Genomic DNA, 115343 nt, shown 5'->3' with positions numbered 1-115343 from the left:
CATCGCATCGATTGCGACTTATCTAGTACCATCTGGTCAGTTTGATCGTGAAGAGATGGACGGTCGAGAGATTGTTATTGAGGGAACTTATCAAGCGAGTGAACAGAGTCCTGTCAGCGTGCTCGACATTTTCTTAGCTATACAAAATGGTTTAATAGAAAGTGCGGATTTAATTTTCATGGTACTCATTATTGGTGGGGTGGTTGCTGTTCTAGAACACACTGGAGCTATCAATTCTGGTATCAACTCTTTAATTGAAAAGACTAATGGTCGGAAGTATCCGTTAGTTATTCTATTCATCTTGATTTTTGCTTTCATGGATATGGCAGGTATCAGTGGTAACGCAATTATTGCTTTTATTCCAATCGGAATTATCTTAGCTAAAGGTTTAAATCTAGATCCTCTTGTTGGTGTGGCAATGGTGTATCTTGGGCAATACACTGGGGTAGCAACGGGAACATTTGACCCTGTTATTACTGGTTTAGCTCAAAGCATAGCGGAATTACCGTTATTCTCTGGTGCTTGGCTAAGGTTCTCAGCTTTTGTGGTCCTACTATTAATTACAATCGTCTACATATGTTTATACGTTAGAAAGATATCCAAAGATCCATCTAAAAAAATGACTGAGTTTGAAGATGTGGATGAGTTAGAGGATTCTAGTCCTAAGATTGGTAAGTTTACCAACAGACACAAGCTTGTTTTAGTTGTATTCTTCGCATTCCTTGGCGTTTTCCTATACGGTGTGTTCCAGTTTGAATGGACTGTTAACGAACTTGCAGCAATCTTCTTACTTGCAGCAATCGTTGTAGCTGTAATAGCGAAGATTAACCCAAATGAATTCGTTAGTGTGTTCATCAAAGGTGCCCAAGGCATGGTATATGGTGCTTTAGTTATTGGTTTAGCGCGTTCGATTGTACTTGTTTTAGAAGAAGGGGCAGTCCTAGATACAATCGTTAACTACGCGTTCGAGCCATTGAATACTCTACCACCAATGCTCGGTGCAATCACATTATTCTTCTTCAACTTCTTATTTAACTTGATAATTACATCAGGTACAGGGCAAGCAGCAATTGTAATGCCGTTCATAGTACCGCTTGTAGATATGTTAGATATTACACGTCAAACGGGTGTTATTGCTTTCAAATTAGGTGATGGAATCACAAACATTATTACACCAACATCTGGAGTCCTGATGGCAGTATTAGCAGTCGGTAAAGTTTCATTTGTGAGTTGGTTTAAATTTGTTTGGCCACTGGTGTTGATGTGGACAGTAGTAGGTGTCATAACAGTTGCAGTTGCAGTATTAGTGAACTATGGACCATTCTAAAGGGGTAATTAAATGGATAAAGTCTTAAAATACATGGAAGACAATCAAGAGCATATTATTAGTGACATTAGGTATATTGTGGAAAGAGACTCACCATCTAATGATGCGGATTTGGTTGATTTATGTGCAGATAGAATTCAAAAATTGTTCAATAGATATTTTGGATACACTGCTGCAGTCATTGAAAACGATGATTATGGAAATCATCTTAGATTTGAATATGGTGAAGGAGATAGTACAGTACTGATATTATCTCACTTTGACACAGTGTGGGATGAAGGGGATTTACAGGTAAAAATTGAAGGAGATAAATTGTATGGACCAGGGATACTTGATATGAAAGGTGGCTTAGTTCAAGCAATTTGGGCAATTAAAGCAATCAAAGACTTGGGCTTAGACACTGATAATAAGATTGTATTCTTGTGTACAAGTGACGAAGAGATTGGTAGTCCTTCTTCTAAGAAAATTATTGAAGCAGCGGCAGTGGATAGTGATTATGTACTTGTTACAGAACCTCCTGTTGCTGATACCGGAGCCTTGAAAACAGGACGTAAAGGTTCGTCTAGATATTATGTAGAGGTTAGAGGTAGAAAGGCGCATTCTGGTAATAATCATCAAGATGGAATCAATGCAATTAAAGAAGCGGCTAGACATATTGTTGATTTAGAAAACCTAACAGATTATAAAATTGGTACGACAATTAATGTAGGTTCAATTAAAGGTGGTGGGAAGTTAAATGTAGTACCTGACTTTGCAAAATTTGGAGTGAATGTCAGGGTGAAAAATGAAGAAGAGCAATTAAGAATAGATCGATATATTAAAAACATACAACCGTATGAAGAAGGTATAAAACTTAAAGTGACTGGTGGTATTAATAGACCACCAATGAATAAAAATGAGAAAACAGAAGAGTTATTTGAAATTGCCCAAGATGTTGCTGAAGATCTAGATTTAGGTGAATTAAAACAAGCCTATGTCGGTGGTGGGAGTGATGGTAACTTCACGGCCAATCTGGGGATACCCACACTCGATGGACTAGGTGCAGTCGGTGAAGGTATTCATGCGAAGAATGAGCATATTATCGCAAGTGAAGTCCCGAATAGAGCAGCATTACTTAGTAAGTTGCTAGTTACTTTATAGATTTACAATGTGAAGGATTCATGAAAAATAACCAGCTGCGTGTTAAATCTGCAGCTGGTTATTTGTTTTCCCTACAAATACTTCGTCGATTCATGCTGAACTTCATAAATCGCCTTTGTGATCACTTGCATATCTTTTGCTGTAGGTAAGTCACTCACTGCAATGACATGCTTATCTACAGGTTGTTGAATTGAAAAGTTCGTCACGATAATGTCTGCTTCATCTGACTCTAAGATATCCTTCAACAAATACTGATCAACAATATCGACGTCAATTTGTCTGTCAAAATCAAACTTAAGTTTTTGTTGGATAATTTTTGCATGGTACTGATCATTGGCACTGACAAGTTTCACTACCGGTTGTTTCATATGAGTATAGATATTCAGTAACAAGTCATTCCAATGTGTAATTAATATATACATCAAATGGTGTAGAACTGTGTCAGAAAGATTAAGGCTCATAATTTTATTGTATTGCTTCAGCGAATTCTCAATATCTTCATACATATTAGGAGCGATTGATTGAAATGTGCTGACAAACATTGATTTCTGAGTAGATAAAATCTGTCTGGCTTTGAGTGAACGCACCCCTTTTTGGGCTGCATTATGCATATCTAACACTAGGGTTTCAAAGTTGTCTATTGGCATTTTGTATTTATCTGCCAATTTATTGATAACACTCGTTAATTGAAGTACAGATTTACCAACATAATCGTAGGTGTTGGCAGCTTGTATTAAATCTTGATAGCTTTGGTAATGGTGTTTAGTTAAGAAATAACTCGCTATGTCTTCTGACATGTCGATATCAAATGGATAACCAAACATTTTTGTATGAAGTTCATCCACTCTCTCTTTATTATCTATTTTTCGGTAAAAGTCACCAAAAAAAGAATGTTTGTTTTCTGCATAATTCTCATTTTTATATCTGATATAAGAAATCGCAATAGCGATTTTGATCTCTCTCATAGAAGAGAAGTTCAGTTTCTCTGAAAATGATGGTTCAAACATTTCTAAAAATTGGTTTAAACTCTCTTCATCAATATCTTTAAAAGGCCATTTTTCAACCGGATATCGTTCTGAAAAGTACTGAATATAGAAGCTTCTAATGTTGCTTTCATCACTATGAAGGCGACATGGGCTGGAGGTGAACGATATATCAGCATGTTTTTGTAAGGACTCATTTATTGTGTTGATATGTCGATAAATCGTCGGTATAGAGATGTGAAGGTCTTGAGCTAAAGCTTCTACAGTTAAATTATCATCATATAACGTGCGTTCAATAATTTGGAAATGAATACTTTCTTTCATGACATATTGTGTAATGATATCTATTGTGATGCCTGGGTTAAAAATCAGCATAAATTCTTTGCCACGATTTTCTATTGTAAAGCAGTCTTTTAACTCCGAATCTATTAGCTCATCAATCTCTTCTTGAGCTGTTCTTATAGAGCAATCTAGCTCCCAAGCAATTGTCTGTATATGAACGTACTCATCAGAACTTTCCAATAGATGAAGTAATTCAAATTTTCTTTTCATAGAATGCGATAATAAATCAATCATAATTTAACCTCCAATAAATCTCGTAAACTCATTTTTATATTTTAACAAATTGAGTAATTATATTTTTGTCTATTTTATGAGAAAAATGGAAATTTAATAATTTTTATTATACATACGTAAGTTAATACAGTTATATAATATAAATTAGATTATATTCAAATTTTTAATGTATCTAGACAAAACATGTAGTAGTGTTAGCATTATGGTATTAACAGACAGGAGTCTTTCTTATGAAATATACAATACATAAATCGGCTTTTCTAAATGATATAAACCGAGACAATATATCGGGTGGTTTGATGACAGGGATGTTAGGTATTATCGGTCCGCCTGTCATGGTTATTGAGGCAGCAAATGCCGGGATGTTTAGTCATGAGCAAACGATTACTTGGTTCTATGGCGTACATTTTTTTGGTGCCTTACTCGGTATGATTATGTCTATATATTACCGCATGCCAATAGTCGGGGCACATTCTTTAACCGGTGTTGCATTTTTAGTTACAGTGACACCGTATTTTACTTTTGAAGAACTTGTCGGGAGCTATATTATTACGGCACTTATAATAATGGCGTTTGGTCTGTCTGGGATATTTAAAAAGGTAATGAGTTGGATTCCGAGGGAGATTATTGCTGCGATGTTGGCGGGGATTATCTCGTCATATGTATTCGGTCTTATTCCTGCTACAGTCGATATGCCAATCATTGGAATAACTGCAATTGTCGCGTTTTTTATTTTCCGTAAATGGGATTTAAGAATTCCACCAATGCTGGCTGGTGTATTTACAGCTGTTATTATGTATTTTGTTTTAAACAACTTTGATTTTTCGGCAATAGGTACGACACCTGTAGCGCCGACCTTTACGACACCAGAGTTCTCTATTTCAGCAATCATATCAATCACATTACCGTTAACCTTGTTAATATTATCAAATGATGCAACACCTGCAATCGGGGCTCTGGAGAGCAATGGCTATAAGGTACCCATTAATAACATATTAACAGTAAGTGGAATTGCTTCACTCGGGGCAACAATTTTTGGAGGTCAATCTGCAAATGTCGGGGGCATGATGACAACGATTGCATCGGACCATGCGTCTGGTGAAAAGTCGACTCGCTATGTCGCTTCAGTCATTTCTAGCATCATTATGATTATATTTGCGATATTTGCCTGGGCACTCGTACCATTAATGTTTGATTTACCGGCGTCATTAATGGCGATTTTAACCGGCTTTGTCTTAATCGGTGTATTTGCTTCAACCTTAAGACGTAGTTTCTCAAATCCGAAATATACGATGAGCGTTATTTTTACATTTATTATCGCAGCGTCTGGAGTGACTTATTTTTATATTAGTGCACCCATATGGGCGATGTTAATTGGCACATTGGTTGCGAAATTCATTGAGGACTAAAATTTGATTCAAATCATTCAATATAGTGTATGTTGTTAATCAAAAAGACTGGAAATATTGATTTGTTTATACTATAGTAAAATGTATTGAATATTTGCCGACATAGTTTAATGGTAGAACACAGCCATGGTAAGGCTGCAATACGAGTTCGATTCTCGTTGTCGGCTGTCTTATACCAACTCAAAATTGAGTTGGTCTTTTTTATGGTTACTTATTTGCATTACTTCTAGCTTATGGGTAGTCTAATAACTAAGCATGGACAATGGAGGTTAATATGACAACGCTCACTTTACAAGAAGCCATATTTAATGTAAGCAATTTAAGAAATCAAATTACTAAAGAATACGAGAAGTTCAGTACAGAATTTCGGGTGCCGATCGCGGTGAATAATGAGAAGATTGATAACGATGATAAGGTCGTTAAAGTAAATGAGACCTTAGAGAAAATTAAGGATTTAAAGACAGACTTAATCACTTTGAAAACAGCAATCCATTTGAAAAATACAACAGGCGAATTATCAGTGGATGGCCATGTAATGACAGCATCAGCGACTTTGGAATCATTGAAGATTGAACGTGATATCATCAATAATATTTCATCAAATATAAACTTTGGTTACGGCAGAGAACGTGTAAAGACGATTTCTGGTGTCGGTATTGTTGAAGAAGGTATTGTTAATGAGGACGCAGTTAGAGATTACCTAGAATCACTAGAGAAAAGTGTGCATAAGAAATCCATGCTAATTGATAAATTTAACAGTAGCGAAACGATTGAAGTCACTTTGAAGACGATATAAGTTTTATTGGTAAAAAGAGACCGATTCCTAATCGAAAAATTGATGGATTACTTTTTACGACTTACTTATCTTTTACGATTTAAGAATACGGACACGAATGATGGAAATCATAGTGATTATTATCTCTTTTGATGGAGGATTTTCCTCAAAAACTTCTGGATGCAAAGTTTTGCCTTTAAGACCATCCTTAAATCAAATAATAAGACTAGGGGTGCACTGATGTGCTGAGAGATGAAATTCGACCCTTTGAACCTGTAGGTTAGGACCTGCGTTAGGGAAGTCTGTGTCGATAAACTTTGGCAACATGGTATTTATAGGCCCGGACCTCTCATAAGGTTCGGGTTTTTATCTTGTTTAGTCAAAAGGAGGAATCGATATGTTTACAGATCGATTATGGACACGTGTAGAAGGAATTTGGAAGTCGTATTTAAATCATCCTTTTGTGATGGGCTTGGGGGATGGATCTCTTGAAATTGATAAGTTTCAGCATTGGTTAAAACAGGATTATGTGTATTTAGTCGAATATGCACGGTTAATGGCGATTGGTGCAGAGAAGGCACCGGATTTAGATACAATGAATTTATTTGCTGAGTTGTTACATGGTACGTTGTTCGGCGAGATGGAGCTTCATAGAAGTTTTTCAAAACGATTTGGAATTTCAGAGGATGCGCTATTAGAAACTGAGGCGGCTAGTGAAAATACAGCATATACCTCATACATGTTGAATCACGCACAGCGTGGTGATGCAGCTGTTGTAGCTGCATGCTTATTGACTTGTGCATGGTCTTATAACTTTATAGGAAATCACTTAAAGAATAATTATAACCATGAGAATAATCCATATAAAGAATGGGTGGATATGTATTCAGACACAGAGTTTACTGCATTAAATAATACTGCAATGAAGCTGATGAATCGTCTAGCAGAGGGTAAACCTGAGCGCGAACTGCTTGTTTTAGAAGAAATTGTGGTGAAGACAAGTAAGTACGAGTATATGTTTTGGGAGATGTGTGAAAATAAATCTAATTGGGATGTTTTACAAGGCGAGAAATGACTAGGAAATTAATTATTCATAATAATAAGTTTTCTAAAATGTTAAGGGTCTGTAAAACATGTGTATTCCATAATTTCTTTGGGGTAAGGTAGGACTAACATCACGATTCAGTCTGAAAACCTATACTACTTTAAGGAGAGGGAATTAATTATGAAGAAACTCTTAACTGTTACATCATTAGTAGGCGTATTGGCACTTGCTGCATGCGGAGGCGGTTCTGAAGAAGAAGGTACAGAGGAAGGTACAGAAACAGAAGAATCTGGTACAGAAGGAACTGAAACAGAGACTGAAGGCACAGAATCAGAAGATACAGAGTCAGAAGATACTGAATCAGATGACGAAGGTGAATAGAATATTTGAATATCGGCCGCCGGTAAAAACCGGTGGCTTTTTTTCTTGATGCGAATTATTAAAATTTTGTAAGGGTATCATATATAATATATATAATTCGACATATTATAGGAGCGAAAAGAAGTATGAAAATTGGTGTGATTTCTGATTTGCATATTGATCGATACAATGATGAAAACCTACAACAGAAGGATTTTACCTTAACCTTGTCAAATGAGGTGAATCGTCAATCACTCGATGTGTTGTTGATAGCGGGCGATATTTCGAACGATCATATGCGGTCTTATCGTTTCATGCAGGCACTGGAGCAAATGACCGGCATTGTGATTTACTTTGTACCAGGCAACCATGACTTTTGGAATCAATCCGGAGATGATAAGACGACAAATGAGATTCATCAATTCTTCAAAAGCACGAAGTATTATAAAGAAGGCGAGCCTGTAGATTTAGGTAATGGTTGGGCAATCGTTATGAATGCTGCTTGGTATGACTATACTTATGCAAGTGACCGCTTTTCTAAATCACGTCTAGAAGAACGCAGTTATTACGGTGGAACATGGCAAGATTTAGTACGTGTAGACTGGGGAAAAAGCGATCCGGAAGTTTCTTTAAAACTTGCAGAAAAAGCTGCACATGATTTGGAAATGGTAAAGGATAAAAAAATTATTTTAATGACCCATGTCGCAACTCATAAAGCATTTAGAGTTCCCATGCCAAACCGCTTATTTGATTACTACAATGCCTTTATTGGTACGTCAGACTTTGACACATTTTATGAGGACTATGATATTGAATACAGCGTTATGGGGCATATCCACTTTCGACACCAAGTTATTGAAGGTGGCGTTAAATATATTTGTGCATGCCTTGGATACCGTAGAGAATGGCGGACAAAAGATATTGTTCATGAGATACGCGATGCCTTAGAAATTATAGAAATTTAAAAAGACCTTAGGGTCTTTTTTTGTTTTAAGTTTATTTATTAACTTGTCCGAAAAAAATATAAGTGACGTGAAATTCCTATATATAGGGTGAAGGCATATATAGGAGGTTAATAGATGATTTTAACAACGAGGAAAATGAGTAGAGAACTATTATATTTATTAGCACTAGAACGTCGGTCCATTTTGACGTCAAATGATGCTAGGAAACTAAAAACTTTAAAACGAGGTTACGAAGGAGAAGTACTTTTCGATAGAATTTTTGATGACGTAGGGCATAGTTCAGTACTGGTATTTCGGGATATCTATTTGAAAATTGGGGATAGTGTCGCTCAGTATGACACTTTGATTTTGAGCGATGAGGAAATAGTATTGAATGAGATTAAAAACTTTTCGGGTCTTTATCGATTTGAAAATGAGGAGTGGACTGTGAATGGTAAGCGACTTCCAGATGATGCGATGGTGCAGGTGAAGCGGGCGGAAGGGAAATTAATAAGATTATTGTCTCATGGTCGGTTGGATATAGAGGTCAAAAGTCGGTTAGTTTTTCCGAATGTGGAATTTAGGTTAAGTACCGACAATCAGAAGTTACGTCAGTTAGTTGTGATGCGTTCAGAGTTAAAAGATTATTTTTATGGTTTTAAGAATTTGTACGCAAGTAGTCAGGCTGAGACAGTGGCGAAATTAATTGAACGTCACATTGTTGAAGATCCGTTCTTCAATAGAAGTGCGATTTTTGAGCGTTTGAGAAAAGGTGCATATTGTGGGAATTGTTATAGTTTCGAATTGGAGGACAGACATTTTCATTTTAAATGTGTAAGGTGTGGCTATTTGGAAACTAAAGAATCCCAAGTTTTAAGAGCGTGTTGTGATTATAAGGCATTGTTTAGAGACAAGAAGATTACAAAGCGTAATATTTATAATCTGTTAGATGGCCAAGTGAGTTTGCGAACAATTTATAGAATGCTAAACAAATACGGGACTAAGATTGGTAATGCTAAAAATTCATATTACGAACTATCCTTTGATGAATTTCACCAAGTAAATAAGAGTTTATTAGATAGTCGCAGATTCAAGGATAGGCATATAAAAGAATAATTGAACTATACGCAGGAATCCGGTAGATGTCAAACGACATTGTCCAGAAAAGGCGTTAATCGGGTAGATGTCAAACGACATTGTCCAGTAAATGCGTTAATCGGGTAGATGTCAAAGGACATTGTCCAGTAAATGCGTTAATCGGGTAGATGTCAAACGACATTGTCCACCAAAAAACAAAACACGACAGGTGAGGGCTCTCACCTGCCGACACCATTAGCGGACAGAGGCTATTTCTTTTTGATTTCTTCGTATTTAGCGTACCATTCTGGGAAAACGCGCTTGAAGACGACTGGCTTGAATTCTCCATCAACTTTTTTTACTACAAGTAGGGTCGTTGTACCGTGAGTACAAACTTCACCATCTCCGTTGACAATTTCAAAACCGTAGATGGTCCGCATACCTGTATTTTCTTCTACCCAGGTGCGGACAAAGGCACGATCACTGTATTTTAGTGGTTTGGCATAGGTAATATTGACATTGTGTACTGGGGCTAAATATCCTTCTCTCTCCATCGCTAAATAATCATAACCGATGTCTTCGATTAGTTTGCGACGCCCGAGTTCTAGCCATTTGATATATGAACCATGATAGATGACGCCCATCATATCAGTATCTGCATACAAAATTTGAATTTCTGTTTCTGCTACATATACACTCATTAAAATCCTCCTATTAATACATATTAATATTGTATCATTCTAATACTGTAAAAATCTCCTCTACTTTTAGACCAGCAAAATAAAGGTTATGATAGAATGAGGTAACTAGGAATGGGGTAATAATATGAAATTACTAACTTTTATAGATTCAGATTCAGGAGATTGTCGTACAGGGGTACTTACTTCTAAAGGTGTACTCGACATCTCTGAAGACTTTAGTTCGATTCAAGAGGTTATGAACCATCAAGGAAAGGCTGAAGCACTGATTGATTTTTATATTGAAGGTGAAGGTGTGGATTTTCTAGAGTATGACAGTCTCACTCTTGGACCAGCTGTTCCTAATCCAGGAGAAATCATTTGTGTTGGGGTAAATTACAAACGCCACGCTGAGGAAATGCAAATTGATATTCCCAAACATCCGATACTATTTTCTAAGTTTAACAACGCACTCACTGCGCATAATAGTACTATAAATATTCCGCAAGGTGTGACTGCAATGGATTATGAAGGTGAGTTAGCGATTATAATCGGGAAGACAGCTAAAAGTGTCAGTAGAGAAGACGCTATGGACTATATTTTTGGTTATACAAATGCGAATGATGTATCGGAGAGAACATCACAATTTAGAACGAGCCAATGGCTAACAGGTAAGACCTATGATGGTTTCTGTCCCGTTGGACCATACATTGTCACCTTAGAAGAACTCGGAGAACCTCATAAATTACGTATTAAGACTTATGTCAATGGTGAGTTGCGTCAAGACTCTAATACAAATGATATGATATTTAAAAGTAGAAGTTTAGTTAGTTATATTTCCCAGTTTATGACTTTAGAGCCAGGCGATATTATTTTAACAGGAACTCCAGAAGGTGTTGCTTCGGGTTATAAAACAGCAATTAAACCTTGGATAAAAGACGGTGACACTGTCACTGTTGAGATTGAGTCACTTGGTAGATTAACAAACCGCTTTAAAATGGAGTGATAGAAATGTCAGTGTATGGTAAAGTTCACAAACTTTTTGTCGGTAAAGTAAAAACGATTGGTAATCCTAAGGCAGAAGAAAAGATGGATCAAGAATGGCAGACTGGTGCATTCAAAGAAGAGACTAAAGAAGCGGTGTTTTTATCGAAAAATGGTTTAGTAGGAGATGAATGTCAGGATAAGAAAAACCATGGTGGTCCTGAAAAAGCTTTGTTTGCTTATGCAGTTAGTCACTACGAAAAATGGTGTGTTGAACTCGCTACTGATGACATTGGACCTGGTGGTAATGGAGAAAATATTGCTGTCTTGCATATGGATGAGGAATCGGTATGCATTGGGGACATCTACGAACTGGGTGAGGCTACCATTCAAGTTTCGCAACCTAGAAGACCTTGCTGGAAGCCTGCTAGACGACATGGCGATATTGAACTTGCTAAAAAGATAGAAGATAGTGGGCGGACAGGTTGGTACTTTAGAGTACTTAGAGAAGGTAAAATCAAAACAAACGATGAATTTAAGCTATTAGAACGCCCAGCACCGGATTGGACGATTGCTCAGATGAACGAGGTGCTTTACCATAACCGTGACAATATTGGCTTACTAGAAAATCTTAGAGACCAAGAATTCACACCAGACAGTTGGGTTAAAACAATCAATAAAATATTAACAGGTGAGGAAATTGATGAATCACCAAGGTTGTATGGACCGAATATATAAAAGACTAGATTTTATTTCTAGTCTTTTTTTACTTGCTCATCCATTCAATTGCTTTTTTGATGCCTTGATCCCAATAAGCATAATCATGTTTACCGGGCCCATCTTCAAATTTTAATTTAACCCCTTTAGAGCGAAGTGTATCAGCAAATTCCAGATTGTCACTGTGTAGTTCATCTTCTTGACCACACATGATATAAAGTTCGGGAAGATTGTTTGAAAGAGTCCCCTTTTCTATAATAGTGGTGATATCGAGTGCAGTTTCTCTCGTAGTAGATGCATCACCAATTATGTTAGCCATCTGAAAGTCTTGCCATTCATAGTTTAATAATTTTTCAGGGTTTGTAGCTGCTGACATGAAGCATGCTTTTGAGAATAATTCTGGATGTTCGAATGTTGTTTTAATCGCTCCAAAACCACCCATAGAGTGACCGGCAAGGAAGTTATCATGACGATCTAGAGAAAGTGGGAAGATGCTATGAGCATAATTCCAAACTTCTAAGATGTGATCCTCATAACTATGGCCGTATTTCATGTTGGTATAAAAACTATTGTCACCGTCAGGGAGAATGATTGCAATACCATAATCATTTGCATAACGCTCAATACTGGTAAAGCGTAGGTATGAATTATAATCGCTTGAAAGACCATGGAGAATCATTAAAGCGGGTAATAATTTGTTTTGTGCCTCTGTGTCATAATGACTATCCGCTTCGGGTAAAATTATATTGAAATAATGATGTTTACCTAATACTTTTGAGTAAAAATTGATATGCATTAGTGCCACTTAATCAAGACCTTTCTCTTTATAAAATAAGAGCAGCCCTACATGGGCCACTCACAAATTAATTGTTAATGGATTGTGCTTTTGGTTCTTTGTCATCAGGGTTATGAGTCGGGTCTAGTTTGCGCTCGACAAATCTTAGACCGAAGTCGATAATGACCGCAATTAATGCAATGGGAATCGCACCAGCTAAAATGTATACTGTACCATCAGTGGCATTAGTTCCTCGGATAATTAAGTCAGTCAGGGTAGGAGCTCCAATAAAGGAACCGATTGCTACGACACCGATTGCCACAACGAGGGCAATGCGGAAGCCACCAATAATAACCGATAATGCTAAAGGTAATTCAATCAATCTTAAGACTTGATTACGTGTCATACCCATACTTTTACCCGCATCAGTAATATTATGATCCACACCTTTAATGCCAGCATAGGTGTTTTTTATGATGGGTAATAGAGCGTATAAAAAGACGGTCATAATGACGGTGTTTGTTCCTAAGCCCATAACTAACATTAAAATTGCAAGCATCGCTAGGGCAGGAACAGTTTGAATAATGTTAGCCAAAGTGATGACAAAACCGGACAGTTTTGAATAACGCGCAATCATTATACCAATTGGTACACCGACAATCGCAGCAAATAACACACCGTAGACACTCATAAGTAAGTGGTCTAAGAAGAGTCGGAATAAGTAAGGGAAGTTATTGGTAAAGTAATCAAATAGTTCAACTAATAAGTTACCATCCATTTTAATTCTCCTCCTCTTCAAAGTAGTTATGTTCTTCTAAAAATTGTTCTGCAACAATAGCAGGTTCAGTGCCTTCTTCGTCTGCTTGGTAGTTTAATTGTTGCATCGTTTCAGTTGTGATCGTACCTTCTAAACGCATCAGTGCCTCGTCTATAACCGGATATTCTTCAATGATTTCATAGGTCGCAAAAGGTGATGCATCATAAGGTGGGAAGAATTGTAAATCATCTTCTAACACGACTAAGTCATAGGCTGCAATACGACCATCGGTTGTGTAACCTAAAGCGACATCTAAGCTGCCACTATACAGGGCTTCATATACCAAACTAATTTGCATCGGACTCATGTCAGAAAAACCAAATCCATATGCTTCTTGGAATGCATCATAGCCATCGCCTTCACGGTTAACCCAAGAGTTGTCCACACCTACTGCGAATTCATCTGCATATTCAGCTAAATCAGAAGTTTTCTCGAGATTATATTCTTCAGCGGTTTCCTGTGTCACCATAAAAGCATAGGTGTTATCGAAACCATAGGAATTATAGAATTTCATATTGTACTGATCTTTAAAACCATCTTGTACTAATTTTAAGGCCTCATCTGGATCGCTGACAGGTTCTTCTTGTAAGGCACCTGTTAAATCTGTACCAGTGTATCTAGTTCCAGAAATTTGAGCATCACCTGTAATTAAGGCGTTATGTTGAATCGTTGATGAGCCTAGATTATTGATTAAAGTCGGTTGAAGCTCTCCATCACTATAGTGTTCAATCATAAGTCTGACCATATGTGATGTGATTTGTGATTCAGATGTACTTAATGATGTAATTGTAATACCATCGCTCGAACTGCTACTTAAACCAGGTAAGCTACACCCGGATAAGAAGATAACAGATACGAGGATGACAGTTATAAATCTTTTTATCTGTGTCATATATTCTCTCCTATCTGGATACTTTTAATCCTTTGGGTGTGATCCATTTTTCTGTAAGTGCCAAACAATAGTCTGCTAGTAGAGCAATAACAGTCACCATGATTGTTGCACTGATAATTAATTCTGGTTGGTAGGTATTTAACCCATTAAAAATATAATCTCCTAAACCACCTGCGCCAATATAACTCGCAAGTGTTGCCCATGAAATGACATATACAGATGACAGGCGGATACCACTTAAAATTAATGGTGTAGCTAAGGGGATTTCAAGGCCTTTGATTATTTGTCCCTTAGTCATTCCCATGCTCTTAGCTGCATCTCTAAGGTCTGGGTCAATATTTCTCACACCGATGATGGTGTTATTTAAAATAGGTAATAAGATATAGGCGCTAAGTGCAATAATTGCTGGCACACGTCCAATGCCGAATAATGGAATCATCAGTGCCAATACGGCTAGTGTTGGGACGGTTTGCAGTACGCCTGCTAAGGTGAGTATCCAACCCGCTAAACGTTTAGTGTTTGCTATAGCCATACCTATAGGGACAGCAATGATAATACCGATTCCTAGAGATATTATAGAAATATAAAGGTGTTCCCATGTTTTGAAAAGTAAGTCGCTACCATTGGAACTAAGAAAATCCATCATGATTGCTCAACTCCTAAGGGATTACTTTCATCTTCCTGGTTTTCTCCCCAAATCGTGTCATACACGATATCAACTAAGTTTGAACGGGTAATGAGTCCGACTAACTTGTTGTTATCATCGATAACTGGAATATTTCTAATGTTACGTTTCAAGATAGTACGAACAGAATCTTGAAGTTTAGAATCTATACCGATTCGATAAACGTCGCGATTCATAAGGTCAACAAGATCCATACCTTTTCTGTAACCATCATTAATATCTTCAATATCTACAAAACCAAGTAACTTTTTCTGATCGTCTGTTACAAGGATTGTATCGATGCGCTTTTCTCTCATGAGTGTTATACAATCATTGATTGATTTATCTACAGTGATGCTAATTGGTTGAATCATGGCATCTTGTACGGTTCTCATATTTGGACGGTCTTGGATGAGACGGCCTTCACCAATGAAATCACGAACGAAGTCATTTGCAGGATGTCTTAAAATTTCATCAGGTGTATCAAATTGAACAATTTTTCCGTGACTCATAATAACAATTCTGTCAGCGAGTTTGATCGCTTCATCCATGTCATGGGTAACGAAGATAAATGTCTTGCCTAATTTTTTCTGTAATTCTTTAACTAAATCTTGTAGGGTATCACGCGTAATAGGGTCTAAGGCGCCGAAGGGTTCATCCATCAGGATGATGTTTTGTTCAGCTGCAAGTGCTCTGACAACACCGATACGTTGTTGCTGACCACCTGAGAGTTCGGAAGGATAACGGTCGAGATACTCTTCTGGTAAATCGACTAGTTTGATCAGTTCTCTCGCTTTTTTGTCTTTATCTTCATCGGACCATTTTAATAGTCTGGGTACTAAGGTGATGTTTTCTTTGATTGTCATATGAGGTAAGAGTCCAATTTGTTGAATGACATAACCAATACTACGACGAAGTTCAACAGGGTTTTTCTTAGAAATATCCTCACCATTTATTGTGATTGTGCCTGTTGATGGTTCAATCATGCGATTGATCATGCGTAGAGCAGTTGTTTTACCACTCCCGCTCGTACCAATAAAGGCAATAAATTCACCTTCATTAATATCGAGTGAAATATTGTCGACGGCTTTCTTGTTACCGCCATAAGTTTTTGAAACGTTCTTAAAACTGAGCATAATCTATCTCCTTTTCTATAATTAAAAAGTTGACCTCAGAACATGGTTAGTATAGCATAGTGAATTTTTAATTTCATATTAATAGATAAGTTTCACATATTTAAAATGCTTTGAAAACACTGTTATATATAGTATTGTGAAATATATTATTGAAATTTATCGAAATATTAATATAAAATAATATGAAATTTTGAAACGCATAAATTATAATACCCTATAATTTTAAAAGTATTCAGAAAATTATTTGACAAGTTCATGACAAACAATTAGCTTTAAATTAAATAGAAGAAGGGGTGTATATATGCAAGAAGATATTTTATCGAAAGCAGCCGCATTAAAAGAGGACATTATTTGTTGGAGAAGACATTTACACCAGTATCCTGAACTATCATTTGAAGAAGTAGAAACAGTTAGATTCGTTAAAGAGAAACTTGAACAATTAAATTTTGATATCGAGTACCCGATCGCGAAAACTGGTTTAATAGCTACTTTAAAAGGAGAATCTGAGGGTCCGACAGTTGCCTTACGTGCGGATATGGATGCCCTGCCAATACAAGAAGAAAGTAATCTACCTTATAAATCGTCAGTCGATGGCGTCGGGCATTTGTGTGGGCATGACGCACATACTGCAATTTTACTTGGTGCTGCTCATATACTCAGCCAAAATCCGCTGAAGAAGGGGAATATTAAATTGCTGTTCCAGCCAGCTGAAGAGGGCTATAGTGGTGCAGAGGTGATGGTAAATGAAGGCGCCTTACAAAATCCCGCTGTTGATGTGATTGCTGGACTGCATGTGCATCCAACAGTAAAAACAGGAGAAACTTCAATTACAGAAGGTTATGCGACGGCGTGTGCAGACTCATTTGATATTAAGATTATTGGCAAAGGCGGGCATGCTGCCCATCCTCACTTATCCATTGACCCGATTGCAATTGCTTCGACAGTCATTGCATCATTGCAGCAGGTCGTCAGTAGAAATGTTGACCCTTTAGAAAACATCGTTTTAACAATAGGGAAGATTAACGGTGGATTTGCGAGAAATGTCATTGCGCCAGAGGTCACCTTAGAAGGCACTGTAAGATTATTAAATCCAAACCTTAGACCACTCGTTAAAGAAAAGATGGATGAGTATTTAAAAGGTATTACCGAAGGCATGGGTGGGACTTATGAATTTACTTATACAGATGGTATTCCTTCAGTTTATAATGAGCCAACATTAATTCCTGACTTACAACACTCTATCGATAAAATCCTTGGTGAAAATCAACTGCTTAAAGTGAAACCGAGTATGGGTGGAGAAGATTTTTCATATTATACTAACAAGATTCCAGGTGTCTTCTTTAGGCTAGGTACGAATGGCAGTGAAGATACGAGCTACCCCAATCATCACCCTAAATTTAATGTGGATGAAGAAGCTTTGCCTTATGGTTCAGCGATACTGGTACAATTTGCATATGATTATATAGAAAATCATTAAGTTTAAAATTTATTAGGTTGTGATGGATCACAATAGGGTATGAATAACTAAGTAATTTTTCTAGGAGGATTTACATGAAAAACAGATATAGTGCGGATATTGAATATTTAACAGTAGGCTTAGACCATGCCAAGGTTGAAGTTGAAGCTTTTGTGAATCTAGGATGCCCTTATTGCCAAACATTCTTTGAAGTTGTTGATGAGGTATTGAAGCCTTATGCAGATGATGGTTATATCAAACTTGTTCTTAAACATGTGGACAGAACGAAATCAAAATTATTGCGTGGTACTATTGCCAATAATTATGTGGACCATGATGATCCAATCGAAGGGTATAATACAATGAAAGAACTATTTATGACACAAGATTCATGGTCAGGTAGCTTTAAGGAAACAATTAACAAATGTGAAAATGACCTGGGCTTACCTGAATTAAAAGCACAGTATGACCGTGGTGAGGAAGTGCTTAAAGACTTCGACGAACGAGGATTAAGAATCGTACCAACTGTGTTTATTAATGGCGAACAGGTAGATTACAAGCCAAAAGAACTGTCTAAAGATGAAGTAGCTGAGCTATTTAAAAATAAAATAGAACCTTTAAAATAGGCTTGTGTTTCAAGTCTATTTTATTTTAGTGTATAGTACCTGTAAGGAGAGATAGATATGAAATATTTTGCCGTTTTTTATCAATGAAAAGTGAAGCATTATCCAAACAACATCGACCAGAGCATCTGGCATTTTTAGAAACACAAAGAAATGCAGGTAATATCTTAATGAACGGACGCTTTACTGATGGCTCCGGAGGACTCGTGATATATAGAGGTGAAGATGAAAGTGAAATTGAATCACTCGTCAACGAGGATCCTTACATTAAATTAGGTGCAAGAAATTACGAGATACATGAATGGGATATGGAAAGTAACTACGAGTTTTAGATGTTCGGAGTGGTAAAAGATGATTAGGGCAACTAGAAGAGCGAGCTTCATTATTATTGCAATGCTATTGATGATCACACCGCTTGTTAAAGCGCAAGAAGAAATCAATCCATACTTATTGAACATGGTTGATATTCGGGCTTCATCTGAAGAGGCGAATCAAGAAGCGTGGCAGATGATCAGCCGTATGAATCATGTAGAGAATCGAATTTTATATGAAACGAATAATCATGGAGCAATATTTATATTGGCAGATACACCGATTACTGAACAACCAGAATTTGAATACTTAAAGGGTAGCGTCCCTAGAGGACATACTAACTCATGGGATTCGATTCCCGGTGCTGGAGCGTATGAATCTATCGCACGAATTGGTTATAGTGATCCAGGTAAAGGGCATTCTGCCATTAACCTTGAGCTTCACGAGTATGGCCATGTTGTTGACTCATTTACAGTCGGGGTTCAAGTGAGTGAAACGGAAGAATTTCGTGCAGTTCAGAACGCTGAGCTCGATAGTCTGTTTGGTGATAATTCACAAAAAGATTACTATAATAATGTAGATGAGTACTTTGCAGAAGCCTTTGCAATGTATTATCTAAATGATGAAAGTCGTAGTGAACTGGCTTCAAAAGCACCAAGAACACTCGCCTTCTTCGATAAATTTGCACATAGCATTTTATCAGTTGGGGAAGTGACAGGTAATACTGTTACGATGCACTGGGATCCACATGAAGATGCAGTTGAATATGAAGTGTTTAGAAATGATGAATCTGTCGGTACAACGACAGGTCCAAACTACAGAATAGAAGGACTTGATACAGACACAACCTATGATTTTAAAGTCATTGCTAAAGATTCAGAAGGTAAAGCCTTGTATACTTCATACACACGGTCGGCACTGACGGGTAGTGTACAGGATCCACCTGATGTAGATATTGAAGAACTCGAAGCTACAATCTCTGAAGTTGAATCTGCGTACGAAGATGAAGAAATGGGCAGATCATTAACAAGAGCCTTACAAAATGCGAATACTTATATTGCAGATGTAAACAATGATGAATATACTTCTGGGGGCAATGAAATTACTCAAGGTGGCGTAGATTCATTGAATGCAAGTTTACAAGAAGCTTGGGAAGAAGATGAGGAAATCAAGCGTCAAATTGAAGAGGAAAAACAACGTGAAGAAGAAGAAAGACAGGCAGAAGAAAAGAGAAAAGCAGAGGAACAGGCTGCCTTAGAAGCTAAAGAGAGAGAAGAAGCTGAAGCCTTAGCAGAAAGAGAAGCACTGATGTCAACTTTAACTAAGGTTGGTGTTGGACTCTTAGTGATTGTTGCTGTATTTATTGGCTGGATGGTATATCGTAAGAGAAAATAAAAATAGAAGAGATGACTCGGACAAGTATACTAGTCCGAGTCATTTTTTATTTTAAAGTGGAAGATGAAAAAATAATAGGGTCGACTAAAAAAGATTAAAATTATCAGAAAATAGACTTGATTTAGACATATTTATATTGTAAGGTTGTCATATTGTAATACAAGTGTAAGCGTATACATTTAATTAGAGGGGGATAGACCAAATGAAGAAAGGTTTATCGATTATTATGATTTTGCTCTTGTCACTTAGCGTATTAGCTGGATGTAACTTTGAAAAGAAAGAGATTTATAACATTGCAACAGCGTCAACAGGTGGTACTTATTATCCAATTGGCGTGGGGATGGGACAACTTTGGACAGAACACTATCGTGATCAAAATATTAAATTTAATGGACAATCGTCAGCTGGTTCAGTTGAGAATATCGATTTAATGAAAAATGGAGAGGCTGATTTGTCTATTCTTCAAAATCTAATTTCAACCCAAGCTTATGAAGGGTCTGGAATATTTGAAGGTAACGAATATAAAGACTTGAGAGCGATAGGTATGATATGGCCAAATGTTGAGCACTTTGTACTTATGAATAGCGAAGTGGAAAGTGGAGATATCTCTGATATTGAGGGAACTTCATTTTCTGTTGGACCACAAGCGAGTGGGACAGAACAGTCTACTGTCACAATGATGGAAGGAATCGGTTTGACTAAAGAAGATATAAGAACTGAGTACCTTGGTTATGACGATACAATTTCTTCTATGAGAGATGGTCGTTTGAATGGTGGATCTTTACCAGCTGGAACGCCTGTATCCGCAATTACTGATATGTTTGCAAGTAACCTACAAGCAAGTATTTTAGAAGTGACAGATGAACAATTAGATCAGATTAATGAAGTCGCAAATGCTTGGTATCCATACACTATAGAAGCGGGAACATACCCGAGACAAGAAGAGGATATACAAACGATTGCTCAACCAAACGTTCTTGTGGCAACACCGGATATGGATGCTGATTTTGTATATGATTTGACTAAAATTTTGTATGAAAATCAGGAGTTTATGATTGGCGTACACAACTCTGCTCGAGAAATGAAAGTAGAAACAGCGCTAGATGGACTAAACACGCCACTACATGAAGGGGCTTATCGGTATTTTGAGGAACAAGGACTTGATATTCCGGATCATTTAAGACCGGTGGAATTAGAGGAAGGAGCTGGTTCGGATGAATAAGAATGAAGTTGAAGTTATTGAAATGTCCCCTGACGAATATCGTAAGCAAAGGTTAGAAGGTTGGCCATCTAAAGTCGCGGCAATTATTGGTATAGCTTTGGCAATATTTGTCCTTTTGACATCAAGCTACTTGAATATCCAAGAATTTTATAGAAATACGATTTTCTTGATACTGATTGTTGTACTTGGCTTCTTTATATATCCAAGTAATAAAAAGAAGCCAGGTCAAAAATTTTCCTATTTTGACTTAGCTTTAGCTGGCTTAGGTATTATTTCTATAGGATACATTACTGTAACCTATACAAATTTACATGTGGAACGTATGTCACAGGCAAACACATTAGATTACATTTTTGCAATCCTATGTATTTTAGTATTATTTGAAATTACAAGAAGGTCAATTGGTTGGTTTATTCCAATTATTAGTGTTCTCGCAATGATTTACGCAGTTTACGGTGCATATTTTCCTATTGATTTTGCACATTCTGGATTTAGCATAGAACGTTTATTGTACAGAATCTACATGACATCTAATGGTATTTTCGGAAGTACGTTATCAATTGCATCTACTTATATCGTGCTTTTTATCTTGTTTGGTTCGTTCCTAAGCGCAAGTGGAGCGAGTAAACTATTCAATGACCTAGCGCTTGCAATAGCTGGACAACGTCGAGGTGGACCTGCTCAAGTAGCAGTAATTACAAGTGCACTAACAGGCACACTAAACGGTAGTGCTGTTGCAAACGTTGCAACAACAGGTGCTTTTACAATTCCTTTAATGAAAAGTATAGGTTTAAAACCTAAATTTGCAGCCGGTGTCGAGGCTGCAGCTTCTACTGGTGGTATGATTATGCCGCCAATCATGGGAGCTGCAGCGTTTATAATGGCAGGTTTTCTTGGTGTACCTTACACTGTTGTCGTTATCGCTGGAATCATACCTGCCTTACTTTATTACTTAGCATTAATCTTTGCAGTAGATGCTGAAGCGAAAAAACATGGGCTAAAAGGTATTAGTAAGGAAAATATTCCTGAGATTAAGAAGGTGCTTTTAGAAAGAGGTGCCTTATTGATTCCGATCGTCGTTGTTTTCGCTGTGTTATTAACAGGGAGAACAGCGATAATGGCAGGATTTGCAGGTATTATTACGGCAATAATCACTTCATATTTAACTAAAGATAAAAACAATCGAGTGAATGTAAGAAAATTCTTTGAGGCATTAAGTGATGGTGCGAGAGGATCTGTTCAAGTTGCCATTGCCTGTGCATCAGTCGGTATTATTATCGCAGTCGTATCAATGAGTGGCGTTGGTTCAATGTTAGCTTACAATGTTATCGACATTGCTGGAGGTAACTTATTCTTAATTCTAATCATGGTAATGGCCACATGTATCCTTCTTAGCTTTGGGTTACCATCTACAGCATTGTATATCGTTGTTGCTGTAACTGCAGCGCCAGCTCTTGTTCAAGCAGGTGTAACGCCATTGGCTGCACACTTCTTTGTGTTCTACTTTGGAGCAATGTCGAATGTCACACCACCGGTTGCTCTTGCAGCATATACTGGAGCAGGTATTGCTAATGCAGATCCAATGAAAACATCGTGGACAGCGCTAAGACTAGCCTTACCAGGCTTTATCATACCGTTCATTATTGCTTATGATCCGATTATACTATTAGATACTTCAGAAGGACCTATTGAATACCTAAGACTTCTTGGTGTCTTGGTAACTGCAATAATAGGGGTTTATGCATTAGCTGTTGGGTTAGGGAAATTTATCAGAACTAACCTAAATATAATTGAGCAGGTATTGATGATACTTGTCGCTTTCCTTTTAATAACAACAGATCAGATGCTGGATTTAATAGGGATTGTCATATTTGTTGTCGTGATGATCATTCACTTTATGAGAAGTAGAAAAAAGGTGGAAGCGAGTAATGGACCTAATTAAAAAGGGAAAACTTTCGGACATTATATTTGAAGATTTAGAAAAACGCATAAAAGATAAAGAATACGAAGTCGGTGAAAAGCTACCTTCTGAAAATGAACTCGCAAAATTTTACAAGGTAAGTCGTGTACCAGTAAGGGAAGCTTTGAGTCGATTAGTGTCTATGGGGTATGTAGAGTCGAGCCAGGGAAAAGGTAGCTACGTTAAAACCACTTCTGTTGCTGATCAAGTTAAAGCCTATACTTATGAGAGTTTTAACAAGAAAGAATTACTCGATTTACTAGAGATGAGAACAGTTTTAGAAGTTCAGTCCGCACATCTTTCTGCATTAAGAAGGACGGAAGAAGATTTGAAGGAAATTGCTGCTGCACTTAAACATTTTAAGAAAATAACCACTAATCAGCATGTGATTGGAATGGAAGCGGACTACGACTTTCACAAGGCAATCGTTATTTCAACAAAGAATGAGTACATGATACAGACGTTCAATAATCTTCAAACAGTTCATAGAAATGCGTTGGAGTATTCATTGAAGCTCAATCTTGGAAAGCCCGAGAAAAGAGAAAGTGTATACGACGAACATGAGTTGATTTATGAAGCGATAAAAAATCAATCTCCTGAAAAAGCTGCAAAATATATGGAAACACACTTATTTAATATGAGGAGAAAGCTTGGAGACGACAGAATATAGGTGAAGTTTGATGAATGAAAAGGTAATTGAAAGATTAAGTTTAATATTTGCTGAGAGATTATTGCTTGAAATAGACGATAGAATTTCGTATGGATATGATGGCTCTTTTGGACAGTATATACCAGAGGCTGTGGTACAAGTGTTAAGTACAGAAGAAGTTAAAGAAACAGTGATTTTGGCAGATGAATACGAAGTCCCAATATATCCTAGAGGAGCAGCAACAAGCCTGTCTGGTGGACCATTACCAGTACATGGAGGGATTGTGCTCGACTTCTCTCAATGGACTCAAAAGCTAGAGATATACCCAGATGATTTACTGATAAAAGTAAGTCCTGGTGTAAAGACTGAGGATATTCATAAACTCGCTGAGTCACATAATTTGATGTATGCACCTGATCCGTCATCATCTAAAATTTGTACAATTGGTGGTAATCTCGCAGAAAATGCGGGAGGTCCTAGAGGGGTAAAGTACGGAGTGACAAAAGACTATGTAATTGGTTTAGAAGTTGTTACCGCAAAAGGTAAAGTGATTAGAACTGGCGGTAATACAGTTAAAAACGTTACAGGCTATGATCTAACAAAGTTATTAATCGGTTCAGAGGGAACGCTGGGTATAATTACAGAAGCGACTTTAAGATTAATTCCTAAACCACAAGATACCTTAACCGCAATGGCAATTTTTGATGATTTATATACTGCAGGTCAATCGATTTCAAAAATATTAACCTCCGGTGTTCGACCATCGAAAATGGAAATTCTGGATCAAAATTCAATAAATAAGGTTGAAGACTATGCTAAGCTCAATCTCCCAAGAAATGCGGCAGCTATTATCTTAATAGAAGTTGATGGTGACGAGGATGTATTACCGAAAGAACTCAATGTTATTAAAGAAGCATTGGAAAGTATTGGGGTTAATGATATTAGAATTGCAGAAAGTAAAGAAGATGAAGAAAATTTGTGGCGAGTAAGAAAGCTAGTATCACCCGCTATTGTGACAAGTGGCTATACCAAAATTTCAGAAGATGCTACAGTCCCATTGAGCAAAATACCTGACATGTTTAAAAAAATTAATGAATTAAAAAATAAATATGAATTAGATATTGTCGTGTTCGGTCACGCGGGTGATGGTAATTTGCACCCATCTATTAATACAAATATGAGGGACCAGTCAGAAGTAAGTAGGGTCGAAGATGCAATTGAAGAAATCTTTGATTATGCTATTGAACTTGGTGGTACATTATCTGGCGAACATGGAATTGGAACGATGAAACGCGCATTTTTCGAAAGAGAAGTGGGCCAAGATGGATTAGAATTACAAAAAGCGATTAAAAAAGCAATGGATCCAAAGAATATATTGAATCCAGGAAAAATATTTCCTGAAGACGGAGAAAAAAGGTTAGTGTTGCGAAATGACTAATGAACTTGTGAAAAAATTGGATTATGAAGCGACTTTCGATTGTGTGCAGTGTGGATACTGTTTACCAGCGTGTCCGACATATATAGCTTTTGAAAAAGAAAAGCACTCTCCAAGAGGTAGAATAAATCTCGTTAAGATGGCAGCTGAAGGTAAAATTACAATTGGGGATATGAAAGAAGGTATAGATCTTTGTTTAGGGTGCCGGGCGTGTGAAACAGTTTGTCCAACCAATGTTAGGTACGGTGACATTTTGATGTCGGCTGTTGAGGTTTTAAAGGAAAATAAAAAACAGAGCGTGATAGAAAAAACGAATCGAACACTGGCATTTAAAATCGCTTTAAAAAATAAAAATGTGTTGAGATTGATTAACAAAGGTTTGTATATGTATCAAATTTCTGGAGTCAAGCGCTTAACTAAAAATTATAACTTATTAAAACCAGTTCAAAAATTTAATGAGTTAAATAAAGCAATGCCTGACGTGATATTGAGTCGACGAATCAACCGTAATATTAATCCTTTTAGACGAAACAATGTATCGGTTGGATTCTTCCAAGGATGTATAATGGATTCATTTTTTGCACGAATTAATGATCTTGCCATAAAAATAATGCAAAAAAATTATGTTCAAGTCACTAACATCCCTAACCAAACATGTTGTGGGGCACTTCAACATCATGCAGGTGAGTCAAAAGACACTATAGAGCTTGCAAAGAAAAACATTGAGGCTTTTGAGAAGTATGATTTTGATTATATAGTCAATACAATTGGTGGGTGTGGAGCGACTTTAAAAGAGTACCATAAACTATTTAAGTCTGGTACAGACTGGCATAATCGAGCTTTAGCATTTACTAATAAGGTAAGAGACATATCTCAGATTCTCTCATTTTTGAATTTAGAATTTATCAACCCAATTAATAAGAATGCAGTGTATCAACCATCTTGCCATTTAGAAAATGTACAAAAAGTATTTAATGAACCTGACAAACTGATAGAGAAAATTCCCGGGCTAACATATTTACCTATGCCACAACGGTCATTATGTTGTGGTTCAGCCGGTATTTACAACATTGTTCATTATAATGAATCGATGAAAATATTAGATATGAAAATGAAAAATGTCAGAGCAACAGAACCTAATTTGATTATTACTTCAAACCCTGGCTGTCATATACAGATGCAGTTAGGCGTTGAAAGAGAAGGTTTAAGTGACGTAATAGAAGTCAAGCACTTAGTGGAAGTTATCGCAGAATCATGTGGGGTGGAAGTATAATGAGAAATGTTGATGTATTAATTGTAGGAGCGGGAATCATTGGAATGAGTACTGCTTATCATTTGTCGTTAATAGAGCCAGATAAAAAAATCGTTGTCTTGGATAAAGAATCAGGAGCAGCTAGACACCAAACAGGGCATAATAGCGGAGTCATACATTCAGGTATTTATTATAAACCGGGGTCTTACAAAGCTGAATTTGCTAGGAATGGTTCACTCTCCATGATGAATTTCTGTCGTGATCATAAAATCGACTATAATCAATGTGGAAAGGTAATTGTTGCCACTGAGGAAGAAGAGTTAGAACGACTTCACAACCTTTATAAAAGAGGATTGGAAAACGGCTTAGATGTGGAATTACTGTCTGCGGAAAAAGTGAGAGAAATAGAACCATTTGTGAACACTGTTGGTGGTATACATGTAAAAAATACTGGGATTGTGGATTATAAAAAAGTGACTGAAAAATTTGGTGAATTATTTATTAACAACGGTGGGAATGTCATTTATAACAGTGAAGTGACTTCGGTAGATCCTATGGATAATCATGTAGTGATACACACTAAAAACCAATCCTTTAAGGCAAAATATTTTATTAATTGTGCTGGTCTTTATAGCGATAAACTAGCAAAAATGAGTGGTATTAAATCTGATGTAAAAATCATTCCATTTAGAGGGGAATACTTTGAATTAAGCCGTGAAACAGAAAAGTATGTAAAAACTTTAATCTATCCTGTTCCTAACCCTGAATTACCATTTCTAGGTGTCCACTTCACTAATATGATTTCAGGTGGTGTTGATGTTGGACCAAATGCTGTGCTTGGACTAAAAAAAGAGGCTTATAAGAAAGTTGGTTTTGATAGAAGTGAAACGTTAGAGATTTTAACGTTTCCTGGACTTTACCGAATGGGGATAAAGAATATCAAAGAGGGTGTGGGTGAGTACTATCGATCATTCAATAAAAAAGCCTTTGTAAAAGCTGCTAAAAAATTAATACCATTGTTGAAAGCTGAAGATATTACACCAATGGAAGCGGGTGTGAGAGCCCAAGCGATGAAACCGGATGGTACCTTATTAGATGATTTTTACTTTGAGGAAAATGATTACTCAGTTCATGTATTAAATGCACCTTCACCTGCAGCTACGTGTTCAATAGAAATTGGAAAAGAAATTGCCAGAAGATTCCAGGATAAAGTTAATAAAAAATAATTTCAAAAGTAGAAAACCCGAGTCATTGTAAGACTCGGGTTTTTGTATAAAGTAGGGTCTGTGCCGGTAAATGAGCGAACTTATTGACTTTTAAAATCAAAATACCGGTCAATGAACAACATTATAATCCATTCATAAATCGCTCTAATCGATCCATACCTTCTTCTAAAACTTCCATAGAGCTAGCAAATGAGATGCGAATATGTCCTTTACCGTATTCTGAAAAAGCCGAACCTGGCACGACAGCCATATGTTCTTTTTCTAAGAGCTTAACTGCAAATTCCCAGTCGTCTATTCCAGTGTGTGTGATGCTCGGGAAAATATAAAAAGCACCACCGGGTGTTTTGACGTCACAACCCATCGCTTTAAGTCGTTCGCATATATAGTCACGACGCTTGAGGTAAGCTTCGTTCATTACTTTAGGGTAATCAATGGCACCTGTCAGTGCTTCTATAGCAGCATATTGACTCGGTACAGTAGCGCAGATGGAGTTACTTAAATGTACTTTTAAAATTTCATCACTTAAATACTTTGGTGATAGGGTGTAACCGATTCTCCATCCAGTCATCGAGTGAGATTTTGAAACGCCATGAATAATAATCGTCTTGTCTCTTATACTATTAAAGCTTCCAAATGAAATATGCTTCCCTTCATAAACATTCTCACTATATATTTCATCACTAATTAAAAAAACATCTTTTTGCTCAATAAAGTTCACAATGGCTTGTATATCTTTTTCATCTAGGGAAGCGCCTGTAGGATTGGATGGATAGTTTAAAAGAATAGCTTTTGTATGATCTGTCATTAATGCTTCTAGTTTATCTATTGAGGGTATGAAGTCACTATCAGAAACATCTAAGTATTGAACAACTCCGCCGTTTAATTCTATTAATGATTCATAAGCAGGATAGGCTGGTGCTGTGATAATCACTTCATCACCTTCAACGAGTAATGTACGGAGTGTTGAGTCTAGCGCTTCGCTTGCACCACTTGTAATCACGACTTCATCAACTGAATAGGTTGCTTGATATTTATTTTCAAAAAACTCAGCAACGGCTTGTCGTAACTCAACCATCCCGGCATTTAATGAATAACCAGTATGGTTGTCGTTAATGGCTTGTATTGCAGCAGCTTTCACACTATCTGGTGTTGGGAAGTCTGGTTGTCCGATTGTAAGATTAATACCGTCATCCATTTGTTGGACTTGGTTAGAAAAAACTCTGATGCCTGGTGTTGATAGTGCTGTGGCGCGTGGATTAATTGTTGGCATATGTATCACTCCTGAAATATATCTTTCATTTATTATAGGAGTCCTTTAAGGCGGAAAGCAAATCGAATTGATAATTGTATATAATTTCATAATAATGTATAGTTATTAATAAATAAGGGGGATTGCTTGTGAAGCAATACATATTTTTAATAGTGTTAAGTGGATTGGTTGTATTTCTAAGTGCATGTAGTAATGATGAAGAAACGGTAACTTTGCAGTTTGGCCATGCCTTACCTGAAGATACCGAACAAGCTAAGAAGATTGAGGAAATGGGGGAATCGGTAGAAAGGCAAACTGAAGGTCGAGTTAAGTTTGAAATCTATCCGAACTCACAGCTTGGTAGTGAGACAGAAATGCTCCAACAGCTTGATGTTGGTGCAATGAATGGGTTAGCGATCATGGTGGGTTCGATGCAGACCATGGATATGCGGTTAGCCATTGAAGATTTACCTTATATGTGGCCGAGTGAAAAAGAAGCGAGACTTGCCTACGAAGGCGAGTTCGGTGACTATTTAGCAGATATTGTCGAAACATATGATATGCATACAGCAGGATACATGGAATGGGGATTTCGTCATATGACGAACAATGAGGGCCCGATTGTTGAACCGGAGGATTTAAAGGGGATGAATATTCGTGTCGCTGAAACAGCACTTCGTGTAGATACATTTGAAACTGTTGGTGCACTTCCGACAGTCATGGCCTTCAGTGAAGTATATGGGGCGCTTCAACAAGGCGCTTTAGATGCCCAAGAAAATCCTCTCGCTAATATCGTTGCCCCAAGATTTAATGAAGTACAAGATTATCTCTCTTTAACCGGTCACTTTTATAACACATTGATGATTGTCTTTGATGATGAATCTTGGAATGAAATTAGTTCCAACGATCAAAAAATTATCATTGAAGAGATTGATAAAGTATCAAAAGACATTCAAGTAACTAACGATGATACGGAACAAGAACATATCGATTTTCTTGCAGAAAATGGTATGGAAGTAAATAATGATGTGAACAAAGAAGCGTTCAGAGAAGCGATGTTGCCCGTCTATCAAAAGTGGGAAGATGAAGTGTTTGGTCAAGAAATGATGGACATTTATAGAGAAAATTCTGGATGGGAGGCAGACCAATGATTGCTAAATTTATTGTAAAAGTTTTGTATGTCACCTGTGCAGTCGTGATTGGGATTTTAGCGCTGATTGTTTTAACTCAAGTGGTTTCCAGATTCTTTAATTATTCTCTCCCAGGAACAGAAGAGTTATCACGTCTTTTCATTGTATGGATGACATTTTTAGGTTCGAGTATTGCAGTCTATGAACGTGGGCACCTGGCTGTAAATTTCTTTGTTAAAAAATCAAATGATAAGATCAGACCCTATCTATATTTAATTGTGAATATTATTCTAGGATTGTTCTTTTTAATTCTGACAGTTTACGGTTTTATTTTTTCTTACCAGTCCTTAGACTTTACCTCATCAACCTTGCAATTACCGATGACAATTTTCTACTTAGCAATTCCGGTGAGTAGTTTGCTCTCAACGTATTTCATTATACAGAATTTCTGGCTACCTCAAGATGAAAGTGAGGCGGTTTGATGTTAGCTATTTCAATGTTGATATTATTCTTTGTCTTACTGTTTCTAGGTATGCCAATTGGCTTTGTAATCGGTATTGTCGGTTTAACGATGCTAATTATTGCAGATGTCCCCTTGGAAATTATAATCCAGCGATCATTTGCAGGTGTAAATAACTTTTCTTACTTAGCACTACCGTTATTTGTTCTTGCTGGTAATATCATGGGTAAGGGGGGCTTAACACGTCGTTTGATGGCCTTTGCCAATGTATTTACAAGAAAATTAACAGGTGGTACTGGTATTACGACTGTTTTAACGACTGCCTTATTCAGCTCAGTATCAGGATCCACCGTCGCGACGACTTACGCTGTCGGTTCCGTCTTAGTCCCAAGACTAAAAGAGGAAAAGTACTCTAATTCATTTATAGCGTCAATTATTGGACCAGCAGGCGTTTTAGGATTGATCATTCCACCGAGTATCACCATGGTTATACTCGGTATAACGGCGAATATTTCTATTGGTGATTTATTCATAGCAGGAATTCTACCCGGACTCATATTAACAGTCGCACTATCAACATATGTATGGTATATGAGTAAAAGAGCAGGTTTTGGAAACAGAACTGAAGATAAGATCACTAGTAAAGAATTTTGGAAGGTAACGCGCCAAGCATTCTTTCCTTTATTAACACCAATTTTTATATTAGGTAGTATCTTCTCAGGTTATGCCACAGCAACAGAAGCAGCAGTTGTTGCAGTTGTGTACGGCTTTATACTAACCTTAATATATAAAGAATTATCATTTAACAAACTTAAAACAATATTAGCAGATTCAGCAGTTACTTCAGCAGTGATTTTAATGATTATTTCAATGGCGAATGTCTTTACATATGTACTGACTATTAATCATATCCCTGAAGCAGTATCTGGATTTTTCTTAGGCTTTGCAGAGTCACCACTTATATTTTTAGTAGTTGTATCAGTCATACTATTATTCCTAGGTATGTTAACAGAAGTCACCTCTTTAATTGTACTATTAACACCAATCTTTATGCCGATTGCTGTAGAATTTGGCTTGGATCCAATCCACTTCGGAATGGTGATGATCATAAATTTTGCCCTCGCGAACGTGACGCCACCAGTTGGTCTATCATTAATTGCTGGTGCCTCAGTAACGGACCGAAAGATGGGAATAGAAGATACACTGCCCTATATCTTGCACGTGTTCTTTATTATCGCAGTAATGGTGTTATTAATTATATTCGTACCAAGCATTTCAACGTTTTTACCTAACTTACTTGGAGGAAAGTAAATGATTATTAAAGGTGAAGAAACAAAAGAGATAAAAAATAAATTTGGTGGAAAAGGGAGTATCTTTTCTAAATCTTATATACAAAAGAATGATTTTGAGGGTATAGATAAAGTACTGGAGATTGTTCTCGGACCACATGCTTCTATTGGCTACCATCAACATCAAGAAGATAGTGAAATTTATCATATTATAAGTGGGAATGGAGAATTTCAAGATGCGGATGGTGAATACAAACCAGTAGGTCCTGGGGACTGCTGCATCATTACAAAGGGGCAATCTCATGGGTTGGTTAATTTATCTGAGAAACCTTTAAAGATGATGGCAATTGTTTTTTAAAAGGAGAGATACTATGCAAGATGTACAGAAGCTTTATGATGCTAGGGTAAGTGGAAATATGTTAACACCGGGGCAAGATATAGAAATCGACTCTGTTGAAGCGGCTTATGAAGTTCAGGATGAACTATTAAAGATGCAAGGTGATAGTGCTATAGGCTATAAAATTTCTATGACAAGTCCAGAAACGCAAAACCTGTTTGATAGTCATGAGCCAGTTTATGGACCCTTTACTACTAGACAGGTAATCAGGGAATTATCTTTAAAAGATTACAATGTGCCACTCGCAGAATTAGAACTTGTTTTTTATGTTAACGAAGACTTATCTGTTGATGATGATGCAACAAGTATTATAGAAAAATGTGATGTTGCCCCAGCCATAGAGATTCCTGATGGCCGTTATGATGATTGGTTTCCTAACATTTCAAAATACGAAGTTGTTGCAGATTGTGCAGTCTCAGGTGCGATTGTAATCGGAGAAAGAAGGAAAGCGACTTATAATGAGCTGGATAAAATCCAAGGGCAACTGTATTTAGATAGTGAAGTTGTTAAAAGTGGAGATAGCTCAGAAGTCATGGATCACCCAGTTAATGCTGTGCTGTGGCTAATTGAAAAACTAAATTCGCAAGGTAAAACTTTAAGGGCAGGTCAATTTGTCTCATCAGGAACATTCATCTTACCTATTAAACTAGAGGTTGGAGAATACAAAGCAGAATTTGATGGCATAGGTACTGTAAGCTTTAAAGTGAGTGAATAAATAATTGTAAAAAGCTCGGAGAAATTTTTCTCCGAGTTTTTTACACTAACGTTTACCAACCGCGATCTGACATGCGTTCTTCTAGCGAAAGAATATGCACATCAAGACCAGGCATTGCTGAACCGAGTTCTTTTGATAGTTCGCCAATCATTTTGTAATCATTGTAGTTTTCTACAGCTTGAACAATTGCTTTGGCATATTTTTCAGGGTGCTCTGATTTAAAGATACCTGAACCGACAAAGACACCATCTGCACCGAGTTCCATCATTAAAGCTGCATCTTGTGGTGTTGCTACGCCTCCAGCTGCGAAGTTTGTTATCGGTAATTTCCCTGATGCTTTAATTTGTTGTAACACATGATACGGTGCACCTAAGTCTTTTGATGCAGTCATCAGCTCATCATCATTCATACTTACAATTTGCTTAACCTGTTGATTCACTAATCTTAGGTGACGAACGGCTTCAACAATATTACCAGTACCTGGTTCACCTTTTGTTCTTAACATAGATGCCCCTTCGCCTATACGTCTCGCTGCTTCTCCTAAATCTTTACACCCACAAACAAATGGTGCCTTATACTGATCTTTTTTGAGATGAAACTCTTCATCTGCAGGCGTAAGCACTTCGGACTCGTCTATGTAATCGATACCCATTGCTTCTAATACCCTCGCTTCAACAATGTGTCCGATACGACATTTGGCCATTACAGGTATAGATACAGCATTAATGACTTCCTCAACAATTTTTGGGTCGCAAGCACGTGCAACGCCGCCTTCTGCTCTAATATCTGATGGCACACGCTCTAAAGCCATGACTGCAACAGCACCAGCGGCTTCAGCAATTTTTGCTTGTTCAGCATTGACGACATCCATGATGACGCCACCTTTTAATTTCTCTGCTAAGTTCATCTAAACAACCTCTTTTCTTTAAATTAATATCAGTTTAATCCATAATCTGATATTCTATAAGTATCAAATTAAAAGAAAAATTAGGGGTCAGATTATGTTTATCGACTTAAAAAAGAATAGCAAGGTAGCGCTATACGAACAGTTATATACAGATATTAAAACTAAAATTTTAGATGGTCGCTTACATGCGAATGCTAAATTGCCGAGTAAACGTCAGTTGAGTCAAGATGTGTCGATTAGCATTACAACAGTGGAACGTGCATATAATCTACTGGTTGAAGAAAACTTAATCTCTTCTAAGGAAAAAAGTGGACATTACGTCGTGCCAACAGAAGCATTAAAAATACAGAGCAAACCACTCATATCAGTTAAAAAGCCAGTATTTAATAAAATGGAGTTTCCTCTAGGGGAGGTGGATACTTCCATTGTTCAAAATGACGTTATTAAACAATTGAGCAATGATGTATTTCAAGATCGGTCACTACTCAACAGTGGGGATAAGAGTGGAGAAGCAGAATTGAAATCAGCCATAAGAGAATACTTATATGTGAACAGGGGGGTACAGTGTACTGATGACCAGGTTTTCATAGGGCCTTCGACAGAATACTTACTTGAACAGGTGTTTTACCTGCTAGATTACCCTGCAGTCACGTTAGAAGACCCCTCATATCCTGTGGTTAAGAATGTCTTAACTCGGTTGAAAATATCATATAATACTGCAGGAGTTAATACAGATGGTATTGATCTGAAGGCGGTAAAAAAATACAATAATAAAATTGTTCACATTACACCATCTCATCAATTTCCAAGTGGTGTCGTCATGTCTTTAAACAAGAGAATTCAACTACTAAATCTACTGAGTGATACTGAAAATTATGTAATTGAAGACGATTACGATAGCGAATTTCGATACACTGGCCGACCATTATCTTCCCTTCAAGGTTTAGACCAAAATAACAAGACCATTTATATCAATACATTCTCTAAATCAATTTACCCTTCCTTACGTATTGCTGTCATGGTCTTACCTCCGGAGCTCGCAGAGAAATACTATGACAAAGGTCTGTCTTGTAATGTATCTAGGCAGATGCAACATATTGTTGCGAAATTTATAGAAGGACAATATCTTGTTCGACATATTAATAGAGTAAGAAAATTCTACGGAAAAAAGATGGAAGTTATAATAGAATCCTTAAAGAATAAACATCCTGAAGTTGATTTAAGCGGCTATCATACAGGTATGCATTTTGTAGCAAAATTGAAAGGGGTGGATCTGCGACAATTAGCAAAAGAACATCTTATCATTTCCATGGCAGACTACACTGAAAATAGGGTCGGAACTGATACGGTACTTATTGGTGTTGGCTCAAAAGATGAAAAAGAAATCATCAATAAGCTCGATTATTTTTTTCAAGAAGCAAAAAAGAAGGTCAGAGCAAAAAACTAGCTCTGACCTTCGTCAATATATTATTTCACTGTGGAAGTAACTTCAAAAACCCATCCATGTTTGTCTTCTAGTTTGCGTGTTTGAATACCTGTTAAATTCTCATAAAGTTGTTGTGTAACTTCACCGATTTCGTTATTGTTCACACGGTAATCTTTCCCATGAATATTCATTATACCCACTGGAGAGACAACAGCTGCTGTGCCCGCTCCGAATACCTCTGTAATGGAACCATCGGTTAGACCTTTTTCAACATCATTGATATGAATGCGTTCTTCAACAACTTCATATCCTAAGTCACGAGCAAGCGTAATTAGAGAATTTCTAGTAATTCCAGGGAGGATTGAACCGTTTAATTCAGGTGTAACAAGTTGACCATCTCTAACGAAGAAAATGTTCATACTGCCTACTTCTTCAACGTATTCTTGATGCACACCATCTAACCAAAGCACTTGTTCATAACCAAGGTCGTTGGCTTTTTGCTGAGCGGTCAAACTCGCAGCATAGTTACCTGCAAACTTCGCTTCACCAACGCCACCACGTACGGCACGTACATAATGATCCTCAACATAGATACTTGTCGGATTTAGCTGTGCGCCGTAATAACCTGCTACCGGGGAAAGTACAATAAGCATTTTATATGATTTCGCTGGACGGATTCCAAGGTAAGATTCATCTGCAAAAACAAAAGGGCGAATATATAGGGCTTGGTTTTCACCATCTGGTACCCAATCATGTTCGATTTTAAGTAATTCTCTAAGAGCACTTAGGGCAAATTCCTCATCTATTTTTGGCATCGACATGCGTTCTAAAGACCGATTTAATCGTTTAAAGTTTTCATCTGGACGGAACAAAGTTACTTCTCCGTCAACATTATATGCTTTTAAGCCTTCAAAAACTGTTTGTCCGTAATGAAGGGCTTGTGCACTAGGTGAGATTTCAAATGGTGCATATGGGACGATGCTTGCATTATGCCATCCCATCTCTGCAGTGTAGTCCATAATGAACATGTGATCGGTAAAATATGAGCCGAAAGGAATCCCAGCGACCTCAGGCTTTTCTTTTAAATTTTGTGATTTAATAATTTGTAATTGCTGTGTCATAATTGGGCCTCCTAAATAATATAAGTTAAATAATTTGAAAATTGTTCTCATTGTAACAAGGCTAGATTAAAAAGGCAATATATTATCAGATAATTTAGAATTAAAGATAAATTATATTAATCATACTAAAGTAATATGGTATATTTTTATATTAAATGTACAATGGAGTTATAAAGCTTTTTTTATTAGTAAAAGTTAGGGGAATTAATATGACGAAGCAAATTTTCGAGGCAGTTAATTTGAAAAATGGACAAACCTTCGAAAACCGTTTAGTTATGGCACCAATGACGACACAATGTTCATTTCATGATGGTTCAGTGACTGATGAACTGATTAAGTACTACGCAACTAGAGCAGATGGCCCTGCAGCTGTGATTGTAGAAAGTACTTTTATAGATAATTATGGACGTGCATTTGAAGGTGCTTTAGGTGCGGATTCTGATGATAAGATTCCAGGCTTAAGAAAACTTGCAAGTGCAATAAAGGAAAAAGGATCTAAGGCACTCATTCAGCTCTATCATGCAGGAAGAATGGGGAGTCCAGAACTCAATATGGGACGTCAGCCAATTTCTGCAAGTAATATCAAAGCGCTTAGAGATAATGCAGTAGAACCAAGAACTTTAGAAATTGATGAGATTGAAGCACAAATCGAATTATTTGCTGATGCGAGCCGTCGAGCAATGGAAGCTGGATTTGACGGTGTTGAGCTTCATGGTGCAAACACTTATCTCTTACAGCAATTTTTCTCACCTCACTCAAATAGAAGAGAAGATGAATGGGGAGGTAGTAGAGAAAGTCGTACGACATTTGCCGAACGTGTAGTTGAAAAAGTGAAAGAAACTGCCGAAGAATATGGTAAATCTGATTTTATAATTGGCTATCGTTTCTCACCTGAGGAACTAGAGGAACCAGGCATTAACTTTGACGACACTATGTATCTTTTGAATACTCTCGCCGAATATCCAATCGATTACTTCCACTTCAGTATTAATAACTGGCAAAGAACATCGATTATAGACACTGATGATGAAGAGCTTTTAATCGATAAATATCTTAGAGCAAGAAATAGCTCACTTAAGGCCATCCCTATTATGGGGGCAGGGGGTATTAAATCTAAGGAAGATGCACAAAATGCACTAAATTCAGGTTATGACTTAATGAGTGTCGGTAAGACTCATTTGATTAATCCAGATTTTGTGAACAAAGTGAAGAATGATGAACCGGTAAATTCTAAGCTTCTTGAGGGAGATAATGAAAAACTCTCAATACCGACACCTCTGTGGAATATACTCGGATTTTTAAAAGAAAAATAAGAAATTAACACAAACCTTTGTAAAAATTTACAAAGGTTTGTTTGTATTTGTGAGAATATATAGTAAAATCGTTTATTATAAGTTCCCTGGAAAGGGCTTTCTTATATAAAGATATACATAGTATGAAAGGGTGAAAATACTTGGCAGAACAAAAAGAAAAGAAGTCCTTTGCACAACGATTTTTAGATGTAATAGAGAAGCTGGGTAATAAGTTGCCAGATCCAATCGTACTTTTCATGATTATTGCTGGTTTAATTTTATTAGCATCTTGGATTGCAGGAATGTTTGGTCTATCTGCAAAGAATCCAACAGATGGAGAGACTATCGAGGCAGTTAACTTACTTTCAGGTGACGGTATTGTCATGATTATTACAGAGGCTATTAACAACTTTGGTGCTTTCCCACCGCTTGCTATGGTATTAGTTGTTATGATTGGTATCGGTTTAGCAGAGAAAACAGGTTATTTTGAAGCTTTAATGAAGCGTTCTCTAGAAATTACACCAAATGCTTTAATCATTCCAATGGTTATCTTAGTGGGTATTATTTCTAACGTAGCAGGTGATGCAGGACCAGTTATTCTTCCACCAATCGCAGCGATGATTTTCATTAGGCTTGGTTTGAATCCTATCGGTGGTATTTTTATGGCCTATGCTTCGACCAATGGTGCCTTCTCGGCAAACTTTTTATTAGGTATGACGGATGCACTTGCTGCCGGCTTTACAGAATCAGGTGCGAAATTGGTTGACTCAGAATATGTTGGTAATATCGCAATGAACTATTATTTCATTGCTGCATCTTCAATTATATTACTTGCAGTGATTTACGTAGTTGTTAAAAGAATCTCTATCCCACGTCTGGGTAAATATGATGGACCAGCTGTGGATGAGGAGCCAATTTCAAAAGAAGAAAAGAAAGCATTACTATGGGCAAACTTATCTGCCTTAGCATTTATCGTAATTATTATCGTTGCAACAGTGTTACCTAACGGATTACTAAGAAATCCCGAAACAGGTTCTATTTTACAAGAATCCCCACTAATGGATTCAGCGGTGTTCTTAATTACTATACTATTTTTTGTACCTGGTTTAGTTTACGGTTTCATGATGAAGAACTTAGATGGAACTAAAGGATTTGCTAAAATGTTAGGAGACTCTATGGCATCTATGGGGCAGTATATTGTCCTAGTGTTCTTTGCTGCGCAGATGTTAGCTTACTTTGAGTGGTCTAATCTTGGACCAATCATAGCAATTTATGGGTCAGACTTACTGACATCAATCAACATGACAGGTATTCCTCTATTCATAGGATTCATACTTATTGTGGCATTGATTAACTTACTCATTGGATCAGCGAGTGCAAAATGGGCAATCTTGGCGCCAGTCTTTGTGCCGATGTTCATGTATCTTGGTTATGATCCAGCCTTTACTCAAATGCTGTATAGAATTGGGGATTCAACAACGAACCCAATTGCACCAATGATGCCATTCTTACCATTAATCATCATGTATGCACAACGTTACCAAAAAGATATCAAGTTGGGTACAGTAATTGCCAACCTCTTGCCATACTCTATTGCACTTTTAATAGTATGGATAATCTTTATAATAATTTGGTATTTACTCGGAATACCAGTCGGACCAAACGGGCCAATTTACTTACCAGAATAAAACATTTAGAGGCTTTGATTTATACAAATCCTCTTCATTATATTAAGGAGAGATAATATGTTAGAAAATATGATTAAAGAAGTTGCTCCAAAAGTTATTGGGTGGAGAAGAGATATGCATCGCCATCCAGAGCTATCTTTTGAAGAGTATTGGACAAGTGATTATATTGAAAATGCTCTAAAAGAAATGGACGGTATTGAGATTCAAAGACCAACAAAAACGAGTGTCTTAGGTATTATTAAAGGGGACAAACCTGGACGTAAAGTTGGTTTACGTGCAGATATTGACGCACTCCCTATTCAAGAGAACCGTGATGATTTAGACTTCGTATCTGAAATCGATGGGAAAATGCATGCTTGTGGACATGACTCACATGCATCGATGCTTCTTGGCGCAGCAGAAGTCCTATCTAAAAATAAGGATAAAATTAGTGGAGAAATATATTTGATTTTCCAACATGCTGAAGAATTACCACCAGGTGGAGCCATTGAAATGGTAGAAACAGGATTGTTTGATGACCTGGATGTCGTCTTTGCTCAACACATAATGACAACTAAACCAATCGGTGAGATTCATATTAAATCTGGTGCGGTCACTGCAAATTCAGATACATTTGAACTGACTATTCAGGGGCAAGGTGGTCATGCTTCTCAACCAGAAGGTGCCATTGATCCTTTAGTAATCGGTTCGAGGATAGTGACTCAAATTCAAGATATTGTTTCACGTATGGCTGGCCCATTAGATAATCTAGTCATATCAATTACTAACTTTAATTCAGGTACAGGAGCGAAGAATGTCATTCCTCATACGGCAGAAATCAGTGGTAGTGTTCGTTCTTTAGATGCAGATATTAGAGAATTAGCTAAAGAGAAAATTGAAGCGATTGCTAAGGCGAATTGTGAAGTTTATGGTGCAGAATATGACTATAGATTTAACTACGGTTATTCAGCAGTATTAAATGATGAAAGTGAGACAGCGCGCGTGCGTACTATTTTAGATGAGACTTTTGGTCAAGATAGAGTGATCGAAAGTGAGAAAATGATGGGTGGGGAAGACTTCGGCGCCTTCACTGCTAACCTCCCAGGGGTATATATATTACTGGGCACATATAATGAAGAGAAAGATTATGTTTACCCACACCATCATCCTAAATTTGGAATTGACGAAGATGCCTTCATAGATGGCGTCCGTGCACATGTTAATGTTGCGCTTGGCTTAGGACTAAATAATTAATTATTCTAGAGACCAATTTAGGTCTCTAGTTTTATGACTTGACTAATACCCTATAGGGGTATATAGTATGGATATAAGATAAAACATTGAACTTAAGAAAGGAGTGGAAAAATGACAGAAGAAACGGTAAAACATATGTCAAGACCACGTCCAGAAGATGAAAAGGCAAAGATTATGAATCGACTCAAACGTATCGAAGGACAGGTTAGAGGCATTCAATCTATGGTTGAAGAAGATCGATATTGTATAGATATTTTAGTTCAAATTTCAGCAATTCAAAGTGCACTGAAAAACACAGGATTAACAATTACAGAACGTCATATGAAGCACTGTGTAACAGATGCAATCAATACAGGAGAAGGGGACGACTCAATTGAAGAATTGATGGCAGTCCTAAAACAATTTAGTAAGTAGAAAGGAGGAAAAGAATTGGCAGAAAAAGATGACTTAAATTTAAACATTACCGGCATGACCTGTGCAGCATGCTCAAATCGTATTGAAAAAGTGCTTAATAAGATGGATGATGTTGATGCGACAGTCAATTTAACAACTGAAAAAGCTTCTATTCAATACGATAAAGACAAAATTCAGCCAGAAGATATTACTAAAAAAATTAATGACCTTGGTTATGGTGTTCGATATGAGCAAGCAGAACTCGATATTACGGGTATGACTTGTGCAGCATGCTCAAGCCGAATTGAAAAAGTTCTGAACAAGACAAGTGGTGTAGAAAATGCTACAGTCAATTTAACGACGGAAAATGCAATGATTGAGTACAATCCTAATATGATTGACGAGAAAGGCTTAATCGATAAAATTGGTAATCTTGGTTATGAAGCAAGCCAAAAACGCTCAAACGAGGAAAAAGTTTCCCATAAAGACCAAGAGTTAAAAACAATGAAGTGGAAAGTAATTATTGCGGCGTTACTATCAGCTCCATTACTTGTCACGATGTTAGATCACCTATTTGGTGTTAACTTACCAGATATCTTTATGAATCCATGGTTCCAACTTGCCTTTGCAACACCGGTTCAGTTTATATTAGGTTGGCAATTCTACCGCGGGGCTTATAAGAATTTAAAAAACTTTACGGCTAATATGGACGTCCTTGTTGTAATGGGGACGACAGCTGCATATGGTTTCAGTCTTTACGAGACTTATTTATGGATGACAGATGCTGTCGAACACCCACATTTATATTTTGAAGCCAGCGCAATTATCATCACTTTGATTCTATTCGGTAAGTATTTAGAAACGAGGGCTAAATCACAAACGACAGGTGCCATTTCTAAATTACTAGACATGCAAGCAAAAGAAGCACGTGTATTAAGAGATGGTCAAGAAGAGATGGTTTCTGTAGATCAAGTTAAAGTGGATGATGTGTTAATTGTTAAACCAGGTGAAAAATTCCCTGTAGACGGAGAACTATTAAAAGGAAGAACCTCTGTTGATGAATCAATGCTAACAGGTGAATCGATTCCTATTGAAAAAGAAGCTGGGGACAGTATCATCGGTGCAACAATCAACCAAAATGGTAGTGTTCAAGTCAGGGTTACAAAAGTTGGGAAAGATACTGCCTTAGCAGGAATTATCAAAGTAGTTGAAGAAGCTCAAGGTAATAAGGCGCCAATTCAAAGAATGGCTGACGTTATTTCAGGTTATTTTGTACCAATCGTAATTGGTATTGCAATCGTGACCTTTATTGTGTGGTATTTCTTGGTACCATCAGGTGACCTAGAATCTGCACTTGTTGCAGCAATATCAGTACTTGTTATTGCTTGTCCATGTGCTTTAGGACTTGCAACACCGACTTCTATAATGGTAGGTACAGGTAAGGGTGCTGAAAACGGTATTCTTTATAAGGGTGGAGAGCACTTAGAGAAAACACACAAGGTGAATGTTGTTGTTCTAGACAAAACAGGTACTGTTACTAAAGGTAAACCTGAAGTTACAGATTTTACTGGAGATGATGAAACACTTCGTCTTCTAGCTTCAGCAGAAAAAGGGTCTGAACACCCATTAGCAACAGCAATTGTTGCCAATGCGACTGAAAAAGGACTGACTTTAAGTGATGTTGATCACTTTGAAGCAATTACCGGTCATGGTGTAACAGCGACTATTGAAGGTAAAGAAATTCTAGTAGGTACGCGTAAGTTAATGCAAGACTACCAAGTGAATATCGGTACTGCAGATAGTGATATTGAGCAGTATGAGCATGAAGGTAAGACAGCAATGCTTATTGCAATTGATGGCGTCTTTAAAGGTTCTATAGCAGTCCTTGACACTGTTAAAGACACAGCTAGAGAAGCTGTTAAAGAAATGCATGATCAAGGTTTAGAAGTCATCATGTTAACTGGAGATAACCAACGTACAGCAGAGGCAATTGCACGTGAAGTTGGTATTGATGATGTGATTGCGGAAGTCTTGCCTGACCAAAAAGCGGATAAGATTAGAAGTATCCAAGAATCAGGAAGAGTCGTTGCGATGGTTGGTGACGGTGTCAATGATGCACCGGCTTTAGCTTTAGCGGATGTTGGTATTGCCATGGGCACTGGTACTGAAGTTGCCATTGAAGCAGCGGATCTTACAATACTTGGTGATGATTTAACACTAATTCCAAGAGCGGTAAATCTGAGTCACGAAACAATTAAAAATATTAAACAGAACTTGTTCTGGGCATTTGCTTATAATACGCTTGGAATTCCAATTGCAGCCCTAGGTTTCTTAGCACCATGGGTAGCTGGAGCTGCGATGGCATTCAGTTCAGTAAGTGTGGTAACCAACTCATTACGTTTAAAACGTGTTAAAGTGTAAATACAATATATAATTAATAAAAATTTGGAGGATGAATATAATGGCTAAAACAACAATTGATGTAGTAGGAATGACTTGTGGACACTGTAAAGCTTCTGTAGAAGGTGCTTTGAATAATCTAGAAGGTGTATCTGAAGCTTCTGTAAGCCTAGAAGATAACAATGTTGAAGTAAACTACGATGATACAGTAACCGATCGAGCAAAAATGACAGAAGCAATAGAAAATCAAGGTTACGATATAAAATAAGTAACCGAAAGCCGAAATCCGTTATCGGATTTCGGTTTTTTTATACCTTATTATTCCAATCAAAAGCTCTATAATGGTAAGATAAGTATAATACATAACTTAAACAAGGGGGAACCACGATTGATATTTGTGGTTATTGCTTTGCTCTTAACGTCATTATTCTTCTCAGGAAGTGAAACAGCTTTAACAGCGGTTAATAAAATTAAATTGCAATCACAAGCAGCAGGGGGAAATAAAAAAGCAGAGAAACTCTATGAACTGGTAAATAAACCGAGTCAATTTATTACGACAATATTAATAGGTAATAATATAGCAAACTTAATCACACCGGTTTTGGTGACTTCAATGGCAATTCAGTACGGGTGGAGTGTCACACTTGCATCAGCTGTACTCACAATTACGATAATTATTTGTGCAGAAGTTATACCGAAATCTATTGCAGCAGCGTTTCCAGAACGCGTGTCATATACGGTGCGCCCAATTATTTCATTTTTGAATATCATTTTTTATCCATTGACTGTTATCTTAAATTCAATGACAGATTTTATAACGAAGATACTATCAAAGGGGTCAAAAAAAAGCTGGACAGTATCGCGTGATGAAATTGTGAATCTAGTTCAGATTGCAGATAGTGAAGGGGCACTTGCCTCGACCGAATCACAGAGGTTAAAAGGAATCTTAGATTTTAAGGAATTAAATGTTAAGGATGTTATGACAACACCAAGAACAGAAATGATGGCAATCCATAAAGATGAAAAGATGGAGGACGTCAGGGATACCGTTATAAATAACATGCATACCAGGTATCCTGTTTATGATGAAGACCTAGATGATATTGTGGGTGTTTTTCACTCTAAATATCTTTTGAAATGGTCTGTTACACCAGAAAAGTCACTTCTAGATTTTAGTGATACTAAACCTCTTACTATTAGAGAATTTCAAAATGTAGAAGATGTTTTAAGACGTATGAGTAGAGAACGTAGACATCTTGCGATTGTTCTAGATGAATACGGAGGAACTGAAGGTATTTTAACACATGAAGATATTATAGAAACCATGCTTGGTTTTGAAATAGAAGATGAAACGGATTTAAAAAATGATTCTGTTGTACGTGCCTTTAGTGACGATAAGATAATCTGTGATGGGAAGATTACTTTACACCGTCTAAATCAATTGTTCAATACAGCAATACCAGAAGAAGAGGATACCTTATCAGGATTCTTATTATCAGCGTTTGAAGATATTCCAAAAATGGGAGATAAGACATATCTCGATAATCTAGAATTTCAAGTTTTGAAGATGGAAGATCATATGATTCGTCTTGTTAAAATTATGAAGCATGATAGATCATTCAACGAAAATAATGAGGAAGAGAAATGAGTATACTTAGAAAATTAAAAATAACACCACTCATCCTAGGATTTACGATTGCTCTCGCTCGTTTTTTATGGAAAGAAGATAAGCATATTATTACGACGAAATATCAATATAAAAATAAAAATATACCCAGTGCTTTTGATGGATATAGAATTATTCAAGTTTCAGACTATCATAATGCTTTTTTTGGTCGAAGCGCAAGTAACCTCTTAAGAGCAATCAAAAAAGCTAATCCAGATGTAATTTTTATTACTGGTGATGTTATCGATAGACGGACACCTTTTTTAAAGCGTTCTAAGACCTTTATTGAGAAGGTTACCAATATTCAGGATGCATATTATGTAACGGGTAATCATGAAGCGGATTACACTAAGTTTCATAAGTTGTACGAGATTATTGGAAATTCTGATGTAGTGAATGTGACAAAGAAGGCTGTTGAACTTGAGCATAGGGGTGAAAAGATTAACCTCACTGGTGTGAGCGATGTTTGGTTCTTTGGTGATGAAGAGAATATTATGACCTATAGAAATTTTTCTAATGAAATTAAAAAAAATGTGAATAATTTACCACATAATTTTACAATATTACTCGCGCATCGTCCTGAGCTATTATCTATCTATAGCAAGAATCCTGTAGATCTAGTATTTTGTGGCCATGCACATGGAGGTCAGATTCGCCTACCAATAGTAAAGGGTTTATATGCGCCTCATCAGGGGGTTAATCCAAAATATACAGAAGGTTTATATGAAAAAGATGGCACCACAATGGTGGTCAGCCGAGGACTTGGCAACAGCCGCTTCCCTTTTAGGGTATTTAACCATCCTGAACTTGTTGTCGTAGAACTTAAAAAAGAGTATTAAAATACTGCCTAGGGATCTTGGTATTTCAAGAACCCTAGGCAGTTTTAATTAGTTATGCATAATCATATCGAGTTGATCGTCTTCAGTAAGTACTTCTGTTTTTACTAGGTATTGTTTCATCTTATCGAAGTCAACTTCTGCACCTATACCAGGCTTTTCTGATATTTTTACAACACCATTTTCTGCGACTACTTCCGGTGTGATGATGTCTTCATACCAATATCTTGAAGAGGACGCTGTGTCACCTGGAAGTACAAAGTTGCTGAGTGATGTAATTGCCACATTGTGAAGTCTACCAACACCCGCTTCTAACATACCGCCACACCATAGAGGAATATCATGTTTGGCCGCAAGGTCGTGAATTTTTAGTGATTGGGTTAAACCACCGACACGTCCTACTTTGACATTGATGATCTTACAGCTACCAAGCTCAATTGCTGCCTGGGCAGATTCAAATGAATCGATACTTTCATCTAAACATACTGGGGTCTTAATTTCTCTTTGTAATTTAGCGTGATCGATTAAGTCTCCAGCCATTAGAGGTTGTTCAATCATCATTAAGTTAAATTCATCTAGAGCCTTCAGCGTATCGATATCATCGAGTGTATAAGCAGAGTTAGCATCAACCATCAATGGGATATCAGGGTAGACTGTTCTTATGCTACGAACCATTTCTACATCACGGCCGGGTTTGATTTTAACTTTAATACGTTTATAACCTTCTTCAACTTTTTCACCGATTTTTTCAAGTAGGGCTTCATCTGTATCTTCTAAGCCTAAAGAAACGCCGACTTCTACAGTTTCTTTTTCTCCACCAAGTGCTTTAGCAAGTGTAATGCCTTGTTTCTTAGCGTATAAGTCCCAAACGGCACCTTCAATACATGCTTTAGCCATGTTGTTACGCTTGAATGGCTTATATATATCCCAAACTTCATCTGGATGTGAGATTTCTTTACCGATAACTAATGGGCCGAAATATTTCTTTAAGGCAATTAAAGTCGCGTCCATAAATTCTTCAGAGTAGAGCGGGTCTTCACCAGACACACATTCTCCAAAGCCACTTGTGTTGTCCTCATCAATGACTTCCACGATAGTAATAAAACGCTGTTGTTGTGTGCCAAAGGATGTTGTAAATGGGTTTTTCATATCCATCAATAGCTGATGTAGTTTAATTTCTTTTATTTTCATCTTATTTCCTCCGTGTAATCAATATATATGTATTATACACCATAAGCATAAACACTTCTTTCATTTCCCACCATTAATTTAAATTTTCTTACAATTATAACTGTGATATATTTATTAATAACAGATTTTAATTTTTGAAAGAGGGATTGCATGACAACGGCAAAAATCAATGAAATTTTCAATCATATTCACAACAATGCAGAGCTTAGCAACGAAGAATATAAAACGACGGATTATATATATGAATTTCTAAAAAATGAAGGTTTTGAACCGGTGAAGTTTAAGAATATTACTGGATTATACTGTGATATGGGGAATTGGAGTGGAGAATACCCTCTAATTGGTATGCGTGCCGATATTGATGCACTTTACCAAGAAGTGAATGGTAAACTTCAGGCGAATCACTCCTGTGGACATGATGCACACATCTCTATGGTGATTGGGGCAATGTTAAAACTAAAGGGTCATGATGCACTTAAAACACGTGGTGTAAGATTTGTTTTCCAACCAGCCGAAGAGCTAGGTACTGGTGCTTTAGATGTGCTAAAAGAAGGCGTTATTGATCCATTAGATTACATGTTTGGTATTCATTTACGACCTATTGAAGAGGCGACAGACGGGTTTATTTCACCAAGTATTGAACATGGATCTGCAGGATCATTTGAGTTTAAAATTAGTGGGCATGATGCACATGGTGCAAGACCGCACTTGAATTCTAATGCGATTGAAGTCGGTTCAGCTATTGTTGACATGCTCTCTAAAATACACATTAACCCGATGGTTCCGGCGAGTGCTAAGATGACTAAATTTATGGCGGGTTCAAAATCATTAAATATCATACCAGGTTCAGCTGAATGTGGAATTGACGTGCGTGCACAAACAAATGATGCAATGAAAGATTTAAAAGCGAATATTCATAACATTTTAAGAGTCGTTGAAGAATTATATGATGTGACTATTGAAGACTTGAAGGAATCTTCAATAGTTGCAAGTGAGAGCAATGAAGAGGCTATTGCTGTTTTCCGTTCAGCAATCATAGATACTGTTGGAGAAGAGTATTTACTAGAACCAATTGTAACAAGTGGTGGAGATGACTTCCATAACTATACAGTACAGTACCCAGAACTCAAAGGCGCAATGGTAGGTTTAGGCTGTGATTTACAACCAGGCCTTCACCATCCAGATATGATCTTTAATCATGAACGTATGGAAACAGGTGCGAATGTTTTATATCAAACGATTTTGAATGTACCTGAAAAATAAATGTGCAAAAATAAAGGACCAGTACTGGTCCTTTAAATGTTTCTATTCAGGTTTGGGTCATTTGGATGTTGTGGTTGTTTGTCATTTGAAGCGTTATCTTCAAAGTCTTCGTTATTCAATACACTGCCGTCATGTTCATCTCTTAGTTTTCTAGAATATAAGAAGAGGATGATAATAGCAGCAATACCTGCAGTAACAGCATTCAACAGGGCAAGTAAGACACCAATAATAGGTTGTTTAACATACGCTGTAAATATACCAATAAAGGCGATTGATTCCATTAGTAGATAAGTGATGACAATATCACCAATAGATAAGCCCATTAGATATAAGATGATACCAGCGATGGCAAATACTAGACCAATGTGCTTAGGTTGAAATGATCCTTTCTTGAGAATATTACCATCATAAGCTTGGCCACCGAGGTAGAAAGTACCAAATGGTATGAAGGCAAGCCAAGGTAAGTCATATCTTTTGATTTCAGCCACTCTGAAAAGGAAGTAACCTTGTAGCAACCATTTCAATAACCCTACTATAAATACGACGAGTAATAAAAAGATTCCAAGTGCTGCTGCTCCAAAGAAAAATGCTATAAATTCCCAGCCCATAGATACACATCCTTTAATAAGTTATGTTAATTGTACCATTAACAGTAATTCTCAAAAAATCATAAGCCTATTAAATAACCCGTATGTGAATTCACATACGGGTTATTAACTATCCTCTATATAACCTTCTATTTACACGTTCGGCATGACGATATGCATTGATCACACCGTAGAGCCATACGATTGGTAATGTAATAAAACCAATCAGAACATATAGAAGTAGACCGTTAATCATTTGTATCAATATGAGTAGGATACCTTTAAAGATTTGTCCGTTATATATCTGTCCGAGTCCTGTTACAAAGAAACTCAATACTGCTGCTAATCCAGCACTTTTCTCTCCTGGCATGGATTCAACTCCTTACTTAAAAAATACTAGTTTTTTATACCCTAGAATTGTCAATTTCAAACTTTCTATTGATCATCAATACTATCTTCGCGACCCTTTCCACCTGGCATTCTAAATGGCCAGAATGTGCCGCGTTTAAGCGTTGCGATCATTGCTGGAATAAGCAATGGTAAAACGACAAAGGCATAGAATAGTAGGGCGAATATAATGACGCTGGTTACCTGCACTAATATCGCGATACCTGAAGGATATAGGGCTGCGAAGGTACCAGTTAGGATGATAACTGCTGTGATGACTACGGTACCCATTCGGCGTACAGATAATTCAATCGCTTCACGAATTGAACTGTATCTCACTTCTTCTCTAAAGCGGTCGATAATGAAAATAGAGTAGTCAATACCGAGTGCGGCAAAGATGATTAGACTAAAGAATGGAACTGCCCAGTTTAATTGATCGATACCAAATAAGGACAAGAGCCACTGAGAAATGGTCATTGAACTGAAGTAGGTAATGAAGATGGAACTGATCATTACGACTGGCAGTACAAGTGATTTAAAGAGTACCGCTAAAATGACGAATAGAGTGACGATGAATAGTATGACAACATTTGTGTAGTCATCAGTTGTCACTGTGTCTAAATCTCTATTCATACTAGTGACACCTGAGTAATATGCAGTTGTTTCCTCGTTGTCTAGACGTTGCATTTCACTATCGACTGTTTCTTCAATATCATCAAGCACACCAATCGCTTCATTACTATAAGGATCGACATCTAGGATGACATTCATCTTAACTGCTTGTCCATCTGCGAATGAGTATTGGTCAATTGCTGATTGAAACTCTTCGTTTTCTATCATTTCGTTTGGAACGTTAATACCTGTACTATTTGTCGCTTCATTGTCATTAATGGCAGTCATAAGATCACCAACTTGGCTCACACCATTGTTGATTTCGTCTAGTCCTGTTGCCATCTCTGATAGTCCTGCGGCAAGTTCTGACATCTGTGTTTGAGATTGTTCAGTCATTGTTTGAATTTGTTGGTTTGCTTGAGTCATACCTTGTGATAGCTGATTTGCACCTTGTGAAAGTTGTGCGAGCTGTTGACTTGCACCGTTTACGTCTCCTGTGGCACTTAGGTATTGGCTGACACCATCAATACCAGTCGATAATTCTTGAACACCGCTTTCTAATTCGGATAGGTCTCCGCCACTCATATCAGCACTAGAGATTTGTTCATTAATTTCTGTAAGTCCGCTAGAAATTTCAGTTAAGCCATCTTGAATTTCAGTCAATCCATCATTGGCTTCATTGAGTTGGTAAGAGACTGACAACTCATCCATCTTATCTCCGACAGGTCGTGTAAGTGTCTGTACTTCTTTGACGCCGTCTAACTTAGTTACCGCATCAGATACAGATTCTACACGAGTGAGCCCGTCAGAAGTAATCAGATTTTCATCATTAGAAAAAATAACTTCTACAGGGAAGGTTGAACCTGCATCAAAACTATCGCTGATCGTATTAACCGCATGAACGGCTGAATATGAATCATCGAGTTCAGATAGAGAATCGTACTGAACCTCATCGTCATAGAAGTAAATTAATGCAATGAGAACAGCAACCACCGTAAATATGACGCGTGTTGGGAATTTTAAGGACAACAAACCAAGTGGTGTCCAAATTTTACTTTCTCCTGAACCAGAAGTGTGTTTACTTGGCCAGAATATATACTTACCAATGAGAGACATTAAGATAGGTAATATCGTAAATAGTGATAATAATAGTGCTAAAATACCAACTGCTACCCCAACTGCTGAACGGTAGATTTCAAAGTTCGCAAAGTAAAGGACACCAAATAATATTGCACCTGAAATACCACTTATAAAGACTGTCTTACCTGCTGTCTTAAAGGTATTGATGACCGCTTGATTTTTGTCGTGATGTTCGAGCTCTTCTTTAAATCTATTGAGTAATAGGATGACGTAATCCGTACCTATACCGAATAGAATTACAATTAAGAAACTCTGTGTTTGAGGTGATACTGGGAAACCGAACCATTCTACAAACCATCCAACAAAGGATTGTCCGAGTAGGTAAGAAATACCGACTGCAATCAGTGGCACAAATGGTGTGACAATCGAGCGGAACATTACAAGTAAGACGACGATAATAATCATGACTGTAAAGATTTCAGTTGTCTGTACACCATTCATTGCATCTTCTTCGAGTGTTCTTTGAATCATCTCATTAGATGTAATGGACGTGTCTGCGTCTGTGGTATTCATGCCTTCAATTTCTTCGGCATTAGTGAGGATATTATTCGCATCACCAGTGTATTCCATTGGAATCATAATGACGCCAGTATCTTCGTTTACAAAGTTTTCCTGCATGTCTTCACTGAGTGTAAATGGATTGATCACATTTTCTGTATAATCTGCGTCTTCAATTTCTGAGATATAAGATTCAATATCTGCTTGATGAGACATTGGTGAGTCTTCAAACTCGAGAACTAAGGACATCATTTCTACATCTTGGCCGTGATCTTCTAAGTATTGTCTTGCTTGTTCGCTTGCGGCCGTACTCGGTAATTGAACATCACCTTTTTCAGCGGCAAGTTCAGTTAAGTTTGGCGATAACATGAAAGAAATAATCGCAAAAGCGAGCATTAATACAGTAATCGGCCATTTAAATTTAAGCACCTGCTTCATTAAATAATCCTCCGTCTATCTTAAAAATTTTTATGATGGTGTCTACTGCTTCATTAAGAGCTTGGGTATCTTTCTGTGATAATGAGCCTAATTTCTGACATATAATCTTAGATAAATGTGTAAAGACCTCACTAATGATTTCTTGTGCTTTTTCTGTCAGACTAATAAGTTTTGAGCGCTTATCATTGTTTAGTGGATTTTTCTTCGAGTAAATCAATTTTTTTGTACTCAACTTTCTTAAAGCATGGGCAATGGAACTTTTATGTACGCCTAGTTTTTCTGATAGTTCTGTTGGTGTTGCGGATTTGTGCATAAATAAATATTCAATGATTGCCATCTGTTCTTTAGAAATATGCATTTGTCTGACTGACTCTGTAACTTCAGAAAAAATGTGAGCATAACCAAAGCCGAAAATCTGAGTAAACTTTTCAATTGTCTCAGAATCTGCATTCAATGTAAGTGACCTCCAATCAAGCAAATTTATATTTAGAACAAAAGAAGTTTAACATGTTCAACTACTTAAGGCAAAAGTTATCGCTTGGTATGAATGAATATATTGAATCAGGGTATGGAAGACTATATAAATAAAGGAGTGATTATTAGGTTATGTTTGAATATCTATCTTTGTATAGAAGAAATGCAAAAGGGCAACACGGTAAAGTATTAGGCTTTACAATTTTACAGATGATACTTTGTATCATACTACCTTCAATCTTGATGTTTGCTTTAATGTTTGCACCTGCGCTTTTATCATTTACTAATACCGATGACTCGACAATAGGCGTCGCCTTCATTGTCTGGGGACTAGTCATTTCGTTGGTTTTTGTATTAGCTTGTATCTTCTTAATTTTTCCAATGTATGTCGGTATTCTTAGATACTTTGCAAGTGCGTATACAGGTAAACCATTTAGTTTTGGTGAAGCATATAAAGTTTTCAAGAAAGGAAACTACTCAAAACTTATTAAGATTGCTTTACTCGTTTTTCTCCTGTACGTTGCCTTGTCTATAGTGATTGGTATATTAATAAATATGCTGTTTGTTATTGCAATTACGCCACTTGCTGGCGCAGGATTTGTGACTGAAACAACACAGCTCCAAGAATTGTCTGTACCAATGATAATCTTATCGGTAGCTCTAGCTCTTATCGTTACGATTGTTGCTTACATTCCATATATCATCATGTTTATTTATTTCGCAGTGGTATTTATGGTCTACATTGATGAGCCTTTAATTCCAACTATGGATAAGCTAAAAATAGCGTGGGACATCTTATTCAAATCAAGCGCGAGTATGGTGAAGTTATTCTTTAGTAACTTAATCTTGTATATTGTGATGATGATTGTAATGTTCGCTGTCATTTTCGGTCTTGCATTCTTAGTCAGCTTCACCGCTGTACAAACGGACATGCCTGGCTTGTCAGCAATATTAGGATTTGTTGTACTCTTAATCACGTTTGTGATTGGTGTGTATGTCTCTTACCTGATTTTAGGATCAATCGTTGCATATTATTTTGTAGGAAGAGAATCATTGGATGAGATTAATCATCAAGAGAAACGTGAACCGGATCACCAAATTGAAAACGATAATGATTTATAGTAAAAAACTTAGCGGTGAACAGCTCAAGCTGTTTGCCGCTATTTTTATTGAAGTGTAATTGTTGCTAATTTAGTGTTCAGTTGTAAAATTAAGATAAAATACAAAAAGAATGAGGTGAGTCAATGTCCAATGTAGCAAAAGGGATATTGCTAACAGGTGCAACATACGTAATCTGGGGTGTACTTCCAATTTACTGGAGGCAAATTGAATATGTCTCACCATTAGAGATTATAGCCCATAGAATATTTTGGTCTTTTATTTTTATGATTTTTTATATCAAACTAACTGGGCGATGGGAATATTTAAAAACCAATCTTACATACATATTCAGTGATAAGAAAAAAGCGTTAAGTATCATAGCAGCTTCGATTATTATAAGCTTAAACTGGTTGACCTATATTTTAGCTGTGAACCAAGGTTATATACTAGAGGCAAGTTTAGGATACTATATCAATCCGTTTGTCAGTATTTTACTTGCCTTTTTTATTTTGAAAGAAAGATTCTCTAAGGGCGAATGGCTAGCAATATTCATAGTTTTGATTGGTGTAGTGTACATGACGCTTGGCGTGGGGAGAATACCATTACTCGCTTTGACTCTAGCAGTAACATTTGGGGTATATGGATTGATTAAAAAGACGATTAACTTAGACGCGACGTACGCACTTGCTGTTGAGACGGCAGTACTCGCTCCCATAGCTTTAATATATATCATCTATTTGAATGTTACGGGTATGAATACCTTGGAATTTGGTGTGAACGCTGAGACAGCCTTCACTGTAGGAACAGGTGTTGTTACAGCAATTCCACTATTAATGTTTGCGATTGGTGCAGTGTACATTCCTTTGTCTTTAATAGGTTTACTACAATATATAGGACCAACCCTAACACTGTTAATTGGCATATTTATATATGGTGAATCATTCACCGACACCCATAAAATTTCTTATACTTTCATTTGGTACGGCCTAATATTGTACACAATAATAAGGTTTAAAAATTCTAGACCAAGACGTCCGAAGAAGACCGTCAAACTTACGGAGTCTTAGCTTATTGTTAGATATAATGAGAAGTCCGTGGTACTATTTAGAAAGATTTTAGTGTAAGGGGAATGAGTCATGTATTATTTTAAAAATTTTGGCTTATTGTTAATCGTCACGGGTTTTTTAGCAGCCTGTCAGGCAACTGATTCACAAGCTGTAGATGACTCAGAAAACGAAAGAACTGTCGATACCAACAAGACTAAAGTCTCAGAAGATAATAATTCCACAGAAGAATCTGAAGAGCAAACCAGTGAAAATAAAAATAATTCTACTGAAGAAGACAACATAGAACAGGCGAAAGTTGAAGATGAACAGCTCGCCAAAATAATCGATAAGTCAACAGAAATCGAAAGCTACAAAGCAGAATTAAACCTAGAGGCTTCATTAGATGAGATGGAGGAAGAATCTCTTAATGCAGAAGCTGACGTCATAAATGGAGACCCACCTCAATTACGGCTAAGAAGTGCAGGCGAAGATCGCACTTTATCGAGAGATGGACAAACTTATTTCTACAATGGTCAAGATTGGATTAATGTATCAGATTCGGTCGATGTTAATTTATTATACAGTGTCACTTATGATCAAGCGGTTCATTCTTTAGAAACCTTGTTTGGTTACATGACCACAGAGGAGACCGATGATAAGATTATTTATAAGTACCATGGAAATGATGAGGAAGTTTATAGAAATCTAGAGTCATTGGTGCAAGTTAATTTTGGACAAATGACTGTAGAAACAGTGGAATCCTCAATCGAATTTGTTGTAGATGAAGAGAGAATGTTGATAGAGAAGATTAATTTTGATGTCGAAGGTAAAGATACAGGTGGCACGTTCTCATTAAATGGTGATACTACCTTTGATAACTTTAATAATATTGATCAAATCGAACTCCCTAATGAGTAATGATAAAACCGTTCCTTTAATTTTAAAGGAACGGTTTTTTATGTTCTAATTACTAAATTTTAGAGTGGGTGTAGGCGCATTTCAATGAAGTCTCTATCATCCTCTAAAAATGGAGGGACTGCGAGTTTTTCTCCTAATGTTTCTAGTGGCTCATCGACTGTAAACCCTGGACCATCTGTAGAAATTTCAACGGTAATATTGCCTGGTGCATTAATATATAGTGCCTTGAAGTAATGTCGATTCACAACGCCAGAAGACAGCCACTTATCTGCTTTAATCTTTTTATAGATTTCTTCTAAATCAGCTTCATCTTTCACTCTCAGTGAGAAGTGATGAACACTACCATAGCCTTCTTTTTCAACATTTGTCGTTCTAGATTCGAAGATAAACACCGCATCATCACCAAAGTCAACTCGAGCTTCTGTATCTTGGTCAATGTCCCCATCGTATTTACCGCCTAGCAATGTAAGAAACTCAACCATAGGTTTTAAATATTGAACGGTGAGTTCAACACCGTAAACGCCTCTAATGGCGTAGGCTTCAGGAATATCGTTATCTGTATGAGGGACTGCCTTATTCTCATTATCGTCAACGACTAGGGCAAAGCGTTGACTTTCCTCATCAGAAAATTTCATCAATGTTTCGCCGAAATAATCGATGATACCTTCGTGATAAACGCCTTTTTCATCGAAACGGTCACGGAAGTATTGTAAGGCTTCTTTTGACGGAACACGTAAGATTGTACGTGAGATAGAGTTAGTTCCTGGTGTGTACTTAGGGGCAAGACCGATTTCAAAAAAAGTCACATCTGTCCCTGGTGTCCCTTTGTAGTCACTATAAAATAAGTGATACATACTTGGGTCATCTTGGTTAACAGTCTTTTTAACGAGACGATGACCTAATATTTTAGTGAAAAAATCATGATTTTCAATGATATTCTTAGTAATTGCGGAAACATGGTGTATACCAAATGCAGGCATAATGCATCCTCCTTTAATCTCTTTGATTTTATTATATAATACGACTATGCGTAACTCTATTAGGAGGACTTTAAATGAAACATTTATACATCAAAAGTAAAGTTGAAGAAAATGTTGAAACCATAATTCTTTTACACGGTACAGGAGGTAGAGAGACGGATTTACTCGATGTTGCTGCCATGGTAGATGGTGATGCCAATGTCCTAAGCCTAAGAGGTGAGATTGATGAAAATGGACAAAGCCGATTTTTTAGACGCCTTTCAGCTAATGAATTTGATGAAGCGAGTCTAAAAGAAGAAGGTGATAAAATATACAACACTTTAAAAGACTTGAGTAAAATCTATGATTTTGAGCTCTCTAAATCCATACTTATTGGTTATTCTAATGGCGCAAATATGGGAGCTTATTTATTGTTGAACTACGATTTAGGGTTAAGAGGGGCAATGTTAATGCACAGTGCTTACCGTAGTGAAACAGTTGGAAAAGGAATGTTGTTTAATACAGATGTACTTCTAACAGCCGGTGCAAAAGATATGACTGCTACAGCTGGTGAATCATACACCTTAAAGAAAAAACTAGAAGACAAGGGCATGAATGTAACCATTAAGCTGACTGACGGGGGTCATGAAATTTCGCCGATGGAATTGATGGAGGGTAATGTTTGGTTTATGCCAATTAAAAAAGCCCTCAGAGACGAGGGCAAATTGCTATAGATAATGTTTCTTTAAATAAATCTCAAGGCCATCTTCATCACATGTAAAATCGGTGACATCATCTGCAAGACATTTAACGTCTTCTTGACCGTTTTTTAAGGCAGTTGATTTACCGACAACTTTAAACATAGGGATATCATTCATAGAATCGCCGAAAGCATGAATGTCATGAAGCGGCAGCTTAAGTTCTCTAGCAATTGTCTTTAAACCGGAACCTTTGTCTGTGCCATAGACCATGATTTCTGAGTTATGATTTGATGTACGGTATATCTGAAAACCAGCGTCTGATGTAAAGTGATTATTGAGGTAGTCATACCAGTTGTCCATCTTATTTTTATCATTTGAGAAGAAGTAAAACTTAATAATATCATTGGTGTCGAGTGCGTGATTATCGACCCATTGCTCTTGAGAGTTTAAGGTACGGGCAGTGCCGATGTTTTCATAATCTAGTACTGTCTCATCAGCTTGTGCAGTGAGGTCCTCCAAAGCATAATCGTAATCATCATTATAGGTATATGGACCACCGCTCTGGCTCGTTGTTATCTCATAATATATCTTGTGTTTACGAACCTCTTCTAAGACGAAACTGACTTGTTCTTTTGTAAAGGCAGTGCGTGATAAGAGCGTGTCACCAAGGTATACGGTCATACCGCTCGCAGCGACAAAGCCATCGACCGGAACATCGTTAGGCACTTTTTGATGAATCATTTGAAGCGAACGTCCGGTCGCGATAATGATTTTGATTCCTTTATTATGGATGTCTTGAAGTGTCTTAATGAGACTGTTGGGGAATTCACCTGCATGATTTAATGTTGTACCATCTAAATCGAGGGCAATAGCTTTCATCTTTATATGAGCTCCTATCATATGTATTCGTTACCTCTTAAATTTTAGCATATTTACACAAGTATGATAAAATACCAGTACTAGAATTAGTATATAAGGAGTTGTTCATTGTGACAAATACGGGTGTGTATTTAGAAAAATATGATTTAGAAGACTTGCATCAAGTTGCAATAAATACCGGCGTCAAAAATGAAACAGCTTTAGATAAAGAAGACTTAATTGAGGCAATTTCAGCAAACTTAACGAATGAATCAGTACTCACGTACACTTACCTATATAGTGATGATATTGCGCTCGAATCATGGAAAAGAGCAGCGACAAATTTGGATGAAGCGAAAGATTTAAGCCTTGTAGACATTTACGGCTTGTATATCATGGGCTTGGCCTATGAAGATTTAAATAATCCTGACCACTTCTTTATTATTGATGAAGTGCTCGATAAATTTAAAACAGTCGATACGAAAGAAAATAAAGAAAAACGTTTGGCAGTTCAAAGAAAGTTAAATTTAATTAGAGCTGCCTTACATCTCTATGGTGTTGTTGAATTTAAACAGCTTACTAAACTATTTAAGAAATACTATGGCCAGGAGACGACAATTGAGGAATTAGTCGATTTAGTAAATGAGTCACCTTATGTCATTACGATTAATGAAAAAAACAAAGAATTTGTCATAGATGATATGACAGATGAACAGTACCAAATTATTAGAAAAAATCAGCAAAAATACAACTACTATGAACCAGAATTTGCTAAGTTCATACAGTTTTCAAACCCGAACTACATTGATGAGTCTATTTATCATGAGTCACTAAAATCTTGGGTTAGTAGTCACTTAAATACAGACGTAGCTTCACTAGAAGAATTATATATTCAAATGTTACGTATGATTATTAGTGGTCAAAAACGGACTGATATCATCGCAGAAATTAACAATCTAGGCTATGAATTTTCTACTAAACAAGAAGAAGATGACTTCTTTAATTTAGTGAGTGGCGTGCTAAAACATACTCGTCATTTCCAATATAGAGGTAAGTCAGAAGCAGAACTTGGACAAAAAACAATCGTCAATGAGTTCAAGGTCGGACGAAACGATCCTTGTCCATGTGGCAGTGGAAAGAAATATAAAAAATGCTGTGGTAAAGCAGTTTGATATAAAAGCACCAGCCATGCTGGTGCTTTTTCTGATAAGAGGTGAGAATGATGCACTGGCAAATATTTAAGGCGTTTTTTAGAGTAGGGATGCTCGGTTTCGGTGGGGGTCCTTCATCGATTCCGTTAGTTAAAATAGAAGTTGTTGATAAATATAAATGGATGTCGAATGAAGAATTCCAAGATGTACTGGCAATCGCCAATGTTTTACCAGGACCAATTATTACTAAAGTCGCTGGGTACATATGTTATCAAATAAAGGGTTGGCTTGGTGTAGCCAATGCCATGGTTGCGATGATTTTACCAACGGCAGTGATTATGACCATCCTTCTTGCTTTATTTACAGGTTTTAAAGACCTAGCCTGGGTACAGGGAATGAGTGCAGGGGTAGTGCCAGTTGTCCTAGTCATGCTAGCGATTCTAACAATTGAATTTTTACAATCAGCGAAAGCGGTCACGACGTGGGCATTTTTAATTCCTTTTACTATAGGTATGTTGATTATCTTAGAAGTGCTAAATATTCATCCGGCAATTGTTATCGCCATTATTATCGTTATTAGTCTTTTAAGGAAAGATAAGGTTAGAGGAGGGTCAACATGATTTACATGGAAATTTTTCTGGCCTTTCTGATTCCAGGTATAATTGGATATGGTGGAGGTCCAGCCTCAATCCCTCTAGTCGAAAGAGAGGTTGTTGATACCTATGGTTGGATGACAACTGGTGAGTTTGCTGAAGTACTTGCACTCGGTAACTCACTACCTGGTCCTATACTAACGAAGATGGGTGCCTACATTGGATACGAAGCCGGTGGCGTACTTGGTAGTATTGTTGCAGTAACTGCAAGTGTCCTACCTTCCTTGGTTGTCATGATTTTACTTGCTGCACTTTTATATAAGTTGAAAGGGACGAATAAATTCAGCACCTTAACAACATTAATTAGACCAGTGATTGCAATATTAATGGGTGTAATCGTAGTAGATTTTCTATTTAACTCTCTAGAGGTTTCAGGTGGCTTCCACACAATATTCTTAATTGTCATTGCTTTTATACTTTTACAGATTGTTAAAATACATCCTGCCTTCGTCATTATGATTGGCTTAATTTATGGTGCCCTGTTTATTAGATAAGAAGCATGATATTTAATGGAAAAGTAAACTTGTAATATAATGAATGGGAATGATTAAAAACCAAGCTAGAAGGAGACGACTAAGTATGGCATATGAAATACGTGAAATGAGAATATCGGACGCTAAAAGTATTGTCAGGCACAAACATATTGTGACTGAGGCGTATCCAGATATTCTAGCAACAGCAATTGAAAATCGTGAGATAACTGTTGAAGAAGAAGAAGCAACTATAAAATCTTTAGGCACCAATGACCTAGGTATTGTTGCTGTAGATGGTGATACGGTTATTGGTATGTTAAATATGCGCCAAGATCACCGTAAGAAGTTTGAACATATCGCACAATTTGGTATCAGTTTACAACCAGACTATACTGGCTCAGGTACAGGGACTGCGATGATTGAACGTGCCCTAGAATTTGCTAAAGCTAACGATATAATTGAAAAAGTCATTCTAACTGTTTTCTCTAATAATCCTGGAGCAATTAAACTTTACGAAAAATTAGGCTTTAAAGAAGAAGCTGTATTGAAGAACCAAGTGAAATTGAAAGAAGGCTATACTAATTTAGTCTATATGTCGAACTTTTTAGAATAGATGAGAAAATAGCGGAATGTCGTGATATTATAAAGTTAAGAAGAATAATATGGTGGGTGAGCACATGAAATTAAGAAATGTTTTCATTTACGCAATAGCATTAACTTTATTTACGGCAGGGGTTATCTTTTCAACGACTGCATCCTACACACAGGATGCGCCATTATCACTTACAACAATAGGTATCTTTATGATAGTCATTTTTGCTGCCTACATCTGGGTATTAATGTGTTACAGAAAAAGAACAATCCACAAAAAAGAGAATCGCATTTAAGCGATTCTCTTTCTTTAAATAAATTAAAAGGATGATTATTCATGGGTAATTTTGAAGAAATTAATAAACGTGCGCAAAAAAACACAGGTCGAATTCAAGAAACGCAACCCGATTTTATGTCTGCTTTCAGAAAGCTTCAAAAAGAAGGGTATAAAGCTAATGCTTTGGATGAGAAGACCAAAGAGTATATCGCTTTAACTTATGCTATCGCAGATAAGTGTGAGGGTTGTATTGGTAACCATGTCAACAAACTAGTTAAACTCGGTGCGACACGTGACGAAATTTCAGATATCGTTGCGGTCTCTATAGTGATGGGTGGCGGACCAGCTAGTGTATATGGTGGTAAAGCACTAGAAGCATATGATGAAGCGACGACAGAGGTATAATCGTGTTAGACATTCATTCTTTGGTGGTCGATTACGATGACTTTAAAATTATAGTGGAAAGTTTGATATTCGAACCTGGCTTACACGTTCTAATTGGGGAGAATGGAAGTGGTAAAAGTTCAGTTTTAACAGGTGTTACGGGTTTTAATACAAAGTCCATAAAAAAACGTGAACTCTATGTAGACAACCACAAACTTTCTTCTACAGCAGAATACATCAGCTATCTTCCTCAACACAACGTACCTTTTCAAATTAATGTAGAAGATTTTGTAGGTTTGAGCACAGAGAAGAAAATTTCTGGTGAACAGTTTATTGGAATTCTAAACGATTACGATTTAATACATTATCGAAATCACAGCATTGAAAATTTAAGTGGTGGGGAGTTCAAACGTGCACTTCTTGCGCAAATTGAATTGGAAGACAAACCCATAATCATGCTTGATGAAATTGAACAAGGATTGGATGTTAACTATCAACACATTATTTTATCGAGATTGAAAGAATTAGCTAAAAATAAAGTGGTCATTCTTGCCATGCATGATTTAAGTTTGGCGATGACATATGCAGATTCAATTTCCGGCATGAAAAAAGGTACTTTAACCGCAGCTAAAGTACCGAATCATCAAGTAACAGAAGAGATGTTGTCTCATATATTTTCACGTGAAATGAAGGTTATCAGGCAAGGGAATAAGGTAGCTGTCCTCAGTTAGTTTCTATGGCACCAAGGGCACCTGAAAATTCACCGTTGGGTACAACATAGGCCTCTGCGCCTTTTAACTGACTATAATTATAAATGATGTCCGTCATTACAGTGTTATCGAGTAAAGTAGAACCAATAAACACCATTTTTTTAGTGTCAAAGGCATCAGCTAGATTTAAAGCCATTGCTGTAACAGTTTCTGCTACAAGACCAATAACTGCGATCAGTTGATCTTCAATTGACTGGTCGCTTTTGTGATTAAGTACATTTCCGAAGTTACTTGCAGTAAGATCACCTGGAATTGGTGTAGGCTTACCATTGTAAATATGATGGACTTTTAAATCGACTTTGTTACGGTCACCTTTTTTTGCACGTTCTATAATCGTATGGTAATCCTCGATTCCTGTCAGTAAATGACTTAAGCCGAGTAAAGTTCCACCACCTACACCAGACCCACCAACACGTTTTTGATCCGTGGTTGTCGCTTGGTGGAAACTTGTTCCTGTACCAACATTTAAGTATACATAACGTTCAAAATTCAAATTACTTTCATTCAAGAGTTGAGTCAGACCTCTAAAGGTAGCATCGAATTCTATGGAAATTTTAGATTCAAAATTTAGCTTCTCTTGTATATATTCTGACTTGCCTCCTGTTAAATAAACTTCTTCTTCACTATAATCATTGTTTAATATCTCAATCACTTGGTCAATATCAGTGGAAGGGTATTTTTTAAAGGTACGATTTTCATCATCAAGAATGACCAATTTAATTAATGTACCGCCAGCATCGATGCCGATTTTCATAAGATCGCTCCTAAAGTTATAAATGAAACAGCGCTCAAAGTTATGAGCGCTGTTATTAACGTTTCTTCTATTTTAATATTTTTTTGGTTTTTGTCTACGTTTCATTGCATTATTAGGTTCTCTTCTTAATCCTTTAGAAACTGATGCAATCATCAAGATTAGTATGAGGCCAAACGGTAGACCTGCTAACAGTGAAGCTGCCTGTAAGCTGGTTAATCCACCTGCTAATATTAATGCGATAGTCAACAATCCGAGCAATAGACCCCAAAGGACTTTAAGTCGAATTGGTGGATTCTCTGTTGAACCAATACTCATTCCCGAAACAATAAATGTTGCTGAATCGGCTGATGTTACTAGGAAAGTAAAGATTAACAGGAGCGCAACAATAGATGTAAACCATGAAATAGGTAAGGTATCAAACAAGGCGAAGAGCGCCTGCGTTTGGTCATCTAGAACGATTTGTCCAATATTTGTATTATTCATAAGATCTGAATAAATTGCTGTACCACCGAGGGCGCCAACCCATAGGAAAGATAGCATTGGTGGGACAATCAGAATACCCAGTACATATTCACGAATCGTGCGACCGCGAGATACACGGGCAACAAATGAACCAATGAATGGACTCCAAGCAATTACCCATGCCCAGTAGAACACTGTCCAGTCTTGAACCCAAGTACCACCTGCATATGGTGTCATGCGTAATGAATAGCCAACAAAGTTTGTCAAATAGTCACCAAGCCCAAGAATAATACTTTCCATAATGAATGTAAATGGTCCAACTGCCATAATGAAAATGGTTAAGACAAGTGCAAGGATCATGTTTAAACTGGAAAGGAATTTCATTCCTTTCTTAAGTCCAGTTACTGTTGAAAATATAAATAGACCTGTCATAGCTGCTGTCAAAATGATTTGAGTTAATGGTCCTGATGGAACACCAAAGGCGATATCTAAACCACCATCCATCTGCATAATACCTAAACCAACAGAAGTCGACATACCCGTTACAGTTGCAATGATTGCTAATATATCAATTGCTTTACGTGCTTTTTGATTGTAATCCATACCGAATAGTGGTTCTAAAGCAGTTGAGACTAAACCATCACGGTTTTTACGGAATTGGAAGTAACCAATTGATAGACCAGCTACCCCGAATATTGACCATTGGGAGATTCCCCAGTGGAAATAAGTATAACCCATCGCGAGTCTAGCGGCTTCGGCATCCTCAACTGGACCACCTAAAAATGGTGAGGTCATAAAGTGTTCCATAGGCTCTGCGACACCAAAGAATACTAAACCAACACCTAGCCCACTTGAAAATAGCATTCCGACCCAGGCCCAAAATGAGAACTCTGGTTTGGAATTATCACCACCGAGTTTTACGCGGCCATAAGGTGATAGGGCAAGAAATAATAGAAATACACCGAATCCAAATACAACGAGTAAGAAAAACCAACTAAATGTTTCTGAGATAAGAGCATAGACATTTTCAGAAGCGACCTGGAACTGAGTTGGAATAATCATGGCAATTGCAGACACTACAATGATTATTGAAGCTGCAGTCCAGAAAACGACGCCTAGCTTATTAAACTGAAATTTTTCCGGTTGATCCTGGTTTTCCTGACTCTTTGTAGTTGTACTTTCTTCGTTTGTCACGAAAGTTCCTCCTAATATATTTGTAGTATACAAAGTTACTACCCGGCAATAACGACATGAAACGTTGAATTGGAAAATTTTGTGTTAATGTCTAAATTGTCACTAGAGAGGGTATGGACTTATAATAGCAAACTATAGAATCTTGTCAAAAAGGGGAAAATTATGGACATTAAAGTGAGAAAGTACAATGAAAGTGATAAGGACGCACTTCAGTCCTATGAATTAAGTGACAAGCAACAAATTTATTCTAGTTTACCATTAGATGTATTAAATGAAGCTCTAGAAGATAAAGATCGAACTGCCAATGTGGTTGTCACAGATGATGGAAAAGTTGTTGGTTTTTTTGTACTACATAAACATTATCAACACGAAGGGTATGATACGCCGCATGAGGTGGTTTACGTGAGGTCTTTATCCATCAATGAAAAATATCAAGGAAATGGTTACGGTACGAAAGTGGCTCAATTATTACCGGTTTATGTACAAGAAAACTTTTCTCAGTTTGAGCATTTATACTTAGTTGTTGATGGTGAGAATCAAGGGGCATGGAATCTATACGAAAGAGCAGGGTTCTTACACACTGCAACAAAGGAAGAAGGACCTATTGGTAAGGAACGTTTATATTATTTAGATTTAGACCGTAATTATGTACCGAACTTAAGAATCAATTTGGCAAGTGACGTGTCTGCTTCTACACTGAAATTCAATCTCATGCTAGGCGAGGAAGTTGCAGGCTATATTGATACGGTTAAAAACGGTAAAGTACTGGAAATTAAACATATATATGTTGAGGAGAAGCATCGTTCAAAAGGGATTGCTGAGAGCGCAATAAGGCAGTTTGCTACAATAGTTAGAAAATATTTGAAAGATGTTGAGATTGCTGAAGTTAACGTGACGAATACGGGCTTAGAAAAGCTGTTTACTGGTGCTGGATTTGTTCACCCTCATGATGCTGAAGATGAGAATTATTACCGGAAATTGGTGAGATACTAACTTAGCTCTTGAAACATTAGTAAAATATTTGTATTATATCCTAAGGTATTTACATCTTGAAAGGATGACGTAAATGAGACTGGACAGTTATACTAAGGAAATGATGGACGAAAATTCATTTATTGATATGTCACACATTTATTTAGAAGATAAAGGCGAAGATACTAACCTCTATGAAATGGTAGATAAATTTAAAGAAGTTGGGAATTATACTGAAAGTGAAATTGAAGACCGCATCTTACAATTCTATACGGATTTAAACACTGACGGTCGTTTCTTAAGTACAGGTGAAGGTGTTTGGGGCTTACGTGAATGGTATGCCGTGGATGATATCAATGATAAGATTGCACCGACCATCCATAAGATTGAGATTGCTTCTGAAGATGAGTATATTGATGAAGAAGAAGATTACCCTGGTGCCAAGGAACTAGGTGAAGACCAGGAAGAAATTGATGGCACACTTCATGGTGAAACTGAAGAAGATGATGATGAAGAAGCCATCGATTCTGAAGTCGATGATGAGTTGGAATTCGACGACAAAGAAAAGCTTGAAGATGAATATGATGACGAGGCAGATGCATATTAATAATTATTGACTTTCTTCTTGAAAGTGATAATATTTTAATTGGGCTCCCTTAAATTGGGACTAGTAAACGTGCTCCTTTTCACATTTGTGAAAGGGAGCTATTTTTATTTTATGCAGGAGGAAGACTATGACTAAATATATCTTTGTAACAGGTGGCGTGGTGTCATCTTTAGGTAAAGGAATAACAGCAGCTTCACTAGGACGTTTATTGAAAGATAGAGGTTTTAAAATCACAATTCAAAAATTTGATCCCTACTTAAATGTTGACCCAGGGACGATGAGCCCGTATCAACATGGTGAAGTATTCGTCACAGAAGATGGTGCGGAAACTGATTTAGATCTAGGGCACTATGAGCGTTTTATTGATATTAATGTGAGCAAGTACTCTAATGTCACTGCTGGTAAAGTATACTCTGAAGTCATTCAAAAAGAGCGCCGCGGAGATTATTTAGGTGGTACAGTGCAAGTGATTCCTCACATTACAAATGAAATTAAATCACGCATTAAAAAAGCGGGGGATTCATCACAAGCTGACATCGTTATTACAGAGATAGGCGGTACAACAGGTGATATTGAATCCTTACCGTTTATTGAATCAATTCGTCAGTTACGAAGTGACCTTGGTAAAGATAATGTTATGTTCATTCACTGTACATTGCTGCCTTATATTAAAGCAGCTGGAGAAATGAAAACAAAACCAACTCAACATAGTGTTAAGGAACTAAGAGGTTTAGGTATTCACCCTGACATGATTGTTGTTCGTTCTGAATATCCGATGACTGAAGATTTACGTGATAAGATTGCATTGTTCTGTGACATCGAAGAGAAAAACGTAATCAATGCAAAAGATGAAGAAACAATATATAAGCTTGTGATGTCATTGCAAGATCAAGATATGGATGATTTAGTTCTTGAAAACCTGAAACTTGAATCTAAGGGTGAAGCGGCATTAACTGATTGGAAGCATTTACTTGATAACCTAAGTAAAATTGATAAAACAATCAAAATCGGTTTAGTTGGTAAGTACGTGGAACTACAGGATGCTTACCTATCTGTAGCAGAATCGCTGCGTCATGCAGGTTATGAAGTCCATGCAGACGTTGATATCCACTGGATTAATTCTCAGGAAGTGACTGAGCAAAACTATATGGAAATACTCGGAGAAGTCGATGGTATAGTGGTACCGGGTGGCTTTGGTGACCGCGGTATAGAGGGTAAAATCTTAACGCTTAAATATGCGAGGGAAAACAAGGTGCCTGTTTTAGGTATTTGCCTCGGCATGCAACTCGCATCAGTTGAATTTGCTCGTAATGTAGTAGGCCTTAAAGGTGCAAATTCTTCCGAATTAGATGAACATACACCATACGCAATCATTGATTTAATGCCGGATCAAAAAGATGTTGTTGATCTTGGTGGTACTCTTCGCCTCGGTAGTTTCCCATGTGTGATTAAAGAAGGAACCAAGGCAGAGGCACTTTATGAGCAAAATGAAATTAATGAGCGTCACCGTCACCGTTTTGAATTCAACAATGCTTATAAGGAACAGCTGGAAGAACATGGCATGGTGTTTAGTGGGACTTCACCAGATGGTAGATTGGTGGAAATGATTGAATTAGAAGACCACCCATATTACATGGCTGTTCAGTTCCACCCAGAATTCCAATCAAGACCAACACGTCCACACCCACTATTTAGTGGTTTGATTCAAGCAACTTTAGACAACGAATAAGTTTAAGCTCAGCTGAAAATTCTAAGTAGAGTCTTCAGCTGAGTTTTTACCTTTATGGGTTAAATCGTGATTTTAATCAAGTTTAAATCAACCTTTAATAGTAAAGCATTGTCACTTTAATGAGCTTTAACTTATAATGGAGCTAACATAAAATTGTTTGGAGGATACAAAATGAAATTTTTTATAGATACAGCAAATATGGACGAAATTAAAGAAATCCATCAGTGGGGGATTTTAAGTGGTGTAACAACAAACCCATCACTAGTAGCTAAGGAAAAAGATATTTCTTTTCACGATAGACTCGTTGAAATCTGTGACCTTGTTAATGGCCCTGTAAGTGGAGAAGTCATTGCATTAGATGCAGAGGGTATGATTAATGAGGGTAGAGAACTCGCTAAATTACACGAGCACATCATTGTTAAAATCCCTATGACTGAAGAAGGTATGAAAGCAGTTAAAGTATTAACAGAAGAGGGAATCAAGACGAATGTCACTTTAATCTTTAATACAGTACAAGCTCTAACCGCAGCTCGTGCTGGTGCGACATATGTTTCACCATTCATTGGACGATTAGATGATATCGGTTTAGATGGCCTACAGTTAATCGAAGATATTGCAGCAATTTTTGCAGTCCATGATATCGACACAGAAATTATAGCAGCATCAATTCGTAACTCAGGTCATATGCACGGCGCCGCACTACGTGGTGCAGATATTGCTACAGTACCGTACAAAGTTATTAAAACATTAACGAAACATCCTTTAACTGATAAAGGCATTGAACAATTCCTTAATGACTGGAACCAAAAATAAGACCTTAGTAAACCAAAGACAAGGAGCTAAAGCTATGGCTAAAGAAGTAATCAAAGTCCGCGGTGGTGCTGATTTAACAGGTCAAGTGAACATCAGCGGTGCCAAAAATAGTGCAGTCGCACTTATACCGGCATCTTTAATGGCAAGTACAGGTTCTGTAAAGCTTGAAGGACTGCCAGAAATTAGTGATGTAAAGACACTGATGAGTTTATTAAATGACTTAAATATTAAAACAGAATTAGATGGAACAACCTTAGAAGTGAATGCAGAAGAAGCTGTAAATATGCCGTTACCAAACAACAAGGTACAGTCACTAAGAGCATCTTACTACATGATGGGTGCAATGCTATCTCGTTTTAAAAAATGTGTCATCGGCTTGCCAGGCGGTTGTCCGCTCGGGCCTAGACCAATCGACCAACACATCAAAGGCTTTGAAGCCCTTGGTGCTAAGGTCACGAATGAACATGGTGCAATGTATTTAACTGCAGAGAAATTAGTGGGCGCCAAAATATTCTTTGATGTTGTGTCTGTTGGAGCAACAATCAATATGATGTTAGCTGCGAGCTGTGCCGAAGGCCGTACAACTCTAGAAAATGTAGCCAAGGAGCCAGAAATTGTTGATGTCGCTTCACTATTAAATAATATGGGTGCGAATATTAAAGGTGCAGGTACAGACACGATTCGTATCGAAGGTGTTGAGTCCTTACATGGCACAATGCATAATATTATTCCTGACCGCATCGAAGCTGGTACTTATATGGTTGTTGGTGCCGCGACAGGTAAGTATTATAAAGTAAACAATATCATTCCAACACACATGGAATCTCTCACTTCTAAGTTAGAGGAAATGGGTGTAGATATTGAAATCGGTGATGACTATGCCATCATTAATAAACCGGAATCGTACAAAGCCGTATCTATTAAGACACAAGTCTATCCAGGATTTGCAACTGATCTTCAACAACCGATTACGCCACTAATGTTTAAAGCAGATGGTGTAAGTAAGATAACAGAGACAATTTATCCTGCGCGCTTTAGACATGTTGATGAATTAGCGAGAATGAATGCCCACATTGACAAGAAAAGTGGCAGTGCCTTGATTTACCCATCTGACCTAAAGGGTGCAGAAGTATATGCAAGTGATCTAAGAGCGGGTGCTTCACTACTCATTGCAGGATTACTTGCAGATGGTGTGACAACAATTCACAATGTAAACCATATTGACAGAGGTTATGCAGACATTGTTAAGAAACTTGAAGCACTAGGTGCAGATATTTGGCGTGATACAGTAGAAGAGGAAGACTAGAATCCAAGGATTCTAGTCTTTATTCTTACGGCGCTTATATTTATAAAAGTTTTGACAATGCTACTGTCTAACGGTAATATAATTATGTTTTAGATGAGACTGTAATATAAAATTAGTAATGGAAGTGGAAATATTGTCTGATAACCAAAAGACCGAGGATATGAAATATGAAACGTTTGATGCGCTTTATAAGAACAACACCACTAAAGCCTTAACCGAGCGCGCCAAACAACTAAAGCTGTCTAACTACAGTAAACTGAATAAAAAAGAATTAGTCCTAGCCATTCTAGAAGCTGAAATGGAAAAAGACGGTAACTATTACATGGAAGGCATACTCGATGATATCCAACAAGATGGATATGGTTTCTTACGAACGGTCAATTTTTCTAAAGGTGAAAAAGATATTTATATCTCAGCATCTCAAATTCGCCGTTTCGAGTTGAAAAAAGGAGACAAGGTTACTGGTAAGGTAAGAAAGCCAAAAGAAAATGAAAAGTATTATGGTCTCTTACAGGTTGACTTTATTAATGGACATAACGCTGAGGAAGTTAAAAAACGCCCGCATTTCCAAGCACTTACTCCACTTTTCCCTGATGAACGTATCCACTTAGAAAATAAACCTGAAGATCTGTCCACACGAATTATGGACTTAGTCACGCCAATTGGTTTTGGTCAACGTGGTATGGTCGTTGCACCACCTAAGGCAGGTAAAACTTCACTGTTAAAAGAGATTGCTCAAGCAATTACGAAGAATCACCCTGGAGTCAAGTTGTTTATACTACTCATTGGTGAACGTCCTGAGGAAGTAACGGATTTAGAGCGTTCCGTTGAAAATGCTGAGGTTGTACATTCCACTTTTGATGAACCTCCTCAACACCACGTCAAAGTTGCAGAACTATTGCTTGAACACTCAAAACGTCAGGTTGAGATGGGTGAAGATGTCATCATTTTAATGGATTCAATTACGCGTCTTGCACGTGCATATAACCTAGTTATTCCACCGTCTGGACGAACACTTTCTGGTGGACTAGACCCAGCAAGTCTTCATAGACCTAAGCACTTCTTTGGTGCTGCAAGAAACATAGAAGCAGGTGGAAGCTTAACAATTCTTTCTACCGCACTTGTTGATACAGGTAGTCGTATGGACGATGTTATTTATGAAGAATTTAAAGGAACAGGGAATATGGAACTGCATCTCGATCGTAGATTGAGTGAAAGACGCGTATATCCAGCCATTGATATTAGCCGTTCGAGCACACGGAAAGAAGAGCTCTTGTTAGATAAAAAAGAACTTGATGTTCTATGGCAGCTTAGAAATCTCTTTACTGACTCACCGGACTTTACAGAACGCTTCTTAAGAATTCTTAAGACAGCTAAAACAAATGAAGAGTTTTTCGATATCTTAAGAGAGCGTATGATTAGTTCTCAGAAGACAGGTAAACCTGTAATCTAATCTAAAAGAGATATTGATTTTTATATGCTGAACATGTATAATGGCAAAGTAATGCGTGGTGATAACCACAAATAACTCTGTTCCAGATGGTTCAGGGCAAAGGAGCTGACAAATTATGAAACAAGGAATTCATCCTGATTACAACAAAGTAATCTTCTTAGATTCTACTACGAATTTTAAATTCTTGAGCGGATCTACACGTACTTCAGACGAAACTATGGAGTGGGAAGACGGTAACGAATACCCAGTTATCCGTTTAGATATCTCTTCTGATTCACATCCGTTCTACACTGGTCGTCAGAAATTCGCATCTGCGGATGGACGTGTTGAGAAATTCAACAAAAAATTCGGTTTTAAATCAAGCAACGAACAATAAGTTAAATTCAACTGCACTGAGTGTCTCAGTGCAGTTTTTTTGTGTGCAATATATGCTATAATTAATAAATGAAAAAGTGACTAGAAAAGGACGTATTCTTATGTTTGATCAACTTGAAATAATTGAAAATCGATACGAACAGTTAACTGAGCTCTTAAGTGACCCAGATGTTGTAAGCGACTCGGACAAGCTTCGTAAATACTCTAAAGAACAAAGTGATATCCAAGAGACTGTAGAAGTATTCCGTGTTTATAAGGGACATTTAGAAACAATTGAAGAATCTAAAGGTATGTTAAAAGAGACAGATGATCCTGAAATGGTTGAAATGCTAGAAGAAGAAATTTCAACTTCTGAAGATGAACTACCTAAATTAGAGGAGCAATTGAAATTCTTAATTATCCCTAAAGACCCTAATGATGATAAGAACGTAATTATTGAAATCCGCGGCGCAGCAGGTGGAGATGAAGCGCAAATCTTTGCTGGAGATTTATTTAGAATGTATTCTCGTTATGCAGAGGATAAGAAATGGCGCATTGAAGTAGTAGATGCTTCAGCAAGTGAACACGGAGGTTACAAGGAAATCAGCTTTATGATTCAAGGTAACGGTGCGTATTCTAAGTTGAAATTCGAAAATGGTGCGCATCGTGTTCAACGTGTACCTGAGACAGAGTCGGGTGGTCGAATTCATACATCAACTGCAACAGTCGCAGTGTTGCCAGAAGTTGAAGATGTAGAAGTTGAAATCCGCAATGAAGATATTAAAATTGATACCTATCGTTCTTCTGGTGCTGGTGGACAACACGTTAACACGACAGACTCTGCAGTACGTATCACTCACTTACCAACAGGGACAGTTGTGACATCACAAGATGAGAAATCACAAATTAAAAACAGAGAGCGTGCAATGAAAGTGCTTAAAGCACGAGTATATGACATGATGCAACAAGAAGCACACGCTGAATATGCCGAAAAACGTAAGAGTGCGGTAGGAACAGGGGACCGTTCAGAACGAATTAGAACTTACAACTATCCACAAAATCGTGTGACAGACCACCGTATTGGTCTAACAATTCAAAAATTAGATCAGATTATCGATGGTAATTTAGACGAGGTTATCGAAGCATTAGCTATCGAAGAGCAAACCTCTAAACTAGAAGAGTTAAACAATGAAACGATATAAAGAAGTACTTAAAGAGGCGGAAGCCTCTTTAAGTATATCCGGACAAGAGACTCGGATTGCATCGATTTTATTAGAGGAAATGTTTGGTCTAACTTTAAGTCAATTGATGATTCACGAAAACGAATCTATGCCACAAGCTGACTATGATTACTTTATGGAAGTTATAGACAGAGTGATCAAGAACGAACCCTATCAGTATGTACTTGGAGAAGCTTACTTTTATGACACTTATTTTAAAGTGACCTCAGATACTTTAATTCCAAGACCAGAAACTGAAGAGCTTGTATATTATGTCCTTAAAAACGAAAGTGATCATGGCTTACAAGTCGCTGATATTGGTACAGGTACAGGGGCAATTGGCCTAACCTTGGCAAGGACTTGGAAGAATAATAAGGTGACTGTGACAGATATTTCAAGTGAGGCTCTCCGTGTAGCCAAAGAAAATGGAGTGAATCTAGGTGTGGAAGTCACCTATAAACAAGGTGATTTATTAACACCTCTAAAGGAATCAAGGTGTCAGTTTGATGTCCTTATCTCTAATCCACCCTATGTCAGTGAAGACGAGACTCACCTCATGACACAATCAGTACTTGAATATGAACCACACCAAGCTTTGTTTGCAGATGATGATGGACTCGCGCTTTATAAAAAAATGATATTGACATTAGATGACGTGTTAACAAAAGGCGGTAGGGTGTATTTTGAAATTGGATATGCACAGGGAGCGCCCTTACTCGAGTTTGTAAAAGATATAAAACAGATATCTAATCCCGTAATTATAAAAGATATAAACGAGCAAGATAGAATATTACACTTTACATGGGGTGAAGATGATGACTAAAGTATGGAAAATAAATGAAAGTGACTTAACAGATCCAAATGAACAAGAATCTTTAGCACTTAAACTAGAAGAGATTAAAACAGCATTCACCTACGGAGAAGTTGTAGCCATTCCAACAGAAACGGTTTACGGTCTTGCTGCAGATGCAAGGAATCATGAAGCCATACACAAAATATTTCATGCTAAAGGACGCCCTGGAGATAATCCTTTAATTATACACATCCATGACATTTCTCAATTAGAAGCATTTACAACACCACTTGATGACAGAGTGAAGAAACTTATGGAGCAATTTTGGCCAGGTCCAATTTCTTTTATCTTACCTTTAACTGGAGATTACTTAGCTTCTAATGCCGTTGCTGAATTAAATTCAGTAGCAGTAAGAATGCCGAGCCATCCAGTAGGAAGAAAGATTATTCAATACGCAGATATGCCACTAGCAGCACCAAGTGCCAATTTAAGTGGTAAGCCATCTCCAACAAATGCAAAACATGTCATCGACGACTTAAATAATAAAGTTTTCGGTGTAGTTGATAGTGAATCTGCTAACTTTGGTATTGAAAGTACAGTTATAGACTGCACTCAATTCCCTTACCGTATCGCACGTCCAGGTGCAATTACGAGAACGGATTTAGAAGCGGTACTTGAATCTGATGTTGGTAATTTCCATAGTGAGGATGATAAACCCATCTCTCCTGGAATGAAGTATAAGCACTATGCACCACGTCAACCATTGATTGTAATAGAAGGTGGGTTTACAAATAACACTAAACTTCCTATTGAACGTGGGCAGAAGGTTGGAGTAATTGCACCAGAGACATGTAGGGATTTTATTAGTGATGATATTCAATTTATTAGTTTATGTAGGGATACAACATCGTATAAAGAGGCGGCAAGGAATCTATACGCTGCCTTGAGAATTATGGATACATCAGATGTGGACACAATCTTCATACATGGGTTTGATAAAGTCTCTGAATCTGAAGGTTTGATGAACCGTATCTATAAAGCAACAGGTAATGAAGTGATTCAAAATGACTAAGTTAATTTTTGTGTGTACAGGAAATACTTGTAGGAGCCCGCTCTGTGAAAGCTATATGAAGACAAAGTATCCAGAAGCAAATATTTACTCAAGCGGTCTATTTGTTACGGCATATGATACGAGTGAAAACTCACGAGCAATCATAGAGAAAAACAATCTTATTTCACCAGACAAACCTACACCACTTACTGAGGATGAGTTAACAGATTCCGTACTCTTGGTAATGGGATCACACCATAAAGAAATGATTTTATCTGTAAACCCACAAGCCAATGTACATCTACTGTCAGAATATACAACAGGTGAGCAGGTTGATGTGGAAGACCCTTTTGGGGGAACAGTCGCGCAATATGAAAAAGTTTTTGAGCAGTTGAAATCCTATCTCGATAAAATAGAGCTATAATTCAGTTAATTTTTGAAAGTATCTGTACGTACAGGTATAATGAATGACAAGGAGATGAGCTTATGAAAATAGCAATTGCATCAGACCATGGTGGTGTCAACTTAAAAAAAGTGATTGTTGAATTTTTAAATGACAGTAATCTTGACTTTACTGATTTTGGACCTGAATCGACAGACTCTGTTGATTATCCCGACTATGCCAAGCCACTGTCTGAAAAAGTGGCTAATGGTGAATTTGATAAGGGCATTTTAATTTGTGGTACAGGTATCGGTATGAGTATTACTGCCAACAAAACAAAAGGTATCCGTTGTGCTTTAGTTCACGATACTTTTTCAGCTAAGGCAACGCGTCAACACAATGATTCGAATATCTTGGCTATGGGTGAGAGGGTCATTGGTCCAGGCTTAGCTATAGACATTGTAGATACATGGCTAAATACTGAGTTCGAGGGTGGTAGACATGAAAGACGAATTTCTAAGATTGAAGCATGATTTAGAGCAACTCACTTCTGAATTAAAAGAAAATGATTTCTTTAAAAATAAAAACATCTTAGTTATTGGTTGTTCAACTTCTGAAACTGTCGGAAAAGCAATCGGTAAAGGCAGTTCTGAAGAAGCGGCAGTTGTTATTTATGAGCATCTTTCTAATCTAGCGAAAAACGAAGATCTACATTTATTATTCCAAGGGTGCGAGCATATCAACCGTGCCTTGACGACTGAAAGAGAAACTTTAGAAGCCTTACAGTTAGAAGAGGTTTCGGTTGTCCCTCACAAACATGCAGGTGGAAGTTTAAGTGAATATGCGTATCAACAACTTGACGACCCTGTTGTCGTAGAAGGTGTCGTCGCAGATTGCGGCATCGATATCGGTCAAACTATGATTGGTATGCATATGAAGAAAGTGGCCGTACCAGTGCGCACGTCAGTTAAAACGGTTGGCCAAGCAGTTGTAACAATTGCGGGTTCACGTCCGAAACTTATTGGGGGACCAAGAGCGCATTATAAATAATGAAGGGGTGTAAGTTATGTCTTACATAAGCAATCAAGATCCACAAGTACAAGAAGTGATTAATAAGGAACTGGATAGACAAAATAACAATATTGAACTCATTGCTAGTGAAAACTTTGTTTCACAGGCTGTATTGGAAGCTCAAGGGTCAATATTAACAAATAAATACGCAGAAGGTTATCCTGAAAAACGTTATTACGGTGGATGTGAACATGTTGATGTTGTTGAAAACCTTGCACGTGACCGCGTAAAAGAAATATTTGGAGCAGAACACGCTAATGTTCAACCACACTCAGGTTCTCAGGCGAATATGGCTGTTTACTTCAGTGTGTTAGAATCGGGGGATAAAATCCTTGGTATGAACTTGTCTCATGGTGGACATTTAACACACGGGTCACCAGTAAATTTCAGCGGTAAGTTATTTAATTTTGTTTCCTATGGGGTGACAAGAGACACTGAAGAAATCGATTATGATGCACTACGTGAAGTTGCTGTTAAAGAGCAACCAAAAATGATTGTTGCAGGTGGTAGTGCGTATGCAAAGACTTTGGACTTTGAGAAGTTCCGTGAGATTGCAGATGAGGTTGGTGCCTTCCTATTAGTAGATATGGCGCATATTGCTGGCTTAGTTGCAGCTGGATTACATCCGAACCCAGTTCCACATGCTCACTTTGTAACATCAACAACTCATAAAACATTGAGAGGGCCACGTGGAGGTCTTATTTTAACTACCGATGAGTATGCAAAAATAATCGATAAAACAATCTTCCCTGGTATTCAAGGTGGACCATTAATGCATGTTATTGCAGCTAAAGCTGTTGCTTTTGGTGAAGCCCTACAACCAGAATTTAAAGTATACCAGCAACAAGTGATTGATAATGCACAAGCCTTAGCGACATCACTTGAAAAGGGTGGTTTACGTATCGTATCGGGCGGGACGGATAACCACTTAGTACTCGTTGATGTAAATGCGTTTGGTCTGACTGGTAAAGCAGCTGAAGAAGCGTTAGATGAAGTCGGAATTACAGTAAACAAGAATACAATTCCATTTGACGAAGCATCACCTTTCGTTACAAGTGGTATTCGCCTGGGTACACCAGCAATGACAACAAGAGGATTCACAACAGAAGATATGACAGAAGTCGGTAATATTATAGTAGAAACTTTAACTCGCCTTAAAGACGAGGAAAGTTTTGATGGAATTCAGGATAAGGTAACAAAATTGACAGGAAAGTATCCACTATATAAATAAAGTAAGTTATAATATAAACCGGATGGTATCATCCGGTTAATTTCTGGAGTGGAGGAAGTAATATGTCTAAAGTACAAGTAATGGATCATCCGTTAATTCAACATAAGATGTCTTACATACGTGATGAGAAAACTTCGACAAAACAATTTAGAGAACTCGTAGATGAAGTGGGTATGCTAATGGCATACGAAGTTACGAGAGATTTATCTTTAGAAGATGTCACAGTAAAGACACCTGTACAAGAAACAACGGCTAAAAGATTAAGTGGTAAAAAATTGGGTCTTGTACCAATCCTAAGAGCGGGACTCGGTATGCAAGAAGGTATTTTAAAACTTATTCCATCTGCCCGTGTTGGACACATCGGTTTATACCGTGATCCAGAAACATTAGAAGCGATTGAGTACTATGCTAAATTCCCGGGTGATATTGAAGATAGAGATATCTTTGTTATCGATCCAATGTTAGCGACAGGTGCTTCTGCAGTAGAAGCGATTACTGCTATTAAAAAACATGGTGCGACTAAGATTCGTTTTATCTGTTTAATCGCAGCGCCAGAAGGCGTTGAAGTATTAAAAGAAGCGCACCCGGATGTAGACATATATATTGCTGCACTTGATGAAAAGTTAAATGAGAAGAGTTATATCGTACCAGGACTTGGCGACGCGGGAGACCGTTTATTCGGCACACGATAATTAAATCTAGGAGATTGCTATGAAAAAAATAATGACTATTTTTGGTACTAGACCTGAAGCCATTAAAATGGCGCCTCTAGTATTAGAAATGAAAAAAGATGAAAGTATTGAACCTATTGTAGTAGTCACGGCACAACATAGAGAAATGCTGGACCAAGTATTGGAAACATTTGAAATCACACCTGATTATGATCTAAATATTATGAAAGCTGGTCAGACTTTATCTGAAGTAACAGGGCGTGTTCTTAATGGTTTAGAATCAGTAATCAAAGAAGTAAAACCTGATATGATTTTAGTACACGGAGATACAACGACGACTTTTGCAGGTTCTCTTGCTGCATTCTACAACGAAGTAGACATCGGTCACGTGGAAGCAGGTTTACGTACACATAACAAATATTCACCTTTCCCTGAAGAGGCGAACCGTCAAATGACAGGTGTCTTAGCAGATTTACACTTTGCACCGACTGATGATGCCCGTCAAAATCTATTAAATGAAGCGAAAGATGCGGAACGTATTTCAGTTACAGGGAATACAGCAATCGATGCATTAAAGACTACTGTTAATGATGACTATCATTCAGAAATTATTGAAAAACATAAAGATAACAAAGTCGTATTGCTCACTGCACACCGTCGTGAAAACATTGGTACACCAATGCACAACATTTTTGGAGCGGTTAGACAACTTGTGGATGAGTTTGAAGACGTTACTGTCGTTTACCCAATGCATAAGAATCCTAAAGTGCGTGAAATTGCTGATCAATATCTAGGTGGACATGACCGAATTGAGTTGATTGAGCCATTAGATGTTTTAGATTTTCACAACTTTGCAGCGAAGAGTCATTTAATCATGACAGACTCTGGTGGGGTTCAAGAAGAAGCGCCTTCACTAGGTAAACCTGTCCTTGTTTTAAGAGATACAACTGAACGCCCTGAAGGTGTCAAAGCAGGGACTCTAAAACTTGCTGGTATTGATAAGGAAAATATCTACCAATTAGCCAAAGAGCTTTTAACTGATGAAGCGAAATATAACAACATGGCTCAAACTCAAAATCCATACGGAGATGGGCAAGCATCACGAAGAATATGTGACAATATTAAGTATTACTATGGAATACTAAAAGAAAAACCTATCAGTTTCTCTGTAAACGATTAGTAATTGTGAACAACATGTTAAGATTCTGAGATTTTGTTGACACAAAAAACACACTCCGATAAAATTATTAGAGCATGTAATTGTTTTCACAACTTTTACATTTAGTCAGGGAGTAACCATGACATCACAAATTTTTAAAAGCTATTTTCAGCTCTTTTTGAAATATTTAATAGTACTTTTTATAATCAGTACTATTGTTTATATATTTACATTTTCACCGTTTTTTCTAGGTTTATCACTTGGTATAATTGGCTCGATGTTTACATCATATAGTTGGTTTTATCATTTAAAAGTGGCACAAGAGAGCAATGGTGAAAGGGTGAAGACAGGGACTTTGACGCGCATGCTCGTCGTCATTGCACTCTGTTTAATCTGGGTAAGATTCCCCGACTATATTAATATCTTTGGTATGTTAGTCGGACTCTTACTGACTTATGCGCTGATTGTCTGGCGTGCAGTACTTGAACTTTATAAACGGAAGAGGTGAAGAAATGGAACACGGAAGTCCAACCTTGGAACTTAATTTATTTGGGATACCAATCATTTTTGAACTTGCAACTTCCTTGATGATTATCATCACATGTCTAGTCATATTTTTTACACTGTTTTTCATGACGCGAAAACTCGCGGTAAGACCTACAGGTAAAGGGCAAGTCCTTGTCGAAGCGCTGATGAACTTTGTCAAAGGAATCATCAAGAGTAACATGTCGTGGAAAGATGGTGGACAATTCCACTTTTTAGCATTAACACTGTTCTTATTTATTTTAGTCGGAAACTTAATTGGTATACCATTTACGTTTATCGCACCAGATGCAGATCACACATTGTGGGTTAAATCACCGACAGCTGATCCAGTAGTCACACTGACATTGGCAGGCTTGATGATTGTTTTGACACACTATTACGGCGTGAAGCAACAAGGTGTCGGCGGCTATTTAAAACAGTATGTTACACCGATGTGGTGGTTAGCACCAATCAAATTCATCGAAGAATTTACATATAACTTAACGTTAGGTTTACGTCTTTACGGTAACGTCTACGCTGGGGAAATCCTACTTCTGTTACTACTTAATTTAGTAGTGAGCGGTAGCGTGTTAGGTGCTTTAGGATTTATTCCGATGATGGTATGGCAAGGATTCAAAGTATTTATAGGTGCAATTCAGGCATTTATATTCGTAATGTTATCAATGGTTTATCTATCACATAAGGTGAGCGATGATCATTAATATATAATAAAAACTAATTATTTAAATTTCTAGGAGGAAATATTTTATGAATTTACTAGCAGCTGGTATTGCAGCAGGTTTAGCCGCTCTTGGCGCATCATTTGGTATCGGTATGGTTGTTTCAAAAACTGTAGAAGGTGTTGCGCGTCAACCTGAATCACGTGGTCCATTACAAACGATTATGTTCATTGGTATCGGGGTTGTTGAGGCCGTTCCAATCATGGCGATCGTTATTGCATTCTTACTTATGTTCACGTTCTAAGAGTCGTTATAAAAGGCGAAGTCTTACTTTAAAGATTTCGCCATCTTATTATGTAAATAATTACAGGTGAAAAGACTTTTTTGAAAGGAGTGTACATAGGTGGAACTATTAATTTTAGGTGCTGCTGGTGAAAGTATGGGTACTGCAGTCGGCACATCATTTGTCTTGTTAGTCAGTTTCATAGCATTACTTTTAGTGCTTTCATATTACGTTTGGAAACCAGTTAAAAAAATCATGGATGATCGCGAACAGCTAATTCATGACGATATAGATTCTGCAGAACAAAGAAAAGCTGAGGCAGAACGCTTAAAAGCAGAGAACGATGCATTGTTAAAACAAACACAAGCAGAAATTTCTGAACTGATGGAAAATGCCAAAGGTCAAGCGAAGAAAGAACAAGAAGCAATTATCACTGATGCTCAAACTCGCGCGACACAGATGATTCAAGAAGCGAAAGTTGATATTGAGCGTGAGAAAGAACAAGCAGTCAGAGATATCAATGATCAAGTAGCTGAACTATCTGTACTTATTGCAGAGAAGATGATTGTAAAAGAACTCAATGTTGAAGATCAAAAAGGCCTTGTTTCTAAGTATTTACAGGAAGCGGGCGATAAATAATGGCAAGAGCGAGTCAACAATATGCCAATGCATTATATGAAGTAGCGGTAAAAGAAGATGTTTTAGAAGAAGTTAAAAATGATTTTTTTGAAGTGACTAAAGCAATCGCTTCAGTTGAGAGCTTTAAAGAATTCATGAATAACCCTAAAGTATCTATTGAAGATAGAAAGAATGTAATCGAGACAACATTTAAAGATAGTCACAGACTGCTTTTGAACTTATTGAGGATTTTAACGGATAAGCATCGCGTCTCATTAGTAGACGAAGTTTACAGTGAATTCCTTCATCTATATGATGAACAACATAATCAGGCGCGTGTGACTGTAGAATCTGTATATAAACTTTCCACTGAAGAGCTAGATCAGCTTGGACAGATTTTTATCGATAAAACAGGCTATGAAAAACTGCTCATTACAAACAATATCAATGAGACGCTCATTGGTGGTGTAAGAGTACTTATCGGTTCGAAAGTATACGACGGTTCAGTACAGAATCAACTTGAAGGCATCAGAAATAATTTTAAAGAACATACGAATAGCTAAAGGAGTGACATTTTCATGGCAATCAAAGCTGACGAAATAAGTGCTCTCTTAAGAAGTCAAATTGAAAACTATGACAAGGACATGCAAGTCACAGACACTGGTACTGTAATCCAGGTTGGTGATGGTATTGCACTTGCTCACGGTTTAAACGATGCGATGGCTGGAGAGTTAATTGAGTTTCCTAGTGGAGTATTAGGACTTGCTCAAAACCTTGAAGAAGATAATGTTGGTATAGTAATTCTTGGGCCAAGTGACGACATTAAAGAAGGCGATGAAGTTAAACGTACAGGACGTATTATGGAAGTACCTGTTGGTGAAGAACTTATTGGCCGTGTTGTAAACCCACTTGGTCAACCAATAGATGGTAAAGGGCCAATCAACACAAGTAAAACGAGACCTATTGAAAGCCCAGCAACAGGGGTTATGGATCGTAAAAGTGTTGATGAGCCACTACAAACAGGTATTAAAGCAATCGATGCGCTAGTACCAATTGGTCGTGGACAACGTGAATTAATTATCGGTGACCGTCAAACTGGTAAAACGACTGTCGCGATTGATACAATCTTAAACCAAAAAGATCAAGACATGATTTGTGTATATGTTGCGATTGGACAAAAAGAATCTACAGTACGTTCAACAGTAGAAACGCTACGTAAAAACGGTGCGCTTGACTACACAATTGTTGTAACTGCAGGTGCTGCAGATCCAGCGCCATTACTATACATCTCACCATATGCTGGTGTATCAATGGCAGAAGAATTCATGTTCAATGGTAAACACGTTCTAATCGTATATGATGACTTAACTAAACAAGCAGCTGCTTACCGTGAGTTATCTTTACTATTACGTCGTCCGCCAGGTCGTGAAGCTTTCCCAGGTGACGTATTCTACCTACACAGTCGTCTTTTAGAACGCGCAGCGAAATTAAATGACGATTTAGGTGGCGGTTCGATTACAGCACTACCATTCATCGAAACACAAGCTGGCGATATCAGTGCTTTCGTTCCAACAAACGTTATCTCAATCACTGATGGACAGATCTTCTTACAGAGTGATCTATTCCACTCAGGTGTACGTCCAGCAATCAACGCCGGATTATCAGTATCACGTGTTGGTGGTTCTGCACAAATTAAAGCAATGAAAAAAGTTGCCGGTACATTACGTCTAGACTTAGCGTCTTACCGTGAACTTGAGGCTTTTGCTCAGTTCGGTTCAGACTTAGATGAAGCAACTAAAGCGAAACTTGACCGTGGTGCACGTACTGTTGAAGTACTTAAACAACCGGAAAACGCACCGTTAAAAGTTGAAAAACAAGTTGCAATTTTATTTGCACTCGTTAATGGTTATTTAGATGATGTACCTGTTGAAGATGTGACTCGTTTTGAAGCTGAATTCCTAAGCTGGATGGATGCAAATCAACCGGAACTATTGAAGCAAATCGCTGATACTAAACAGTTACCAGACGGAAATGCATTTGACGAAGCAATCAACAGCTTTAAAAAGCTCTTTAACCCTTCTAACTAATTAAGTAAGACTAAGGTGGTGAATTCATGGCTTCATTAAGAGAAATTAAAGGCCGGATTGGCTCAACGAAAAAGATGAGTCAATTAACAGGCGCAATGCACATGGTAGCAAACTCTAAACTTAGTAGGGCGGAGCAAAATGCGAAACAGTTCCAACCCTATATGGATAAAATCCAAGAAACTGTAAGAGGAATTGCTGCTAGCGATAATGAAAGCTCACACCCTATGTTAGAAGAGAGACCAATTAAGAGAACGGGTTACATCATTATTTCAAGTGATACCGGTAAAGCAGGGGCTTACAATAGTAATGTTGTCAAAGCAATTTCACAAGAAGTTGCCAAGAAACACGACAATAATCCGGATTCATATGATCTATTCGTCCTCGGTAAAATTGGCTATGAGACTTTAATAGGGCGTGGTTTTGATATAACGAACTATCGACTTGGCCTACCGGATCAGCCTGATTTCGCAAGCGTTAAAGAAATTGCGAGCCAATCGGTAAACGAATTCGTTAATGAAGATATTGACGAATTGTACATTGTGTATAATAAATTCGTAAACGTCTTACAACAAGATATTACTGTAAGAAAGCTGCTTCCACTAACAGAGCGCGATATTCAAACTGAAAGTGAAGAATCAGCACTTGCAAGTTACGAATTTGAACCAGATAAAGAATCAATTCTTGAAACAATTTTACCTCAGTATGCTGAGAGCTTAATATATGGTGCTTTACTTGATGCGAAAGCGAGTGAGCATGCAGCCCGTATGACAGCAATGAAAGCAGCAACTGACAACGCCAAGGAACTTATTGGCGATCTTACACTGCAGTATAACCGCTTAAGACAAGCTGCGATTACCCAGGAAATTACGGAAATCGTTGGCGGTGCTTCTGCATTAGAATAAAAGAGATTAGGAGGAAATTAAATGGCTTTAGGTCAAGTAGTCCAAATTATGGGGCCAGTTGTTGATGTAAGATTCAACGAAGGCGAACTACCTGAAATTAATAATGCGCTTACTGTAAAAATTGACATTGCCGGTTCAGAACCAATCTCACTGACTTTAGAAGTTGCGCTTCACCGCGGTGATAACATTGTTAGAACGATTGCGATGAGTTCAACAGATGGCTTACGTCGTGGTGCTGAAGTTGTTAATACTGGTGCGCCAATTTCTGTACCAGTTGGCGAAAACACACTAGGTCGTGTATTCAACATCCTTGGTGAAAATATTGATTTAGGTGAACCAATCCCAGCCAGTGAGCGTCGTGACCCAATTCATAGATTAGCACCTAAATTCGATGAATTATCTACTTCAACTGAGATTCTTGAGACTGGAATTAAAGTAGTAGACTTACTTGCCCCTTATACCAAAGGTGGTAAAGTTGGGTTGTTCGGTGGTGCCGGTGTAGGTAAAACCGTTCTTATTCAAGAACTAATCAATAACGTTGCCCAAGAGCACGGTGGTATTTCTGTATTCGCCGGAGTTGGTGAACGTACACGTGAAGGTAATGACCTTTACTACGAAATGAAAGATTCAGGTGTAATCGAGAAGACTGCAATGGTCTTCGGTCAAATGAATGAACCACCTGGTGCGCGTATGCGTGTTGCACTTTCAGGATTAACAATGGCAGAATACTTCCGTGATGAACAAGGTCAGGACGTATTGCTATTTATCGATAACATTTTCCGCTTTACACAAGCTGGTTCAGAGGTGTCTGCACTTCTTGGACGTATGCCTTCAGCGGTTGGTTATCAACCTACACTTGCAACTGAAATGGGTCAGTTACAAGAACGTATTACATCAACAAATGTTGGTTCAGTAACGTCAATTCAAGCGGTATTCGTACCTGCCGATGACTATACTGACCCCGCACCAGCACAAACATTTGCTCACCTTGATGCAACAACAAACTTAGAGCGTAAACTTTCTGAAATGGGTATTTACCCAGCAGTGGATCCACTTGCTTCAACATCACGTGCGCTTTCTCCTAACATTGTTGGAGAAGAGCACTACAATGTAGCTAGGGGCGTTCAAGAGACACTTCAGAAATACAGTGAGTTGCAAGATATCATTGCAATCCTTGGTATGGATGAGTTATCTGATGAAGACAAAAATACAGTCGCACGTGCGCGTCGTATTCAGTTCTTCTTAAGTCAGAATTTCCACGTTGCTGAACAGTTTACAGGGCAAAAAGGTTCATATGTACCAGTTAAACAAACTGTACAGGATTTCAAAGAGATTTTAGAAGGAAAATACGACCACGTTCCGGAAGATGCATTCCGTCTCGTAGGCGGCATCGAAGATGTTCTTGAAAAAGCACGTCAACAAGGTGCGGAAGTCTAAAACGGGAGGGTAAATCATGGCAACAATTGCACTGGATGTAGTTACTCCTAATGGTTCTGTCTTTCATGAAGAAGACTGCGAGATTGTGGTTCTTCAAACTGTACAGGGCGAACTTGGTGTGATGGCAGGACACATTCCTACAGTTACACCACTTAAAATAGGTGTCCTTCGCGTTAAGATTGATGGAAAGTTTGAGTACTTAGCGGTTACTGAAGGCTTTGCTGAAATCAAACCAGAACAAGTCACAGTACTTGTTCAAGCTGGCGAATTCTCTGCTGAAATTGATACAGAGCGTGCTGAGGCAGCGAAAAAAAGAGCAGAAGAACTCTTAAATCGTGCCCAGGACGAGCGCGTTGATAAGTACCGCGCAGAACTTGCACTTCACCGTGCAGTAAATCGCCTAGAGGTTTCAAAATATTAAACTAAAAGACTGGATAATCCAGTCTTTTTTTCATTTAAAGGAGATTAAACTATGGGTTATTCTGAACTTGCATTTATGCATATAATTCTTCACTTCCTGTGTATAATACTCGCATTTTGGGTATTAAAAGGAGTGAGGCTTGAAGTACTCTTCAAGCAAGGAGAAGTCGCTCGTGGACGAATGTTAATGATCTTGCTCAGTGTATTGATTGGAACAGCGCTAAGTAACTTTATAATGGACGTATTCAGATATACTCAAGAGGCGGCTATTATGTTTAGCTAATCGCTTTACAAAGGCAGTGTTAACAACGTATTATTGACATGAGTGGTAGAGAATTTATGGAGTGAGAAGATGGAAAAGATTATAGTTAAAGGTGGTAACAAGCTATCTGGTTCCGTTGAAATAGAAGGGGCTAAAAACGCAGTACTACCGATTTTGGCAGCATCTCTATTAGCATCAGAGGGACAGTCAATTATTAAAAACGTACCAGAATTATCAGATGTAGATACATTAACTAACTTAAATAAAATTTTAGGCGCAAAAGTAGAACGAGGTAAAAATCAAGTTACAATTGACGCTTCAGGTGAACTTACCTGCATCGCACCATATGAACTTGTCAGTAAAATGCGCGCAAGTATGCTCGTAATGGGACCATTACTGAGCCGTTATGGCTATTGTAATATCGCGATGCCAGGTGGTTGCGCAATTGGTTCAAGACCGATTGAACAACATATTAAAGGTCTAGAAAAGATGGGTGCGTCTTTCCAACAGACTGCTGGTTACATCGAAGGTAAAATTGATGGTCGTCTACAAGGAACAAAAATTCACATGGACTTCCCAAGTGTTGGGGCGACTCAGAACTTAATGATGGCTGCGAGTTTAGCAGAAGGCGTTACTCATTTAGAGAATGCTGCAATGGAGCCTGAAATTGTAGATTTAGCAAATTACATTAATGTAATGGGTGGTCATGTCACTGGTGCAGGAACTGGACACATTAAAATTGTAGGTGTTGAATCCTTGAAAGGGACTGAGCATTCAGTTATTCCTGACCGTATAGAAGCTGGTACTTTTATGATTGCTGGTGCCATTACTAGAAGTGAAATTACCTTAAAGAATGTAGTCATTGAACACTTATCTGCAGTCGTTTCAAAACTAGAGGAAATCGGCATTACATTCGTTGAAGAAGGCAATGATGTTCGCCTTATTCCAGCTGACACATATAAAAATGTAGATATTAAAACGATGCCACATCCTGGTTTCCCAACAGACATGCAAAGTCAGATGATGGCTTTATTAACGACGATTGAAGGTACGAGTATCGTCACAGAAACAATATTTGAGAATCGTTTCATGCACGTTAGAGAATTCTCCGCAATGAATGCTGACATTACGTTAGAAGATAACCACGCAGTGATTCGTGGTGGTGGACAGTTATTTGGCGCTCAAGTAAAAGCGACTGATTTACGTGCGGGTGCTGCTTTAGTACTTGCAGGACTTGCTGCAAAAGACTATACTGTCGTATCGGAACTTCAACATTTAGATCGTGGTTACGTCCGTTTCCATGAAAAACTTAAAGCACTAGGTGCGGATATCGAACGTACAGATGATAGTACTTCTATAGAGCATTTGGTGACATCAAAGTAGAGGGGTAATACTATGGCAGAACAAGAACAAAAAATCGTTCACCGTAGATTCCCATTGTTAGTTAGAATTTTACTGTTTCTATATGTTGCTATTGTGCTTATCTTTTTAGGCCTAATGATTGGCTATGGCATATTAGATAATCCGTTTGGTGTATTTAGAATAGAAACATGGGAACATATCATTAACTTGACTAGGGGTTGACGACAGCAATGCTGACATATGATCAAATTAAAGCGATTTTACCTCACAGACCACCATTTTTACTTATTGATAGAGTAACGGAAGTTGATCCTGGTGTAAGCTGTAGAGGAATTAAACAAGTATCAGGTAATGAAGCATTCTTTGAAGGTCATTTTCCTGAATATGCAGTAATGCCTGGTGTGTTAATTGTTGAGGCATTAGCACAGGTTGGTGGCGTTGCACTGTTACAACAAGAGGAATATAAAGGGAAACTGGCTTTTTTTGCTGGTATAGATAAGTGCCGTTTTAAAAAACAAGTCACACCAGGTGACACACTTGACCTATACGTAGAAATTACGAAGATTCGTGGTCCAATTGGTAAAGGAACTGCTGTTGCCAAAGTAGACGGTGAAATTGCTTGCCAATGTGAGATTACATTTGCGATATCAGATGTTAAAAGTGAATAGAAAAATGCGTATGACTTAATGTTGTCATACGCTTTTTTTTATTCCTCTTCTTTCTCAAAATCTTCTTTTGATTCCATACGAACATTGAATTCGTTAATGAGAGACTCACCTTCATACCCTTTTTCAACAAGGTAGGCAAGTAGGTTCTCAGCATAGTTTGGACCATGAGTGACTATCGCCCCTTTAAAAATAACTGAGGTTTTATCTTCCTTATCATGAATATCCATTAAAGTAGCTGAAAATTTTGCTGGTGTGTTGGTCGGTCTAGTAATTGTCACCATCATATCAAGTTGTTGATCTTTTAATTTGGTGAGCACTGATGATAGATGACTGGAGGTCACAATCTCAATAATCCATGGTTCCTCGCCTTCTTCTAAGTTAATGATGACACCATCTAGTACTTCTGGAACGATAAAATTCTGTTCTTGAATAATTTTTAGATCAATCACCTTAAATGATTTCATTTTGATTACCCCTTCATAAAATACAAATTATCTTTTTTCGTATGCTAAAATTTACTATTTTTGAATTCTTGCTATATTTTAAGTGGTCTTTTGTCATTATTGTATATTATTCTAAGCGGAAATGAAATTATTGCTTTTTGCAGAATATTTCATCCTCACTTACATTGGTAACAGGAAGGGTGGTGAAATAAGATGATGAACAAAGTATTGCTTGTCGGTGAACTTATTAGCAACAACGTCATTGCGAAAAATGCCCAAGGTAGTGTCAATGCATTTATTATTGCTACAGTTCGTGTGCCGAAAGATAGTCGTCGTGAAAAAGAAGTACATTTTCTTTACTGTAAAGCCTTTGGAAAGAGTGTACCAAAAGTATTAGAAATGACAAATATAGGTGACATATTATGTGTCAGTGGACAGTTAGCAACCACTACAACTACAAGTGATGATGGTACTAGAGAGTACCGCATGGAAATTTGGGTAGAGAGTGTTAAACAAGTGCCTGAAAAGATTCAAAATCGTACAGATATTTCTAATCCATCTCGGTTGATTGAACAAGCAGTCAATCACTACAACATCCAAGACGCACTCGGTGAACAGTACGTACATACTATAACTGAGTCAAAACAAGCCGCAAATACTGATAGAGAAAAGCAAATTGAAGTGATTCAAAGCATAGTTGAAGAAGCAGAAATTAAAACAGAAGAAAGTAAAGACAAAGAGAAAGTACTCGCTTAATTATACCCCACTTATAATGCACCAATTCATCTCACTCACAAAGCATATCTAATGAGCTGCTGCGGCTCATAGATATGCTTATTTTTATGATATAAAATATTCAGATTAATGAAATCTAATTGTATTAAACTGAACTTTTTGTAATATGATTGTAAAGAAACGATTAAATTTTTAAATTGCTGTAACCTATGTAATGACTTTTTTCCCTATAATAAATATCGTTAATGAAAAAGAGCGGCCAGTATTGGTAAAAATGAATTAAACATTATGGAGGAAATATTCTTATGAAAAAGGTTTTAGCATTTGGAGCAGTTGCAGCAGTTTCAACTACTATTGCATATTCGGCAGAAGCGGCGTCACACACAGTAGAATCAGGTGACTCATTATGGGTACTAGCAGAAGAGAACAATGTAACAGTTGAATCACTTAAAAAAGATAACAACTTAACTTCAGATATTATCGTTCCTGGTCAAGTATTAGAAATTGATGGAGATATAAAAACTGAAGCTAAAGAAGAAACATCTGACAAAGACAATAAAGAAGTAAAAGATAAATATGTAATTGAAGCAGGTGACACACTTTTTGATATCGCTGTAGAATTCGATGTCTCTGTAGCTGAACTTAAAGAATGGAACAACCTATCATCAGATATTATTTTTGTAGGTAAAGAATTAGTTGTTTCCGCTGATGCAGCACCAGATGCAGCAACTCCAGTTGCTGAACCAGCAACTGAGGTGGAAGAAGTTGAAGAAACAACAACTAATGCGCCAGCTGAAGAGGTTCAAGAAGAAGAAGTTCAACAACAAGTACAACAACAACAGCAGCCACAACAACAAGCACAAAGTACAAATACAAATAGCGGCTTAAACTGGGGTGCTTTAGCAGCTTGTGAATCTGGCGGAAACGCGAGTGTCGTAAGTGCTAATGGTCTATATCACGGCCTATACCAGTTTGATGCTCAAACTTGGCAGTCAGTAGGTGGTTCAGGTGTTGCTTCACAAGCATCTGCTGCTGAACAAACACAAAGAGCACAAATGCTATATGATCAAAGAGGATCATCACCTTGGCCTGTATGTGGTTCAAGACTATAAGATAAAATCAACATCGGCACTCCTATAGTGTCGATGTTTTTTTGTGGTAAAATTAAGCCAATAGATTAAGGAGGGTTCAGTATGCTTGAACTGGTGAATTTATCTAAACATTTTGGCAAGGTTAAAGCAGTCAAAGACGTATCGTTCACTCTATATCCTGGAGAAGTTTTTGGTTTTATCGGACCGAATGGAGCGGGGAAATCGACGACAATTCGTATGATTATTGGTGCTTTGGAACCAACGAAAGGTGATATTCTTTTCAATGATAAAAATATTAAGGAAAATAAAAACTATATTGAAAAGATTGCATACGTTCCTGGGGATGTCAATCTGTGGGGAAACTTAACAGGTGGTGAGGTCATCGACTTCATGATGGCTGCTAAAGGCTATCATAACGATGACAGAAAAGCGGCATTAATTGAACGTTTTAGATTAGATATACATAAAAAATGTAAGACGTATTCCAAGGGAAATAAACAAAAAGTTGCATTAATTAGTGCTTTTCTCAGTGATGCAGATGTATTTATCTTTGATGAACCAACTACTGGTCTTGACCCATTAATGGAGCGAGTGTTTCATGAAGAAATCATCAACTTAAAAAATAATAACAAGACCGTCTTATTATCGAGCCATATTCTTTCAGAGGTTGAAAAGCTTGCGGATCGTATTGCTATAATCAGAGACGGTAAAATCATAGAAGCTGGTACTATGAATGATCTTAGGCACATTACTCGAGTAGAATATATCATCGAAACTGATGATAATATTGATGCGTTAAAACATCAAAAATTTATTCATGATTTTTCATCTGACAGTGATGGTTACCATATGTTCATCGATAATAATGATATTCCTCAGTTTTTAAGATATTTGAAGATCTATAATCTCAAATCATTAAAAACAACACCACCAAAACTTGAGGATATCTTCATGAGATATTACGAGGATGCAAAATGACATATTTTAGATTGATCGGACGTAATGTGCGTTTTCAGGTCTTCTTATGGCTTCTGATTTTATGTGGTATCTCACTGTCGATACCCAGTGTATTTAACACACTATATGGGACTGAAGAAGAACGCTTAGGTATGAAAATGACCGTTGATAACCCTGCAATGGTGGCCTTAATTGGACCGATTCCAGAGGGGGATTACACATCACCGGTAATGTTTGCGCACCAAATGTTGTTAATTATGGCAATCTTCCATGGTCTGTTTAATATTTTAATCGCAAACGGAATTGGGAGAAAAGCAGAGGAAGAAGGTTTAACGGAATATATTCTAACGACAGGTACGAAGAAATCGACGATCATCAGTTCACAAATCATGTTAGGTATCATAATCAATATACTTGTCTGTTTTATCCTAGTTGTCGGATTACAACTTATCAATGTTGAAGGATTAAGCTTACCTGGAAACTTATATTACGCACTAGGTCTGAGCTTATTTGGACTCTCATTCTTTGTACTGACGCTTTCTTTCGGACAATTATTCCAAAGTGCAGATCTAACATTTGGTCTGACACTCACCGTTCTCCTTGCTTTATACCTGTACAGAGCAATGACGGATGTGGTGGATACAAGATTTTCTGTAATCTCTCCTTATCACTGGTTGTCTCGTATAGAAGCCTATGGTATAGAATCATCTGGACTATGGCTCATGCCATTCTCAATCGTCATTCTATTAGTGGCCTTAAGTTACGTATTGTTTTACAAGCGTGATTTAGGAAGCGGTTATTTTAATATCGATAAAAAACCGAAGGAAAGAAAAATCTCAAGCTACTTTAGATTAGCCTTCATCAATAGTAAGGTCTTGATGATGTCATGGATAGTGGGTCTCTTTATAGTTGGTTTATCTTACGGTTCTATTTTTGGAGATCTTGATCAAGTCATCGGTCAAAATGATATGCTTAAAGCCGCATTTGAAGGTCAAGATGGCACCATGTTTTTTATAAATTTACTATTTATAATCTCTGCACTAATTGCGACGGTACCTGCCTTAATGGTGAATGGTAGATTTTTAATAGAAGAAAAATCAGGACGTTTAGAGATGATGAACGCGGCGACGTTAAATAATAGAATTTCACTTACAACGGCATATTTAATACACTGGTTTTACGCGAACTTAGTGGGTATTTTGAGTTATTTACTGACCTTAGTTGGAATGTATTTAGCTAGTATTAATGTGACAGGACTAGAGCTCACAGAAGTCGATTACATTAAAGGACTTATTAATTACAGTGCTGCAATGGTATTTATTATAGGAGTCTCTTCATTACTCATTGGTATATATGCTAGACTTCATATATTTGTCTGGATATATCTGGCATATATATTCTTGGTTAATTATTTAGGAAGTTTGATTGACTTAAATGAAAACTTCTTAAAACTGAGTCCATTTTATTACTTGAGCGATGTTCCTATAGAAGGTTTAGATGAGTTAGCAGTTGTAATTGTTACAAGTCTAGGTATTGTGATGATGCTTATCGGTTTAATATGTATAAGGAAACGGAATCTTCTTTGACACTAAAGTACAATGTGATACAATACATTTAAATAACATTTACCACTAGGGGCGCCAATTGGCTGAGATAGTGAAAACTTGTCCCTTTTTACCTGATCCAGGTTATGCTGGCGGAGGGAAGTGCGAATAAAATGAATACAGCATTCGTTTTGATAAGCCCACTTCTTTTCAGGAAGTGGGCTTATTTTTTAGGAGGAATCTAATAATGACTTTACCAACTGCGTTAACAATAGCTGGAACTGATCCAACAGGTGGGGCAGGTGTCCCTGCTGATATCAAGGCATTCTCATCAAGAGATGTATACGGCATGGCTGTTATCACCTCACTTGTTGCACAAAATACATTAGGCGTTCAGGATGTCTATAACGTACCGATAGATTTTATCGAAAAGGAACTTAAGAGTGTTTTTGATGATCAAGTGCCAAAAGCAATGAAAACGGGCATGATTGCTGAAGCGGATATGATGACCTTAATTGCAAAATACATAAGAGAATATGATATTCCTTATGTCATGGATCCTGTGATGATTGCAACAAGTGGGGACCGTTTGATGACCGCAGCATCGATGGATACGCTCATCAATACACTCATTCCGCTCGCTGATATTGTGACACCAAATCTACATGAGGCAGAGGCAATTACAGGACAGAAGATAGAAAACACATCAGATATAGAACATGCTTTAAAATTCATCGTTGATGAAATGGGGGCCAAAAGTGTCATTATTAAAGGTGGTCACTTAGACGGCGATGCGACAGACTATATGTATGATGGGGAGCGTATTACGACACTATCTAGTGAAAGAATCGACACAGATCAAACACATGGTACAGGATGTACATTTTCAGCGGTACTTACTGCAGAGCTCGCTAAGGGTAATACTAAGGAAGATGCGTTTAAAACAGCGAAGGCGTATATAACAGATGCTATTAAACATGCACCTGGTATCGGGCAAGGTAGTGGGCCGGTAAATCATTTTTCATATAAAGGAGAATAACAATGATTGAACTCTTAAGACGCATTAATCCACTCGTTCTATGTATTACCAATGATGTAGTAAAACCATTCACTGCAAATAGCCTACTTGCACTCGGTGCATCACCAATTATGAGTGGCGAGAAGAAGGAGATGGCTGACATAATTAAGCATAGTGGCGCTGTACTCATCAACATAGGAACTTGTAGTGAAGATAAAATCGAACTCTATGAAACAGCGGCAAGAGAAGCGAATCAGAGTCAAGTACCTCTGATTATAGATCCTGTTGGATATGGTGCTTCCACTTTTAGAAGAAACGTCATCAACCATATATTAGAAAACCATAAGGTCGATTTAATTAAGGGAAATACAGGAGAAATTATGGCCTTAGCAGGTTTAGATGTTGAGTCTAAAGGCGTGGACTCTATTGCAGAAGGTAAAGCAGAAGAAATCGTTAAAGTTGCCTATGATAAATTAAAGGTGCCAATTTTGGTAACCGGTGAGACCGATGCATATACCAATGGTGAAACGATTATTTCTATGAACAATGGTCATGAATTCCAAGAGAAAATTACAGGATCAGGCTGTGTTTTAGGTGCAATTTGTGCATCATTTTTAGCAGTCGACCGAACCCAAGATGCTATTGTTAAAGCAGTGAGCTTATATAACATTGCTGCAGAACAAGCTGCTTTAAGTACGTCAGGACCAGGCATGTTTCAAGTTCAATTGATTGATGAAATGTATAAATTCTCTGAAGCGGACTACCAAAAATCTAAGGTGACTGTGCATGAATAGATCGGTATTAAGGTTATATCTCATCGCTTCATCTTCGAGCTTTAAAAACCCTTTAAAAGATTTAGAAACTGCCTTTAAGGCAGGAGTGACGTGTTTTCAGTTGAGAGAAAAGGGAGAAAATATTAAAAGTGGCGAAGATTTAATTCAATTTGCGATGGAGGTAAAAGACCTGTGTCAAAAATATAAGGTCACTTTTATAATTAATGATGATGTAGAGCTTCAGAGAATTGTAGACGCTGACGGTGTGCATGTCGGGCAAGCTGATATCAATCCTAAAGATTTACCAGCATTCTTAAATAATAAAATCATCGGCTTATCTGTCGGTAATTTAGAAGAACTAAAACAGAGCGATTTGAGTCGTGTTGATTACTTGGGATGTGGGCCTGTTTACCCGACCAGTTCTAAAGATGATGCTGGTCAAGCCATCGGTTTATCTGGGTTAAAGGAAATTTCAAAAAAGACAACCTTGCCGATAGTGGCTATCGGTGGCATTACTGTAGATAATTTTAAGTCTTGTTTGTTGAATGGTGCAGATGGGATTTCTGTGATCTCTGCAATTACTCAGTCAGCTAATATTGACCAAACAGTGACACAATTTCTCTCCTAACCTTGTGAAAAATTAACCATTTACATTGAAATTGGTTTTTATACACTTCAATATATGGTACAATCTTTTTTATGCGAGATATTATTTGAGGTGAAGAAATGATTAAAAAATGGCTATTTCCTGCTTCTATGATTTTAGTCTTATTCCTTGCAGGATGTGATTATTCTCAAGAAGAGAATAGAGACGGCTTCTTCTATAACACATTAGTTAGCCCAATGGATACATTATTACATTGGCTAGGAGATAACTTAGATTACAATTATGGTTTAGCAATCATTATTATTACATTGATTGTTCGTCTAGCAATCTTCCCGTTCATGATGCGTACATACAAGAATCAGATGATGATGAGAGAAAAAATGAAGATCGTCAAACCTGAGATGGAAGAAATTCAACAACGAGTTAAGGTCGCTACGACTCAAGAGGAGAAGATGGCTGCACAGCAAGAAATGATGGCATTGTACAAAAAACATGATATCAACCCCTTAAATATGGGTTGTCTACCGATATTAATTCAAATGCCAATCGTTATGGCCTTATACTTTGCACTTAGATTCCCTTCAGAAGGTGGGATTGAAGCACACCCAGAGTTCCTATGGATGGACTTAACGCAAACAGACTACTTCATGGTTGCAATTGCAGGTATTGTATATGCAGTTCAAGCATGGATTTCAATGAGATTTGTACCAGAAGAACAACGTCAACAAATGAGACTATTTATGTTTATTTCACCGTTGATGATTATCTGGATTTCAGCAATTTCTCCTTCAGCCTTACCATTATATTGGGCAGTTGGTGGTCTATTCCTAATCTTCCAAACTTGGGCAGGTAATACTTTCTATCGTAAGAAAGTACATGAAGAAATGGCACCAATTATTGAAGCACATGAGAAAGAAAAAGCTGAAAAGGAAAAACGCTTGAAAAACTCAAGAGTTAAACCTAAGAAAAAACGTAAAAAATAATTGTTAAAATAAGAAAGCCGATGTATGAATTATAATTCATACATCGGCTTTTAGTGTTATAGGATTGGTGATATGAGATTGGCTAAGCCTTCTTTTAACTTAATCCATAAACCTCTATCATCATACTTTTCTTCAGTTAATATTTCACAATACTGAATATCATTTTCGAATATGAGACGATGCTTTTTAGCTTCTTCCTTATCATACATAAATGCATTGACTTCAAAGTTTAAGATAAAGCTTCTGTTGTCAACATTAGTCGTACCCACAGATACAACTTCATCATCAATAATAAATACTTTTTGATGTAAGAATCCTGGTTGATACATGTAGATATTTGCCCCCATACGCATCAAAGCACCAACATTTGAATAAGTTGCCCAGTAAACAAAGGGATGGTCTGGGAAGCTTGGAATCATGATGTATACTTTGATCCCTGCTAGAATGGCAATTCTTAAAGCTTCCATTATTGACTGATCTGGAATGAAATATGGAGATTGAATATATATCGTATCTTTCGCGTTATAAATCATTTTTAAGTAACCATATTTAATTTGTTGATAGTTCTCATCTGGCCCACTTGAAGCAATTTGCATCGTCGTGTCACCAACAGATGGTAGCTCAGGAAAGAATCGCTCAGTATTGTGCATATTATAACGTGTATCATGAGAGTTCCAGTCTAACATGAAACGAATCTGTAAAGATTTCACGGCATTACCTTCGATACGTAAGTGTGTGTCACGCCAAGCACCCATTTTAGGACTCAGCCCGATGTACTCATCACTGACGTTTGACCCGCCGATATAACCGATACGTCCATCGATAACCACAATTTTCCTATGGTTTCTGTTGTTGATACGTGGGTTGATGAGTGGTAGTTTGCTAGGGAAGAAAGCCTCAACTAAACCGCCTTGCTCTCTTATATCAGAGAAATTTCTTAAAGATAAAGACCGTGAGCCTATATCATCGTATAGTATTCTCACAGAGACGCCTTCTTTTTGTTTCTTTAAAAGTGCTTTATACAAACGGTTCCCAATACCATCGAGTTTGAAGATGTAATATTGGAAATGAATGTGATCTTCTGCATCATCTATATCTCTGATCATTTGGTCAAATTTGTCATTCATGTTGGTATAGGTTGTCACATCATTGTTACTTGTGACAAAGGACTGGTTGTTATAAAGGAGCATATGTATTTGTTTTTTATGCTTCTCTGCGGTGCTATTAGAAAAGGATAGGTGATTCTCTCTGATTTCCTCTAGTTGTTCACTGACTAAGTGTTCGAGACCAACCTTATCTTTTTCATCTATTTTAAATATTTGTTGTCGATAAATCGTTCTACCAAAAAGTATATATAATAAGAAACCGACAATCGGTAGGAAGAACAGGACGAGCATCCAAGCCCAAACACTTTGTGCACTACGTCGTTCTAAAAATATTAGACCAATGGCGAGTAAGAAGTTTACAAAAAATATAATAGCAGTAATAACTGTAAACACCACTTGGTCCGTTATATAAATGTCTGTAAACGGAATATACATGCTTGAATCCCTTTCTAAAAAATAATATAAAATAGTTTTGTAATAAGTCTGTAATATTTTCTCTCTGAAAAGTATAGATAATTATATTATAAAGAAGTACAATAAAGTTAGCTATAAAAAGGGAGTGTCCATATGCGCAAAAACGACACAAGTAAAGTTAAGGAAGTCGTCCAGATGCTGCATGAACTCGGTGTGAAGGTCTCATCTTCGAAATCTCGTTTTGAAATTATGAACCGTATTGCTAACAAGGAACAACTTAGACTGAAAGAAAATAATATTTAAAAGAAAACTGCTGTAGATGCATAACGCCTCCACAGCAGTTTTTTTATTTTAATTTTGGACCGGATAGGTGATGGAAGTACATACTTAAGAGTACACCAACTGCGACCATGTTCGACCAAAGTCCACTACCACCATAACTTATAAACGGTAAAGGTAATCCTGTAATTGGTACAAGCTGAATCGTCATACCGATGTTCTGGAAGATGTGGAAGACCAAGAGTGCAATATAGCCGATTATAAAATAAGATGCAAAGCTATCAGTCGCTTGAAAAGCCATACGAATCAAATGCATAATCAACATAAATAAAATCAGAATTACAATAGTTGATCCTATGAATCCGAACTCCTCGCCGATAATCGTAAAGATAAAGTCTGTGTGATTTTCTGGAATATATATAATACCATCTGTATAACCTTTACCAGTAATTCCACCTGAACCAATTGCAATCAGTGAATTGGTCAATTGGAAGCCACTGTCTGATTGGAAGGCCTCAGGCGTTAACCAAGAATAGATACGCTCGAATTGATAGGGGTGAATACCTAAGTATTTCTCAAGAATATCTGGACGGTAAAGTATGCCTAAGATTAATGCAATTCCAGTCGTTGCAGCAACAGTAAAAGTTGGAATGATGAGCCACCAACTAATACCGGATACAATGACTAAGCCGAGGAAAATTGCAATCATCACGAGTACAGTACCCATGTCGTTTTGTAGAAGAATTAAGATCATCGGCAACACTGAAACTAAAATTAATTTGAGCAACAATCTTAAATCCATGGCCAGTGTGTCGGTGAGCTTGTATTTATTGTGCTGACTAATCACGTAAGCCATCGTTAAAATATAAATGATTTTAACGAACTCTGAAGGTTGGATGCTGAAGAACCCGAACTGATACCAACTCTTAGCCCCGTTAATAATCGGTGTAATTGATGAGACTGGCGCAATATATAGGATGAGTAAACTCAGGACGCCTACTGTATATAAGATCCAAGTATAGGACTTTATTAATTTAAAGGGGATACACATTAAGCCGAGTGCTATAACAAAACCGAGTGCGTAGAACATGATTTGACGCGTACCAAAATCTGTACCGTACTGACCACTCGTCATCGCAGAATGGATGGCAATCACACTGACAGTTGCTAATAACAAGATTAAAATGATTAAAATCCAGTCGACGCGTGCGAATATATTTATATTTTGTCGTTGATATTTATTATTACTCACGTAAGTCACCTAATTCATATAGAAATCATGACATTTAGTATACAACTATTTTATAATTATATCAGTAAATAAGAAAAATTAGGATGAAGAAAATGATAAAAAGAACGTTTGAGCAAATCGCTTTGGCCTGTGGCGGTACATTAAATAAGAAGGCTGAAACTTTAAAAGATAATTATATCGAGGGTGTCTCCATCGATACACGCACAATTGAAACAAATAACTTATTCATTCCGTTCAAAGGTGAAAATGTCGATGGTCATCGTTTTATAGATATGGCTTTTGACAAGGGTGCAGCGCTAACCTTAAGTGAACAAGACGATATGGAGTCGAGTTATCCTACTATACTTGTTGAGGATGGATTAAAAGCCCTTCAGAAGATTAGCCAGGTATATTTGAATGAAATTGCACCGAAGGTTGTTGCTGTGACAGGGTCAAATGGTAAGACGACGACCAAGGACATGATTGAATGTGTCTTAAATAAACGGTACAAGGTGCAAAAAACAATCGGTAATTTTAATAATGAAATTGGTATGCCATTAACGATCTTACAGCTTGAAGCGGATACTGAGGTTTCAATTTTAGAGATGGGGATGGACCGACTAAAAGATATTAGTTTTTTAAGTCAGCTTGCAAAACCAGATATTGCAGTGATTACTAGTGTCGGTGAATCCCATATAGAAATGTTAGGTTCTAGAGAAAATATTGCTAAGGCAAAATACGAAATAGTTGATGAATTAAAAGATGAGGGTACATTCATTTATTCTAAAGATTATCCACTCTTAGAAAACATCGTTAAAAAAGATGTACCATATACATTAAAAACAGCTGGTTTAAATGAAGAAAATGAAGCGTTGATTACGGATATCAGCGCAAATGGTGAAGGTACGCAATTTACATTTAAAGGCGAAGTGGTTTCGATTCCTCAACTTGGTGCCCATAACGCACTGAATGCATCACTCGCTATTTTAGTTGCTGAAAGTTTAGGTGTTAGCTTAGCTGAAAGTAAAGCAAATCTGGAAAACTTAAAAGTGACAACAATGAGAATGGAACGTATTGAGGACAAGAGTGGTGCTCTAATTATTAATGATGCATACAATGCATCTAAGGCTAGTATGATCAGTGCAATTGATACAATGAGTCAACTCGACTACACCAACAAAATTCTAGTGCTCGGTGACATTCTAGAACTCGGTAGTTATTCTAAGGAACTTCATGAGGCAGTTGGGCACTTCATCAATGAATTGCCAACAGACTTCACCTATATATATACATTCGGTGAGCATACAGAGTACATTCATAATATTTTAGAGACTAAAAACAAAATGCATATCTGGACAATTGAGGACTTGAGAGATCAGGTGACAGAACATCTAAATAAAGATACAGCAATCTTACTAAAAGGTTCTAGGGGAATGGCCTTAGAAAGGGTGATACAAGATCGCTAAAGTCGGCATCTTATTTCTACATGGCTATACAGGTGGGCGTTTTGAATTAGAGCCAACATTTAAATATTTAAAAAAGCGATATGATTTTGATTATGAATTTCCTGTGTACCCAGGTCATGGCTACACTTTAAGCTTAGTGGGCCTAGCTGGTGATGATTGGTATCAAGAAGCAGAAAAGGCGTATTTTAATCTAACTAAGAGAGTGGATGAAATATACATCATTGGCTACTCTATGGGTGGCGTCTTTGCATCTTACCTCGCGCAAAATTACCATGTTGATAAATTAATTTTAATCGCACCGGCCTTCGATCACACTAAAATTTCAAAGTTGCATCGTTTAAACCTCTCATCAAGTGTTGTGAAGGATCATTTGAGATATAATATGATTAGAAGAGTGAGTCCACGATTAAAAAATATCCCACTTCGAGCGATGAATGAATTCGTCAAAATAGTGGAAGCAAAAACTGGTGATTTAAGAAAAGTGACATGTCCTGTTATATTCATACACGGCAAGATTGATTTATTAGTGCCTTATCAAGCAAGTGTAAAAGCGCATGAACAAATGCCTAACTCGCAATTGTTTTTACTTGAGCATGGGCCGCACCTATTGATGTTTACAGAAGAGAAGCTGCTGGAGGCCAATATTTTAGTCGAGCGTTTTTGCTTTAAGGGTAGTCAAGAAAAGAGCTTGTGAATTGAGGCGTGAAGTGTTACTATAGAGAAGTTGTACATGCGAGAAATGAATAGTCAAAGGAGACTAAAGTTTGAAGATTTTTAAAGAATTAGGAATCAGTGATGAGACAATACAGGCCATTACTGATATGGGGTTCACTGAACCTACTCCCATCCAGGAAGAAAGTATTCCATTAGCATTAGAGAGAAAGGATATCCTTGGGCAAGCACAGACTGGTACTGGTAAAACTGGTGCTTTCGGTATCCCAATCGTTGAAAACACAACTAAAGGTGCAGGTACTCAGGTGATTGTTCTAACACCGACAAGAGAGTTAGCTGTACAAGTAGCCGATCAGTTAAAGGCATTTGCTAAGAGAAAGAAATTAACGACTGCCGTTATTTTTGGTGGTATGAGCATTGAACGTCAAATCAAAGATTTGAAGAGAAAACCGGAGATCATCGTCGGAACGCCAGGACGTATGATTGATCATATTAATCGCCGCACACTAAAATTAGAAGATGTACAGACACTTGTTTTAGACGAAGCGGATGAAATGATGAACATGGGCTTTATTGATGATGTTAAATTCATCATGAGTAAAGTACCTGAAGAAGGCCGTCAGACACTTCTATTCTCTGCGACGATGCCACGTGCAATCCAAGACTTAGTGACACGTTTTATGAAGAATCCGACAGTTGTGAAGACGATGAATCAAAATAACTCAGATCCTTTAATCGATGAGTTTTATACAATTGTTAAAGAGTTAGAGAAATTATCTGTATTTACATCTTTCTTAGATGTTCACCAACCAGAACTTGCGATTGTTTTTGGTCGTACAAAACGCCGTGTTGACGAATTAACAAGTGCATTAATTGCCAAAGGTTACAGAGCTGAAGGCTTGCACGGTGACATTACACAATCCAAACGCCTTGAAGTATTGAAGAAGTTTAAAAACAACTCTCTCGATATTTTAGTTGCAACTGATGTTGCAGCAAGAGGTTTAGATATTTCAGGAGTATCACATGTGTACAACTTTGATATTCCACAAGATACTGAATCTTATACTCACCGTATCGGTCGTACAGGTCGTGCAGGTAAAGAAGGTATGGCATTAACTTTCGTTAACCCAATTGAGATGGATTTCTTACGTCAAATTGAAAACGATAAGAAAAAAGCAATTCGTGCCCTTCGTCCACCAAGTAAAAAAGAAGTGGAAAAAGCACGGGAACAAGAAGTCTATGAAAAAATTGGTAAATGGTTAGAAGAAAATAATAACCAACATACCGGAGAAATCGCTGAAGGTCTTATGACTCAACATGAGCCTAAAGCAATTATTGCAGCACTAGTTAATGAGCTTCTGTATTCTAAAGAAGATGACAATATTCAATTGTCATTTGAAAAACCACTTTCTCGCAAAGGTCAAGGACGCAGAGGCAAACCAAATTATAGTAAAGGTAACCACAGAAGTGGTAACCAAAGACGTGGTAGAGACAACTTTAAATCACGTGGCAGCAAAAACAACAAACGCCAAGGACAAGGCGGACGTACAAGTAAACAAGGTCGTGTATTTAAAGATCACGAAAGATAAAAACGTCAGAGCTAGGAATCTCAATTTCCTAGCTCTTTTTTCTATTTTGTGACTGTTGTATTATAGAAGTAAATAAATTTTGGATGTGTTAGCGATGATACAAATGGACAAGCGTGTAAGACCCTACTTAATGATTAAAGCCTTACTCACTTGGATGATCGTATTACTAGTGCTTATTGGTGCATCAGTAGGTGTCTATTTTCTAGATTGGCCAACTTGGTTGTACTATATATTTTTAGGTATCATAGTCCTTTGGCTAGTAAGCTTTGTAATATTAAGGCCAATCATATATTCACGGGTGACTTCTTATCAGTTACATGAAGATAGAATCGTTGTCCGTCAAGGATTTTTTACAGTGAAAACACAAATGATCCCAATTAAACGCGCACAAGGTGTGACGTTCAACAGTGGTCCTTTATCTAGAAAATATAATTTAAGTATCGTTGAAATTAAGACTGCTGGTACAGGTATAATGATGCCACCACTCAAAATTGAAGAGGCGAGATCCTTAAAACAAAATATAGTTGATCTTGTAAAGGGGGAGTCTAGCGATGTATAATCCTCAGAAATTACACCCTGTTGCATATTTAGGCAGTGTCGTTAAAGGAATTAGAAATATGTTCATACCGACACTGATTATTTTGTTTAATATGAGAGAAGAGCTGTTCTCAGGTACAGTCAGTCCAAAATTATTATTTAGTGGTATTGGTATTCTAGTTTTAGTATTTATCTTATTAACTGGTTATGATGTGATCAATAAATACCGAACTAGATTTTGGATTGAGGATAATAAATTTGTTTTTAAAGACGGTGTCATAACAAGAAATGAGAAAGATTTAGACATCAAACGCATTCAGTCTATTGATTTTAATGAGCCATTTTTCCAAAGGATTTTTGGTGCCGTTCAGCTTGATATTTTAACACCAGGTGATGGCATTAAAATTGATACCATAAAAAAATCTCAAGCAAGAGAAATACAAAGTGCAATCTATGAGGAAAAAGAAGAGAAAGAGGAAGTGACATCACTTGATGAAACAGAAATCAATATAGGTGATGCGAGCCCTTGGCCAAGAGAAACTGCAACTAAAAGTATTGAAAGCTTTGAAACGATTAAAAAGATGTCCTTTAAGGAATTATTACTCATGGCAATGACGAGTGGAGGCCTAGGTGTCTTTGCTGCAATATTCTTCGGTTTAATTAATATCGTAGGTGGCGAAATTGTCATTGAGAATTACTTTGAATACTTCGAGGATATTATTAGAAGTGTTGTGCTGGCAGTCGTTCTTGCCTCACTGATCTTTGTCGTAATCGGTTATATTATTGGTACGACGATTATTATGGTTCGAAACTATGATTACACCTTGAAACGTTGGGGTGATGATCTGTCTATCGAATATGGGTTATTATCTAAGAAGAACAAGAGCGTGAATATAAATCGAGTACAAAATGTCGTTATTTCTGACAGTTTATTACGCCGATTAATTGGTTATTATGCACTGTCTGTTTCGATAACAAGTGATTCTTTAGAATCAGATGAGGTTGATGGTAAGGTTCAATTACTCCCATTCATTAAAAAGAAAGAATTATATGAGATAATAGGGGACATATTCCCAAACTATCATATGACCACGCCTAAAAGAGTAGTGCCGGTTCGATCTTATAGAAGATACTTCCAATTTACGATTCTGTTTTTCTTAATCGCGGTGGGCGTACTCGCTTATTTCTTCCACGATGAGTCATTCATGACCTATATCTATATTGGTGCGGTAGTACTCTTAGCTATCTTTGTAATAAGTGGTATTTATAGTGCTAAGAATGTTGGTTATACCATTTATGGAGATGAAATTAACATGATGACGGCATCAGCCTTTACGCGTCGTCACTTTGCGATTAAGCATGATAAAATTATAGATACAACGTATCGTAGAAACCCGTTCCTGCACCGAGCAGACCTCGGGCATATTGAAGTGTCGACACCGGGTGGTGTACTAAGTTCGTCAGCGGAAATTAAATTTATCGAAAAAGATGATATCGAGAGAATATGGAAATATATAGAGAGGGGGACTGATGATGAAGCGGATATCACCGAAAGCAATCAAACTATGGAGAATTCGAGCACTGATTAATGCAGGAATTTGGTTTGTGATTGCTCTAGCAATAGGTATTGCTACGTTCTTTTTCGACTTTATACCTTGGTGGATCTTTTTAATACCAGTCGGTCTCGGCCTCTTGGTTCTATTGATTAGTGCATGGATTACGCCGAAATTAAAGTACAAATACTTCCGTTATCAAGTGTTAGAGGATGAAATACGTATACACAGCGGTATTTGGTTTAAATCAGAAGTTTCAGTACCATTATTTAGGGTGCAAAACATCGATACGACGGTCGGTCCCATTATGAAAAAAATGAGTTTAAAAGGTATTTCCTTACAAACATCGGCTGAAAGATTATATATTCCTGAGTTGGAAAATCAAAAGGCTGACGAACTCCGAAGTGATATTCGAACGTTGATCAATCGAAATAGTCAACAAAAAAATGCAGGTAATATTTTATGATAAGTGGACTTGGAACAGATATAATTGAACTTTCTAGAATTCACAAGGTCAATAAGGATGATCGATTAGCTAAAAGAATTCTAAGTGATTTAGAATTTACGCACTATCAAACAATCAATAATTTAGATAGAAAAACTGCTTACTTAGCGGGTCGTTTTGCTGTTAAAGAAGCTTATAGCAAAGCGCTCGGTACAGGTATTGGTAAGGCAATTAGCTTTAATGATATCTGTTGTATAAATGATGAACAAGGTAAGCCGATGATTAAAGGTGACCCTAACGTCCATGTTTCAATCTCTCATTCTAGAGATTATGCGGTTGCGACGGTGATTATTGAGGAGGAAAATAGATGAGTGATAGGTACTATAGAGATACCGTACTCGACGTTGATTTAAGAGCCATAGAAAAAAATTATAAGGCGATTCAAGCAAAGAATCATGACAAAACGTTTATTGCAGTCGTTAAAGCTGAAAGTTATGGCCTCGGAGCTGAAGTTGTGGCTAACTTTCTTGCAGATGCGGGAGTAACATTTTTTGCTGTTGCCACACTTGATGAGGCAATTGCTCTAAGAATGCACGGTATCAAAGAGAAGATTCTCGTGTTAGGTACGATTAATCCTGAACAGATTAACAAGGCAATCCAGCACCGAATTGCAGTGACTGCACCAAATTTAAATTGGGTTAATGTTGCGATTGATAATGTAGATGATAAGTACGATAAATCGGTATGGATTCATATAAAAGTTAACAGTGCCATGAACCGTTACGGAACTGATGATATTGATGAAATTTCAGCAATGATTAATCGCATTAATCACTTTGAGAGTTTTATTTACGAAGGTATATATAGTCACTTTACCTCTAGCGATATTGAAGGTCCTGAAACACTTGAAGAATTTGAGAAGTTTAAAGGTATTGTTCAAGCTGTCGAACAGCCTACCTATATTCATATGAGTAATTCTGGTGGAGCTCTACTGTTAGAAGAAGACTTCACAACCGCTGTAAGAAGTGGTATTTCTTTATATGGATATTACCCAAGTGATTATGTTAAAAACAATACATCTGTGAAGCTGATTCCTTCAGCTCGACTCACAAGTGAAATTTGTGGGTTACATCAGCTTAAAGCCGGAGATAGTGTAAGCTATGGAAGAACTTATACAGCAAATCAAGATGAGGTCATTGCGACACTACCAATCGGTTATGCAGATGGACTAATGCGCCAACATCAGGGCTATACAGTACAGTTGGGAGACGGGGGAGAATGTCAAATCGTCGGCACAATTTGTATGGATGCTACAATGATTAAAGTACCCGATGGTACTGAGTTAGGGCAGATCGTAACAATTGTTGATGATAAGGCAGATTCGAAACAGTCCTTAGAACAGTATAGTGAATATGTCAATACAATTACTTACGAGTCACTATGTGCCTTTAGTAAACGATTACCACGTAGGTATAAAAATGAGACTGAAACATTTATTCTAAATGAAGTCATCAATTGATATTCAAGCGTAACATGGCATTAAGAACATCTAAATGTTATGATGAGAAGTAAGTATGATATAAATGTATTTTGGAGCTGAGTGTATTGATGAATTTATCAGGATACAGCGATTTGGAAAAGGACTTAGTCATAGGATATATAGAAATGGCTGAGCTTAATTTGATGATTGCCCAGGAAAGCTTCAATGCCGAAAGTGAAGCGTACCGGATCAGCTTAGGAGAGTCTAAGCGTAATGGCGCAGCATGCAATGACAGAAAAGATGGTGAATAGATGAAAAGAGGAGAAGTGTATTTAGCTGATCTTTCACCTGTGCAGGGTTCTGAACAAGGGGGCAAACGCCCTGTTGTTATTATCCAAAATAATGTAGGTAACCTTCACAGTCCAACTGTGATTGTTGCCGCCATTACTGGTAAGATAAACAAAGCCAAGATACCTACACATGTTGAAATTTCCAAGGAAAAGTACAACCTTGACATGGATTCAGTAATACTGCTCGAACAAATTCGAACGGTGGATAAAACCCGTTTGCAAGAAAAACTTACATATTTAGATGATGAAAAAATGCTAGAAGTTACAGAGGCTCTAAAGATTAGTTTAGCGCTTGAGCCGAAGAGTAAGAAGAAAAAGAAAAAATATAAGAAGACTGCAAACTAGACTTTTGTTATCAAAAGTCTTTTTTAAAATAGGAGGTGATCGTTGTGACATATATTGATGACTTAGTTGAAGATTATAAGACATTGATAAGGGAACATCTAGAGTCAAAGGATGATGATGTACTTTATAATAAAGCGCACGACTTTAGTGAGCGCGCGATTGATATGGATATATCACCTGATGAAATGATTGCTTTACATATTGAACTAATTGATGTGATGGAACTTAATAGTTACACCTTAATTAAAGATTCCCTAGAAGTCCTACAAGAAGTGATGATTCGTTTTGGTTTTACATACAAGGACTATAAGGCCATGCTAAACAAGATGGAACGCCATGACCAAGAAATGGATGTCGCTGCTAGTTTACAAGAGACGATGTTAAAAACGTCTATACCTGTTATGGAAAACGTAGAACTCGGTGCCATTAGTGTACCTGCTAGAAAAGTGAGTGGAGACTACTACAATATTATTGAACACGCTGATGGTAAATTAACGTTCGCGGTAGCGGATGTCATCGGTAAAGGGATTCCTGCAGCGATTGCTATGTCCATGCTGAAATTTGGGATGGATTTAACATCTTCATCGAACCCACCCTCACAATCATTACAACGTCTCAACCGCTTAGTTGAGAAAAACGTGAATAAAAATATGTTCGTTACGATGTTTTACGGTCTTTATGACTTTAAAAAAGCTAATTTATGTATCTCCAGTGCAGGTCATGAACCTGCATTCATTTATCGTCATGAAGAGGATGTTTTTGAAGAGTTAGATGGTAAGGGCTTGGTACTTGGTGTTATGCAAGAGGCGGAATACGAGGAAGTATCTACTGACTTAGCAGTGAATGATATGTTATTTGTCTTTACCGACGGTGTATCTGAGTTAAGAAAGCATGACGGTTCATTTATCGATATGGAAGATATTAAAGATATGATTCGAGAATATAGAGATCAGCATCCTCAAGATATAGTGCAGTACATCTATGAGAATTTAACCCGTATGCGTCATCAAAGCTATAGAGATGATTTAACGATGTTTATTATAAAAAATAAAAAATCTTAGTAAGTTTCAAATTTTATGTTTTAGGGTAAAAATATGGAGCCATACTTTTTACAAACGAATCGAATGGAGTGCGTACATAATCATGAACATTAGTATTGATGTGACAGAAAATAAAGATGAATATCTAGTGACTGTAAAAGGAGAGTTAGATGTTTATACCGCGCCTGAACTCAAGCAGGTTTTTGAACCGATCGCAGCTACCGGAGAACACAATTTAATTGTAGACTTAAGTGAATTAAACTACATGGACTCTACCGGTCTAGGTATTTTTGTTGGAACTTTAAAAGATTTAAATAAGCATAACAAGGAGCTCCATGTACTTGGAGTAAATGATAGAATCATGAAACTCTTTGAAATTACTGGTTTACGTGACTTGATGTATGTAAACAAGAATTCGGAGGTCGAAGAATAATGACGCGCGAATATGATTTTATAGAAATGAAGTTTCCGTCGAACCCTGAATACGTTGGTTTAATCCGTCTAACCTTATCTGGTGTGTTGTCAAGAGCTGGTGCAACTTATGATGACATTGAGGATTCTAAAATTGCCGTATCAGAAGCAGTAACAAATGCTGTTAAGCATGCTTATAGTGCAGATGAAGCAGGAGATATCTCCGTTGGCTTTGCTGTATTTAATGATAAGGTTGAAATTATCGTTGCTGATAATGGGCAAAGCTTTGATTATGAACAGATTAAAACAGAGCTTGGTCCTTATAATGAAGATGATAATATTAACTATTTGAGAGAAGGTGGGCTTGGGCTTTTCCTTATTGAAACTCTCATGGACAAGGTGACATTCAAAAAAGAACCGGGTGTTACAATTAGCATGACGAAGTATATTAGCGAAAGTCAGGTGCAACCGAATGGAGAAGCAATCTCAAAATAAAAATTACGGACTGCCACCTGAAGAGGTTAACCAGCTTATTAAAAGCTATCAGGAAAATGAAGATCAGTTAGCTCAAAGTAAACTGGTCGATAACTATACGAAACTAGTTGAATCTTTAGCTTTTCGATATTCAAGAGGGCAGTCTCATCATGAGGATTTAGTCCAGGTCGGCATGCTTGGCCTACTCGGGGCAATTAAACGTTTTGATACGTCTTTTGACCGTCGTTTTGAAGTCTTCCTAGTACCGACCGTAGTCGGGGAGATTAAAAGGTATCTACGAGATAAGACATGGAGTGTTCATGTTCCAAGACGTATAAAAGAACTCGGCCCCAAAATTAAAAATACGACAGACCAACTTACAAATGAACTGGAGCGTTCACCGACAATTTTAGAGCTTGCAAACAAATTGGAAGTGACTGAAGAAGAAATATTGGAAGCAATGGAAATGGGTCAAAGTTATAATGCATTAAGTGTCGATCATTCAATCGAAGCGGATAAGGATGGCTCAACAGTTACCTTGCTCGATGTAATGGGTGAACAAGATGACAATTATGACTTGGCTGAAAAACGTATGATTTTAGAGAAGGTTTTACCGATTCTCTCAGATAGAGAACAGGAAATTATTCATTCTACATTCATCGATGGGCTCAGTCAAAAAGAAACTGGAGAACGCATAGGCTTAAGTCAAATGCATGTTTCACGTTTACAACGTTCTGCAATTAAGAAGCTGAGAGAAGCAGTCAAAGAAGTAGAATAAATTTACTAAAGCCCATCTGTATAGATTGGGCTTTTTATATTAGGAGATTATGTATATGACAGAGGAACTCATTAAACAGATTAGCCAGAAGATGAATATCAATCAGCAACCTATTGAAATAGTACTTGAACTCCTGGCGGACAAGAATACCGTCCCTTTTATTGCGCGTTACCGTAAAGAAGCTACAGGGGGACTTGATGAAGTTGCGATTAAAGAAATTGAAACAGAATATTTATACCTAGAAAACTTAAACAAGCGTAAAGATGAAGTCATACGTTTAATTGACGAACAAGGCATGTTAACAAAAGAGCTACGTGAAGAAGTATTAAAACAGACCAAACAAAGTCGTGTGGAAGACTTATATCGTCCTTATAAACAGAAGAAGAAAACCCGTGCAACAGAAGCGAAACGTCTCGGCTTAGAACCACTGGCTAAAGAAATATTAAAAGGAGATACTGAAGATATACAAGCACTTGGGGCAACTTATCTTAACGAAGAAGTTACTACAGCAGATGACGCAATTCAAGGCGCGAAAGATATCATTGCTGAAATGATATCTGATAATCCTTATTATCGTTTGCATATTTTAAAAAGTATTAAAGCAACTTCGAGTCTTGTATCGACTGTGAGAAAAAATGCAGACGATCCTGAAGGTGTCTTTGAGATGTATTATGATTATACGGAGCGTGTGAAAAATATTGTACCTCACCGTATTCTTGCCTTAAATCGGGGAGAAACATTAAAGGTACTCAGTGTGAAGTTTTCTCATGACAACGAGAAATTTATTGAGTACTTAAGTGGAAAAGTTATTAAACATGGTGCTAAGACGGCTGACCTAATAACTGACGCAATTGAAGATAGTCTGAAGCGTTTATTACTACCTTCACTTGAGAGAGAGATCCGTTCTGATTTAAAGGAAAAAAGTGAAAAGCACGCTGTTGACGTCTTTGAAGAAAACTTAAAACGTCTTTTATTACAACCACCGCTAAAAGGAAGAATTATTCTCGGTTTAGATCCTGCCTATAGAACAGGTTGTAAGCTGGCAGTCATTGATGAGACAGGAAGTTTTTTAGCTAAAGATGTTGTTTACCCACATAAGCCTGTAAATAAAAAAGATGAAGCGAAGAAAAAGATAGTTAATCTAATTAAACAATATGATGTGTCTTTAATTGCTATTGGTAACGGGACCGCATCAAGGGAGTCAGAGGAATTTGTCGGCTCACTCATCAGTGAAGAGAATTTAGATTTGAGTTATATTATCGTTAACGAAGCAGGGGCGAGTGTGTATTCAGCCTCAGAAATAGCGAGAGTAGAGTTTCCTGACTTTAACGTAGAAGAACGTAGCGCGGTGTCGATTGCGAGACGTGTTCATGACCCGCTTAGTGAACTTGTAAAAATTGATCCAAAATCAATTGGTGTTGGGCAATATCAACATGATATTAATCAGAAATTCCTAACGGAATCTTTAGATTTTGTCGTTGAAACAGCTGTTAACCAAGTAGGTGTCGATTTGAATACAGCATCAGTGACGCTTTTACAACATGTTGCAGGGCTCACGCCGGCTATTAGTAAAAATATTGTCCTATATCGTCAGGAAAATGGTGGCTTCAAAAAGAGAAGTGAGCTGAAGAAAGTTGCGCGCTTAGGTAATAAAACCTATGAACAATGTGTCGGGTTCTTAAGAATATTCAACGGTAAAGAACCGCTGGATATGACTCAGATTCACCCTGAGCAATATAAAAAAACATATGAATTAATTAAAATTCTAGGTTTAACTATTGATGATTTAGGAACAGAAAAAATCCGAGGAAAACTGTCATCAATCAACGTTAGAGAGCTTGCTACAACATTAGATTTAGGTGTACCTACCTTGGAAGATATTATCGAAAGTTTGAAAGCACCACTTAGAGACGTACGTGATCAGTACGATACTCCACTCTTAAAATCTGATGTTTTAAGTATTGAAGACTTAAAATCTGGTATGACTTTATCAGGGACAGTAAGAAATGTAACAGATTTTGGGGCTTTTGTTGATATTGGTGTGAAACAAGATGGACTTGTTCATATTTCTCAAATTGCTAATAGATATATCAAACATCCTTTAGACGTAGTAAATACTGGAGATATTGTAGAAGTAAAAGTAATGGATGTAGATGTAAAGAAAAATAGAATTGCTTTAACAATGAAGGATGTATAAAAAATGGCGGGAAATCTATTTAAAGATTTCCCGCCATTTTCATATTTACTTTTTTACATGTTGTGGAAGTAATCAGGGTTTTCAAGATCTACATCATTGATGTCGATACCAAGTGCAGCTGCAACACCTTTACCGTAATCCGGATCTGCTTGGTAGCAGTTATAGATATGACGGTGTTTAGTACGTGTTGTTGTTTCAGCCATATCGTCAGCAGTATTTCTGAATAGACGTTGTTTCTCTTCATCAGACTGTAAACGGAAGAGTTTACCAGGCTGTTCGAAGTAGTTATCATCGTCATCACGGAAATTGTGCTCATAGATTGATGCAGTTTCAAGATCTAATGCAGGCTGTTTTGCGTCAGGATCCGAGTTATGCGCACCGTAACTGTTAGGATAGTAGTTAACACCAGAGCCCATGTTACCATCTACACGCATTGCACCGTCTCTAGAGAATGGGCAAACATTCGATGCACCTTTTGGTGAGTTCACTGGAATTTGGTGGTGGTTCACACCAAGACGGTATCTTTGGGTGTCTCCATATGAGAAGATACGACCTTGTAGCATCTTATCTGGAGAGAATCCGATACCAGGCACAATATTTGTTGGTGCAAATGCTGCTTGTTCTACTTCAGCGAAGTAGTTTTCAGGGTTTTTGTTTAACTCGAATTCGCCAACTGGAATAAGTGGATAATCACCTTTATACCATACTTTAGTTAAATCGAATGGGTTATCTGGATGAGTTTTAGCTTGTTCTTCAGTCATCACTTGAATGTAGACTTTCCATTTAGGGAAGTTTCCTTCTTCAATTGCATTGAATAAATCTCTTTGTGAAGATTCGCGGTCTTTACCAACAACTGCTTCTGCTTCTTCATTAGTATAGTTTTCAATACCTTGTTGAGTTCTGAAGTGGAATTTAACCCATACGCGTTCATTATCTTCATTAATCATGCTATAAGTGTGTGAACCGAAACCGTGCATGTTTCTGAAACCTTTAGGAATACCACGGTCTGACATTACTATAGTAACTTGGTGTAATGCTTCAGGAAGGTTAGTCCAGAAGTCCCAGTTACTTTCAGCATTTTTCATGTTTGTTTTAGGGTCACGTTTTACAACGTGGTTTAAACTTGGGAAAAGTTTAGGGTCACGGAAGAAAAATACTGGTGTGTTGTTACCAACTAAATCCCAGTTACCATCTTCAGTGTAGAATTTAAGTGCGAAACCACGGATGTCACGTTCAGCATCTGCAGCACCACGTTCACCAGCTACTGTAGAGAAGCGAGCAAACATCTCTGTTTCTTTCCCAACTTCACTAAAGATTTTAGCTTTCGTGTACTGTGTAATGTCATGAGTAACTTTAAATGTACCGAATGCACCTGAACCTTTAGCGTGCATACGACGTTCAGGGATAACTTCACGGTCAAAGTGAGCCATCATATCTAAGAAGTAAGGATCTTGCATTACAAGGGGACCACGAGGTCCAGCTGTCATTGTATTTTCACGATCACCAACGGGGTTGCCAAAAAGAGTAGTAAGTCTATTATCTTTATTAGTCATCAATAACTGCCTCCATTAATTAGAATTATTATAAATAAACTATATCAAGTATAAGTGTCAAAAGCAAGCTTCTAAACCGAAGTAAATGGATATCTTTACAAGTATTTTACATAAGGAAAACGTAGTGCTAATTCTTAATGAACATACTGTTAGGCAGACTAAATGAGAATTAAGTGATGCTAAAAAGTTACATTATATAGAAGAGAATCGATAAAAATATAAAAGATAAAATAAATTGTAAAGAATGTATTGACTTAATATAAGAATGTCTGTATATTAGTAAACGTTGTTATTTTAATAAATT

122 protein-coding genes, 1 tRNA gene and 2 riboswitches (1 of these 125 running past the window's edge) are annotated in these 115343 nt (G+C 37.3%); of the genes, 100 read left to right on the top strand and 23 right to left on the bottom strand.

Going from position 1 to position 115343, the window contains the following annotated elements; translation table 11 throughout:
- A protein-coding gene (locus V6E76_RS02545) for an AbgT family transporter (RefSeq protein ID WP_247348641.1) crosses the window boundary here: on the top strand, positions 1-1327 show its 3' portion. It extends 71 nt beyond the left edge of the window; 1327 of the gene's 1398 nt are visible here — the last part of the coding sequence; the start codon falls outside the window, past its left edge; the stop codon is at positions 1325-1327.
- A gap of 12 nt (positions 1328-1339) precedes the next feature.
- Positions 1340-2467 carry a M20 family metallopeptidase gene (locus tag V6E76_RS02540; protein WP_247348639.1) on the top strand — a complete coding sequence of 376 codons (1128 nt, stop codon included), beginning with the start codon at positions 1340-1342 and terminating at the stop codon, positions 2465-2467.
- Positions 2468-2538: 71 nt separating this feature from the next.
- On the opposite strand, the gene V6E76_RS02535 is transcribed toward V6E76_RS02540, so the two are convergent.
- Positions 2539-4026 (bottom strand): AcpB/EbpR/MafR family transcriptional regulator, encoded by a 1488-nt coding sequence (locus V6E76_RS02535; protein ID WP_247348636.1) that lies wholly within the window; start codon positions 4024-4026, stop codon positions 2539-2541.
- A 230-nt stretch (positions 4027-4256) separates the two neighbouring features.
- Here V6E76_RS02535 and V6E76_RS02530 point away from each other — a divergent pair, with 230 nt between their 5' ends.
- From V6E76_RS02530 to V6E76_RS02500, 7 genes are all read left to right on the top strand, one after another.
- A complete protein-coding gene (locus V6E76_RS02530; RefSeq protein ID WP_247348634.1) occupies positions 4257-5435 on the top strand; it encodes a benzoate/H(+) symporter BenE family transporter in 1179 nt (392 codons plus the stop codon).
- 96 nt (positions 5436-5531) lie between these two features.
- Positions 5532-5602: transfer RNA gene (locus V6E76_RS02525), tRNA-Thr, on the top strand.
- A gap of 107 nt (positions 5603-5709) precedes the next feature.
- On the top strand, positions 5710-6231 hold the full coding sequence (locus V6E76_RS02520) for a hypothetical protein (protein ID WP_247348632.1): 522 nt from the start codon (positions 5710-5712) through the stop codon (positions 6229-6231).
- A gap of 197 nt (positions 6232-6428) precedes the next feature.
- Positions 6429-6526, top strand: a riboswitch (TPP riboswitch).
- 81 nt (positions 6527-6607) lie between these two features.
- Entirely contained in the window at positions 6608-7285 is a 678-nt protein-coding gene (gene tenA, locus V6E76_RS02515) for a thiaminase II (protein ID WP_247348630.1), read from the top strand.
- Between the two features lie 150 nt (positions 7286-7435).
- Entirely contained in the window at positions 7436-7636 is a 201-nt protein-coding gene (locus V6E76_RS02510) for a hypothetical protein (RefSeq protein ID WP_026866075.1), read from the top strand.
- Between the two features lie 125 nt (positions 7637-7761).
- Positions 7762-8580, top strand: coding sequence for a metallophosphoesterase (locus V6E76_RS02505; protein WP_247348628.1), 819 nt, complete (start codon positions 7762-7764; stop codon positions 8578-8580).
- A gap of 114 nt (positions 8581-8694) precedes the next feature.
- Positions 8695-9675: a nuclease-related domain-containing protein gene (locus V6E76_RS02500; protein WP_247348626.1), complete on the top strand. Its 981-nt coding sequence runs from the start codon at positions 8695-8697 to the stop codon at positions 9673-9675.
- A 230-nt stretch (positions 9676-9905) separates the two neighbouring features.
- On the opposite strand, the gene V6E76_RS02495 is transcribed toward V6E76_RS02500, so the two are convergent.
- Complete coding sequence (locus V6E76_RS02495) at positions 9906-10337, bottom strand: acyl-CoA thioesterase (protein WP_035855668.1); 432 nt, start codon at positions 10335-10337, stop codon at positions 9906-9908.
- 124 nt (positions 10338-10461) lie between these two features.
- Here V6E76_RS02495 and V6E76_RS02490 point away from each other — a divergent pair, with 124 nt between their 5' ends.
- Together V6E76_RS02490 and V6E76_RS02485 are read left to right on the top strand one after the other, a co-directional pair.
- Positions 10462-11319 carry a fumarylacetoacetate hydrolase family protein gene (locus tag V6E76_RS02490; protein WP_247348624.1) on the top strand — a complete coding sequence of 286 codons (858 nt, stop codon included), beginning with the start codon at positions 10462-10464 and terminating at the stop codon, positions 11317-11319.
- 5 nt (positions 11320-11324) lie between these two features.
- Positions 11325-12035, top strand: a complete 711-nt coding sequence (locus tag V6E76_RS02485) for an MOSC domain-containing protein (protein WP_247348622.1) — start codon at positions 11325-11327, stop codon at positions 12033-12035.
- Positions 12036-12063: 28 nt separating this feature from the next.
- Here the strand turns inward: V6E76_RS02485 and V6E76_RS02480 are convergent, their stop codons facing one another.
- From V6E76_RS02480 to V6E76_RS02460, 5 genes are all read right to left on the bottom strand, one after another.
- Positions 12064-12810, bottom strand: a complete 747-nt coding sequence (locus V6E76_RS02480) for an alpha/beta hydrolase (protein ID WP_499797696.1) — start codon at positions 12808-12810, stop codon at positions 12064-12066.
- 67 nt (positions 12811-12877) lie between these two features.
- Positions 12878-13567, bottom strand: coding sequence for an ABC transporter permease (locus V6E76_RS02475; RefSeq protein ID WP_026866069.1), 690 nt, complete (start codon positions 13565-13567; stop codon positions 12878-12880).
- Between the two features lies 1 nt (position 13568).
- Positions 13569-14498 (bottom strand): osmoprotectant ABC transporter substrate-binding protein, encoded by a 930-nt coding sequence (locus tag V6E76_RS02470; protein ID WP_247348616.1) that lies wholly within the window; start codon positions 14496-14498, stop codon positions 13569-13571.
- Between the two features lie 10 nt (positions 14499-14508).
- Positions 14509-15144 carry an ABC transporter permease gene (locus V6E76_RS02465; RefSeq protein WP_026866067.1) on the bottom strand — a complete coding sequence of 212 codons (636 nt, stop codon included), beginning with the start codon at positions 15142-15144 and terminating at the stop codon, positions 14509-14511.
- Positions 15141-16298, bottom strand: coding sequence for an ABC transporter ATP-binding protein (locus V6E76_RS02460; protein WP_247348615.1), 1158 nt, complete (start codon positions 16296-16298; stop codon positions 15141-15143). The genes V6E76_RS02465 and V6E76_RS02460 overlap by 4 nt, the downstream gene beginning before the upstream one ends.
- A gap of 301 nt (positions 16299-16599) precedes the next feature.
- Here V6E76_RS02460 and V6E76_RS02455 point away from each other — a divergent pair, with 301 nt between their 5' ends.
- The 10 genes from V6E76_RS02455 to lhgD all read left to right on the top strand — a co-directional run bounded on the left by V6E76_RS02455 (position 16600) and on the right by lhgD (position 27828).
- A complete protein-coding gene (locus V6E76_RS02455; protein ID WP_247348612.1) occupies positions 16600-17775 on the top strand; it encodes a M20 family metallopeptidase in 1176 nt (391 codons plus the stop codon).
- 74 nt (positions 17776-17849) lie between these two features.
- Positions 17850-18380 carry a thioredoxin domain-containing protein gene (locus tag V6E76_RS02450; RefSeq protein ID WP_247348609.1) on the top strand — a complete coding sequence of 177 codons (531 nt, stop codon included), beginning with the start codon at positions 17850-17852 and terminating at the stop codon, positions 18378-18380.
- Positions 18381-18463: 83 nt separating this feature from the next.
- Positions 18464-18709, top strand: a complete 246-nt coding sequence (locus V6E76_RS02445) for a YciI family protein (protein ID WP_247348606.1) — start codon at positions 18464-18466, stop codon at positions 18707-18709.
- A gap of 19 nt (positions 18710-18728) precedes the next feature.
- Positions 18729-20084, top strand: a complete 1356-nt coding sequence (locus V6E76_RS02440; RefSeq protein ID WP_247348604.1) for an anthrax toxin lethal factor-related metalloendopeptidase — start codon at positions 18729-18731, stop codon at positions 20082-20084.
- Positions 20085-20286: 202 nt separating this feature from the next.
- Positions 20287-21306 (top strand): TAXI family TRAP transporter solute-binding subunit, encoded by a 1020-nt coding sequence (locus V6E76_RS02435; RefSeq protein ID WP_247348602.1) that lies wholly within the window; start codon positions 20287-20289, stop codon positions 21304-21306.
- Positions 21299-23248: a TRAP transporter permease gene (locus V6E76_RS02430; protein WP_247348591.1), complete on the top strand. Its 1950-nt coding sequence runs from the start codon at positions 21299-21301 to the stop codon at positions 23246-23248. The genes V6E76_RS02435 and V6E76_RS02430 overlap by 8 nt, the downstream gene beginning before the upstream one ends.
- Positions 23235-23936: a FadR/GntR family transcriptional regulator gene (locus V6E76_RS02425; RefSeq protein ID WP_247348589.1), complete on the top strand. Its 702-nt coding sequence runs from the start codon at positions 23235-23237 to the stop codon at positions 23934-23936. The genes V6E76_RS02430 and V6E76_RS02425 overlap by 14 nt, the downstream gene beginning before the upstream one ends.
- Positions 23937-23946: 10 nt before the next feature.
- Positions 23947-25353 (top strand): FAD-linked oxidase C-terminal domain-containing protein, encoded by a 1407-nt coding sequence (locus V6E76_RS02420; RefSeq protein WP_247348587.1) that lies wholly within the window; start codon positions 23947-23949, stop codon positions 25351-25353.
- Positions 25346-26623 (top strand): (Fe-S)-binding protein, encoded by a 1278-nt coding sequence (locus V6E76_RS02415; RefSeq protein ID WP_247348585.1) that lies wholly within the window; start codon positions 25346-25348, stop codon positions 26621-26623. Before V6E76_RS02420 ends, V6E76_RS02415 begins: the two co-directional genes overlap by 8 nt.
- Positions 26623-27828: an L-2-hydroxyglutarate dehydrogenase gene (gene lhgD / locus V6E76_RS02410; protein WP_247348583.1), complete on the top strand. Its 1206-nt coding sequence runs from the start codon at positions 26623-26625 to the stop codon at positions 27826-27828. The genes V6E76_RS02415 and lhgD overlap by 1 nt, the downstream gene beginning before the upstream one ends.
- A gap of 121 nt (positions 27829-27949) precedes the next feature.
- Here lhgD and V6E76_RS02405 read toward each other — a convergent pair whose 3' ends face one another.
- Complete coding sequence (locus V6E76_RS02405; protein WP_247348581.1) at positions 27950-29098, bottom strand: aminotransferase class I/II-fold pyridoxal phosphate-dependent enzyme; 1149 nt, start codon at positions 29096-29098, stop codon at positions 27950-27952.
- Between the two features lie 128 nt (positions 29099-29226).
- Between V6E76_RS02405 and V6E76_RS02400 the strand changes: the two genes are divergently transcribed.
- From V6E76_RS02400 to V6E76_RS02380, 5 genes are read left to right on the top strand one after another with little or no spacing between them, the layout of a single operon-like run.
- Positions 29227-30228, top strand: a complete 1002-nt coding sequence (locus V6E76_RS02400; protein WP_247348579.1) for a DctP family TRAP transporter solute-binding subunit — start codon at positions 29227-29229, stop codon at positions 30226-30228.
- Positions 30225-30689 (top strand): TRAP transporter small permease, encoded by a 465-nt coding sequence (locus tag V6E76_RS02395; RefSeq protein ID WP_035855649.1) that lies wholly within the window; start codon positions 30225-30227, stop codon positions 30687-30689. The genes V6E76_RS02400 and V6E76_RS02395 overlap by 4 nt, the downstream gene beginning before the upstream one ends.
- Entirely contained in the window at positions 30689-31978 is a 1290-nt protein-coding gene (locus V6E76_RS02390; protein WP_247348577.1) for a TRAP transporter large permease, read from the top strand. The genes V6E76_RS02395 and V6E76_RS02390 overlap by 1 nt, the downstream gene beginning before the upstream one ends.
- Positions 31979-32314 carry a cupin domain-containing protein gene (locus V6E76_RS02385; RefSeq protein ID WP_026866052.1) on the top strand — a complete coding sequence of 112 codons (336 nt, stop codon included), beginning with the start codon at positions 31979-31981 and terminating at the stop codon, positions 32312-32314.
- A 13-nt stretch (positions 32315-32327) separates the two neighbouring features.
- Entirely contained in the window at positions 32328-33068 is a 741-nt protein-coding gene (locus V6E76_RS02380) for a 2-keto-4-pentenoate hydratase (RefSeq protein WP_247348575.1), read from the top strand.
- 52 nt (positions 33069-33120) lie between these two features.
- On the opposite strand, the gene pdxS is transcribed toward V6E76_RS02380, so the two are convergent.
- Positions 33121-33975, bottom strand: a complete 855-nt coding sequence (gene pdxS / locus V6E76_RS02375) for a pyridoxal 5'-phosphate synthase lyase subunit PdxS (RefSeq protein ID WP_247348573.1) — start codon at positions 33973-33975, stop codon at positions 33121-33123.
- 94 nt (positions 33976-34069) lie between these two features.
- Here pdxS and pdxR point away from each other — a divergent pair, with 94 nt between their 5' ends.
- Positions 34070-35422: a MocR-like pyridoxine biosynthesis transcription factor PdxR gene (gene pdxR / locus V6E76_RS02370; protein WP_026866049.1), complete on the top strand. Its 1353-nt coding sequence runs from the start codon at positions 34070-34072 to the stop codon at positions 35420-35422.
- Between the two features lie 20 nt (positions 35423-35442).
- Here pdxR and V6E76_RS02365 read toward each other — a convergent pair whose 3' ends face one another.
- Positions 35443-36522 (bottom strand): branched-chain amino acid aminotransferase, encoded by a 1080-nt coding sequence (locus tag V6E76_RS02365; protein WP_026866048.1) that lies wholly within the window; start codon positions 36520-36522, stop codon positions 35443-35445.
- Positions 36523-36731: 209 nt separating this feature from the next.
- Between V6E76_RS02365 and V6E76_RS02360 the strand changes: the two genes are divergently transcribed.
- The 8 genes from V6E76_RS02360 to V6E76_RS02325 all read left to right on the top strand — a co-directional run bounded on the left by V6E76_RS02360 (position 36732) and on the right by V6E76_RS02325 (position 46033).
- Positions 36732-37835: an NADH-dependent flavin oxidoreductase gene (locus V6E76_RS02360; protein WP_026866047.1), complete on the top strand. Its 1104-nt coding sequence runs from the start codon at positions 36732-36734 to the stop codon at positions 37833-37835.
- Between the two features lie 140 nt (positions 37836-37975).
- A complete protein-coding gene (locus V6E76_RS02355; protein WP_026866046.1) occupies positions 37976-39502 on the top strand; it encodes an AbgT family transporter in 1527 nt (508 codons plus the stop codon).
- Between the two features lie 57 nt (positions 39503-39559).
- Positions 39560-40735 (top strand): M20 metallopeptidase family protein, encoded by a 1176-nt coding sequence (locus V6E76_RS02350; RefSeq protein WP_035855639.1) that lies wholly within the window; start codon positions 39560-39562, stop codon positions 40733-40735.
- Positions 40736-40846: 111 nt separating this feature from the next.
- Positions 40847-41149: a metal-sensing transcriptional repressor gene (locus V6E76_RS02345; protein ID WP_026866044.1), complete on the top strand. Its 303-nt coding sequence runs from the start codon at positions 40847-40849 to the stop codon at positions 41147-41149.
- A gap of 15 nt (positions 41150-41164) precedes the next feature.
- Positions 41165-43549, top strand: coding sequence for a heavy metal translocating P-type ATPase (locus tag V6E76_RS02340; protein ID WP_026866043.1), 2385 nt, complete (start codon positions 41165-41167; stop codon positions 43547-43549).
- 40 nt (positions 43550-43589) lie between these two features.
- Positions 43590-43796, top strand: coding sequence for a copper chaperone CopZ (gene copZ / locus V6E76_RS02335; RefSeq protein ID WP_035855628.1), 207 nt, complete (start codon positions 43590-43592; stop codon positions 43794-43796).
- Between the two features lie 129 nt (positions 43797-43925).
- On the top strand, positions 43926-45176 hold the full coding sequence (locus V6E76_RS02330; RefSeq protein ID WP_342664962.1) for a hemolysin family protein: 1251 nt from the start codon (positions 43926-43928) through the stop codon (positions 45174-45176).
- Positions 45173-46033 (top strand): metallophosphoesterase, encoded by an 861-nt coding sequence (locus tag V6E76_RS02325; protein ID WP_035855619.1) that lies wholly within the window; start codon positions 45173-45175, stop codon positions 46031-46033. Before V6E76_RS02330 ends, V6E76_RS02325 begins: the two co-directional genes overlap by 4 nt.
- 48 nt (positions 46034-46081) lie before the next feature.
- On the opposite strand, the gene menC is transcribed toward V6E76_RS02325, so the two are convergent.
- The gene (gene menC, locus V6E76_RS02320) at positions 46082-47221 is read right to left on the bottom strand and encodes an o-succinylbenzoate synthase (RefSeq protein ID WP_035855618.1); all 1140 of its coding nucleotides are present in this window, start codon (positions 47219-47221) and stop codon (positions 46082-46084) included.
- A gap of 150 nt (positions 47222-47371) precedes the next feature.
- Between menC and V6E76_RS02315 the strand changes: the two genes are divergently transcribed.
- Complete coding sequence (locus V6E76_RS02315; protein WP_166626947.1) at positions 47372-48484, top strand: amidohydrolase; 1113 nt, start codon at positions 47372-47374, stop codon at positions 48482-48484.
- A gap of 32 nt (positions 48485-48516) precedes the next feature.
- Here V6E76_RS02315 and V6E76_RS02310 read toward each other — a convergent pair whose 3' ends face one another.
- The 4 genes from V6E76_RS02310 to V6E76_RS02295 all read right to left on the bottom strand — a co-directional run bounded on the left by V6E76_RS02310 (position 48517) and on the right by V6E76_RS02295 (position 52600).
- On the bottom strand, positions 48517-49092 hold the full coding sequence (locus V6E76_RS02310; protein WP_198687384.1) for a hypothetical protein: 576 nt from the start codon (positions 49090-49092) through the stop codon (positions 48517-48519).
- Between the two features lie 109 nt (positions 49093-49201).
- Positions 49202-49441, bottom strand: a complete 240-nt coding sequence (locus tag V6E76_RS02305) for a hypothetical protein (protein WP_026866038.1) — start codon at positions 49439-49441, stop codon at positions 49202-49204.
- 65 nt (positions 49442-49506) lie between these two features.
- Positions 49507-52146 carry an MMPL family transporter gene (locus tag V6E76_RS02300; protein ID WP_026866037.1) on the bottom strand — a complete coding sequence of 880 codons (2640 nt, stop codon included), beginning with the start codon at positions 52144-52146 and terminating at the stop codon, positions 49507-49509.
- A complete protein-coding gene (locus V6E76_RS02295) occupies positions 52130-52600 on the bottom strand; it encodes a MarR family transcriptional regulator (RefSeq protein WP_247348571.1) in 471 nt (156 codons plus the stop codon). The genes V6E76_RS02300 and V6E76_RS02295 overlap by 17 nt, the downstream gene beginning before the upstream one ends.
- A gap of 152 nt (positions 52601-52752) precedes the next feature.
- On the opposite strand from V6E76_RS02295, the gene V6E76_RS02290 reads away from it, so the two are divergent.
- The 3 genes from V6E76_RS02290 (at position 52753) to V6E76_RS02280 (ending at position 55685) form a co-directional block, all read left to right on the top strand.
- Positions 52753-53742: a hypothetical protein gene (locus tag V6E76_RS02290; protein ID WP_026866035.1), complete on the top strand. Its 990-nt coding sequence runs from the start codon at positions 52753-52755 to the stop codon at positions 53740-53742.
- Positions 53743-53864: 122 nt separating this feature from the next.
- The gene (gene rarD / locus V6E76_RS02285; RefSeq protein WP_166626943.1) at positions 53865-54788 is read left to right on the top strand and encodes an EamA family transporter RarD; all 924 of its coding nucleotides are present in this window, start codon (positions 53865-53867) and stop codon (positions 54786-54788) included.
- 69 nt (positions 54789-54857) lie between these two features.
- Positions 54858-55685, top strand: a complete 828-nt coding sequence (locus V6E76_RS02280; protein ID WP_026866033.1) for a hypothetical protein — start codon at positions 54858-54860, stop codon at positions 55683-55685.
- A 59-nt stretch (positions 55686-55744) separates the two neighbouring features.
- On the opposite strand, the gene V6E76_RS02275 is transcribed toward V6E76_RS02280, so the two are convergent.
- Positions 55745-56665: a VOC family protein gene (locus tag V6E76_RS02275; protein ID WP_026866032.1), complete on the bottom strand. Its 921-nt coding sequence runs from the start codon at positions 56663-56665 to the stop codon at positions 55745-55747.
- 74 nt (positions 56666-56739) lie between these two features.
- On the opposite strand from V6E76_RS02275, the gene V6E76_RS02270 reads away from it, so the two are divergent.
- On the top strand, positions 56740-57378 hold the full coding sequence (locus V6E76_RS02270; RefSeq protein ID WP_026866031.1) for an alpha/beta hydrolase: 639 nt from the start codon (positions 56740-56742) through the stop codon (positions 57376-57378).
- On the opposite strand, the gene V6E76_RS02265 is transcribed toward V6E76_RS02270, so the two are convergent.
- Positions 57373-58224 carry a Cof-type HAD-IIB family hydrolase gene (locus tag V6E76_RS02265; RefSeq protein WP_026866030.1) on the bottom strand — a complete coding sequence of 284 codons (852 nt, stop codon included), beginning with the start codon at positions 58222-58224 and terminating at the stop codon, positions 57373-57375. The genes V6E76_RS02270 and V6E76_RS02265 overlap by 6 nt on opposite strands.
- A 110-nt stretch (positions 58225-58334) precedes the next feature.
- On the opposite strand from V6E76_RS02265, the gene V6E76_RS02260 reads away from it, so the two are divergent.
- The 7 genes from V6E76_RS02260 (at position 58335) to V6E76_RS02230 (ending at position 62463) form a co-directional block, all read left to right on the top strand.
- On the top strand, positions 58335-59375 hold the full coding sequence (locus tag V6E76_RS02260) for an SEC-C metal-binding domain-containing protein (protein WP_035855615.1): 1041 nt from the start codon (positions 58335-58337) through the stop codon (positions 59373-59375).
- Between the two features lie 50 nt (positions 59376-59425).
- Positions 59426-59974: a chromate transporter gene (locus V6E76_RS02255; RefSeq protein WP_370545355.1), complete on the top strand. Its 549-nt coding sequence runs from the start codon at positions 59426-59428 to the stop codon at positions 59972-59974.
- Positions 59971-60501, top strand: a complete 531-nt coding sequence (locus tag V6E76_RS02250; protein ID WP_026866027.1) for a chromate transporter — start codon at positions 59971-59973, stop codon at positions 60499-60501. Before V6E76_RS02255 ends, V6E76_RS02250 begins: the two co-directional genes overlap by 4 nt.
- An 85-nt stretch (positions 60502-60586) precedes the next feature.
- Entirely contained in the window at positions 60587-61093 is a 507-nt protein-coding gene (locus tag V6E76_RS02245) for a GNAT family N-acetyltransferase (protein ID WP_026866026.1), read from the top strand.
- Positions 61094-61157: 64 nt separating this feature from the next.
- A complete protein-coding gene (locus V6E76_RS02240) occupies positions 61158-61367 on the top strand; it encodes a hypothetical protein (protein ID WP_026866025.1) in 210 nt (69 codons plus the stop codon).
- Between the two features lie 41 nt (positions 61368-61408).
- Positions 61409-61753, top strand: a complete 345-nt coding sequence (locus V6E76_RS02235; protein ID WP_051220440.1) for a carboxymuconolactone decarboxylase family protein — start codon at positions 61409-61411, stop codon at positions 61751-61753.
- Between the two features lie 2 nt (positions 61754-61755).
- Positions 61756-62463: an ATP-binding cassette domain-containing protein gene (locus tag V6E76_RS02230; protein WP_026866023.1), complete on the top strand. Its 708-nt coding sequence runs from the start codon at positions 61756-61758 to the stop codon at positions 62461-62463.
- Here the strand turns inward: V6E76_RS02230 and coaW are convergent.
- Positions 62456-63256, bottom strand: coding sequence for a type II pantothenate kinase (coaW, locus tag V6E76_RS02225; RefSeq protein ID WP_026866022.1), 801 nt, complete (start codon positions 63254-63256; stop codon positions 62456-62458). The genes V6E76_RS02230 and coaW overlap by 8 nt on opposite strands.
- Before the next feature lie 72 nt (positions 63257-63328).
- The gene (locus V6E76_RS02220) at positions 63329-64912 is read right to left on the bottom strand and encodes a BCCT family transporter (RefSeq protein WP_026866021.1); all 1584 of its coding nucleotides are present in this window, start codon (positions 64910-64912) and stop codon (positions 63329-63331) included.
- A gap of 162 nt (positions 64913-65074) precedes the next feature.
- On the opposite strand from V6E76_RS02220, the gene V6E76_RS02215 reads away from it, so the two are divergent.
- The 29 genes from V6E76_RS02215 to fabZ all read left to right on the top strand — a co-directional run bounded on the left by V6E76_RS02215 (position 65075) and on the right by fabZ (position 88968).
- Positions 65075-65905 (top strand): GNAT family N-acetyltransferase, encoded by an 831-nt coding sequence (locus V6E76_RS02215; protein WP_035855590.1) that lies wholly within the window; start codon positions 65075-65077, stop codon positions 65903-65905.
- 73 nt (positions 65906-65978) lie between these two features.
- Entirely contained in the window at positions 65979-66491 is a 513-nt protein-coding gene (gene rpoE / locus V6E76_RS02210; protein ID WP_026866019.1) for a DNA-directed RNA polymerase subunit delta, read from the top strand.
- Between the two features lie 127 nt (positions 66492-66618).
- On the top strand, positions 66619-68220 hold the full coding sequence (gene pyrG, locus V6E76_RS02205; RefSeq protein WP_166626941.1) for a CTP synthase: 1602 nt from the start codon (positions 66619-66621) through the stop codon (positions 68218-68220).
- Positions 68221-68391: 171 nt separating this feature from the next.
- Positions 68392-69033, top strand: a complete 642-nt coding sequence (gene fsa / locus V6E76_RS02200; RefSeq protein WP_166626940.1) for a fructose-6-phosphate aldolase — start codon at positions 68392-68394, stop codon at positions 69031-69033.
- 34 nt (positions 69034-69067) lie between these two features.
- Positions 69068-70339: a UDP-N-acetylglucosamine 1-carboxyvinyltransferase gene (gene murA / locus V6E76_RS02195; RefSeq protein WP_166626939.1), complete on the top strand. Its 1272-nt coding sequence runs from the start codon at positions 69068-69070 to the stop codon at positions 70337-70339.
- 160 nt (positions 70340-70499) lie between these two features.
- A complete protein-coding gene (gene rho / locus V6E76_RS02190) occupies positions 70500-71792 on the top strand; it encodes a transcription termination factor Rho (protein WP_370545427.1) in 1293 nt (430 codons plus the stop codon).
- Positions 71793-71907: 115 nt separating this feature from the next.
- Positions 71908-72168, top strand: a complete 261-nt coding sequence (locus tag V6E76_RS02185) for a type B 50S ribosomal protein L31 (protein ID WP_026866014.1) — start codon at positions 71908-71910, stop codon at positions 72166-72168.
- Positions 72169-72268: 100 nt separating this feature from the next.
- Entirely contained in the window at positions 72269-73348 is a 1080-nt protein-coding gene (gene prfA / locus V6E76_RS02180; protein WP_026866013.1) for a peptide chain release factor 1, read from the top strand.
- The gene (prmC, locus tag V6E76_RS02175) at positions 73335-74189 is read left to right on the top strand and encodes a peptide chain release factor N(5)-glutamine methyltransferase (protein WP_247348568.1); all 855 of its coding nucleotides are present in this window, start codon (positions 73335-73337) and stop codon (positions 74187-74189) included. The genes prfA and prmC overlap by 14 nt, the downstream gene beginning before the upstream one ends.
- The gene (locus tag V6E76_RS02170) at positions 74182-75231 is read left to right on the top strand and encodes an L-threonylcarbamoyladenylate synthase (protein WP_247348565.1); all 1050 of its coding nucleotides are present in this window, start codon (positions 74182-74184) and stop codon (positions 75229-75231) included. The genes prmC and V6E76_RS02170 overlap by 8 nt, the downstream gene beginning before the upstream one ends.
- Positions 75224-75634, top strand: coding sequence for an arsenate reductase/protein-tyrosine-phosphatase family protein (locus V6E76_RS02165; RefSeq protein ID WP_499797695.1), 411 nt, complete (start codon positions 75224-75226; stop codon positions 75632-75634). The genes V6E76_RS02170 and V6E76_RS02165 overlap by 8 nt, the downstream gene beginning before the upstream one ends.
- A gap of 62 nt (positions 75635-75696) precedes the next feature.
- Positions 75697-76125, top strand: a complete 429-nt coding sequence (rpiB, locus tag V6E76_RS02160) for a ribose 5-phosphate isomerase B (protein ID WP_026866009.1) — start codon at positions 75697-75699, stop codon at positions 76123-76125.
- Entirely contained in the window at positions 76094-76642 is a 549-nt protein-coding gene (locus V6E76_RS02155; RefSeq protein ID WP_026866008.1) for a TIGR01440 family protein, read from the top strand. Before rpiB ends, V6E76_RS02155 begins: the two co-directional genes overlap by 32 nt.
- A gap of 16 nt (positions 76643-76658) precedes the next feature.
- Positions 76659-77894, top strand: coding sequence for a serine hydroxymethyltransferase (gene glyA, locus V6E76_RS02150; protein ID WP_247348561.1), 1236 nt, complete (start codon positions 76659-76661; stop codon positions 77892-77894).
- A 62-nt stretch (positions 77895-77956) separates the two neighbouring features.
- Positions 77957-78586, top strand: coding sequence for a uracil phosphoribosyltransferase (upp, locus tag V6E76_RS02145; RefSeq protein ID WP_026866006.1), 630 nt, complete (start codon positions 77957-77959; stop codon positions 78584-78586).
- Positions 78587-78605: 19 nt separating this feature from the next.
- Entirely contained in the window at positions 78606-79745 is a 1140-nt protein-coding gene (wecB, locus tag V6E76_RS02140; RefSeq protein ID WP_166626937.1) for a non-hydrolyzing UDP-N-acetylglucosamine 2-epimerase, read from the top strand.
- A gap of 118 nt (positions 79746-79863) precedes the next feature.
- Positions 79864-80232, top strand: a complete 369-nt coding sequence (locus V6E76_RS02135; protein ID WP_026866004.1) for an ATP synthase subunit I — start codon at positions 79864-79866, stop codon at positions 80230-80232.
- A gap of 4 nt (positions 80233-80236) precedes the next feature.
- Positions 80237-80971 (top strand): F0F1 ATP synthase subunit A, encoded by a 735-nt coding sequence (gene atpB, locus V6E76_RS02130; RefSeq protein ID WP_026866003.1) that lies wholly within the window; start codon positions 80237-80239, stop codon positions 80969-80971.
- Between the two features lie 46 nt (positions 80972-81017).
- Positions 81018-81233: a F0F1 ATP synthase subunit C gene (gene atpE / locus V6E76_RS02125; protein ID WP_026859255.1), complete on the top strand. Its 216-nt coding sequence runs from the start codon at positions 81018-81020 to the stop codon at positions 81231-81233.
- Positions 81234-81332: 99 nt separating this feature from the next.
- Entirely contained in the window at positions 81333-81851 is a 519-nt protein-coding gene (locus V6E76_RS02120) for a F0F1 ATP synthase subunit B (RefSeq protein ID WP_026866002.1), read from the top strand.
- A complete protein-coding gene (locus V6E76_RS02115) occupies positions 81851-82393 on the top strand; it encodes a F0F1 ATP synthase subunit delta (RefSeq protein ID WP_247348558.1) in 543 nt (180 codons plus the stop codon). Before V6E76_RS02120 ends, V6E76_RS02115 begins: the two co-directional genes overlap by 1 nt.
- Before the next feature lie 15 nt (positions 82394-82408).
- Complete coding sequence (gene atpA / locus V6E76_RS02110) at positions 82409-83917, top strand: F0F1 ATP synthase subunit alpha (protein WP_026866000.1); 1509 nt, start codon at positions 82409-82411, stop codon at positions 83915-83917.
- A gap of 26 nt (positions 83918-83943) precedes the next feature.
- Positions 83944-84819, top strand: a complete 876-nt coding sequence (gene atpG, locus V6E76_RS02105) for an ATP synthase F1 subunit gamma (protein ID WP_026865999.1) — start codon at positions 83944-83946, stop codon at positions 84817-84819.
- A 21-nt stretch (positions 84820-84840) separates the two neighbouring features.
- The gene (gene atpD, locus V6E76_RS02100; protein ID WP_026865998.1) at positions 84841-86256 is read left to right on the top strand and encodes a F0F1 ATP synthase subunit beta; all 1416 of its coding nucleotides are present in this window, start codon (positions 84841-84843) and stop codon (positions 86254-86256) included.
- A 16-nt stretch (positions 86257-86272) separates the two neighbouring features.
- Entirely contained in the window at positions 86273-86677 is a 405-nt protein-coding gene (locus V6E76_RS02095) for a F0F1 ATP synthase subunit epsilon (protein WP_026865997.1), read from the top strand.
- Positions 86678-86728: 51 nt separating this feature from the next.
- On the top strand, positions 86729-86959 hold the full coding sequence (locus tag V6E76_RS02090) for a DUF1146 family protein (protein WP_198687390.1): 231 nt from the start codon (positions 86729-86731) through the stop codon (positions 86957-86959).
- A gap of 69 nt (positions 86960-87028) precedes the next feature.
- Complete coding sequence (gene murA, locus V6E76_RS02085) at positions 87029-88321, top strand: UDP-N-acetylglucosamine 1-carboxyvinyltransferase (RefSeq protein WP_026865995.1); 1293 nt, start codon at positions 87029-87031, stop codon at positions 88319-88321.
- 12 nt (positions 88322-88333) lie between these two features.
- Positions 88334-88522: a DNA-directed RNA polymerase subunit beta gene (locus V6E76_RS02080; protein WP_026865994.1), complete on the top strand. Its 189-nt coding sequence runs from the start codon at positions 88334-88336 to the stop codon at positions 88520-88522.
- A gap of 8 nt (positions 88523-88530) precedes the next feature.
- Positions 88531-88968 carry a 3-hydroxyacyl-ACP dehydratase FabZ gene (fabZ, locus tag V6E76_RS02075; RefSeq protein ID WP_026865993.1) on the top strand — a complete coding sequence of 146 codons (438 nt, stop codon included), beginning with the start codon at positions 88531-88533 and terminating at the stop codon, positions 88966-88968.
- Between the two features lie 38 nt (positions 88969-89006).
- Here fabZ and V6E76_RS02070 read toward each other — a convergent pair whose 3' ends face one another.
- The gene (locus tag V6E76_RS02070; protein ID WP_166626934.1) at positions 89007-89432 is read right to left on the bottom strand and encodes a YwpF family protein; all 426 of its coding nucleotides are present in this window, start codon (positions 89430-89432) and stop codon (positions 89007-89009) included.
- A 192-nt stretch (positions 89433-89624) separates the two neighbouring features.
- Between V6E76_RS02070 and V6E76_RS02065 the strand changes: the two genes are divergently transcribed.
- The 8 genes from V6E76_RS02065 to yidC all read left to right on the top strand — a co-directional run bounded on the left by V6E76_RS02065 (position 89625) and on the right by yidC (position 97119).
- Entirely contained in the window at positions 89625-90167 is a 543-nt protein-coding gene (locus tag V6E76_RS02065; protein WP_051220439.1) for a single-stranded DNA-binding protein, read from the top strand.
- Between the two features lie 284 nt (positions 90168-90451).
- On the top strand, positions 90452-91258 hold the full coding sequence (locus V6E76_RS02060) for a transglycosylase family protein (RefSeq protein ID WP_198687392.1): 807 nt from the start codon (positions 90452-90454) through the stop codon (positions 91256-91258).
- Positions 91259-91339: 81 nt separating this feature from the next.
- On the top strand, positions 91340-92215 hold the full coding sequence (locus tag V6E76_RS02055; RefSeq protein WP_026865990.1) for an ABC transporter ATP-binding protein: 876 nt from the start codon (positions 91340-91342) through the stop codon (positions 92213-92215).
- Entirely contained in the window at positions 92212-93780 is a 1569-nt protein-coding gene (locus V6E76_RS02050; protein WP_026865989.1) for an ABC transporter permease, read from the top strand. The genes V6E76_RS02055 and V6E76_RS02050 overlap by 4 nt, the downstream gene beginning before the upstream one ends.
- Before the next feature lie 37 nt (positions 93781-93817).
- A riboswitch (TPP riboswitch) is annotated at positions 93818-93916 on the top strand.
- 66 nt (positions 93917-93982) lie between these two features.
- Positions 93983-94777 carry a bifunctional hydroxymethylpyrimidine kinase/phosphomethylpyrimidine kinase gene (thiD, locus tag V6E76_RS02045; protein WP_370545429.1) on the top strand — a complete coding sequence of 265 codons (795 nt, stop codon included), beginning with the start codon at positions 93983-93985 and terminating at the stop codon, positions 94775-94777.
- Positions 94778-94779: 2 nt separating this feature from the next.
- Positions 94780-95550, top strand: a complete 771-nt coding sequence (thiM, locus tag V6E76_RS02040; RefSeq protein WP_051220438.1) for a hydroxyethylthiazole kinase — start codon at positions 94780-94782, stop codon at positions 95548-95550.
- Complete coding sequence (gene thiE, locus V6E76_RS02035) at positions 95543-96157, top strand: thiamine phosphate synthase (RefSeq protein ID WP_198687395.1); 615 nt, start codon at positions 95543-95545, stop codon at positions 96155-96157. The genes thiM and thiE overlap by 8 nt, the downstream gene beginning before the upstream one ends.
- A 98-nt stretch (positions 96158-96255) precedes the next feature.
- Positions 96256-97119 carry a membrane protein insertase YidC gene (yidC, locus tag V6E76_RS02030; protein WP_166626929.1) on the top strand — a complete coding sequence of 288 codons (864 nt, stop codon included), beginning with the start codon at positions 96256-96258 and terminating at the stop codon, positions 97117-97119.
- A 56-nt stretch (positions 97120-97175) separates the two neighbouring features.
- Here yidC and cls read toward each other — a convergent pair whose 3' ends face one another.
- Positions 97176-98660 (bottom strand): cardiolipin synthase, encoded by a 1485-nt coding sequence (cls, locus tag V6E76_RS02025; protein ID WP_247348554.1) that lies wholly within the window; start codon positions 98658-98660, stop codon positions 97176-97178.
- Positions 98661-98792: 132 nt separating this feature from the next.
- Here cls and V6E76_RS02020 point away from each other — a divergent pair, with 132 nt between their 5' ends.
- A complete protein-coding gene (locus tag V6E76_RS02020; protein ID WP_166626927.1) occupies positions 98793-98942 on the top strand; it encodes an Lmo0850 family protein in 150 nt (49 codons plus the stop codon).
- Positions 98943-98985: 43 nt separating this feature from the next.
- Here V6E76_RS02020 and V6E76_RS02015 read toward each other — a convergent pair whose 3' ends face one another.
- A complete protein-coding gene (locus tag V6E76_RS02015) occupies positions 98986-100170 on the bottom strand; it encodes an FtsW/RodA/SpoVE family cell cycle protein (RefSeq protein WP_026867251.1) in 1185 nt (394 codons plus the stop codon).
- Positions 100171-100262: 92 nt separating this feature from the next.
- Between V6E76_RS02015 and V6E76_RS02010 the strand changes: the two genes are divergently transcribed.
- From V6E76_RS02010 to V6E76_RS01940, 15 genes are all read left to right on the top strand, one after another.
- Positions 100263-101615: a UDP-N-acetylmuramoyl-tripeptide--D-alanyl-D-alanine ligase gene (locus V6E76_RS02010; RefSeq protein ID WP_166626926.1), complete on the top strand. Its 1353-nt coding sequence runs from the start codon at positions 100263-100265 to the stop codon at positions 101613-101615.
- Positions 101608-102309: an alpha/beta hydrolase gene (locus V6E76_RS02005; RefSeq protein WP_371807500.1), complete on the top strand. Its 702-nt coding sequence runs from the start codon at positions 101608-101610 to the stop codon at positions 102307-102309. Before V6E76_RS02010 ends, V6E76_RS02005 begins: the two co-directional genes overlap by 8 nt.
- A gap of 70 nt (positions 102310-102379) precedes the next feature.
- The gene (locus tag V6E76_RS02000; RefSeq protein WP_166626925.1) at positions 102380-103876 is read left to right on the top strand and encodes a DEAD/DEAH box helicase; all 1497 of its coding nucleotides are present in this window, start codon (positions 102380-102382) and stop codon (positions 103874-103876) included.
- Between the two features lie 103 nt (positions 103877-103979).
- The gene (locus tag V6E76_RS01995; protein ID WP_166626924.1) at positions 103980-104435 is read left to right on the top strand and encodes a PH domain-containing protein; all 456 of its coding nucleotides are present in this window, start codon (positions 103980-103982) and stop codon (positions 104433-104435) included.
- On the top strand, positions 104428-106002 hold the full coding sequence (locus V6E76_RS01990) for a PH domain-containing protein (protein WP_247348548.1): 1575 nt from the start codon (positions 104428-104430) through the stop codon (positions 106000-106002). Before V6E76_RS01995 ends, V6E76_RS01990 begins: the two co-directional genes overlap by 8 nt.
- Positions 105944-106432 (top strand): PH domain-containing protein, encoded by a 489-nt coding sequence (locus tag V6E76_RS01985; protein WP_240921843.1) that lies wholly within the window; start codon positions 105944-105946, stop codon positions 106430-106432. The genes V6E76_RS01990 and V6E76_RS01985 overlap by 59 nt, the downstream gene beginning before the upstream one ends.
- A complete protein-coding gene (acpS, locus tag V6E76_RS01980) occupies positions 106429-106782 on the top strand; it encodes a holo-ACP synthase (protein ID WP_026867245.1) in 354 nt (117 codons plus the stop codon). The genes V6E76_RS01985 and acpS overlap by 4 nt, the downstream gene beginning before the upstream one ends.
- Positions 106779-107930 carry an alanine racemase gene (gene alr / locus V6E76_RS01975; protein WP_166626922.1) on the top strand — a complete coding sequence of 384 codons (1152 nt, stop codon included), beginning with the start codon at positions 106779-106781 and terminating at the stop codon, positions 107928-107930. Before acpS ends, alr begins: the two co-directional genes overlap by 4 nt.
- An 89-nt stretch (positions 107931-108019) precedes the next feature.
- Positions 108020-108202, top strand: a complete 183-nt coding sequence (locus tag V6E76_RS01970) for a hypothetical protein (protein WP_026867243.1) — start codon at positions 108020-108022, stop codon at positions 108200-108202.
- Positions 108203-108586 (top strand): type II toxin-antitoxin system PemK/MazF family toxin, encoded by a 384-nt coding sequence (locus V6E76_RS01965; RefSeq protein ID WP_026867242.1) that lies wholly within the window; start codon positions 108203-108205, stop codon positions 108584-108586.
- A gap of 44 nt (positions 108587-108630) precedes the next feature.
- Positions 108631-109647: a PP2C family protein-serine/threonine phosphatase gene (locus V6E76_RS01960; protein ID WP_051220551.1), complete on the top strand. Its 1017-nt coding sequence runs from the start codon at positions 108631-108633 to the stop codon at positions 109645-109647.
- An 82-nt stretch (positions 109648-109729) separates the two neighbouring features.
- Positions 109730-110059 carry an STAS domain-containing protein gene (locus V6E76_RS01955; protein WP_166626921.1) on the top strand — a complete coding sequence of 110 codons (330 nt, stop codon included), beginning with the start codon at positions 109730-109732 and terminating at the stop codon, positions 110057-110059.
- On the top strand, positions 110059-110532 hold the full coding sequence (gene rsbW, locus V6E76_RS01950; RefSeq protein WP_026867239.1) for an anti-sigma B factor RsbW: 474 nt from the start codon (positions 110059-110061) through the stop codon (positions 110530-110532). The genes V6E76_RS01955 and rsbW overlap by 1 nt, the downstream gene beginning before the upstream one ends.
- Entirely contained in the window at positions 110510-111289 is a 780-nt protein-coding gene (sigB, locus tag V6E76_RS01945; RefSeq protein ID WP_026867238.1) for an RNA polymerase sigma factor SigB, read from the top strand. Before rsbW ends, sigB begins: the two co-directional genes overlap by 23 nt.
- A gap of 55 nt (positions 111290-111344) precedes the next feature.
- Entirely contained in the window at positions 111345-113486 is a 2142-nt protein-coding gene (locus V6E76_RS01940) for a Tex family protein (protein WP_166626920.1), read from the top strand.
- A 53-nt stretch (positions 113487-113539) separates the two neighbouring features.
- Here the strand turns inward: V6E76_RS01940 and V6E76_RS01935 are convergent, their stop codons facing one another.
- Positions 113540-115039, bottom strand: coding sequence for a catalase (locus tag V6E76_RS01935; RefSeq protein WP_247348543.1), 1500 nt, complete (start codon positions 115037-115039; stop codon positions 113540-113542).
- Positions 115040-115343: the final 304 nt, after the last annotated feature.

This window comes from Jeotgalicoccus huakuii, assembly GCF_036665975.1.
Taxonomy (GTDB): domain Bacteria; phylum Bacillota; class Bacilli; order Staphylococcales; family Salinicoccaceae; genus Jeotgalicoccus; species Jeotgalicoccus marinus.
This window is presented reverse-complemented; position numbering and strand designations above follow the sequence as displayed.

Coding starts and splice junctions, on each gene's coding strand:
- V6E76_RS02465 (WP_026866067.1), bottom strand. CDS start 15,144: ATGATGGATTTTCTTAGTTCCAATGGTAGCGACTTACTTTTCAAAACA.
- V6E76_RS02455 (WP_247348612.1), top strand. CDS start 16,600: ATGCAAGAAGATATTTTATCGAAAGCAGCCGCATTAAAAGAGGACATT.
- upp (WP_026866006.1), top strand. CDS start 77,957: ATGTCTAAAGTACAAGTAATGGATCATCCGTTAATTCAACATAAGATG.
- V6E76_RS02540 (WP_247348639.1), top strand. CDS start 1,340: ATGGATAAAGTCTTAAAATACATGGAAGACAATCAAGAGCATATTATT.
- V6E76_RS02240 (WP_026866025.1), top strand. CDS start 61,158: ATGAAATTAAGAAATGTTTTCATTTACGCAATAGCATTAACTTTATTT.
- pdxS (WP_247348573.1), bottom strand. CDS start 33,975: ATGAACTTAGCAGAGAAATTAAAAGGTGGCGTCATCATGGATGTCGTC.
- prmC (WP_247348568.1), top strand. CDS start 73,335: ATGAAACGATATAAAGAAGTACTTAAAGAGGCGGAAGCCTCTTTAAGT.
- V6E76_RS02460 (WP_247348615.1), bottom strand. CDS start 16,298: ATGCTCAGTTTTAAGAACGTTTCAAAAACTTATGGCGGTAACAAGAAA.
- V6E76_RS01935 (WP_247348543.1), bottom strand. CDS start 115,039: ATGACTAATAAAGATAATAGACTTACTACTCTTTTTGGCAACCCCGTT.
- atpG (WP_026865999.1), top strand. CDS start 83,944: ATGGCTTCATTAAGAGAAATTAAAGGCCGGATTGGCTCAACGAAAAAG.
- V6E76_RS02390 (WP_247348577.1), top strand. CDS start 30,689: ATGTTAGCTATTTCAATGTTGATATTATTCTTTGTCTTACTGTTTCTA.
- V6E76_RS02430 (WP_247348591.1), top strand. CDS start 21,299: ATGAATAAGAATGAAGTTGAAGTTATTGAAATGTCCCCTGACGAATAT.
- glyA (WP_247348561.1), top strand. CDS start 76,659: ATGTCTTACATAAGCAATCAAGATCCACAAGTACAAGAAGTGATTAAT.
- V6E76_RS02165 (WP_499797695.1), top strand. CDS start 75,224: ATGACTAAGTTAATTTTTGTGTGTACAGGAAATACTTGTAGGAGCCCG.
- thiE (WP_198687395.1), top strand. CDS start 95,543: ATGAATAGATCGGTATTAAGGTTATATCTCATCGCTTCATCTTCGAGC.
- V6E76_RS02520 (WP_247348632.1), top strand. CDS start 5,710: ATGACAACGCTCACTTTACAAGAAGCCATATTTAATGTAAGCAATTTA.
- V6E76_RS02480 (WP_499797696.1), bottom strand. CDS start 12,810: ATGCATATCAATTTTTACTCAAAAGTATTAGGTAAACATCATTATTTC.
- V6E76_RS02115 (WP_247348558.1), top strand. CDS start 81,851: ATGGCAAGAGCGAGTCAACAATATGCCAATGCATTATATGAAGTAGCG.
- V6E76_RS02505 (WP_247348628.1), top strand. CDS start 7,762: ATGAAAATTGGTGTGATTTCTGATTTGCATATTGATCGATACAATGAT.
- sigB (WP_026867238.1), top strand. CDS start 110,510: ATGGAGAAGCAATCTCAAAATAAAAATTACGGACTGCCACCTGAAGAG.
- V6E76_RS02300 (WP_026866037.1), bottom strand. CDS start 52,146: ATGAAGCAGGTGCTTAAATTTAAATGGCCGATTACTGTATTAATGCTC.
- V6E76_RS02070 (WP_166626934.1), bottom strand. CDS start 89,432: ATGAAATCATTTAAGGTGATTGATCTAAAAATTATTCAAGAACAGAAT.
- V6E76_RS02500 (WP_247348626.1), top strand. CDS start 8,695: ATGATTTTAACAACGAGGAAAATGAGTAGAGAACTATTATATTTATTA.
- V6E76_RS02290 (WP_026866035.1), top strand. CDS start 52,753: ATGTTTGAATATCTATCTTTGTATAGAAGAAATGCAAAAGGGCAACAC.
- V6E76_RS02440 (WP_247348604.1), top strand. CDS start 18,729: ATGATTAGGGCAACTAGAAGAGCGAGCTTCATTATTATTGCAATGCTA.
- V6E76_RS02325 (WP_035855619.1), top strand. CDS start 45,173: ATGAGTATACTTAGAAAATTAAAAATAACACCACTCATCCTAGGATTT.
- V6E76_RS02350 (WP_035855639.1), top strand. CDS start 39,560: ATGTTAGAAAATATGATTAAAGAAGTTGCTCCAAAAGTTATTGGGTGG.
- V6E76_RS02310 (WP_198687384.1), bottom strand. CDS start 49,092: ATGGGCTGGGAATTTATAGCATTTTTCTTTGGAGCAGCAGCACTTGGA.
- pyrG (WP_166626941.1), top strand. CDS start 66,619: ATGACTAAATATATCTTTGTAACAGGTGGCGTGGTGTCATCTTTAGGT.
- V6E76_RS02275 (WP_026866032.1), bottom strand. CDS start 56,665: ATGCCTGCATTTGGTATACACCATGTTTCCGCAATTACTAAGAATATC.
- rarD (WP_166626943.1), top strand. CDS start 53,865: ATGTCCAATGTAGCAAAAGGGATATTGCTAACAGGTGCAACATACGTA.
- V6E76_RS02360 (WP_026866047.1), top strand. CDS start 36,732: ATGACGAAGCAAATTTTCGAGGCAGTTAATTTGAAAAATGGACAAACC.
- V6E76_RS02385 (WP_026866052.1), top strand. CDS start 31,979: ATGATTATTAAAGGTGAAGAAACAAAAGAGATAAAAAATAAATTTGGT.
- V6E76_RS01965 (WP_026867242.1), top strand. CDS start 108,203: ATGAAAAGAGGAGAAGTGTATTTAGCTGATCTTTCACCTGTGCAGGGT.
- acpS (WP_026867245.1), top strand. CDS start 106,429: ATGATAAGTGGACTTGGAACAGATATAATTGAACTTTCTAGAATTCAC.
- V6E76_RS02090 (WP_198687390.1), top strand. CDS start 86,729: ATGGGTTATTCTGAACTTGCATTTATGCATATAATTCTTCACTTCCTG.
- tenA (WP_247348630.1), top strand. CDS start 6,608: ATGTTTACAGATCGATTATGGACACGTGTAGAAGGAATTTGGAAGTCG.
- thiM (WP_051220438.1), top strand. CDS start 94,780: ATGATTGAACTCTTAAGACGCATTAATCCACTCGTTCTATGTATTACC.
- V6E76_RS02185 (WP_026866014.1), top strand. CDS start 71,908: ATGAAACAAGGAATTCATCCTGATTACAACAAAGTAATCTTCTTAGAT.
- lhgD (WP_247348583.1), top strand. CDS start 26,623: ATGAGAAATGTTGATGTATTAATTGTAGGAGCGGGAATCATTGGAATG.
- copZ (WP_035855628.1), top strand. CDS start 43,590: ATGGCTAAAACAACAATTGATGTAGTAGGAATGACTTGTGGACACTGT.
- V6E76_RS01990 (WP_247348548.1), top strand. CDS start 104,428: ATGTATAATCCTCAGAAATTACACCCTGTTGCATATTTAGGCAGTGTC.
- V6E76_RS01995 (WP_166626924.1), top strand. CDS start 103,980: ATGGACAAGCGTGTAAGACCCTACTTAATGATTAAAGCCTTACTCACT.
- murA (WP_026865995.1), top strand. CDS start 87,029: ATGGAAAAGATTATAGTTAAAGGTGGTAACAAGCTATCTGGTTCCGTT.
- V6E76_RS02445 (WP_247348606.1), top strand. CDS start 18,464: ATGAAAAGTGAAGCATTATCCAAACAACATCGACCAGAGCATCTGGCA.
- V6E76_RS02490 (WP_247348624.1), top strand. CDS start 10,462: ATGAAATTACTAACTTTTATAGATTCAGATTCAGGAGATTGTCGTACA.
- wecB (WP_166626937.1), top strand. CDS start 78,606: ATGAAAAAAATAATGACTATTTTTGGTACTAGACCTGAAGCCATTAAA.
- V6E76_RS02420 (WP_247348587.1), top strand. CDS start 23,947: ATGAATGAAAAGGTAATTGAAAGATTAAGTTTAATATTTGCTGAGAGA.
- V6E76_RS02095 (WP_026865997.1), top strand. CDS start 86,273: ATGGCAACAATTGCACTGGATGTAGTTACTCCTAATGGTTCTGTCTTT.
- V6E76_RS02270 (WP_026866031.1), top strand. CDS start 56,740: ATGAAACATTTATACATCAAAAGTAAAGTTGAAGAAAATGTTGAAACC.
- V6E76_RS02050 (WP_026865989.1), top strand. CDS start 92,212: ATGACATATTTTAGATTGATCGGACGTAATGTGCGTTTTCAGGTCTTC.
- V6E76_RS02305 (WP_026866038.1), bottom strand. CDS start 49,441: ATGCCAGGAGAGAAAAGTGCTGGATTAGCAGCAGTATTGAGTTTCTTT.
- V6E76_RS02535 (WP_247348636.1), bottom strand. CDS start 4,026: ATGATTGATTTATTATCGCATTCTATGAAAAGAAAATTTGAATTACTT.
- V6E76_RS02510 (WP_026866075.1), top strand. CDS start 7,436: ATGAAGAAACTCTTAACTGTTACATCATTAGTAGGCGTATTGGCACTT.
- V6E76_RS02365 (WP_026866048.1), bottom strand. CDS start 36,522: ATGACACAGCAATTACAAATTATTAAATCACAAAATTTAAAAGAAAAG.
- murA (WP_166626939.1), top strand. CDS start 69,068: ATGGCTAAAGAAGTAATCAAAGTCCGCGGTGGTGCTGATTTAACAGGT.
- V6E76_RS01970 (WP_026867243.1), top strand. CDS start 108,020: ATGAATTTATCAGGATACAGCGATTTGGAAAAGGACTTAGTCATAGGA.
- V6E76_RS02055 (WP_026865990.1), top strand. CDS start 91,340: ATGCTTGAACTGGTGAATTTATCTAAACATTTTGGCAAGGTTAAAGCA.
- fabZ (WP_026865993.1), top strand. CDS start 88,531: ATGCTGACATATGATCAAATTAAAGCGATTTTACCTCACAGACCACCA.
- pdxR (WP_026866049.1), top strand. CDS start 34,070: ATGTTTATCGACTTAAAAAAGAATAGCAAGGTAGCGCTATACGAACAG.
- V6E76_RS02415 (WP_247348585.1), top strand. CDS start 25,346: ATGACTAATGAACTTGTGAAAAAATTGGATTATGAAGCGACTTTCGAT.
- V6E76_RS01985 (WP_240921843.1), top strand. CDS start 105,944: ATGATGAAGCGGATATCACCGAAAGCAATCAAACTATGGAGAATTCGA.
- V6E76_RS02155 (WP_026866008.1), top strand. CDS start 76,094: ATGAAAGACGAATTTCTAAGATTGAAGCATGATTTAGAGCAACTCACT.
- yidC (WP_166626929.1), top strand. CDS start 96,256: ATGATTAAAAAATGGCTATTTCCTGCTTCTATGATTTTAGTCTTATTC.
- V6E76_RS02010 (WP_166626926.1), top strand. CDS start 100,263: ATGATAAAAAGAACGTTTGAGCAAATCGCTTTGGCCTGTGGCGGTACA.
- prfA (WP_026866013.1), top strand. CDS start 72,269: ATGTTTGATCAACTTGAAATAATTGAAAATCGATACGAACAGTTAACT.
- V6E76_RS02315 (WP_166626947.1), top strand. CDS start 47,372: ATGACAACGGCAAAAATCAATGAAATTTTCAATCATATTCACAACAAT.
- V6E76_RS02255 (WP_370545355.1), top strand. CDS start 59,426: ATGCACTGGCAAATATTTAAGGCGTTTTTTAGAGTAGGGATGCTCGGT.
- V6E76_RS02265 (WP_026866030.1), bottom strand. CDS start 58,224: ATGAAAGCTATTGCCCTCGATTTAGATGGTACAACATTAAATCATGCA.
- V6E76_RS02395 (WP_035855649.1), top strand. CDS start 30,225: ATGATTGCTAAATTTATTGTAAAAGTTTTGTATGTCACCTGTGCAGTC.
- rpiB (WP_026866009.1), top strand. CDS start 75,697: ATGAAAATAGCAATTGCATCAGACCATGGTGGTGTCAACTTAAAAAAA.
- V6E76_RS02170 (WP_247348565.1), top strand. CDS start 74,182: ATGACTAAAGTATGGAAAATAAATGAAAGTGACTTAACAGATCCAAAT.
- menC (WP_035855618.1), bottom strand. CDS start 47,221: ATGAAAATAAAAGAAATTAAACTACATCAGCTATTGATGGATATGAAA.
- V6E76_RS02450 (WP_247348609.1), top strand. CDS start 17,850: ATGAAAAACAGATATAGTGCGGATATTGAATATTTAACAGTAGGCTTA.
- V6E76_RS02215 (WP_035855590.1), top strand. CDS start 65,075: ATGGACATTAAAGTGAGAAAGTACAATGAAAGTGATAAGGACGCACTT.
- atpA (WP_026866000.1), top strand. CDS start 82,409: ATGGCAATCAAAGCTGACGAAATAAGTGCTCTCTTAAGAAGTCAAATT.
- V6E76_RS02530 (WP_247348634.1), top strand. CDS start 4,257: ATGAAATATACAATACATAAATCGGCTTTTCTAAATGATATAAACCGA.
- V6E76_RS02495 (WP_035855668.1), bottom strand. CDS start 10,337: ATGAGTGTATATGTAGCAGAAACAGAAATTCAAATTTTGTATGCAGAT.
- alr (WP_166626922.1), top strand. CDS start 106,779: ATGAGTGATAGGTACTATAGAGATACCGTACTCGACGTTGATTTAAGA.
- rsbW (WP_026867239.1), top strand. CDS start 110,059: ATGACGCGCGAATATGATTTTATAGAAATGAAGTTTCCGTCGAACCCT.
- rho (WP_370545427.1), top strand. CDS start 70,500: ATGAAATATGAAACGTTTGATGCGCTTTATAAGAACAACACCACTAAA.
- V6E76_RS01955 (WP_166626921.1), top strand. CDS start 109,730: ATGAACATTAGTATTGATGTGACAGAAAATAAAGATGAATATCTAGTG.
- V6E76_RS02060 (WP_198687392.1), top strand. CDS start 90,452: ATGAAAAAGGTTTTAGCATTTGGAGCAGTTGCAGCAGTTTCAACTACT.
- coaW (WP_026866022.1), bottom strand. CDS start 63,256: ATGAAAATCGGCATCGATGCTGGCGGTACATTAATTAAATTGGTCATT.
- fsa (WP_166626940.1), top strand. CDS start 68,392: ATGAAATTTTTTATAGATACAGCAAATATGGACGAAATTAAAGAAATC.
- V6E76_RS02470 (WP_247348616.1), bottom strand. CDS start 14,498: ATGACACAGATAAAAAGATTTATAACTGTCATCCTCGTATCTGTTATC.
- V6E76_RS02065 (WP_051220439.1), top strand. CDS start 89,625: ATGATGAACAAAGTATTGCTTGTCGGTGAACTTATTAGCAACAACGTC.
- V6E76_RS02250 (WP_026866027.1), top strand. CDS start 59,971: ATGATTTACATGGAAATTTTTCTGGCCTTTCTGATTCCAGGTATAATT.
- atpD (WP_026865998.1), top strand. CDS start 84,841: ATGGCTTTAGGTCAAGTAGTCCAAATTATGGGGCCAGTTGTTGATGTA.
- V6E76_RS02135 (WP_026866004.1), top strand. CDS start 79,864: ATGACATCACAAATTTTTAAAAGCTATTTTCAGCTCTTTTTGAAATAT.
- atpB (WP_026866003.1), top strand. CDS start 80,237: ATGGAACACGGAAGTCCAACCTTGGAACTTAATTTATTTGGGATACCA.
- atpE (WP_026859255.1), top strand. CDS start 81,018: ATGAATTTACTAGCAGCTGGTATTGCAGCAGGTTTAGCCGCTCTTGGC.
- V6E76_RS02235 (WP_051220440.1), top strand. CDS start 61,409: ATGGGTAATTTTGAAGAAATTAATAAACGTGCGCAAAAAAACACAGGT.
- V6E76_RS02405 (WP_247348581.1), bottom strand. CDS start 29,098: ATGCCAACAATTAATCCACGCGCCACAGCACTATCAACACCAGGCATC.
- V6E76_RS02280 (WP_026866033.1), top strand. CDS start 54,858: ATGTATTATTTTAAAAATTTTGGCTTATTGTTAATCGTCACGGGTTTT.
- rpoE (WP_026866019.1), top strand. CDS start 65,979: ATGAGACTGGACAGTTATACTAAGGAAATGATGGACGAAAATTCATTT.
- cls (WP_247348554.1), bottom strand. CDS start 98,660: ATGTATATTCCGTTTACAGACATTTATATAACGGACCAAGTGGTGTTT.
- V6E76_RS02425 (WP_247348589.1), top strand. CDS start 23,235: ATGGACCTAATTAAAAAGGGAAAACTTTCGGACATTATATTTGAAGAT.
- V6E76_RS02020 (WP_166626927.1), top strand. CDS start 98,793: ATGCGCAAAAACGACACAAGTAAAGTTAAGGAAGTCGTCCAGATGCTG.
- V6E76_RS02475 (WP_026866069.1), bottom strand. CDS start 13,567: ATGGATGGTAACTTATTAGTTGAACTATTTGATTACTTTACCAATAAC.
- V6E76_RS02345 (WP_026866044.1), top strand. CDS start 40,847: ATGACAGAAGAAACGGTAAAACATATGTCAAGACCACGTCCAGAAGAT.
- V6E76_RS02435 (WP_247348602.1), top strand. CDS start 20,287: ATGAAGAAAGGTTTATCGATTATTATGATTTTGCTCTTGTCACTTAGC.
- V6E76_RS02380 (WP_247348575.1), top strand. CDS start 32,328: ATGCAAGATGTACAGAAGCTTTATGATGCTAGGGTAAGTGGAAATATG.
- V6E76_RS02485 (WP_247348622.1), top strand. CDS start 11,325: ATGTCAGTGTATGGTAAAGTTCACAAACTTTTTGTCGGTAAAGTAAAA.
- V6E76_RS02245 (WP_026866026.1), top strand. CDS start 60,587: ATGGCATATGAAATACGTGAAATGAGAATATCGGACGCTAAAAGTATT.
- V6E76_RS01940 (WP_166626920.1), top strand. CDS start 111,345: ATGACAGAGGAACTCATTAAACAGATTAGCCAGAAGATGAATATCAAT.
- V6E76_RS02080 (WP_026865994.1), top strand. CDS start 88,334: ATGGCAGAACAAGAACAAAAAATCGTTCACCGTAGATTCCCATTGTTA.